Source organism: Paenibacillus jilunlii (assembly GCF_900102965.1).
In the GTDB taxonomy this organism is placed as follows: Bacteria; Bacillota; Bacilli; order Paenibacillales; family Paenibacillaceae; genus Paenibacillus_AQ; species Paenibacillus_AQ jilunlii.
Map to the genome: position 1 here is coordinate 1 of NZ_FNGM01000013.1, position 115,343 is coordinate 115,343.

General features: G+C 47.1%; 104 protein-coding genes, 1 tRNA gene, 1 rRNA gene and 1 pseudogene (1 of these 107 running past the window's edge). 84 read left to right on the forward strand and 23 right to left on the reverse strand.

What is annotated here, in order from left to right:
- From BLQ82_RS20545 to gyrA, 3 genes are all read right to left on the reverse strand, one after another.
- Positions 1-111: ribosomal RNA gene (locus tag BLQ82_RS20545) — 16S ribosomal RNA — on the reverse strand; the annotation flags it as partial.
- Positions 112-490: 379 nt separating this feature from the next.
- Positions 491-1,591 carry an HD-GYP domain-containing protein gene (locus tag BLQ82_RS20550; protein ID WP_062526136.1) on the reverse strand — a complete coding sequence of 367 codons (1,101 nt, stop codon included), beginning with the start codon at positions 1,589-1,591 and terminating at the stop codon, positions 491-493.
- 196 nt (positions 1,592-1,787) lie between these two features.
- Entirely contained in the window at positions 1,788-4,331 is a 2,544-nt protein-coding gene (gene gyrA / locus BLQ82_RS20555; protein ID WP_062526134.1) for a DNA gyrase subunit A, read from the reverse strand.
- A 336-nt stretch (positions 4,332-4,667) separates the two neighbouring features.
- Between gyrA and BLQ82_RS20560 the strand changes: the two genes are divergently transcribed.
- Positions 4,668-5,555, forward strand: a complete 888-nt coding sequence (locus BLQ82_RS20560) for a YheC/YheD family protein (RefSeq protein ID WP_062526133.1) — start codon at positions 4,668-4,670, stop codon at positions 5,553-5,555.
- A 71-nt stretch (positions 5,556-5,626) separates the two neighbouring features.
- Here BLQ82_RS20560 and gyrB read toward each other — a convergent pair whose 3' ends face one another.
- From gyrB to BLQ82_RS32120, 7 genes are all read right to left on the reverse strand, one after another.
- Entirely contained in the window at positions 5,627-7,537 is a 1,911-nt protein-coding gene (gyrB, locus tag BLQ82_RS20565; RefSeq protein ID WP_062526131.1) for a DNA topoisomerase (ATP-hydrolyzing) subunit B, read from the reverse strand.
- 46 nt (positions 7,538-7,583) lie between these two features.
- Positions 7,584-7,832: an extracellular matrix regulator RemB gene (gene remB, locus BLQ82_RS20570; RefSeq protein WP_062526129.1), complete on the reverse strand. Its 249-nt coding sequence runs from the start codon at positions 7,830-7,832 to the stop codon at positions 7,584-7,586.
- A 16-nt stretch (positions 7,833-7,848) separates the two neighbouring features.
- On the reverse strand, positions 7,849-8,967 hold the full coding sequence (gene recF, locus BLQ82_RS20575) for a DNA replication/repair protein RecF (protein WP_062526128.1): 1,119 nt from the start codon (positions 8,965-8,967) through the stop codon (positions 7,849-7,851).
- Between the two features lie 21 nt (positions 8,968-8,988).
- Positions 8,989-9,216: a S4 domain-containing protein YaaA gene (gene yaaA, locus BLQ82_RS20580; protein ID WP_025706827.1), complete on the reverse strand. Its 228-nt coding sequence runs from the start codon at positions 9,214-9,216 to the stop codon at positions 8,989-8,991.
- Positions 9,217-9,264: 48 nt separating this feature from the next.
- A complete protein-coding gene (gene dnaN, locus BLQ82_RS20585; RefSeq protein ID WP_062526126.1) occupies positions 9,265-10,407 on the reverse strand; it encodes a DNA polymerase III subunit beta in 1,143 nt (380 codons plus the stop codon).
- Between the two features lie 197 nt (positions 10,408-10,604).
- Positions 10,605-11,951 carry a chromosomal replication initiator protein DnaA gene (gene dnaA / locus BLQ82_RS20590; protein WP_062526124.1) on the reverse strand — a complete coding sequence of 449 codons (1,347 nt, stop codon included), beginning with the start codon at positions 11,949-11,951 and terminating at the stop codon, positions 10,605-10,607.
- Positions 11,952-12,135: 184 nt separating this feature from the next.
- Complete coding sequence (locus BLQ82_RS32120; protein ID WP_157243843.1) at positions 12,136-12,273, reverse strand: hypothetical protein; 138 nt, start codon at positions 12,271-12,273, stop codon at positions 12,136-12,138.
- Between the two features lie 352 nt (positions 12,274-12,625).
- Here BLQ82_RS32120 and rpmH point away from each other — a divergent pair, with 352 nt between their 5' ends.
- The 12 genes from rpmH (at position 12,626) to BLQ82_RS20655 (ending at position 24,460) form a co-directional block, all read left to right on the forward strand.
- Complete coding sequence (gene rpmH, locus BLQ82_RS20595; RefSeq protein WP_019914530.1) at positions 12,626-12,760, forward strand: 50S ribosomal protein L34; 135 nt, start codon at positions 12,626-12,628, stop codon at positions 12,758-12,760.
- Positions 12,761-13,077: 317 nt separating this feature from the next.
- The gene (rnpA, locus tag BLQ82_RS20600; RefSeq protein ID WP_020425731.1) at positions 13,078-13,428 is read left to right on the forward strand and encodes a ribonuclease P protein component; all 351 of its coding nucleotides are present in this window, start codon (positions 13,078-13,080) and stop codon (positions 13,426-13,428) included.
- A gap of 86 nt (positions 13,429-13,514) precedes the next feature.
- The gene (locus BLQ82_RS20605; protein ID WP_062526122.1) at positions 13,515-14,432 is read left to right on the forward strand and encodes a YidC/Oxa1 family membrane protein insertase; all 918 of its coding nucleotides are present in this window, start codon (positions 13,515-13,517) and stop codon (positions 14,430-14,432) included.
- Entirely contained in the window at positions 14,429-15,163 is a 735-nt protein-coding gene (gene jag / locus BLQ82_RS20610) for an RNA-binding cell elongation regulator Jag/EloR (RefSeq protein WP_062526119.1), read from the forward strand. Before BLQ82_RS20605 ends, jag begins: the two co-directional genes overlap by 4 nt.
- A 108-nt stretch (positions 15,164-15,271) precedes the next feature.
- Entirely contained in the window at positions 15,272-16,648 is a 1,377-nt protein-coding gene (gene mnmE / locus BLQ82_RS20615; RefSeq protein ID WP_062526116.1) for a tRNA uridine-5-carboxymethylaminomethyl(34) synthesis GTPase MnmE, read from the forward strand.
- Between the two features lie 53 nt (positions 16,649-16,701).
- Positions 16,702-18,588 carry a tRNA uridine-5-carboxymethylaminomethyl(34) synthesis enzyme MnmG gene (gene mnmG, locus BLQ82_RS20620; RefSeq protein ID WP_062526114.1) on the forward strand — a complete coding sequence of 629 codons (1,887 nt, stop codon included), beginning with the start codon at positions 16,702-16,704 and terminating at the stop codon, positions 18,586-18,588.
- Between the two features lie 3 nt (positions 18,589-18,591).
- A complete protein-coding gene (gene rsmG, locus BLQ82_RS20625; RefSeq protein WP_062526112.1) occupies positions 18,592-19,314 on the forward strand; it encodes a 16S rRNA (guanine(527)-N(7))-methyltransferase RsmG in 723 nt (240 codons plus the stop codon).
- Between the two features lie 640 nt (positions 19,315-19,954).
- Positions 19,955-20,770 (forward strand): nucleoid occlusion protein, encoded by an 816-nt coding sequence (noc, locus tag BLQ82_RS20635; protein WP_020425725.1) that lies wholly within the window; start codon positions 19,955-19,957, stop codon positions 20,768-20,770.
- A gap of 210 nt (positions 20,771-20,980) precedes the next feature.
- Positions 20,981-21,742: a ParA family protein gene (locus BLQ82_RS20640; protein ID WP_062526108.1), complete on the forward strand. Its 762-nt coding sequence runs from the start codon at positions 20,981-20,983 to the stop codon at positions 21,740-21,742.
- On the forward strand, positions 21,735-22,577 hold the full coding sequence (locus BLQ82_RS20645) for a ParB/RepB/Spo0J family partition protein (protein ID WP_020425723.1): 843 nt from the start codon (positions 21,735-21,737) through the stop codon (positions 22,575-22,577). Before BLQ82_RS20640 ends, BLQ82_RS20645 begins: the two co-directional genes overlap by 8 nt.
- Before the next feature lie 96 nt (positions 22,578-22,673).
- On the forward strand, positions 22,674-23,837 hold the full coding sequence (locus BLQ82_RS20650; RefSeq protein ID WP_062526106.1) for an aminotransferase class V-fold PLP-dependent enzyme: 1,164 nt from the start codon (positions 22,674-22,676) through the stop codon (positions 23,835-23,837).
- A gap of 122 nt (positions 23,838-23,959) precedes the next feature.
- Entirely contained in the window at positions 23,960-24,460 is a 501-nt protein-coding gene (locus tag BLQ82_RS20655) for a DUF4446 family protein (protein ID WP_062526104.1), read from the forward strand.
- On the opposite strand, the gene yyaC is transcribed toward BLQ82_RS20655, so the two are convergent.
- Positions 24,432-25,040 (reverse strand): spore protease YyaC, encoded by a 609-nt coding sequence (yyaC, locus tag BLQ82_RS20660; RefSeq protein ID WP_062526102.1) that lies wholly within the window; start codon positions 25,038-25,040, stop codon positions 24,432-24,434. The two genes, BLQ82_RS20655 and yyaC, sit on opposite strands and share 29 nt — an antisense overlap.
- 165 nt (positions 25,041-25,205) lie before the next feature.
- On the opposite strand from yyaC, the gene BLQ82_RS20665 reads away from it, so the two are divergent.
- The 4 genes from BLQ82_RS20665 (at position 25,206) to BLQ82_RS20680 (ending at position 26,843) form a co-directional block, all read left to right on the forward strand.
- A complete protein-coding gene (locus BLQ82_RS20665; RefSeq protein WP_062526100.1) occupies positions 25,206-25,478 on the forward strand; it encodes a putative Se/S carrier protein in 273 nt (90 codons plus the stop codon).
- Complete coding sequence (locus BLQ82_RS20670; RefSeq protein ID WP_062526097.1) at positions 25,471-26,496, forward strand: mechanosensitive ion channel family protein; 1,026 nt, start codon at positions 25,471-25,473, stop codon at positions 26,494-26,496. The genes BLQ82_RS20665 and BLQ82_RS20670 overlap by 8 nt, the downstream gene beginning before the upstream one ends.
- Complete coding sequence (locus tag BLQ82_RS20675) at positions 26,496-26,705, forward strand: DUF951 domain-containing protein (RefSeq protein ID WP_039832203.1); 210 nt, start codon at positions 26,496-26,498, stop codon at positions 26,703-26,705. Before BLQ82_RS20670 ends, BLQ82_RS20675 begins: the two co-directional genes overlap by 1 nt.
- Before the next feature lie 47 nt (positions 26,706-26,752).
- Positions 26,753-26,843 (forward strand) — tRNA-Ser (locus BLQ82_RS20680).
- Positions 26,844-27,202: 359 nt separating this feature from the next.
- On the opposite strand, the gene BLQ82_RS20685 is transcribed toward BLQ82_RS20680, so the two are convergent.
- Positions 27,203-27,400 carry a YjzC family protein gene (locus BLQ82_RS20685; protein ID WP_062526095.1) on the reverse strand — a complete coding sequence of 66 codons (198 nt, stop codon included), beginning with the start codon at positions 27,398-27,400 and terminating at the stop codon, positions 27,203-27,205.
- 218 nt (positions 27,401-27,618) lie between these two features.
- Here BLQ82_RS20685 and rpsF point away from each other — a divergent pair, with 218 nt between their 5' ends.
- From rpsF to BLQ82_RS20785, 20 genes are all read left to right on the forward strand, one after another.
- Positions 27,619-27,903, forward strand: coding sequence for a 30S ribosomal protein S6 (rpsF, locus tag BLQ82_RS20690; RefSeq protein WP_025706808.1), 285 nt, complete (start codon positions 27,619-27,621; stop codon positions 27,901-27,903).
- 47 nt (positions 27,904-27,950) lie between these two features.
- Positions 27,951-28,451, forward strand: coding sequence for a single-stranded DNA-binding protein (gene ssb / locus BLQ82_RS20695; protein WP_025706807.1), 501 nt, complete (start codon positions 27,951-27,953; stop codon positions 28,449-28,451).
- Between the two features lie 21 nt (positions 28,452-28,472).
- Positions 28,473-28,745 (forward strand): 30S ribosomal protein S18, encoded by a 273-nt coding sequence (gene rpsR, locus BLQ82_RS20700; RefSeq protein WP_020425713.1) that lies wholly within the window; start codon positions 28,473-28,475, stop codon positions 28,743-28,745.
- 586 nt (positions 28,746-29,331) lie between these two features.
- Entirely contained in the window at positions 29,332-31,326 is a 1,995-nt protein-coding gene (locus BLQ82_RS20705) for an endonuclease MutS2 (RefSeq protein WP_062526093.1), read from the forward strand.
- Between the two features lie 181 nt (positions 31,327-31,507).
- Positions 31,508-33,223 carry an oligopeptide ABC transporter substrate-binding protein gene (gene opp4A, locus BLQ82_RS20710; protein WP_062526186.1) on the forward strand — a complete coding sequence of 572 codons (1,716 nt, stop codon included), beginning with the start codon at positions 31,508-31,510 and terminating at the stop codon, positions 33,221-33,223.
- A 416-nt stretch (positions 33,224-33,639) separates the two neighbouring features.
- Positions 33,640-34,665, forward strand: a complete 1,026-nt coding sequence (locus BLQ82_RS20715; RefSeq protein WP_062526184.1) for an LCP family protein — start codon at positions 33,640-33,642, stop codon at positions 34,663-34,665.
- 142 nt (positions 34,666-34,807) lie between these two features.
- Positions 34,808-35,233 (forward strand): CBS domain-containing protein, encoded by a 426-nt coding sequence (locus BLQ82_RS20720; protein ID WP_020425709.1) that lies wholly within the window; start codon positions 34,808-34,810, stop codon positions 35,231-35,233.
- Positions 35,234-35,420: 187 nt separating this feature from the next.
- Positions 35,421-35,723, forward strand: coding sequence for a MazG-like family protein (locus tag BLQ82_RS20725; RefSeq protein ID WP_025707985.1), 303 nt, complete (start codon positions 35,421-35,423; stop codon positions 35,721-35,723).
- Between the two features lie 6 nt (positions 35,724-35,729).
- Entirely contained in the window at positions 35,730-36,647 is a 918-nt protein-coding gene (locus BLQ82_RS20730; protein WP_062526091.1) for a DUF2232 domain-containing protein, read from the forward strand.
- An 11-nt stretch (positions 36,648-36,658) separates the two neighbouring features.
- Positions 36,659-38,665 (forward strand): DHH family phosphoesterase, encoded by a 2,007-nt coding sequence (locus tag BLQ82_RS20735; RefSeq protein ID WP_062526089.1) that lies wholly within the window; start codon positions 36,659-36,661, stop codon positions 38,663-38,665.
- Positions 38,662-39,108, forward strand: coding sequence for a 50S ribosomal protein L9 (gene rplI, locus BLQ82_RS20740; protein WP_062526087.1), 447 nt, complete (start codon positions 38,662-38,664; stop codon positions 39,106-39,108). The genes BLQ82_RS20735 and rplI overlap by 4 nt, the downstream gene beginning before the upstream one ends.
- 1 nt (position 39,109) lies before the next feature.
- Positions 39,110-40,471, forward strand: coding sequence for a replicative DNA helicase (gene dnaB, locus BLQ82_RS20745; RefSeq protein ID WP_025707981.1), 1,362 nt, complete (start codon positions 39,110-39,112; stop codon positions 40,469-40,471).
- Between the two features lie 213 nt (positions 40,472-40,684).
- On the forward strand, positions 40,685-41,971 hold the full coding sequence (locus BLQ82_RS20750) for an adenylosuccinate synthase (RefSeq protein ID WP_062526085.1): 1,287 nt from the start codon (positions 40,685-40,687) through the stop codon (positions 41,969-41,971).
- A gap of 202 nt (positions 41,972-42,173) precedes the next feature.
- The gene (locus BLQ82_RS20755; protein ID WP_062526083.1) at positions 42,174-42,830 is read left to right on the forward strand and encodes a hypothetical protein; all 657 of its coding nucleotides are present in this window, start codon (positions 42,174-42,176) and stop codon (positions 42,828-42,830) included.
- Positions 42,831-43,141: 311 nt separating this feature from the next.
- Positions 43,142-44,689, forward strand: a complete 1,548-nt coding sequence (locus tag BLQ82_RS20760) for a M23 family metallopeptidase (RefSeq protein ID WP_062526080.1) — start codon at positions 43,142-43,144, stop codon at positions 44,687-44,689.
- Between the two features lie 147 nt (positions 44,690-44,836).
- Positions 44,837-45,568: a response regulator YycF gene (gene yycF, locus BLQ82_RS20765; RefSeq protein ID WP_062526078.1), complete on the forward strand. Its 732-nt coding sequence runs from the start codon at positions 44,837-44,839 to the stop codon at positions 45,566-45,568.
- Complete coding sequence (gene walK / locus BLQ82_RS20770; RefSeq protein WP_062526076.1) at positions 45,568-47,400, forward strand: cell wall metabolism sensor histidine kinase WalK; 1,833 nt, start codon at positions 45,568-45,570, stop codon at positions 47,398-47,400. The genes yycF and walK overlap by 1 nt, the downstream gene beginning before the upstream one ends.
- Complete coding sequence (locus tag BLQ82_RS20775) at positions 47,397-48,689, forward strand: YycH family regulatory protein (protein ID WP_062526074.1); 1,293 nt, start codon at positions 47,397-47,399, stop codon at positions 48,687-48,689. Before walK ends, BLQ82_RS20775 begins: the two co-directional genes overlap by 4 nt.
- 52 nt (positions 48,690-48,741) lie before the next feature.
- Positions 48,742-49,482, forward strand: a complete 741-nt coding sequence (gene yycI, locus BLQ82_RS20780; RefSeq protein ID WP_062526072.1) for a two-component system regulatory protein YycI — start codon at positions 48,742-48,744, stop codon at positions 49,480-49,482.
- 18 nt (positions 49,483-49,500) lie between these two features.
- A complete protein-coding gene (locus BLQ82_RS20785) occupies positions 49,501-50,307 on the forward strand; it encodes an MBL fold metallo-hydrolase (protein WP_020425965.1) in 807 nt (268 codons plus the stop codon).
- On the opposite strand, the gene BLQ82_RS20790 is transcribed toward BLQ82_RS20785, so the two are convergent.
- Complete coding sequence (locus BLQ82_RS20790) at positions 50,276-50,482, reverse strand: hypothetical protein (protein ID WP_062526069.1); 207 nt, start codon at positions 50,480-50,482, stop codon at positions 50,276-50,278. The two genes, BLQ82_RS20785 and BLQ82_RS20790, sit on opposite strands and share 32 nt — an antisense overlap.
- Before the next feature lie 377 nt (positions 50,483-50,859).
- Between BLQ82_RS20790 and BLQ82_RS20795 the strand changes: the two genes are divergently transcribed.
- The 9 genes from BLQ82_RS20795 (at position 50,860) to BLQ82_RS20835 (ending at position 61,624) form a co-directional block, all read left to right on the forward strand.
- Positions 50,860-52,104, forward strand: coding sequence for a S1C family serine protease (locus tag BLQ82_RS20795; RefSeq protein WP_062526067.1), 1,245 nt, complete (start codon positions 50,860-50,862; stop codon positions 52,102-52,104).
- A gap of 397 nt (positions 52,105-52,501) precedes the next feature.
- On the forward strand, positions 52,502-52,702 hold the full coding sequence (locus BLQ82_RS20800; protein ID WP_019914582.1) for a cold-shock protein: 201 nt from the start codon (positions 52,502-52,504) through the stop codon (positions 52,700-52,702).
- A gap of 193 nt (positions 52,703-52,895) precedes the next feature.
- Positions 52,896-53,126, forward strand: a complete 231-nt coding sequence (locus BLQ82_RS20805) for a cold-shock protein (RefSeq protein ID WP_020425962.1) — start codon at positions 52,896-52,898, stop codon at positions 53,124-53,126.
- Between the two features lie 224 nt (positions 53,127-53,350).
- Complete coding sequence (locus tag BLQ82_RS20810; protein ID WP_062526065.1) at positions 53,351-54,754, forward strand: cytochrome ubiquinol oxidase subunit I; 1,404 nt, start codon at positions 53,351-53,353, stop codon at positions 54,752-54,754.
- Complete coding sequence (cydB, locus tag BLQ82_RS20815) at positions 54,741-55,757, forward strand: cytochrome d ubiquinol oxidase subunit II (RefSeq protein WP_062526063.1); 1,017 nt, start codon at positions 54,741-54,743, stop codon at positions 55,755-55,757. Before BLQ82_RS20810 ends, cydB begins: the two co-directional genes overlap by 14 nt.
- A complete protein-coding gene (gene cydD / locus BLQ82_RS20820; protein ID WP_062526061.1) occupies positions 55,757-57,520 on the forward strand; it encodes a thiol reductant ABC exporter subunit CydD in 1,764 nt (587 codons plus the stop codon). The genes cydB and cydD overlap by 1 nt, the downstream gene beginning before the upstream one ends.
- Positions 57,517-59,316: a thiol reductant ABC exporter subunit CydC gene (gene cydC, locus BLQ82_RS20825; protein WP_062526059.1), complete on the forward strand. Its 1,800-nt coding sequence runs from the start codon at positions 57,517-57,519 to the stop codon at positions 59,314-59,316. Before cydD ends, cydC begins: the two co-directional genes overlap by 4 nt.
- Positions 59,317-59,579: 263 nt before the next feature.
- A complete protein-coding gene (locus tag BLQ82_RS20830; RefSeq protein WP_062526057.1) occupies positions 59,580-61,364 on the forward strand; it encodes a M3 family oligoendopeptidase in 1,785 nt (594 codons plus the stop codon).
- Between the two features lie 92 nt (positions 61,365-61,456).
- Entirely contained in the window at positions 61,457-61,624 is a 168-nt protein-coding gene (locus tag BLQ82_RS20835; protein WP_074086447.1) for a CxxH/CxxC protein, read from the forward strand.
- 166 nt (positions 61,625-61,790) lie between these two features.
- On the opposite strand, the gene BLQ82_RS20840 is transcribed toward BLQ82_RS20835, so the two are convergent.
- A complete protein-coding gene (locus BLQ82_RS20840) occupies positions 61,791-63,188 on the reverse strand; it encodes an MFS transporter (protein ID WP_062526056.1) in 1,398 nt (465 codons plus the stop codon).
- A gap of 141 nt (positions 63,189-63,329) precedes the next feature.
- Between BLQ82_RS20840 and BLQ82_RS20845 the strand changes: the two genes are divergently transcribed.
- Complete coding sequence (locus tag BLQ82_RS20845; protein ID WP_062526054.1) at positions 63,330-63,680, forward strand: ArsR/SmtB family transcription factor; 351 nt, start codon at positions 63,330-63,332, stop codon at positions 63,678-63,680.
- A gap of 159 nt (positions 63,681-63,839) precedes the next feature.
- Here the strand turns inward: BLQ82_RS20845 and BLQ82_RS20850 are convergent, their stop codons facing one another.
- Both BLQ82_RS20850 and BLQ82_RS20855 read right to left on the reverse strand, forming a co-directional pair.
- The gene (locus tag BLQ82_RS20850; protein ID WP_062526052.1) at positions 63,840-64,409 is read right to left on the reverse strand and encodes a DUF4352 domain-containing protein; all 570 of its coding nucleotides are present in this window, start codon (positions 64,407-64,409) and stop codon (positions 63,840-63,842) included.
- 273 nt (positions 64,410-64,682) lie between these two features.
- Entirely contained in the window at positions 64,683-65,063 is a 381-nt protein-coding gene (locus BLQ82_RS20855; RefSeq protein WP_062526050.1) for a VOC family protein, read from the reverse strand.
- 115 nt (positions 65,064-65,178) lie between these two features.
- Between BLQ82_RS20855 and BLQ82_RS20860 the strand changes: the two genes are divergently transcribed.
- Both BLQ82_RS20860 and BLQ82_RS20865 read left to right on the forward strand, forming a co-directional pair.
- The gene (locus BLQ82_RS20860) at positions 65,179-65,772 is read left to right on the forward strand and encodes an RNA polymerase sigma factor (RefSeq protein WP_062526048.1); all 594 of its coding nucleotides are present in this window, start codon (positions 65,179-65,181) and stop codon (positions 65,770-65,772) included.
- Positions 65,729-66,667: a hypothetical protein gene (locus BLQ82_RS20865; protein ID WP_143013510.1), complete on the forward strand. Its 939-nt coding sequence runs from the start codon at positions 65,729-65,731 to the stop codon at positions 66,665-66,667. Before BLQ82_RS20860 ends, BLQ82_RS20865 begins: the two co-directional genes overlap by 44 nt.
- A 74-nt stretch (positions 66,668-66,741) precedes the next feature.
- Here BLQ82_RS20865 and infC read toward each other — a convergent pair whose 3' ends face one another.
- Positions 66,742-67,263, reverse strand: coding sequence for a translation initiation factor IF-3 (infC, locus tag BLQ82_RS20870; RefSeq protein ID WP_062526045.1), 522 nt, complete (start codon positions 67,261-67,263; stop codon positions 66,742-66,744).
- Positions 67,264-67,593: 330 nt separating this feature from the next.
- Between infC and rlmH the strand changes: the two genes are divergently transcribed.
- The 14 genes from rlmH (at position 67,594) to BLQ82_RS20940 (ending at position 84,311) form a co-directional block, all read left to right on the forward strand.
- The gene (rlmH, locus tag BLQ82_RS20875; protein ID WP_020426025.1) at positions 67,594-68,073 is read left to right on the forward strand and encodes a 23S rRNA (pseudouridine(1915)-N(3))-methyltransferase RlmH; all 480 of its coding nucleotides are present in this window, start codon (positions 67,594-67,596) and stop codon (positions 68,071-68,073) included.
- Positions 68,074-68,304: 231 nt separating this feature from the next.
- Positions 68,305-69,123 carry a hypothetical protein gene (locus tag BLQ82_RS20880; protein ID WP_062526043.1) on the forward strand — a complete coding sequence of 273 codons (819 nt, stop codon included), beginning with the start codon at positions 68,305-68,307 and terminating at the stop codon, positions 69,121-69,123.
- Between the two features lie 452 nt (positions 69,124-69,575).
- Complete coding sequence (locus BLQ82_RS20885) at positions 69,576-71,375, forward strand: ATP-dependent nuclease (RefSeq protein ID WP_062526041.1); 1,800 nt, start codon at positions 69,576-69,578, stop codon at positions 71,373-71,375.
- A 57-nt stretch (positions 71,376-71,432) separates the two neighbouring features.
- Positions 71,433-73,412, forward strand: coding sequence for an AIPR family protein (locus tag BLQ82_RS20890; protein ID WP_062526038.1), 1,980 nt, complete (start codon positions 71,433-71,435; stop codon positions 73,410-73,412).
- 325 nt (positions 73,413-73,737) lie between these two features.
- Positions 73,738-74,460, forward strand: coding sequence for a response regulator transcription factor (locus tag BLQ82_RS20895; RefSeq protein WP_062526036.1), 723 nt, complete (start codon positions 73,738-73,740; stop codon positions 74,458-74,460).
- Complete coding sequence (locus tag BLQ82_RS20900; RefSeq protein ID WP_062526034.1) at positions 74,450-75,370, forward strand: sensor histidine kinase; 921 nt, start codon at positions 74,450-74,452, stop codon at positions 75,368-75,370. The genes BLQ82_RS20895 and BLQ82_RS20900 overlap by 11 nt, the downstream gene beginning before the upstream one ends.
- A 132-nt stretch (positions 75,371-75,502) precedes the next feature.
- Complete coding sequence (locus BLQ82_RS20905; RefSeq protein WP_062526031.1) at positions 75,503-77,980, forward strand: ABC transporter permease; 2,478 nt, start codon at positions 75,503-75,505, stop codon at positions 77,978-77,980.
- Positions 77,981-77,997: 17 nt separating this feature from the next.
- Positions 77,998-78,717: an ABC transporter ATP-binding protein gene (locus BLQ82_RS20910; RefSeq protein ID WP_062526182.1), complete on the forward strand. Its 720-nt coding sequence runs from the start codon at positions 77,998-78,000 to the stop codon at positions 78,715-78,717.
- On the forward strand, positions 78,714-79,619 hold the full coding sequence (locus tag BLQ82_RS20915; protein ID WP_062526029.1) for an ATP-binding cassette domain-containing protein: 906 nt from the start codon (positions 78,714-78,716) through the stop codon (positions 79,617-79,619). The genes BLQ82_RS20910 and BLQ82_RS20915 overlap by 4 nt, the downstream gene beginning before the upstream one ends.
- Before the next feature lie 7 nt (positions 79,620-79,626).
- Positions 79,627-80,352 (forward strand): ABC transporter permease, encoded by a 726-nt coding sequence (locus BLQ82_RS20920; protein WP_062526027.1) that lies wholly within the window; start codon positions 79,627-79,629, stop codon positions 80,350-80,352.
- 370 nt (positions 80,353-80,722) lie between these two features.
- On the forward strand, positions 80,723-81,691 hold the full coding sequence (locus tag BLQ82_RS20925) for a helix-turn-helix transcriptional regulator (protein WP_062526026.1): 969 nt from the start codon (positions 80,723-80,725) through the stop codon (positions 81,689-81,691).
- A 114-nt stretch (positions 81,692-81,805) separates the two neighbouring features.
- Positions 81,806-82,375, forward strand: a complete 570-nt coding sequence (locus BLQ82_RS20930) for a TetR/AcrR family transcriptional regulator (protein WP_062526025.1) — start codon at positions 81,806-81,808, stop codon at positions 82,373-82,375.
- Positions 82,376-82,494: 119 nt separating this feature from the next.
- On the forward strand, positions 82,495-83,616 hold the full coding sequence (locus BLQ82_RS20935; RefSeq protein ID WP_062526023.1) for an ABC transporter permease: 1,122 nt from the start codon (positions 82,495-82,497) through the stop codon (positions 83,614-83,616).
- Complete coding sequence (locus tag BLQ82_RS20940) at positions 83,616-84,311, forward strand: ABC transporter ATP-binding protein (RefSeq protein WP_062526021.1); 696 nt, start codon at positions 83,616-83,618, stop codon at positions 84,309-84,311. The genes BLQ82_RS20935 and BLQ82_RS20940 overlap by 1 nt, the downstream gene beginning before the upstream one ends.
- Before the next feature lie 364 nt (positions 84,312-84,675).
- Here BLQ82_RS20940 and BLQ82_RS33100 read toward each other — a convergent pair whose 3' ends face one another.
- Together BLQ82_RS33100 and BLQ82_RS20950 are read right to left on the reverse strand one after the other, a co-directional pair.
- Positions 84,676-86,556: an ATP-binding protein gene (locus BLQ82_RS33100; RefSeq protein ID WP_074648468.1), complete on the reverse strand. Its 1,881-nt coding sequence runs from the start codon at positions 86,554-86,556 to the stop codon at positions 84,676-84,678.
- 40 nt (positions 86,557-86,596) lie between these two features.
- Positions 86,597-87,310 carry a response regulator transcription factor gene (locus BLQ82_RS20950; protein ID WP_062526019.1) on the reverse strand — a complete coding sequence of 238 codons (714 nt, stop codon included), beginning with the start codon at positions 87,308-87,310 and terminating at the stop codon, positions 86,597-86,599.
- 205 nt (positions 87,311-87,515) lie between these two features.
- On the opposite strand from BLQ82_RS20950, the gene BLQ82_RS20955 reads away from it, so the two are divergent.
- The 10 genes from BLQ82_RS20955 to BLQ82_RS21000 all read left to right on the forward strand — a co-directional run bounded on the left by BLQ82_RS20955 (position 87,516) and on the right by BLQ82_RS21000 (position 99,266).
- The gene (locus BLQ82_RS20955) at positions 87,516-88,847 is read left to right on the forward strand and encodes an extracellular solute-binding protein (protein ID WP_062526017.1); all 1,332 of its coding nucleotides are present in this window, start codon (positions 87,516-87,518) and stop codon (positions 88,845-88,847) included.
- A 340-nt stretch (positions 88,848-89,187) separates the two neighbouring features.
- Positions 89,188-89,568, forward strand: coding sequence for a hypothetical protein (locus tag BLQ82_RS20960; RefSeq protein ID WP_062526015.1), 381 nt, complete (start codon positions 89,188-89,190; stop codon positions 89,566-89,568).
- Positions 89,569-89,915: 347 nt separating this feature from the next.
- On the forward strand, positions 89,916-90,314 hold the full coding sequence (locus tag BLQ82_RS20965) for a transporter (RefSeq protein ID WP_074648470.1): 399 nt from the start codon (positions 89,916-89,918) through the stop codon (positions 90,312-90,314).
- A gap of 331 nt (positions 90,315-90,645) precedes the next feature.
- Positions 90,646-92,106, forward strand: a complete 1,461-nt coding sequence (locus BLQ82_RS20970; RefSeq protein ID WP_062526011.1) for a glycoside hydrolase family 32 protein — start codon at positions 90,646-90,648, stop codon at positions 92,104-92,106.
- Positions 92,107-92,121: 15 nt separating this feature from the next.
- Positions 92,122-93,471, forward strand: a complete 1,350-nt coding sequence (locus tag BLQ82_RS20975; protein WP_062526009.1) for an ABC transporter substrate-binding protein — start codon at positions 92,122-92,124, stop codon at positions 93,469-93,471.
- An 82-nt stretch (positions 93,472-93,553) separates the two neighbouring features.
- The gene (locus tag BLQ82_RS20980) at positions 93,554-94,435 is read left to right on the forward strand and encodes a carbohydrate ABC transporter permease (RefSeq protein ID WP_208810742.1); all 882 of its coding nucleotides are present in this window, start codon (positions 93,554-93,556) and stop codon (positions 94,433-94,435) included.
- Complete coding sequence (locus BLQ82_RS20985) at positions 94,435-95,271, forward strand: carbohydrate ABC transporter permease (RefSeq protein WP_062526007.1); 837 nt, start codon at positions 94,435-94,437, stop codon at positions 95,269-95,271. The genes BLQ82_RS20980 and BLQ82_RS20985 overlap by 1 nt, the downstream gene beginning before the upstream one ends.
- Positions 95,272-95,343: 72 nt before the next feature.
- Positions 95,344-97,083, forward strand: a complete 1,740-nt coding sequence (locus tag BLQ82_RS20990) for a cache domain-containing sensor histidine kinase (protein WP_062526005.1) — start codon at positions 95,344-95,346, stop codon at positions 97,081-97,083.
- A gap of 26 nt (positions 97,084-97,109) precedes the next feature.
- Positions 97,110-98,693 (forward strand): response regulator, encoded by a 1,584-nt coding sequence (locus tag BLQ82_RS20995; RefSeq protein WP_062526003.1) that lies wholly within the window; start codon positions 97,110-97,112, stop codon positions 98,691-98,693.
- 96 nt (positions 98,694-98,789) lie between these two features.
- Positions 98,790-99,266 carry a GNAT family N-acetyltransferase gene (locus tag BLQ82_RS21000; protein WP_062526001.1) on the forward strand — a complete coding sequence of 159 codons (477 nt, stop codon included), beginning with the start codon at positions 98,790-98,792 and terminating at the stop codon, positions 99,264-99,266.
- Between the two features lie 90 nt (positions 99,267-99,356).
- On the opposite strand, the gene BLQ82_RS21005 is transcribed toward BLQ82_RS21000, so the two are convergent.
- Positions 99,357-100,169 carry a class I SAM-dependent methyltransferase gene (locus tag BLQ82_RS21005; protein ID WP_062525999.1) on the reverse strand — a complete coding sequence of 271 codons (813 nt, stop codon included), beginning with the start codon at positions 100,167-100,169 and terminating at the stop codon, positions 99,357-99,359.
- 108 nt (positions 100,170-100,277) lie between these two features.
- Here BLQ82_RS21005 and BLQ82_RS32735 point away from each other — a divergent pair.
- The 6 genes and pseudogenes from BLQ82_RS32735 to BLQ82_RS21030 form a co-directional block, all read left to right on the forward strand.
- A pseudogene (locus BLQ82_RS32735) lies at positions 100,278-100,413 on the forward strand (alpha/beta hydrolase); the annotation flags it as partial.
- 169 nt (positions 100,414-100,582) lie between these two features.
- Entirely contained in the window at positions 100,583-101,410 is an 828-nt protein-coding gene (locus BLQ82_RS21010; RefSeq protein WP_062525997.1) for a sugar phosphate isomerase/epimerase family protein, read from the forward strand.
- Between the two features lie 16 nt (positions 101,411-101,426).
- Positions 101,427-102,773, forward strand: coding sequence for an amino acid permease (locus BLQ82_RS21015; RefSeq protein WP_062525995.1), 1,347 nt, complete (start codon positions 101,427-101,429; stop codon positions 102,771-102,773).
- A gap of 156 nt (positions 102,774-102,929) precedes the next feature.
- Positions 102,930-103,943, forward strand: a complete 1,014-nt coding sequence (locus BLQ82_RS21020) for an SIS domain-containing protein (RefSeq protein ID WP_062525993.1) — start codon at positions 102,930-102,932, stop codon at positions 103,941-103,943.
- Between the two features lie 94 nt (positions 103,944-104,037).
- Entirely contained in the window at positions 104,038-104,820 is a 783-nt protein-coding gene (gene frlD, locus BLQ82_RS21025; protein ID WP_062525991.1) for a fructoselysine 6-kinase, read from the forward strand.
- Between the two features lie 61 nt (positions 104,821-104,881).
- A complete protein-coding gene (locus BLQ82_RS21030) occupies positions 104,882-105,610 on the forward strand; it encodes a GntR family transcriptional regulator (protein ID WP_062526178.1) in 729 nt (242 codons plus the stop codon).
- 178 nt (positions 105,611-105,788) lie between these two features.
- Here BLQ82_RS21030 and araA read toward each other — a convergent pair whose 3' ends face one another.
- The 3 genes from araA to BLQ82_RS21045 are packed head-to-tail and all read right to left on the reverse strand — an operon-like array spanning position 105,789 to position 109,578.
- Positions 105,789-107,213 (reverse strand): L-arabinose isomerase, encoded by a 1,425-nt coding sequence (gene araA, locus BLQ82_RS21035; protein ID WP_062525989.1) that lies wholly within the window; start codon positions 107,211-107,213, stop codon positions 105,789-105,791.
- Between the two features lie 54 nt (positions 107,214-107,267).
- A complete protein-coding gene (locus BLQ82_RS21040) occupies positions 107,268-107,963 on the reverse strand; it encodes an L-ribulose-5-phosphate 4-epimerase (protein WP_062525987.1) in 696 nt (231 codons plus the stop codon).
- A gap of 1 nt (position 107,964) precedes the next feature.
- On the reverse strand, positions 107,965-109,578 hold the full coding sequence (locus BLQ82_RS21045; protein ID WP_062525985.1) for a xylulokinase: 1,614 nt from the start codon (positions 109,576-109,578) through the stop codon (positions 107,965-107,967).
- A 288-nt stretch (positions 109,579-109,866) separates the two neighbouring features.
- On the opposite strand from BLQ82_RS21045, the gene BLQ82_RS21050 reads away from it, so the two are divergent.
- From BLQ82_RS21050 to BLQ82_RS21070, 5 genes are all read left to right on the forward strand, one after another.
- The gene (locus BLQ82_RS21050) at positions 109,867-110,952 is read left to right on the forward strand and encodes a GntR family transcriptional regulator (protein WP_062525983.1); all 1,086 of its coding nucleotides are present in this window, start codon (positions 109,867-109,869) and stop codon (positions 110,950-110,952) included.
- A gap of 177 nt (positions 110,953-111,129) precedes the next feature.
- Positions 111,130-111,843, forward strand: coding sequence for an ABC transporter ATP-binding protein (locus tag BLQ82_RS21055; RefSeq protein ID WP_062525981.1), 714 nt, complete (start codon positions 111,130-111,132; stop codon positions 111,841-111,843).
- A gap of 127 nt (positions 111,844-111,970) precedes the next feature.
- Positions 111,971-113,434, forward strand: coding sequence for a putative ABC transporter permease subunit (locus BLQ82_RS21060; protein ID WP_244280904.1), 1,464 nt, complete (start codon positions 111,971-111,973; stop codon positions 113,432-113,434).
- A gap of 25 nt (positions 113,435-113,459) precedes the next feature.
- The gene (locus BLQ82_RS21065; RefSeq protein ID WP_062525977.1) at positions 113,460-114,131 is read left to right on the forward strand and encodes a YdeI/OmpD-associated family protein; all 672 of its coding nucleotides are present in this window, start codon (positions 113,460-113,462) and stop codon (positions 114,129-114,131) included.
- A 230-nt stretch (positions 114,132-114,361) separates the two neighbouring features.
- Positions 114,362-115,343 carry the 5' portion of a phytase gene (locus BLQ82_RS21070; RefSeq protein ID WP_062525975.1) on the forward strand. 422 nt of this gene lie beyond the right edge of the window, so 982 of the gene's 1,404 nt are visible here — the first part of the coding sequence; its start codon is at positions 114,362-114,364; its stop codon lies beyond the right edge, outside the window.

The window sequence follows — 115,343 nt, forward strand, 5'->3', positions numbered from 1 at the left end:
TCCGCCGCTAAGCCAGGTTGGAAGCAAGCTTCCAACAAGACTCCGCTCGACTTGCATGTATTAGGCACGCCGCCAGCGTTCGTCCTGAGCCAGGATCAAACTCTCCAATTAGTATTGAAAAGAGCGATTGCTCATTTTGAAACATCTGACGAGAATTTGCATTCTCTAATTTTGGATCTCACTTGTGTGAAATCCCACTCACTCGTTGTTCAGTTTTCAAAGATCAAGCTCGTCGTTGGCTTATATTATCTTGTCACCAGCAACTCTTATAATATATCACGTTCGGCCGATTAATGCAAGCTCTTTTTTTAACTTCTTATCGAGCTCGGCGTTTAACTTTCATGGCCGGAATAAGAATATACCATGTACAGAGATTCATTGCAAGCATTATTTTATAAGAAAAAAAGCTATTCCATATACACCGCTTAAAACAAAGCAGCTAAGCAGGGAATAGCTTTAAAGCCCTATAAATGTTACACCCTATATAGTATTAAGCAATGATCTCCTGAATATACAACTCCCGCTCCAGCATTAAATTAACGATCACACCTTCAACCTTGACCATGGGCCGGGTAGGATTGCTGCGGTCTGTAAATATAATCTCACCATGGCGGCCATCACTAAGGCGTATTCTTGTACCGTTATATAAATCGGTTGTTTTTTGAATGAATGTTTGAACAATGACCGGGTCCAGCTTCCCGAAGCTCTCAGCCAGTAACTCCTCCAGAACCAGGTATGGGGACTGTGCCTTTCTATAAGCCTTCTCCAGCGTCATGGCATGGAATATATCAGCCACGGCCACGATCTTGGCATAGAAGTGGATCTGGCTGCCTTCCAGCCGGAGTGGATATCCTGAACCGTCGATCTTCTCATGATGCTGCAATGCGGCCAGCCGAACGCCCTCATTGATAGCTGTAACATTGCGCAGCAGCTGGTACCCGTAAGTGGTGTGCCTGCGGACTTCTTCTATCTCACTGGCATCCAATGGTGTTGGCTTCTGCAGCAGTGATGCATCCACTTTAACGTTTCCTATGTCATGCAGCAGGCCTGCAAATGCGGTCTGCATCCAATCCTTTTGCGGGTACCCGCACCACTGGGCGATTTTGTAGGAGGTTAATGCAGAGAGCACTGCGTTGTGATAATTGTAATCCTGGTCAAAAAGAACGCGCGGTGCAAACTTCAGAATATGATAGTCCTTTAAATGACTGATCAGTACTTCCAACTGGCTTCGCAATTCAAGTATAGGCAATTGGGCAGCTGCAGCAGAAGCATAGCTTTTCTTAACAAGAGCCAGCATCTTCTCATATTCATCGTGAAGCGGAGAATTGCTTTTGGCAAGCTGAGACTCATTGATTAATGCCCCTGGCTTGGAGGCTGTATGCTTGGTGACTGCCTTGGCTGACTCAGGAGCTTTGTTCTCTTCCTGGGCGCCTTCAATCTCTATGTGCTGGATCAAAAAAGCCTGCAGGATTTCAATATCCCGCGGCAGTATGATTTTCCCCTTGGTGAATAAAACCCCTCCCAAAGGTGTTACCACATCTTTAACAATCTTCGACCCTGGCTTTACTTCCCCTACGGATATGCTTGGCATACAATCAGCCCCTCTGTTTCTGAAACACTTGTGCCCAGTAATATAACTCTCTAATTATAGTATGGATAACTGCAAGCGGCTAGATGGAGCAGGGATTTTCCTTAAATTTAATTGCAAAATATGTTCAATTCAACTGCAGGTACGCAAAAAAGAGCATGAGTTTCTGTAAATAGAAACCCATGCTCTTGATATTAATTTACTCCAGAGGACCCTCTTCACCATCAGATACTGTCTCAGACTGGACTTCGTCCCCAGCTTCCCCAGCAACTCCGCCTGTAACTTCCTCGCCAGCCTCTTGCTCGGAGAATTCATCCTCTTCACTCTTATCGGCTCTGCAGAGCGTAGCCACAGCATCATCTTCACGGATGTTAATCAGCTTAACCCCTTGAGCATAACGTCCCATGGTAGAAATACCATCCATGCTGGTACGGATCAGGGTGCCGCTCGTTGTAATGATCATGAGGTCCTCGTCTTTTTTGACAACCTTCAGTCCAACTACAGGACCATTCTTGTCGGTAAGGTTAATGGTCTTGATCCCTTTGCCGCCACGGGTCTGGGAACGATAGTCCAGGGCAGGGGTACGTTTACCATAACCCTTGGAGGTTACAATCAGTACTTCCAGCTCCTTGTCTACACAATCCATCCCAATAACATGGTCATTGGCATCAAGTGTAATACCTTTTACGCCGGTTGCGCTGCGGCCCATAGAACGGACATCATTCTCTGAGAACGTAATCGACATTCCGCGTGCAGTACCGATAATCAGGTCTTGCTCGCCATCCGTAAGCTTAACCTCGATTAGGGAGTCTTCCTCACGGAGGTTGATTGCAATCAATCCGCCTTTGCGGATATTGTTGTAATCCTCCAGAGGTGTCTTCTTGACGATCCCTTCACGGGTAGCAAAGAAGAGGTATTTGTCGCTGTCGGCATCTTCCACCTGGATTACAGCACTAATCTTCTCCCCTTGTTCAATCTGAATCAGGTTGATAATTGGTGTCCCCCGCGCAGTCCGTCCAAGCTCCGGAATCTCATAAGCCTTGATCCGGTATACCTTGCCCTTATCGGTAAAGAACATCAGGTAATTGTGGGAGTTGCTCACAAAGAGATGTTCCACGAAGTCCTGGTCTTTGGTATCCATCCCCATAACACCGCGGCCTCCGCGCTTCTGGCTGCGATAGGTGCTGACCGGCAGACGCTTAATATATCCGGTATGCGTAATCGTGATGACAACCTCTTCACGCGGAATCAGATCCTCATCAAGGATGCTTTCTTCTCCAACCGTGATTTCTGTACGGCGGTCATCAGAGTACCTGTCACGGATCTCCTGAAGCTCGTTGCTGATTATCTCGAGTACCAGATGCTCATTAGCCAGAATCTCACGGTACTCAGCAATCTTAGCCAACAGCTCATTATATTCGTTCTCAATTTTTTCACGTTCCAAGCCGGTCAGACGCTGCATCCGCATATCCAGGATGGCTTGTGCCTGCTCTACGCTGAGACTGAATGTGCTCATCAAGCCATCCCGCGCAATATCAGTCGTGCGGGAAGCGCGGATCAAAGCAATAACTTCATCCAGATGATCCAGTGCGATACGCAATCCTTCCAGAATATGCGCCCGTGCCTCAGCTTTTTTGAGGTCAAAAATCGTCCGGCGACGAATAACTTCTATTTGATGCTGCAAGTAATGGTGCAGTACATCCCGGAGATTAAGAATCTTCGGTTCGTTATTAACGATAGCAAGCATGTTGATGCCAAATGTAGACTGCATCGAGGTATGCTTGTAAAGATTATTCAGCACCACATTCGGGTTCACATCACGTCTCATCTCAACAACTACACGCATACCATTGCGGTCCGATTCATCCCGGAGATCTGTAATGCCTTCGATCCGTTTCTCACGCACTAATTCAGCGATCTTCTCAACCAGTCTGGCTTTGTTGACCTGGTAAGGCAGCTCACTTACAATGATCCGCGCTTTGCCGTTATTTTCTTCGATATCCGCTTTGGCCCGCATGGTTACCGATCCGCGGCCTGTACGGTAAGCTTGGCGGATGCCCTCACGGCCTAGAATGTAACCAGCCGTTGGGAAATCCGGGCCTTGAATATATTCCATGAGTTCCATGGGTGTAATGTCAGGATTTTTGATCATCGCCTGCACACCGTCAATAACCTCTCCCAGGTTATGAGGAGGAATATTGGTAGCCATACCAACAGCGATACCAGATACCCCGTTAACAAGCAGGTTCGGATAGCGGGCAGGCAATACTACCGGCTCATTCTCTTCACCATCATAGTTGGGTGCGAAATCAACGGTCTCTTTATTCAGATCGCGTAGCATTTCTCCGGCAATTTTGGAGAGCCGGGCTTCGGTATACCGCATGGCTGCTGCCATGTCTCCGTCAATTGAGCCAAAATTCCCGTGGCCATCGACAAGCATATACCGCATTGAGAAATCCTGCGCCATCCGGACCATCGTTTCATAAACAGCAGAGTCCCCGTGAGGATGATACTTACCGATAACCTCACCGACGATTCTTGCTGATTTCTTATGAGGTTTATCGGCAAACATTCCAAGTTCCGACATCGCAAACAAAATGCGTCGGTGGACAGGCTTAAGTCCGTCCCGCACATCCGGCAAAGCCCGGCTCACAATGATGCTCATCGCGTAATCCATAAAGGATTCGCGCATTTCCTCACCAATGTCCCGATCTTTGACTTGCGGGTTATTTTGTTCAGCCATGAGTTGCTGGACCTCCTTCAGTTAAAAACCGCTACCCTTAATTATATTACTTTCACAAAAGCAGCACAATTAAACATGATAGCCTTTTATCTTCTATAATGATTTTCTTTAGCGGGATAAGGGTATACGCCCGCTCCGCCATTGCCTTCAGCACATAGAATGTAAAGACAAGAAGAAAGGCTCTATAACTCTTATTTTGTCCCAAAAGACATAGCCCCATATCCTTATATTATAACATTGTTTGGGTTGCTTGTCCTGAAATTTCAAATGCCAATGCCTGACTCTATGAATATGAATTGTAGTTTACTGCTCGTAATACTTTGAAGGAGGCAGGTCATGAAGATTCAGCGGGTGTCCAGTAAATGGGCCAAGACGAAAGTCATTTTATCCAACCGCCAGTTGGCTGTATTTATTCCCGAAACGCGAAAATACAGCCTGGAGGCGTTAGTAGAACTGCTTGGGATTTACGGAACGGTATATATTAAGCCAGATCGCGGGACTTATGGCAGCGGGGTAATGAGGGCAGAACAGCGTACGGTTCATTTAAGCCCCAGTGACCGTCAACCCGGGAGCAGTGACTGCGCTTTAACCCATGGGATCGTGGAGAGTGATGTAGTTGTTGAACAAAAAGTAATGTATATTCTGCGCTATGCAAAAGATGCAGAGGCCTTCTCCTCACCACAGGAGCTGCATGCAGCCTTGCTGCCGCGGATTAGAGGACGTACGTATTTGATCCAGCAGGGTATTGATCTGCTCTGTCATCAGGACCGCCCTTTCGATCTGCGGGTACTTACGCAAAAAAACCTTTCAGGAGCATGGGAAACCACGGGGATGCTGGGCAGAGTAGCCGCTCCACAAAAAGTTGTCACTAACTACCACAGTGGGGGCAGCATTTATACCGTTCGCAATCTGCTAAAAACGCATATGATTCCAGATGAAATGAACGCGACCATTCAGAAGCTGAAATTTATGGGCGTAAAAATTGCCGCACAGCTAGAAACCGCCTATCCGGGTCTTAAAGAGATTGGACTTGATGTAGCTATAGATTCACATCATGATCTATGGCTGCTGGAGGTCAATACGCTTCCATCCATTATTGTATTCAGCAGCTTTCAGAATAAGTCTAATTACCGCAAGATCCGCAGCTATGCCCGGGCTTACGGCAGATTAAAAAAAGCCCGCCCCGCCTCAGTCCGTCGATACAAACGGGCTAAAAGACATTAAAAAAGAACCTCCGCTCTCTTATTTATCACAAATAGAGAAAACGGAGGTTCATTACAACAAACTGCCACGTATTAAATATCCAGGTTACGCACGGATTGTGCATGCTCCTGAATAAATTCCCGCCGCGGCTCGACATTGTCGCCCATCAGCGTATCAAAGATTCCGTCGGCGAGAATTGCATCCTCAATGGTGACCTGCAGCATCATACGGCTCTCAGGGTCCATAGTTGTATCCCACAGCTGAGCCGCATTCATTTCCCCAAGGCCTTTATACCGCTGAACGTTGACTTTAACATTCTCGCCGAAGCTGGCAATAATTTCATCACGTTCCTTCTCGGTCTGAGCATAGCGAACGACCTTATTGCGTTCAATCTTAAACAGCGGCGGCTGGGCGATATAAATATAGCCCGCTTCGATAATCTTCCGCATGTAGCGGTAGAAGAAGGTCAGCAGCAGTGTTCTGATATGGGCACCGTCGACATCCGCATCGGTCATGATAACAACCTTATGGTAACGGGCTTTGGACAGATCGAAATCATCACTGATGCCAGTTCCCAGAGCGGTGATAATCGCCCGGATTTCAGCATTGGACAATATACGGTCGAGCCGCGCTTTTTCAACGTTCAGGATCTTGCCGCGCAGCGGCAGAATCGCCTGGAAATGACGGTCACGGCCCTGCTTGGCAGAACCGCCTGCAGAGTCTCCTTCGACGATGTACAGCTCGCTGATGGAAGCATCCTTGGAGGAGCAGTCTGCCAGCTTACCCGGCAGGGCGCTTACTTCAAGTGCACTTTTACGGCGAGTCAGCTCACGGGCCTTGCGGGCCGCTTCACGGGCACGGGAAGCCTGCATGGATTTCTCCAGCACACGCCGGGAAACTGCCGGATTCTCTTCCAAAAACTCCTGCAGCTTCTCTCCGAAGAGAGATTCTACAACACCGCGGACTTCACTGTTGCCCAGCTTGGTCTTGGTTTGGCCTTCAAATTGCGGCTCTGGAATCTTAACGGAAATAATCGCTGTCAATCCTTCACGCACATCATCGCCGGTAAGATTGGAGCTGCTGTCCTTAATGACTCCCGTTTTACGGGCATAGTCGTTGATGATCCGGGTTAAAGCGCTTTTGAAGCCGGATTCATGGGTCCCGCCCTCATGGGTATTAATATTATTGGCAAAAGAGTAAATGTTCTCTGTATAGGAATCGTTATACTGCAGAGCAACTTCCACCGCAATCATATCGCGGGAACCTTCTACGTAGATTGGTTCCTCGTGCAACGCTTCTTTTTTCTCGTTCAGATACTTTACATACTCAACAATACCGCCTTCGTATTTGAACACATTAGAGACACCGGTGCGTTCATCCAGCAGCGAAAGCTCAATGCCCTTGTTAAGAAAGGCCAATTCGCGAATGCGTGTGAGCAATGTCGTATATTCAAATACTGTGGTTTCGGTGAAAATCTCTGGATCCGGATGAAACGTTGTTGTTGTCCCTGTCTCATCGGTATCACCAATGATCCTGATATCATACTGTGGCGCACCGCGTCTATATTCCTGCTGGTAAATGTGGCCGTCACGCTTGACGTTCACAACAACCTTCTCGGACAAGGCGTTTACGACGGATATCCCTACACCGTGCAAACCGCCTGATACTTTATATCCACCGCCGCCGAATTTCCCCCCTGCATGCAGGACCGTCATGACGACTTCGAGCGTCGACTTCTTCAGCTTCACATTCTCACCGACAGGGATACCCCGTCCATTATCGATTACTGTAATGCTGTTATCCTCATGAATCTTCACTTGAATCCGGTCGCAATAGCCTGCCAGCGCCTCATCGATACTGTTATCGACAACCTCCCAGACCAAATGATGCAGACCTTTGGCGCTAGTAGAACCGATGTACATGCCGGGACGTTTCCGAACTGCCTCCAGCCCTTCCAGTACCTGAATCTGGCTCTCATCATATGTCGGTTGATTCATTGACATGCCTTCACCTACTTCTTTCAGATTATCTCTTGTAACTCACACAACGTTATATTTCCAACAAGATTTTGGCTCTTTTTTTGAGAGTGGAGGAGGAGATAGGGGAGTAATATACAGTATTTTTGGTTACGACAATGGACTTCGCTTCCTCTTCACCGATTCGTTCCAGTTTCTTGTCCTGCTCGGAATGAACAATGAACTGCTTCGATATCTTGGAGGACTTCTCAATCGAGATATCAAAAATAGCGATTAACTCTGAGGATCGAATAATCTTCTCCCCGCCCAAATGAATATACATGGTCTTCCTCCGCTCTTTAGATCTCCACTTTGCCGTCATGCACATGATATAGGCTTGCGCCTTTTAATCTATCGGCACTCAGACTTTCAATCCCGGTGGCGGTAATAAAAGTCTGCACCTTGCTTTGAAAGGTTTCGATAAGCTGGGTCTGACGGTAGGGATCAAGTTCGGACAAAACATCATCAAGAAGCAGCACAGGATACTCTCCGATCTCTTCATGGATCAGCTCGATTTCCGCCAGCTTGAGCGATAAAGCTGCCGTGCGTTGCTGCCCTTGGGAGCCGTAGACCTGAGCTTCTCTTCCGTTGATAAAAAAGGACAGGTCATCCCTATGGGGACCCGTCAGCGTCATGCCGCGCCTGATTTCCTGATCTCTCGTTTGTGATAACTTTAACATAAAATTGTCTAATAAGACAGCTTCATCTTCCATTTCGCGCTCACCAAAAGAAGGAACATACAATAGTTTCAGCTCTTCTCCTCCGTTTGTAATGCCACGATGAATGCTTTCTGCCCATATTTGCAGCTTCTTTATGAATTCTTTCCTTTTTTTGACGATTTTAACACCATGTTCTACAAGTTGGGCATCCCATATCTCCAAAAGCTCTTTGCCGGCAGCCTCTTTGCCCCATAACTGCTTCAGTAAATTGCCCCTTTGGAGCAGCACCTTCTGGTATTGCTGCAGATGAAACAGGTAGCTTGGCTGTACCTGGCCAATCTCCATATCGAGGAACCGGCGTCTTATGCCGGGGGTCCCTTTGACAATCTCCAAATCCTCAGGAGCAAACATGACGACATTTAAAGAACCGATGAACTCACTGAGCCTGCGCTGCTCCAGCCCATTAATTCTGGCTTTTTTGCCCTGTGCGGATAAGGTCAGCTCCAACTTCAAATCACCGTATTTCCGCTCGACCTCAGCCACTATCTGCGCAGAGCCTGCCGGAGCATCGAAGGAAATAAGCTCCTTATCCTTGGAGGTACGGTGACTCTTGGTCATGGCCAGAACAAACAGAGCCTCCATAAGGTTGGTTTTGCCCTGGGCATTCTGACCGAGGATCAGGTTCACATCGCCCAGGCTCTCCAGACGCAGCAGCCCATAATTGCGGTAATACTGCAGACCGATATTTTTGACAAACACGAAGCTGAGCCTCCCCGAGTGTTATTCTTTTATTCCGCCGCCTTCAACCTCGAAAACGCCGTTGTCCTGAACCTCTACTTTATCACCCGGGTACAGCTTTCTTCCACGACGGTCTTCCTTTTCCCCGTTGACCTGCACATATCCTTCCTGCAGCAAGGCTTTGGCCATCCCGCCTGTGGATACACAATCGGAGAGCTTCAAAAACTGGTCGAGCTTAATATATTCACTGTGGATAAGTATTTTTTTCATGATTTTTGCCCTTTCAGCCACTTATCCACATGTGGATGGACAGCGGCATTAATTGGTTGTCCGGTATGGGAGAATTACGTACAGGCTGCGGCTTTCATCCAGCGGCTTCAGAATGATCGGACTCATCATTCCGGTAAAAGCAATGACGAGCTGTTCACTTTCTACAACCTTGAGCACATCCAGCATATATTTCGAGTTGAAGGAGATTTTCAGCGGCTCGCCTTTAAAATCAATAACCTCCAGCTCTTCCCGGACCTTTCCAAGCTCTGACGAGCTGGATGAAATCTCAACATCACCGTTTTCCAGCGTCTGCATGCGTACGATATTCGTTTTTTCCTCACGCGACAGCAAATAAGCACGGTCAATCGATTCGCTGAGTTTTTTTGTGTCCAAAGTTAGTTCTGTTTTGTAGGCGGTTGGAATAATCCTAGAAGTATCCGGATAAATCCCGTCCAGGATCCGTGAGTAGAACAGAACCTTGTCGATTTTGAACAGCACCTGGTTATCGGCAACGACAATATCCACCAGCATATTCTGGTCCGGAATAATTTTACTCAATTCGTTCAGCGTTTTACCGGCAATGACGACATTCGCAAATTGGACGCTTTCCGTACCTTCCAGATGCGCAGCTCTTGTAGCCAGACGATGGCGGTCAGTGGCCGTGAATTTGAATTCATTATCGCTAAGATTCCACAGAATCCCTGTCAAAATAGGGGTCGTCTCCTGGGTGGAGATGGAGAAAGCGGTTTGTTTGATCATATTTTTCAGCAGATCGCCAGGCAAAGAGATTGTATCATTCTCTTCAATGCTGGGCAGTACAGGGAATTCCTCCGGATCAAGGCCGACGATTTGAATCTCGGTGGAACCGGAAGAGATATAGGTTTGAAAGCCTTCTTTGACTTCCATGTGGATTTCTTTGGAGGGAAGCTTCTTGATGATCTCCACGAAAAACTTGGCTGGAAGCACAACACTTCCGGGCTGCTCGACTTTTACGATCGTCTGGCTGTCATCTTCTGCAGGAATGAAGGATTGGATGGAGATATCCGTATCGCTGGCAGTCAGGGTAACTCCCTGATGGCTGACTTCGAACTTAATGCCGGTCAGAATCGGGATGGTGGTTCTGCTGGAGATTGCCTTGGATACGTGACCTATCGATTCGTTGAGCTCATTTTTGAGAATGCTTATTTTCATGATTTCACTCCTAGCTGAAAAATTGGGAAACCGGTGGTGGTTTATTCACTTCGCAACGCGGCTCTTAGAAGATGAATTATTATAGTTATTTAATAGTATTAGTAGTAGGGGCCCGGTTTATGTGGATAACCCGGAAAACAGCATAAAATTAAGCCTACCCACATGTGTATAGATTGTGTATAGGCTCTTAGTTCCTCTTAGGAAGGATTTTTAATTTTCTCCGCAAGATTATTTACCACTTTGTACAACTCCTGGTCTACCTTTAATGACTGTGTAATCTTCTCATGGGCATGGATAACGGTTGTATGGTCCCGTCCTCCGAACGCCTCTCCAATCTTGGGCAGCGAATAATCCGTTAGCTCGCGGGAGAGATACATGGCGATTTGCCGGGGAAAAGCTACAGCCTTGGTGCGTTTGCGCGCCTTGAAGTCTTCCATGCGCAAATTGTAATATTCTCCGACTTTTTGCTGAATATCACCTATGGTAATCATCTTCGGCCGGCTGGAAGGAATAATATCCTTGAGCGCCTCGGCTGCCAGATGGGTCGTTACATCCTGGTTGGTCAGGGAAGAGTAGGCGACTACCCGGATTAGAGCCCCTTCCAGCTCACGGATGTTCGTATCGATCTGATTGGCAATGTACATCATTGCTTCATTCGGAATGTCGAGGTTCTCTGCTTTGGCTTTCTTGCGAAGAATGGCAATTCGCGTCTCCAGATCCGGCGGTTGAATATCGGTGATGAGTCCCCATTCAAACCGGGAGCGCAACCGTTCTTCCAATGTGGGGATTTCCTTTGGGGGACGGTCGCTTGAGATAATAATTTGCTTGCGTTCTTCATGCAAAGCGTTGAACGTATGGAAAAATTCCTCCTGTGTTGATTCCTTGCCGGCGAGGAATTGAATGTCGTCAATGAGCAATATGTCAACATTGCGGTACTTGTTGCGGAAGCTTTCACCGCGGTTATCACGGATGGAATTGATGAACTCATTCGTGAACTTCTCGGACGAGATGTAGATGACCTTATTGTTAGGGTTATGCTCCAGCACATAATGTCCGATTGCGTGCATTAAATGAGTTTTACCTAATCCTACACCACCGTATAGAAACAGAGGGTTATAAGCCTTTGCGGGTGCTTCTGCCACAGCCAGTGAGGCCGCATGCGCAAAACGGTTTCCGGAACCGATGACGAACGTATCGAAAGTGTACTTGGGATTGAGCAAATGGGTCTGCGCTTCTTCACGCGATACCGCCGGGGAAGGGGCCATTTGCTGCACGACCGGCTCGGCCGGCTTATTCTCCTCAATCACAAACTTGACCTCGACTTGCTCTCCGGTCACTTCATAAACCGTAGCTCCTACCAATTTGGTATAACGACTTTCCAGCCATTCTACAGCAAAGGTTGTAGGCGCCGAGATGATTAGGGCCTGGGGGCTGAAGGTAAGCGCCTTCGTTGCCTTAAACCAGGTATCAAAGCTCGGCTTGCTTAACTTGGTTTGAATAATCGATAAAATTTGCTGCCATAATTCGGAAGTATGGCTGTCCACAGACTGTCACTCCTTTAAATCTTCCAAATGTGGCGTCAGCCATGAAGTGGAAATGTCGAAGAAAATGGGTTGTTGCGAAATCTTATCCCCAATAGGCAATATATAGAGACAAAAAAATATGGATAAATTTGAATTGTTCACAACTTTATCCACAGCTTGTTGATAATATAGAGAACAAACAAATCTATTCACATTCAAAAGTAATACCATCATAGCAAAACCACCCTTGTTTTTCAATGAGCAGGGCGATTTTATCCACAAATTCAATCACTTGTGTATAAATTTTAGGAACAACACTACATATTGTTGATAATTTGTTCACGATTCGACAGATCTCTTCGAACCTCGACTTTTTTTATACACAGGTTGTGCGCAGCTGTGAGTATTTCATTTTAATTTTGGTCACAGGTGGATAACTGTAAAGCGCTGTGGATTATTTTTTAGGAAACCAGGACTGTGGATAAAAGCCGTGAAAAGAGGAGGACTGGCATGTGCGCGGACAAGGTTGACTTTTACAGCGATTATGTGTTTAAATATATAAAGGTGTTTTCTGTGAGGATATGTCTCCATATTAAAATGATAATACTTGTAGATACTGTCCCTACTTTAAGGGCGGCTTAGTCCGTTTCTGCTTATATGACAGTAATTATGATCCTGTAAGGGAGGTGCAATACATGAGACCGACGTTCAAACCGAATGTGAGCAAACGCAAGAAGGTACATGGTTTCCGCAAAAGAATGAGCACGAAAAACGGCCGTAAAGTGCTGGCAGCCCGCCGCTTGAAAGGCAGAAAAGTTTTGAGTGCGTAAGTTAGGCCACTTAGGGACCACTGCGGTGGTCCTTTTTTAAATGCTTCCTTATATACCCGCAGAAACGGGTCTGACCTTTTGAGGATTAGGGTTTGCCGTTTCTTCTTATTCTAAGGATATGATTTGGCTCTGCAGAGGAATACGCCTAAGTCAGTGTTGGCTATACTTTGCGGGGCTTTTTAATATATGCATGTATCGGGTGCGGCTTTCAAGAGGTATGCGGCAAGAGCTGTTTATGCCGGCTCCCCGATGACTATACTAATTAGAAGATAAAATTCCGGAGCGCTGAGAATCCGGTCTTTGAATAGGAGATTCCCGTGCACAAAAGTTTACGATTACGAAACCGTGCCGACTTCAGCCGCGTATACCGCCATGGGAAGTCATTTGCCAATCATCAGTTTGTAGTGTATTGGTTCAACAGAAAAGAGGTGGAGCGGTTCCGGCTGGGGGTGTCGGTCAGCAAGAAGGTCGGAAACGCGGTTGTCCGCAACCGGATGAGACGGCTGGTCAAAGAGATCGTCAGGCACCATGAACCGGAAATTGCCGGGGGGCTTGATATGGTGTTCATCGTAAGAAAAGGAGCGCTCTCCAAGGATTATGCCGAGCTGGAGAAAAGCGTGCTGCATGTGCTTCGCAAAGCCAAGCTGCTCAAGGCTTCACGCACGTAATGGGGGCATAAGGGGCTTGTTTATTTGTATTCATAAATATGGTATGATTTACGGTGCAATGGAATGTTTAAGAGAGGGGTTTTGAAGTGTCTCTAATGAAGACTAGACGAGGAAAATGGTTTCTTCTCCTCGGTGTAATGGTATTGATGATTGCTGTTCTGTCGGGGTGCGCTCCGTCGTCAACCGTGACGCACACTACGGAGGATTTAAAGAATGGGGGCTTCTGGCAGAGTAACGTCGTTTATTATTTTGCCATTGCGCTCGATACATTCGCTGAATGGTTTAATGGACAGTATGGTTTTGCCGTCCTTGTAATGGTTATTATTGTCCGTACGCTTATTCTGCCGTTAACGATGAAACAGGTGAAGAGCTCGCGTGCAATGCAGGCCATTCAACCGGAACTCGAAAAAATTAAGAAAAAATATAAAGATACACCTGAAAAGGTGCAGCAGGAAACGATGCGCCTGTTCCAGGAGAACAAGGTTAATCCAATGGCCGGCTGTCTGCCGCTGATTGTGCAAATGCCGATTTTTATCGCGCTTTACAACTCGATTTATTATAACCCGTCTTTGCGAGAGCACTCGTTCCTATGGCTGCAGCTCGGTAAGCCCGACCATCTGTTCATCCTGCCTCTCCTTGCAGCTGCCACCACATTCCTGCAGACCCGGATGATGACCAAGATGAACCCCGTACAGCAGCAGGGGCCAATGCAGTTCATGATGATGGTGTATCCGGTTCTGATCTTCATCATGTCCTACAACTTCCCGTCAGCGCTTCCGCTGTACTGGTTCTATAGTAACCTGTATACCATTATTCAGAACTACTTCTTATACCGCAACAACGACAAGGCCAAGCTGGCTGTCGCCACTGCCGGTGCTGGTAGCGGTAATGCCAAAGAGGTCAATCTGGTAAAGACCAAGAACACTAACGCGCGCAAGGATGTCACTCCAGCTGCGAAAGGCAATAGCAGCAAAGGAAAGAAGGAGGCCAAAAAGTCAAAATGAGCAAAGTCGTCGCGACAGGGAAAACCATTGAAGAAGCTGTAGAACGGGGACTGAGCCAGCTTGGAGTTCACAAGGACCGGGTAACGGTCAACGTACTTGAACAGCCATCAAGAGGATTCCTGGGATTGATCGGTGCGAAAGGTGCCAAGGTGGAATTGACCTTGATTGCCGAAGCCGCACCGGCATCAGCGGCGAGTGCTCCGTCTCTGCCTCAGCAGTCAACAAGAGAGAGCAAACAGGAGGCTGCCGGCGGTGTACCGCGCCAAGATTCCGGACACCCGGTGGAGGAAGCTTACCAAGAGGCCGTTCATTTCATTGTGGATGTCGCCAAGAGCATGGGGCTCGAGGTGGAAGTGGAAGTCGTTCATGCCAAGGAATCAACTGTTCTGCAGATAGCTGGCCCGGATCTGGGACTGCTGATCGGCAGAAGAGGACAAACTCTTGATGCTCTGCAGTATTTGGCCAATATTGTGGCCAACCGTTATTCCGATAGTTTTATCCGTCTTGTGCTGGATGCGGAGAACTTCCGCGAACGCCGTAAGAAGACGCTGGAGGAGCTGGCTGACCGTCTGGCAGGACGGGTTGTCCGTACCCGCAAAGAGGTTGTGCTGGAGCCGATGTCACCGCAGGAGCGGAAGATTATCCACTCCAGATTGCAGGACCACAAGCAAGTAAACACGCTAAGCAAGGGCGAGGAACCGAACCGCCGTGTCGTTATCACATTGAAGTAGAGAATATATGCCGCAATGACTCCTTGACCAATGTAAGGGGTCATTGTTTTTTTGGAATAAAGAACCTGTCAGCTAAGCTGAAGCAGATAAAATTGAGGTGAATAGAGAATGCATAGTGACACCATTGCTGCCGTATCGACGGCATTAGGCGAGGGAGGCATTGCAATTATCCGGGTTAGCGGCCCGCAGGCAGTAGCGGAGGTGGCTCCATTGTTCCGCGGCAAAACACCGCTGACTGAAGTGGAATCGCATACCGTTCATTACGGGCATATCATTAGTCCCGTTGATGGAGAGCGGATGGAAGAAGTGCTGGTAACCGTAATGAAGGGTCCGCGTTCTTTCACTACCGAGGATGTAGTAGAGATTAGCGCACATGGCGGAGTAATCTCGGTACGCAGAGTAATGGACTTACTGCTGCAGCGCGATATTAGACTTGCGGAACCCGGAGAGTTCACGAAACGCGCGTTTTTGGGTGGACGTATTGACCTTTCACAAGCGGAGGCGGTAATTGATCTGATCCGTTCCAAATCGGACCGGGCTTTTTCGGTTGCCCTCAAGCAGGTTAGCGGTTCCCTATCCGACAGGATTCATAAGCTCCGCCATACCCTTATTGAAATGCTGGCTCATATCGAAGTGAATATTGACTACCCTGAGCATGATGTGGAATCCTTGACTGCCGAATTTATTAAAGACAAAAGCAGTGAGGTTATGGAGGGAATTAACAAACTGCTCAAAACAGCAAATGAAGGAAAAATACTGCGCGAAGGCATCACGACGGCCATTGTCGGCCGCCCCAATGTAGGCAAATCTTCTTTGCTCAATGCACTTGCCCGTGACAACAAAGCGATTGTAACCGATATTCCCGGTACAACGCGTGATGTTATAGAAGAGTACGTAACCATTAATAATATTCCGCTTAAACTGCTGGATACCGCTGGAATTCGCGAAACCATGGATGTGGTGGAGAAAATAGGTGTCGAACGCTCCAAAGCGGCCTTTAGCGATGCAGATCTGATTCTGCTCGTTCTGAACGCTGCCGATGAGCTGCATGAGGATGAATTGGCATTAATGGAACAAATCCAAGGTAGACAAGCACTGGTCATCATGAATAAAATGGACTTACCTTCCCGGCTGGAAAAGGACAAGCTGCTCACTTATTTCAGCGAATCGAGCATTGTTCGGATGTCTGTGCTGGAGGAAGAAGGTTTGGATAAGCTGGAGGAAGCAATTTCTAAACTCTTCTTTGGAGGCAAGCTGGAATCGGGCGATCTGACTTATGTAAGCAATGTGCGGCATATCGCTCTGCTCAAAAAAGCATATAAATCGCTTCAGGATGCCTATGAGGCTGCAGGTATGCTTATTCCCATTGATATGATTCAGATTGATGTGCGTCTGGCATGGGAACAGCTCGGAGAGATTATTGGCGATACGGCAGCTGATTCACTGCTGGATCAAATCTTTTCGCAATTTTGTTTAGGAAAATAACTGCGCTTGCTGAAGTGCAGCTACTATAAAGAAGAACCTGGGAGGTATCACATATGAGTTATGATGGAGGCAGCTATGACGTAGTGGTCATTGGCGCAGGCCATGCCGGCTGCGAGGCAGCCCTTGCCGCAGCGCGAATGGGCTGCCGCACGCTGATGATTACAATCAACCTGGATATGGTGGCCTTCATGCCATGCAATCCGTCCATTGGCGGTCCTGCCAAAGGGCATGTTGTGCGCGAAATTGATGCGCTGGGCGGCGAAATGGGCCGCAATATTGATAAAACCTTTATTCAGCTGCGTATGCTCAATACAGGCAAAGGCCCTGCCGTACATGCATTGCGTGCGCAAGCCGATAAATTCCTGTACCAGCATGCAATGAAAGAAACGATGGAGAAAACACCGAATCTGACTCTTCGTCAGGGAATGGTAGAAGAGCTGATTGTGGAGAATGGCAGATGTGCCGGTGTAATTACAAAGACAGGTACGGTATACCACAGTAAAACGGTCATCCTGACTACAGGAACCTATTTGCGCGGCAAAGTAATCATGGGTGAGCTGACTTATGAGAGCGGCCCAAACAATCAGCAGCCTTCGGTGAGACTTTCCGAGAATCTGCGTGAGCTTGGTTTTGACCTTGTACGTTTTAAGACAGGCACACCGCCACGGGTGCATAAGGATACCATTGATTTCTCCAAGACCGAGATTCAGCCGGGGGACGAGAAACCGAAGTTCTTTTCTTTTGAAACTAAATCATCCGATAATGAACAGCTTCCCTGCTGGCTGACTTATACTTCCGAGGTTACCCATCAGATTATTAATGACAACCTGCACCGGGCTCCTATGTTCACGGGTATTATTGAAGGAACAGGTCCAAGATACTGTCCTTCTATTGAAGATAAGGTGGTTCGTTTCAGCGATAAATCACAGCATCAGATATTCCTGGAGCCGGAAGGGAAAAATACTGCGGAATATTACGTCCAAGGGTTGTCCACCAGTCTTCCGGAAGATGTTCAGTTAGCCATACTCCGCTCTATTCCGGGAATGGAAAAGGTTGAAATGATGCGCAATGGTTATGCTATTGAATATGATGCAATGGTTCCAACCCAGCTCTGGCCTTCACTGGAAACCAAACGTTTGCCTGGGCTGTTCACGGCTGGACAGATCAACGGTACATCCGGTTATGAGGAAGCGGCAGGGCAAGGTATAATCGCCGGGATTAACGCGGCACGCAAGGTTCAGGAGAAGGAGCCGGTTGTGCTGGACCGCTCGCAAGGGTACATTGGCGTACTGATCGATGATCTGGTTACCAAAGGAACCAATGAGCCATATCGCCTGCTGACCTCACGTGCGGAATACCGCTTACTGCTTCGCCATGACAATGCGGATCTGCGCTTGACACCCATTGGTTATGAGATTGGTCTGATTCCGGAACAGCGTTACGAAGCTTTCCTGGATAAAAAAGAACGGGTAGAGCGTGAAATCATACGTCTCCGGGAAACAAAGGTTAAACCTGTGGAGGTTAATCCCGCACTTGCCGAATATGAATCTGCACCTATTGTGGATGGAAGCAACCTACTGACCCTAATGCGGCGTCCGGAAGTTGCCTATAGCTTTGTTGACCTTGTTTCTCCTTCTCCTGAGGAGCTGGATGAGGAGATGAAGGAACAGGTGGAAATCCAGATTAAATATGCTGGTTACATCGAAAAACAGCTTCAGCATGTTGAGAAACTGCAGAAGATGGAAAAAAAGAAGATTCCCGATGATATCAATTATAATGAGATTCACGGATTGGCCATGGAAGCACGGCAAAAGCTGACCAAGATAGCGCCTATATCGATCGGACAGGCATCGCGAATTGCCGGTGTAACACCAGCGGACATTTCCATTCTTCTTGTGCATTTGGAGCACTATAACCGTGTGACGGCAGCGAAAGGATAATCTATGGATAATACTGCAGTGCAGTTTACCGCTTTATTACAAGCGCAAGGAATTACATTATCACCAAAGCAGCTGGAGCAGTTCGGGCTATACTTTACAGAACTTGTTTCATGGAATGAAAAAATGAATCTGACAGGCATAACCGAACGTGAGCAGGTGTACATGAAACATTTTTACGATTCACTTTCCCTGGCATTTTTCATGAATATGGGGGAGGTCAACACACTGGCAGATATCGGCTCCGGCGCCGGATTTCCCGGAATCCCCTTAAAAATCTGTTTTCCGCATTTAAAGCTAACGATTGTGGATTCTCTCAGCAAACGCATATCTTTTTTACAACATGTCTGTGACACGCTGCAGTTAAAGAATGTACAGTTAATCCATGGCAGGGCAGAGGATGTGGCACGCCAGTTTAGTCACCGCGATGCTTATGACTTGGTTACTGCGCGTGCAGTTGCACGCTTGTCGCTGCTGAATGAGTTTTGCCTTCCGTTTACGCGTAAAGATGGCTTATTTGCGGCGATGAAGGGCAATGATCCAGCAGAGGAGTTAACAGAGGCTAAACGCAGCTTTAAAGAATTGCGTGCCGAATTACAGAAGGTGGAGTCATTCACACTTCCTGTGGAAGAGTCGGCAAGGCATATTGTTATCATCCGTAAAACAGGAGCGACACCGGCAAAATATCCGCGTAAAGCAGGAATGCCTGCCAAAGCTCCGCTGGTCTGATTGTTTCACGTGAAACATTTACCATTCATATCTGGTGTATACAAAATCAAGCTTCCAATCCTTGGGGGCTTGTTTTTTGCGTTTCCTCCTATACAAATTGAATTTAAAAATATTACAAGGAAGGGAGAAGTGGCGGAGGAGAAGTTTGGAACTGTAGGATCGGTAGCGTCCGCCTTTGTCTGCAGATTCCCACCGTTAATAACGGTATACAATCAAGAAATCTGCAGATGGGCAGCGGACGGAAGTCCAAACATTCCCTGGAGTCACGACCAATCCCAAATAGAAAAATCACAAGTTCAATTTATATAGTTGGAATGTAACAACAGAAAATGCAGGAAAAATAGGTCTCTTTGGAGAATAGGATTATGGACTAAAAAGTGATAGAATAATATAGTAAGACTTTTCATGAGAAAGTAATTGAATCGCTGCAGAGTCTCCAATATATTATGGCTTGAAGCTTAGGTTAATGCCAGGCTGTTTCATTGAAACGGGTACCTGAAAGCGATGCTGGTTTCGCTGCTTCGGAAGCATATGCTCCTTTGAGGACGGCATAGCCGTTTCTACTTGCTGTACGATAAGCTTTTCGCTAGGCAAGGTCAAGAAGATCGTACTATAACGAAATTAGGTGGTTATGAACGGAATGAAAGAACAATTCACCAAGCTTTTTGGATTTACCGAGCGGAGCAGCGGAGAAGAGGTCAAACAGATCCCGGTTCATGAGGTCATCAGCAGTCCATATCAGCCACGGACGATTTTTGATGACGAAAAGATAGACGAGCTATGTCAGACTATCAAAACTCATGGGGTTATTCAGCCAATTGTTGTTCGTGTGCGTGATTCCCTGTATGAGATTATTGCCGGAGAACGCCGCTGGCGGGCAGTTAAAAAGCTGGGCATGGAAACAATCCCGGCCATTGTTCGTGAGTTCAATGATTCGCAGGCTGCTTCTATTGCTCTAATTGAAAATTTGCAGCGTGAGGGTTTGACCTCTATCGAAGAGGCTATCGCATATCAGAAATTAATCGATCTTCATCAGTTGACTCAAGAAAGCCTGGCACAGCGGCTTGGCAAAAGCCAATCAACTATTGCTAACAAAATTCGCTTGCTGCAGCTTCCTGAACAAGTGAAAACAGCGTTGATGGAAAGACAAATCACGGAACGTCATGCGCGTTCACTGCTGTCGCTGGACAGTGTGGAAATGCAACTGAAGGTGCTGGGCGAGATCATTGCCAAAGGGTTGAATGTGAAACAAACAGAAGCCCGCATTGCCTTTTATAAAGAAGTTTCAAAGACTAAAAAGTCAAAACGGGTTTCCTACACGAAGGATGTTCGTCTCGCTCTTAATACAATTCGTCAATCCATAGATATGGTTACGGGTTCGGGAATGGAAATTAAAACCTCCGAAAATGACCGCGGCGACCATTACGAGATTGTTATTCAAATCCCAAAAAGATAAATGGTTTAAAAAGCTGAAGGCGGCCCTGAGGTGATTGGCCGCCTTTTCTGTGACCTGAACCAGCGCATCCTGCCAAAAGATCAAACATGAAGCTAACCCTGTATATTTGCCTATATTTCTCGTACATTGATGCCACAATTCAACAGGCGATTGCGCCGTACAACTCATGACCTACAAGATGATTCTTTCTAACAATTCGAGGTGAAATTAGTGTCCAAGATTATTGCAATAGCAAATCAAAAGGGTGGTGTCGGTAAAACAACGAGCTCTGTCAACCTGGGTGCCGGAATGGCTACCTTAGGAAAAAGAGTGCTTCTGGTTGATATCGATCCACAAGGAAACACTACTAGCGGCGTTGGCATCAACAAAGCGGATGTAGCAAATTGCATTTATGATATTCTTATTAATGAAGCAAATCCACAGGAAACGATATTGGAGACTCAAATCGAAGGTCTGCATATTATTCCGGCAACGATTCAATTGGCGGGTGCAGAGATTGAATTGGTGTCCACCATTTCCAGAGAACTGAAGTTGAAGAAAGCATTGAATGCGGTCAAGTCGAATTATGATTATATTATTATCGATTGCCCTCCTTCACTGGGTATTCTTACCATTAATTCGCTTACAGCCGCGGATTCTGTGATTATTCCAATTCAATGTGAATATTACGCTCTGGAGGGTTTGAGTCAACTATTGAATACTGTTCGTCTGGTTCAGAAGAACCTCAATCCTCATCTGAAGATAGAGGGAGTTCTGTTGACGATGCTGGATGCCAGAACGAATCTGGGGATTCAAGTTATCGAAGAAGTGAAAAAGTATTTTCAGGAGAAGGTCTATAGAACAATTATTCCTCGTAATGTGAGATTAAGTGAAGCTCCATCACATGGGCAATCGATAATTACGTATGACAATCGCTCCAAAGGAGCGGAAGTGTACCTAGAGTTGGCAAAGGAAGTGATCTCTTATGAGTAAGCGTTTAGGGAAAGGTCTAGATGCATTAATACCATCCTTGTCAATCAACGAAGATGATAAGGTTGTGGAGATACCTTTAGGGCAGTTGCGGGCGAACCCCTATCAACCGCGCAAGGATTTCAATGAGGATGCGATTCAAGAGTTGGCTGAGTCGATAAGACAACATGGGGTAATCCAGCCAATCATCGTCCGGAGTGTTCTGAAGGGTTATGAAATCATTGCCGGTGAACGCAGATTCAGAGCGTCGCAGTATTGTGGCAAAGCAACAATTCCAGCTGTCGTTCGCAGCCTTAGTGACCAACAGGTTATGGAAATTGCACTAATTGAGAACCTGCAGCGCGAAAACCTGAATGCGATGGAAATTGCAGTGGCTTACCAAGGGCTGATGGATCAATTTGCGCTTACCCAGGAAGAACTTTCACTAAAAGTTGGAAAATCCAGATCACATATTGCCAACTTTTTGCGTTTGCTGTCCTTGCCAGAAGAAGTGAAGGAATATGTTTCACGTGGAACAATTTCTATGGGACATGCTAGAGCAATTGTAGCGCTGAAAGATCCTGAAACAGTTAAACAACTAGCAGAACAATGTGTAGAACAACAATGGAGTGTTAGAGAGCTGGAAGAGGTTGTGAAAAACCTCGACCGCAAACCGGCCGGGGCAATTAAAGCGAAAGTCGTGAAACGTGATCCATACATTGATAATGTGGAAGAACAATTGCGTGAGAGATTTAAGACGACAGTGAAAATAAAACAGGGTAAGGAAAAAGGAAAAATTGAATTGAACTATTACAGTGCCCAAGACCTGGAAAGACTGTTGGAGCTATTGGGTAATTGATATGGATATCTTTGTCTGAAAAACATATCCTGAGATATCCCTTAAAACGGATATGGAGGGATATGTTTTTTAAAATTATAAGGTAAGGGTGAGGAGATGGAGGAGCTCGTTTATTTGGATCATGCGGCAACATCATGGCCGAAACCACCTGAAGTTGCTGCAGCCATGATGGATGCTTTGCATAATTCCGGTGCAAATGCCGGACGTGGAAATCATTCGCTGGCGATTGGGGCAGGACGGGTGATGGTGAGAGCACGGAACAAACTCGCAGAACTTTTATCCGTCTCCAATGCCCAGGATATTGCCTTTACCCAAAACACCACAATGGGGCTAAATATGGCTATAAAGGGTACACTTCAACCAGGGGATCACGTGATTACTACAATGACTGAACACAACTCCGTGCGCAGGCCTTTAGAATTTTTACGCCAGACGGTAGGCATTTCTATTGATTATGTGCAGGTAGATCCTGAAGGACAGGTGGATTTGCTTGAGCTGCAAAAAACCTTTAAACCTGATACCAAAATGATCATATGCAATCATAGCTCTAATCTCCTGGGAAGTATTCTGCCAATTGGTGAGATCGGAGATATTGCCAAATCTAAGGGTGCACTGTTTCTGGTGGATGCAGCTCAAAGCGCAGGTTCTTTAGCCATTGATGTAAAAAAAATGAATATAGATTTGCTTGCTTTTCCGGGGCATAAAGGTTTGTTGGGTCCGCAGGGTACAGGAGGGCTGTACATCGCACCTGAACTGGATTTGATTCCGCTGATGCAGGGGGGAACCGGAAGCCAGTCGGAAAATAGCGGACAGCCCAGTGTTCGTCCTGACCGTTATGAGGCTGGGACACAAAACGGGGTAGGCATAGCTGGACTGCTGGCGGGTGTGACTAAAATAATGTCGCTCGGACCGGAAAATATTCACCGCCAAGAGTGGGAGTTAACTCAGAAGTTGATGGAGGGACTGTCCGTTATTCCTGGAATCCGGCTGCTTGGGCCTAAAATGGGTTTCGAGCGGAGCGGAATTGTATCCTTCGTGGTTGAGGGGCGGGATTCGGCAGACATCGCCCACCGTTTGGACCGTCGATATAATATTGCGGTGCGGGCAGGCATGCATTGTACTCCACTCGCCCATAAAGCCGCATATACATTAGAAAGTGGAGCCGTGAGAGCGAGTGTTGGCGTTACGTCGACAGAAGAGGATGTTGACCGGATGGTAGCTGCCATGCTGGAAATGTACGGACGTACAAGTGTAAGATGAGATGCAGTGGAAAACTAGACTGTCCTTTGTTAAGAAAAGCAAAGCTTTATTAAATAGAAGATGGATGATGTAGTGCGTCAAACAGGTGGGTTCTTATATCTATACAGAAGGATGGTTTAACCATGTCGGAGTTAAATGAAATTATTAGTGAGCAGCTATCAATGTTTATCATGGGTTTTGCGCTGATCATCGTCGTGCTGGCAATTGTATTGATGATACAGGGAGCGAAGATCCGCAAAATGCGGCGGAAATATGAAGCTATGATGAACGGCAATGGAATTGAAGATCTGGAGAGCTTATTGATCGATCTCAAAAATCAGGGGGATATGCTGGAAGAAGTTCAACGCGAGCAAAAAACAATAATCGAGGCAGCACAGGTCAAACTCCGCGGCATGAAGTCAAAGGTTGCGGTGAAACGGTACAATGCTTTTGGAGAGCGGGGGAATGACCTGAGCTTCTCGCTTGCTATCATTGACGACAACCGCAGCGGTGTAGTCTTGACCAGTCTGCATAACCGCGAAAATTCCTATATCTACTCTAAACCGCTGGAGGGCGGGGAATCGCAGTATCCGCTGTCACCCGAGGAAAAGGAAGTTATCGCTCTCGCGTCGCAGCAGAGCTAGCATGGAGATTCCATTGTTTTAAGGCGGAATAGAGGCTGGAAGCAATGATATCCGACAATCGCATGACCAGACTTAACCTTGTATTCTGCAGGACGAAGTACTCCATAAACCCGCCGACATTTACAATTCCGGTGAGATGAATATCTCCGACAGGGGGAAGCTGCTTATTCACCCCGGCTCCGGGCCTCAGCGGACCATCAACTACTTGAATGCAGCCGACACTGGCGGAATGGCCCAGGCAGGCATCGATGCCGATGATGAATGGATTATTGTGTTTTTCGTGAATAAGAGTAAGGGTTTCCTCTAAATTCACAGCGTGCACAGGCTCGTCTAATGTCCCGTATAAATGAAATAAGGGGCTGTGGAAGCGGGCCAGTGCAGTCCCGACAAGGGGCCCGAGCGAATCGCCTGTAGAACGGTCTGTGCCCACACAGACGATAATAATAGGTGTGTCCGCATTGGTGCGGGAAAAATGAAACAGCAGCCGGTGCGTAATGGCGGAATAGATATTGGGATCAGCATGTGATATTTTTAAGCAAGACGGTTCCGGCAAAGGGACAGCTTTCGAAGAGAAATTCATATATGATCTTCCTTTCTAGACGGAGCAGATGTAAAAATACCAGCAAGGTTAGCAATTGACCTATCAGCTTGATAGCCTGCTAATGTTCCTAGTATATGGATGAAAAATGTTTTTTATACTTCGCGGAAAAGAGATAGGACGATAAACCCAGAAGGAGACTTGCATATGGATGAGGAACTCCTGATTGCTTTTGACTCGACCCAGCAGGCGCTGCGCGCAGAGATGCTGCTTGAATATGCAGAGATCGAAATTGATATTTTTCCTACTCCGAAGGAGATTACTGCCGGGTGTGCAATGTCGATCCAATTCTTTCGCGGAGCGCTGGGTGAGGTTCGGAAGATTGTAGAAGAGCAGAGTGTTGAAATACGCGGGATTTTTAGAGAGATGGAAGAAGGCGGCTACGCATTGATTGGGGAAGAGGAGGGGTTAGATGAATAGGTGGATGCTTGAAGCAACTGCTGCAAATGCTGTGCAAAGTGCGGTAAAGTTCAAGGATAAAGTATGGAATTTGTTAACAGATGCGAATATGTGGGCGAACGTACTATTTGCAGGGCTGCGTATTCTTTTAATCTTTATTTTGACCCGAATCATTATAAAGATTGTATCTAAGGTGATTGACCGTTCAATGGAAAAGGAGAGCCGCGGAAGATTATTGGGAGATAGCCGCAGATTTTCAACCGTTGGCGGGCTGCTGAAAAATGTGGTTACGTTCATTTGCAATTTTGTAATGATCATGCTGGTTCTTTCTGAGTTCCATTTCGATTTGGGGCCATTATTGGCGGGAGCCGGAGTTGTCGGACTTGCCATCGGGTTTGGCGCGCAGAGTTTGGTTAAGGATGTAATTACAGGCTTTTTTATTATCTTTGAGGATCAGTTCGCAGTTGGTGATGTGATTCAGACCGGTACCTACAAGGGGACGGTAGAAATGATTGGCCTCAGAACGACGAGACTGCTCAGTACTACCGGTGAGGTGCATATTATCCCCAATGGCACCATTATTAACGTAACGAACTATTCGCTGGCCAATGCGCTCGCGGTAGTGGATGTTCCTGTGAAGATTGAAAGGGGGCTGGAGGCTACGCTCGCTCTGATCGGAGAAGCGCTTAAGGGGATAGAGGAGCGGAACTCAAATGTCGTAGCCTACCCGAATATTCTGGGGATTCAGTCGATGAGCACCTCGGAATATGTGATTCGCGTAGCGGCCAATTGTCTTCCGAATGCCAGGGATGCTGCTGAGCGGCAAATCCAAAGCGATATCAAGCGGGCATTGGAGAAACAGACGGCGCTTGAGGCGGCTAAGGCTGAGCAGGAGGCGCGTGAACAAGCGGAACAGGCTGAAAGGGCTGTGAGGGAAATGGAGGCCTTGGAGGCGTCGCACAGCGGGCGTGAATCATCGGAGGTCAGACCTGACAGACAGGTTGCCGCCACGCATGAGGGAGAAAAGGGGGAGAAGTAATGGAACGGAAGATTTTTGGACTTGGCGATATTGTTCTCATGAAAAAGCCGCATCCCTGCGGCACCAATGAAATGGAGATCATCCGGATGGGGATGGATATCCGGATTAAATGTACCGGCTGTCATCACAGTGTACTCATTCCCCGGGCTAAGTTCGAGAAAAATATGAAAAAAGTGCTGCGTTCCGCCGAGGGTGAAAACCACGAATAATTAAACTTGCAAAAGTAAAACTGGCATGGTACAATAAATCTTGCTGCGGAGAGGTACCCAAGAGGCCCAAGGGGGCTGACTCGAAATCAGTTAGGCGTGTCACAGCGTGCGTGGGTTCGAATCCCACCCTCTCCGCCACTTTAGTTCTACATACGTTTACTTATGAATCCTTCGTTGAGATAACGAAGGTTTTTTTATTTATTGCGCGTTGTTTAAGTAAAAACAAAAGAGGGACCTTTTCGGGTCCCTCTTGAGAGGCAGTACATCAATGATGTTCGGATTTTTTCTGTCTATAGCCGCTAAAGTGATGCAGGTTTTGCCAGGCTTAACCCTTTTTTAAGGGGCAGCCTTTACTCTCCCCGATTTACAATAGATGCTGATTCAGAATCCTTGTGATTGTGTTCGTCTACGACGTCCAACGGAACCACACCTCTCTTTTGTACTGCCTGAGAATAGTATGTGTCATGATGTTTTTTTTATACATGCTGCGAAAAAAATTAATGGACCCGTGCCTTTTCTGCCTTTTTCCACTTGCGGTTTTTATTAGAGGTTTCCGGAAAGGTGTCACCTTTCTTCATTTCGATGCGTTTGGGATTCTGAATTTGGGTATGAAAGCTGCGTGCTTCGCCTACCTCCGTATAGATGCCCGGATTGGGGGCTTTGTCGCCTTTTTCGTATTCGGTTTGTTCGCCCATTGAACGATTCCTCCTTAAAGAAAGTGGGTATTACTGTGTTATTGTGCGCGCATCGGCCGGCCTTCATGTAATCAAAAAGTATCCATGACCGCCCTTCATAAATATTACTTGCACTCTTCTGAACAATTTGGTATATTAATTTGGTGCGAGTCTATGTTTGTGCTCGTTCCTTGCTCCTGACGTGATCAGGGGCCTCAGACCATAAGGAGGTGAAAATTATGCGCAAATATGAAGTCATGTACATTATTCGTCCTGACATTGAACAAGAAGCCGTTCAAGCAGCAGTCGAAAAATTCCAAGGCATCATCTCCAACGGCGGAGAAATTACAAAGCACGATGTGCAAGGTAAACGCCGTCTTGCGTATGAGATCAAGAAATTCCGTGATGGCGTTTATGTTTTGGTTAACTTCACTGCAGAACCTGCAGTAGTTACTGAATTGGAACGTATCATGAAGATTTCTGACGAAGTCATTCGTTATCTCATTACGAACGACGTTGCCTAAGATCTTGACAAGCTTTGTAACGAATCGCTTATAAGGAGGGGACAGAATTGTTGAACCGTATCATTCTGATCGGTCGGTTGACCCGTGACCCGGAACTTCGTTATACTCCTGCTGGTGTTGCTGTAACGCAGTTTACGCTCGCCGTAGACCGCAACTTTACGGGCCAGAACGGTGAACGCGAAGCGGACTTCATCCCGGTGGTAACCTGGAGACAGCTGGCTGAGACCTGTGCCAATTACTTGCGCAAAGGACGTCTGACAGCCGTGGAAGGCCGCATCCAAGTACGGAATTATGAGAATAACGAAGGCAAACGTGTATACGTTACTGAAGTTATTGCTGATAATGTCCGTTTTCTGGAATCCTCGCAGAACCGTGAAGGTGGCAATGCGCCAAGTGGCGGGAATGTACCTGAAGAACCATCTTATGGTGGCGGCGGTAACAGTGGACGCGGAAATAACAATAATTTCTCGCGTAACAACAATAATCAAGATCCTTTTTCGGGCGATGGAAAACCGATCGATATATCGGACGATGATTTGCCATTTTAATTAGGAAAGGACTGAACTGACATGGCTTTCAAACAAAGAGAAGGCGGAGAAAACGACAAAAGACCGGCACGTCGTGGTGGACGCAACAAGCGCAAAAAAGTGTGCTACTTCACTGTGAACAAGATTACTCACATTGACTACAAAGACACTGAGCTTCTGAAGAAGTTCATCAGCGAACGCGGAAAGATCTTGCCGCGTCGTGTAACAGGTACAAGTGCAAAATACCAACGCGCTCTGACCATTGCTGTAAAACGCTCGCGTCAAATCGCGCTGCTGCCTTACACAACGGAATAGGACGTTTTTACGAAGCAGCCGGGTAATCGGCTGCTTTTTTAGATGAATTTGTAACGAACAGCGGCAGAATACGGCGAAGGCCGGTTTACCCTTTTTCAGAAATCTGCAGTTTGCAGTTCAGGCATTTGACGCAGACAGCAGAATGTAGTAAATTACAGGTATCCTATAACTAAAGGGGAAATTTTGATGTTGGTGAGCGTTCTTAACTAAGCAATTTCATATCGTCTGACCCGTAAGCTGCACAAGGCCCGCTTTATCCATAAGGTGGGTTGTGTTTGAGTATGTCCGGCAGGATGTATTCCAGTTTCGGGAGGATGGATGAATTAGTTAAGGACACACGCGAAGCGTCATATGGCCTCTTTACGGCTGTTGTTCTCTTTGTGATTAAACCGTGCTCTTGCAGCACGGTTTTTTCTGTCTTCAGGCTTAATTTCCCGTAAGCGGAAACGGCCTGGAACACAAAGAGGATAACAGCAGCAGATGAGGGCAAGGACCGCCGTAGCGGCAGTCTTTGCCCTTTTTGCGTTGGGGCAGAACAGAAACCCGCCCTGGGAGCTCAGGCGAGGTATAAGGAGGAATGGTATCAATGAATACTGAAAGCCAAATAACACTGCAATATGAAGAAATGAAGCAGGATCTTGGACGTTATGCAGTATCTTATGAAGGGAAAAAGGCGGTGAGCGGCCTAGCGCCGATGACCTATTTACCGGCGGTTCACCGGGCGTTGGACGAAACTGCTGAGGCGAAGGAGCTTTTGGAAAGAGGGGCAAGTGTACCGATCCCTTCTCTGGAGGGAATGGAGTGGCTGATGTCCCTGCTGGGCACCGGATATTTGTACAGCGAGAAGGATTTTATGGCGGTGTCGGTATTTCTGCAAAGCTGCAGTCAGCTCCGCAAATACATGCAGGCCAAAGAGCAGAGTGCTCCGCGAATCGCATCCTATGCGGCGTCTCTGGTGGAACTGAACGGGGTGCGGGAGGAGATTGAACGCTGCATCCGGCTAGGGACCCTTGACGACCACGCCAGCAAGGGGCTGGAACGGGTCCGGAAACGGCTGGCTGTGGCTAAGGACCGGCTGCAGCGGAAGATTGAAGCTGTAATGGCTAAACACCAGGGAATCCTGCAGGAGAATCTGGTTAGTATGCGCGGCGGGCGGTATGTGATTCCAGTGAAACGGGAATATCACAAGCAGGTAAAGGGAGCGGTGCTGGATCAGTCCACCAGCGGGCAAACCGTTTTTGTAGAGCCCTATGAGGTCGCTTCGCTGCAAGGGGAGCTTGAATTGCTGGCGGCTGAAGAGGCCAGGGAGGAGATGCTGATTCTAAGCATGCTGACCGGCCTGCTGGAGCAGGAACAGGCGGCGCTGCGGCTGAATATTGAGATCACGGGCAATTACGATTTTATCTTTGCCAAAGCCAAATACGCCCGGACGATGGGGGCGAGAAGTGTGGCTCTGAACGACCGCGGCTATCTGAGAATGAATGGGGGCAGGCATCCCAAGCTGGAAGGAATGATCCCCGTCAGTCTGGAATTCGGCAACGGATATAAATCACTAATAGTCACCGGACCCAATACAGGCGGCAAAACCGTCGTGCTCAAGACATTGGGACTATTAACCTTAATGGTGCAGTCCGGTCTCCTGGTGCCTGTAGAGGAAGGCAGCGACTTTACAGTTTTTACGGATGTAATCAGTGTAATCGGCGACGGGCAGAGTCTGACTCAGTCCCTGAGCACTTTTTCGGCACAAATGAAGAGTATTGAGGGAATGCTGAGAGATGCGGGCAAGGGTGTACTGCTGCTGATCGATGAGCTGGCGGCTGGTACGGACCCGGGAGAGGGTTTTGCGCTATCGATTGCTATACTTGAGGAATTGAACCGTAAAGGCGCAAATATCATAGTGACTACCCATTTTAATGAGCTTAAGGTTTTTGCAGCCTCTACCAGCGGGTTCCAGAATGCGCGGATGGAGTTTGACAAGGATACCCTGCAGCCGCTGTACCGGTTGACGATTGGTGAAGCAGGCGAAAGCTATGCCCTGCAGATAGCCGAGAAGCTGGGAATTCCGGAGACCGTTATCCGGCGCTCGCAGCAGCTTGTGGAGGAGCAGCGCGAAGTGGACGGGGACAGAAGACACTGGAACAGTCTGAACCGTTCAGGACACCACAGACCCGGTGAAAGAGCGCAGCAGGAGCTGCAGCGTATAGAACAGCTCCCAACCGAAGCAGCAGGGCCGGTCAAAGTTCCGGCGGTTGAACAGAGGCCTGCCCAAGAAGGGGATGGAAAGGCGCCGAAAAAGGATTTTGAAATCGGTGATGCTGTGTATGTGAATTCGCTGGGCAGGATGGGGATTGTCTACGAGACAAGGGATGCAATGGGAATGGTGGGTGTCATGATCCAAAAGCAAAAAATGCGATTCAACCATAAGCGCCTAAAGCCATACCTTTCGAAGGAGGAGCTGTATCCTGAAGAATACGATTTTGATATCATTTTCGAAAGCAAGGACACACGGAAAAAGCGCAAGCTGATGCGGAAAAAGCATGTGGAGGGACTAAGCATTATTCACGAGGAAGAAGAAAAATAATGATTGCAGAAAAAGCTTAAGGCTTGCCCGCGAGGGCAGGCTTTTTTCTATAAAGGCTTCACTTTAGGACGAAAATTGTATATTCTCAATAATGTAGTCTTAAATACTATGACAATAAAACTTTAAGAATATAAAGAAAACTTTTTTGGATAACGCTTACATGGCGGAAGGGAAGAATAATATGATGAAGCGCAGATATTGCGGGCTGGTGCTGGCGATGGCGTTAATGCTTTCGGCTTGCAGCGGAATAGGCTCGGAGCGGCTTTCCTATGGAGTTCTTTCGAATAAGGAGGCCGAAGTGCCTGCAGCTGGAGGAACGATTACATACGGATACTCCTCTCCGTTTCAAGGGCTGTTTGAACCTGCTTTTTATGAAGGCGAGGATGACTACCAGGTACTGGAATTCATTACAGAGGCTATGTTCAGAGTAAAAGATGACTTAACCACGGTTCCGGGCATTGCTTCCTGGCAGGAATCAGATGATCACACCGTGTTCACGTTCAGAATAAGGCCGGGTGTCCGGTGGCACAATGGCGATGAATTAACGGTAGAGGATTGGAAATTCGCGCTAGAAACCATTGCCAGTCCAGAGTATACGGGGTCACGGTACTATAGCGTAGAAATGATTACAGGCGTGGAAGCCTACCATAAGGGAGAAGCCAAGGAAATCAGCGGCATTAAGGTAATTGACCCTTATACCCTGAGAATAACCATGAATAGTGTAAGGGTAAATGCGCTGGATAATCTTTGGCCGTACCCGATGAACAAAAGGGTGTACAGCGGGATCGCGGTTAAGGATATGCCGGACAGTGATCCGGTGAGAAAGCATCCCATCGGCATTGGCCCGTTTGAGGTGACCCATATCCAGCCGGGACAGCTGGTGGAGATGAAGGCCTTTGAGGATTACTATCAGGGAAGACCGCTATTGGACGGTGTGAAGTATAAGGTGTTCGATGATAAGGAAATCGTGAATCTTCTCGATAAGAATGTGATTGATATCGCTACTGCCCCGCGTGATGCGTATGTCTCGCTGAAGCAGCTGGACCAGGTGGATATTCTGCAGTCGCCTGAGCTGTCTTACGAATACATAGGATTCAAATTTGGATCCTGGGATCAAGAGACCCAGAAGATTGTCATGGATAATCCGAAATTCGCGGATAAACGTCTGCGGCAGGCTATGTATTATGCGCTGGACCGTGAAGGGATCATTAACCAATATTCCTACGGTCTCGGCAGTCTGATTGAAACACCGGTTCCCAGCTCAAGCTGGGCGAAGATTCCCGATTCAGAAATCAATACTTATCCCTACAGTCCGGAGAGGGCAAAGGCGCTGCTGAATGAAGCAGGGTACGTGGACAGGGATGGCGATGGATTCCGGGAGGACCCAAAAGGCGCTCCATTTGTTATTCATTATGATGCTATGACAGGAAGCACAACGGCAGAAGCACGGACCCGCGCTATTCTGCAGAATTGGCGTGACGTTGGACTGGATGTACGGTTAAATGGCGGCAAGCTTAAGGATCTTAATGACTTTTATGAAGCTGTAGAGCATGATGATCCCTCAGTCGAGCTCTTCAACGGAGTATGGGGGCTGGCCAGCGACCCGGACCCGTCCGGGTTATGGAGAGAAATTGATCTGTGGAATTATCCGCGCTTCAGTTCAAAACGCAATGAAGAGTTGATCCGGGAAGGTGTGGGAATCAAATCTTATGATAAAGAGTACCGCAAGCAGGTCTATTACGAATGGCAAAAATTAGTGAACGACGAAGTGCCGATGATCTTTTTTGCTGAGCGCATTAATATAACGGCCGTCAACAAACGTCTGCAGAATGTGAGGGTGAATTCAATGAGCAACATTATTGACCCGCAGACATGGTGGATAAAGGAAGAAAAGTAATTGCAGCAAAGCTCGGGAGGCACCGCCGGATGGAGGCGTACACCGCAGCTTTGCTCTTTTTTTGCAAAATACGAATCAAAATCAAGTTTTGTGCGTCATATACTTTATAGAATACAAGCAGCTTCAGTACTAAACTTGTCGTTATTTGTTGTTTCTTTTTGGGCGCCAAGTGATTACAATAGAAATATTGTTTATGTGTCAAGGCAGGTTTCCAAGTTTATTCTACAATTAGAATGACCCGAATTCCTGAAAGGGGGGAATTATAACACTGAATCGGGGCAACCCATACCAGCCAAGAAAAGCCCAGCCATGACTGCCTGGAACACTCCCGGCAAGCATTGAAAATAGATCGCGAGCAATAATATATACATTCCACCATAAAGAAGGAATCAAAAATCATGAAAAAATTCAGAAAAATGAAAAAAAGATATATCATTCTGATTGCTGCGCTGGTGGTAATCATTGGCGGCGGCTTTCTGTTCCAAAAACCGCTGGCCGTACTGGCCTTCGATCTTTTTCTGTCGGATCGGGTCGAGGATAAGCTGAAGCAGGAATCCTACCAGCCTCTCGTTAATGACGGCACTACTACGGTCAAACCCGAACCGGTTGTTTACAAAAGTGACCCGTTCTCTCTAATGCTGCTGGGGACTGACCAGCGCAAGAATGAGACTGCCCGTTCGGATACTATGATCTACGCGGTTATCCGTCCGGAGGATTACAAGATCCTGCTCATCTCCATACCGCGGGATACCTACACTGAGATCATTGGACATGACGACAATAAAAAGGATAAAATTACGCATGCCTATGCTTTTGGCGGGCAGCAGATGGCCAAGGACACCCTGGAAAACCTGCTCGGGCACGATATTCAATATTATGCCACCATTAATTTTCAAGGATTGAAAGATGCGGTAGATGCGATTGGCGGTGTTCCGCTGCCGATCAAAAAAGATATTGTGAACAAAGGCAAGGATCATGAAAAATTCACTATTGAAGGCGGCAAGGATAACTATAATGGGGAAGAGGCTCTTAATTACACCCGTTATCGTGAGGACAGCGACTTCAACCGTACCAAACGGCAGCAGGTTTTCATTGATGTCGTTGCGAACAAAATGCTGTCGATCAGTCAAATTGGAAATATTCCGGAGCTGCTGGACATTATGGGCGATAACTTTAAGACGGACATTCAGCCTTCCATGATCATCAGTCTTGCCAAAAAGTTTATGGGCGGCAAGGATATGGACATCTCCAGCTTCACTGTGATGGGTGAGGGTGAACGTATCGGCGGGGTTTATTATGATATTGTAGATGAAGAGGACCTGACTGAAGCCAAGGCCATGATTGACAATTGGATGAACGCCAGCACGCCGGTAGATCAATTAATCGAGCCGGGAAAAGCGCAAAACGCGCTGGAGCCTGCGGCTACAGCCGCAGCGCAGTAATCCCCCAAAAAAAGAATAAGCAGGAACTGCAGCAGCCATATACAATCTTAATGGCTGCTGCTTACTGTTCTCATGGTATAATGAATTGGAACGGATGATTGGCATAATAATTCCTTCGGAACTCTTTGAGGAGGATCAAGAGATGAATATTGCGTTTTTTTTACTTCCGAAACAAGAGGTCGCCTGCGTAACCCTGGATTCAACGCTGCGCCAGACTCTCGAACGGATGGAATTTCACCGCTATACGGCTGTACCGATTCTGAACCGGAATGGAGAATATGCCGGGACGGTAACGGAAGGCGATCTGCTGTGGTATATGAAGGATTCAGGCGGGGCGGTGACTTTCGAAAATGCTTCAAAATATCTGCTAAAGGATGTTCCGCTGCGGATGAATAATCTGCCGGTATCCATTGATGCGGATATGGAGGATTTGATTAATTTGGCCAAGGTGCAGAACTTTGTGCCTGTGGTTGATGACATGAACCGGTTTATCGGTATTGTCCGCCGGAGTCAGATTATTGAGTATTGCGAGAAGGTGGTTTCCCGCCAGTCGCAGGAATCGTTATAACCACTTATTACCGGCAGTTGAGTAAGATGTACCAAGGCCTGTATTTCCGGCGGTCACGGAAAGCGGGCCTTTTTTGAAAGCGCAGCCCTGAATTTCCGGGGCGGTGGACGTCCCGTGTAGCTGGGAAATATTTATGCTATAATTGAGAATAATGTTTTTTGCCGGAGGTAGAGAGACTGTGCCCAATGTGCCGAAGGATCTGGATGTGGCGAAACGCGCCAAAGTAATTGAATGGTTGAAGACTGAAGTAATTGATCAAGTCTCACGGTTATTTAAAGCGCTCTGGGAAGGCAGCACCGCGCGTGTAGGAGACAGTCTGGCCAGTCTGATCATGAGCTCCTACATTCTGGGACGCAGACTGGGCATCCCGTACCGCGAGCTCGACGATCTGCTGATTGAGAAGCTCAGAAAGCACAGGCAGGAAGGGCATCAACTGGAAGAATGGTATCAGGATATATCTGCGTTAGAAGAACATATGCGTAAGAGGTGAATACTGTTGAAATTTCGCTGGACATCGGTGGCATGGAGCATAGCGTATCTGCTGTTGCTGCTCTCGTTATCAACCCCACTGCTCATTATCACTACACTATTTATGATTATACCGGCGGTAGTGCTGTTCACTACTCTGAATACCAAGCAGTTTATTATTCATATTCTGCCTGTATTGCTGATTGTCGGTCTGATCACACCCGTCTATGTCTTAATAGCGGTCTATTTCTTAATCCCCGCCCTGGTCATGGGACGGTGGTATAAGAAACGCTCTTCAGCGATGTCCACTCTGCTCGCCGGAATGGTTACCATCCTGGCCGAATTCCTGCTGCTGCTGCTGCTGGGAACAGCATTGTTCAATTTTGACCTTACCACCTATGTGAATGATGTGCTGCAGATGGTGAATTCACCGCTATCGGAGCTGGGGGCAAGCAATCCGCTGATGTCCGAATTGAAACTCTCCTCGGAGGACGTAAGTACGATTAGCCATATGACTGTCCAGATCATTCCAATGACACTGATCATCAGCTCGTTTATGATAGCTGTGATCACGCATTCCATTGTCCGTCCGATTCTGAACAGCATGGAATATGCCGTGCCGCGAATGAAGCCGGCCCGGGAATGGAGACTGCCAAGATCGTTCATCTGGTATTATCTGCTGGGTGTCGTGCTCAGTCTCGTGTTTGGGGGAGCAGACAGCGGATTTATGCCGATGATTTCGGACAATCTGCTGCCGCTGCTAAGAATTGCTTTTATCATTCAGACCATCGGGTTCCTTTTCTTCCTGGTCTATGAGCGCAAATGGAGCAAGGTTGTGGCGCTCCTGCTGGCAATCCCGGTGATTCTAATGCCGGGGCTGTGGATTATCGGTATAGTCGACCTGGCGTTCCCGCTGCGCGAGCTTGTGACGAAATCGAAACGATAGGGTGAGAGCTCATGCCAAAATTTCTGCAAAGACGCTGGCACGGCTATCATACCGTATGGGCGTTTATGCTGCTGCTGCTGCTGATTATAGTAGTCAGCTTCTATAACTGGGTTATTGGTGTCGCCAGTCTGTTTCTGGCCGGGACCCTCTGCTTCTCCATGCTGCAGGCGGAGCTCTCGTTCCGGCGGAATCTGGTGGAATATATCAATGGGCTATCCTTTCGAATTAAGCGGGTTGAGGGTGAAGCGGTCAGTATGCTTCCGCTGGGCATTATCCTGTACAGTGAGGACCGTAAAGTAGAATGGAACAACCGCAGCGCTGGTGATATTTTTTCACGGAAGTCTTTGGTCGGAGAAGAAATTGAGGAACTGCTGCCTGATGTTATGCCTTCCGCGGCTGGACATGTACCGGTCAAACGGGAAACTTCCAAAGAAAATGCACTGAAGGAGATCCGTAAGGAAATAGCAGTGGATGAACGCCATTATCAGGTGGTAATCATCCCCAGCGAGCGGCTGCTGTATCTGTATGATATTACTGAGCTTGTGGTGCTGCGCGAACGGTACGAGGAAGAAAAGCTCGCGATCGGCATTGTGATGATGGATAATCTTGATGAAGCGGCCCAAGGCATGGACGATCAGCAGCGCACGTCCCTGATCGCTAAGGTGGCCAGCGAGATTACGGAGTGGAGCAAGCAGTATGAAGTGTACCTGCGCCGGCTGTCTTCGGAGCGGTATCTTATGCTGCTCAATCACCGCAGCCTGCAGGCGCTCGAAGAAAGCCGGTTCGTGATTCTGGATGAGGTGCGGGAAATGACCGCAGATCTCAAGGTGCCGATGACGCTGTCCATCGGACTCGCCTATGGTTCGGAGTCTGCCAGTGAGCTCGGGGCGCTGGCACAGTCCAGCCTGGACATGGCTCTCGGCCGGGGCGGAGACCAGGCGGCCGTGAAGGCAGGCCAGCGGCTGTCCTTCTATGGCGGCAAGAGCAATGCCGCGGAGAAGCGCACAAGAGTGCGGGCCCGTGTTATTGCGCACGCCTTGCGCGATCTGATGCAGGAAAGTGACCGGGTCCTGATCATGGGCCACCGGACGCCTGATATCGATGCTGTAGGGGCTGCGATTGGTCTGCTTAAGGCGGCCCAGATGTACAATGTGGAAGCTAACATTGTGATGGAGACACCGAATCCTTCCATCACCCGGATGATGGAGCAGATCCGCCGGGATGAAGAGCTGAACAAATCCTTTATCTCTACGGAACAAGCACTCCAGGTCATGACGGAGCACACGCTGCTGATTGTGGTGGATACCCATAAGGCATCCATGACCATGGAGCCGCGGCTGGTGCAGTATGCCAGCCGGATTGTAGTTGTAGACCATCACCGCAGAGGTGAGGAGTTCATAAACGATGCTGTGCTGGTCTATCTGGAGCCATATGCCTCGTCTACCTGTGAGCTGGTAACAGAGCTGTTGCAGTACATTCATGACAAGATCAAGCTCAGCCCGCTGGAAGCTACGATGCTGCTCGCCGGAATTACAGTAGACACCAAGCATTTTGCGCTTCACACCGGCTCCAGAACCTTTGAAGCCGCAGGGTTTCTACGCCGGGTCGGGGCGGATACGATTCTGATTCAGCGGATGCTGAAGGAGGATCTGCAAGAGTATATTTCCAAAGCGGAAATTATCAAACATGCCCGGATGGTGTATGATCATATAGCGCTTGTTGTGACGGAGCCGGGAATGAAGATTCCGCAGCTGCTCATTGCCCAGACGGCGGATACACTGCTGGGTATGACGAACGTGGTGGCTTCATTTGTCATCAGCGAGCGGCCTGACGGCCTTATTGGCATCAGCGCCCGGTCGCTCGGGCGGATGAATGTGCAGGTGGTTATGGAAAAGCTGGGGGGCGGCGGCCACTTGTCCAACGCCGCCGTACAGCTTGAAGGAACAAGCAAGGAAGCAGAAGCCAGACTGCTTGCAGTACTGGCCGAAATTGAAGCGAAAGAGGGGCTGTTCGAATGAAGGTCATTTTCATAAAAGATGTTAAGGGTCAAGGCAAGAAAGGGCAAGTCAAAGAGGTATCAGAGGGTTATGCAGCCAACTTCCTGCTGCCGCGGGGGTTGGTTCGCCCGGCTACGGAAGGCAATGTCAAGACGCTGGAGAATCAGGCGGCTGCAGAACAGCGCCGCAAGGATCAGGAGAAAGAGGAAGCGGTTCAGCTGGGCAAGAAGCTTGACGAGCTGACGCTGACGCTGAAGGCCAAAGCTGGCGAAGGCGGCCGGCTGTTCGGTGCCATTACCAGCAAGCAGATCGGTGAAACTCTGGCAGCTGCCCACGGCATCACAATTGACAAACGCAAAATTGAACTGAGTGATTCAATCCGCCATGTGGGTACATTTCAGGTAGCGGTGAAGCTGCATACTGAAGTAAAGGCTAACCTCACGGTTCAGGTAACGGAGGAGTAAGATGGGTGGAGATCTCTTTTTCGATCGGATTCCCCCGCAGAACCTGGAGGCGGAACAGGCCGTAATCGGTGCTGTGCTCCTGCAGGATGAAGCGCTGATTACGGCGATGGAGCGGGTGAATACCGAAGACTTCTACGATAAACCGCATCAGATGATATTTGAAGCGATGGTGCAGCTCGGAGAAGAGAGCCAGCCGATTGACCTGGTTACACTGACGTCCAGACTGCAGGACAAGGGACAGCTTGAGGATATCGGCGGAGTGAGCTATCTGGCGAAGCTGGCGCATGCGGTGCCGACTGCAGCCAACGTCGATTATTATGCCCAAATCATTGAAGAAAAGGCGATGCTGCGCCGGCTCATCCGTACAGCCACTCAGATTGTCAGTGAGGGTTATACCGGCGGAGAAGATGTAGCTAATATGCTGAGTGATGCCGAGCGGCGGATTCTGGAAATCTCCAACCGGCGCAGCGGCAGCGGATTTATTGCGATCCGTGATGTACTCATGCAGGTGTTTGACCGTGTAGAATTGCTTCATCAGAATAAGGGCGGCACTTCAGGAATTCCTACCGGCTTCGTAGATCTTGATCATATGACCAACGGCTTTCAGCGCAATGACCTGATTATTGTGGCTGCCCGTCCTTCTGTAGGAAAAACAGCGTTTGCGCTGAATATTGCCCAGAATGTAGCGGTGCGGGCCAAAGAGACTGTAGCTATCTTTAGCCTGGAAATGTCGGCGCCGCAGCTGGTTCAGCGTATGATATGTGCCGAAGCCAATCTGGATGCCAATATTATGCGTACCGGTGACTTCAAAAGCGATGATGACTGGTCGAAGCTGACGATGGGCATTCAGTCGTTGTCCGAGGCAGAAATCTATATTGATGATACTCCCGGTGTTACAGTTACGGATATCCGGGCCAAATGCCGCAGACTGAAGAAGGAAAAGGGCCTCGGCATGATCGTCATCGACTATTTGCAGCTCATCCAGGGGCGCGGCAAGGCCGGCGAGAACCGCCAGCAGGAAGTATCGGAGATCTCCCGTACCCTGAAGCAGATCGCCCGTGAGCTCGATGTTCCGGTCATTGCCCTGTCCCAGCTCAGCCGTGGTGTAGAGCAGCGTCAGGATAAACGTCCGATGATGAGTGACCTTCGTGAATCCGGTTCGATCGAGCAGGATGCCGATATCGTGGCCTTCTTATACCGTGATGATTATTATAATCAGGATACCGAGAAGAAAAATATTATCGAAATTATTATTGCCAAACAGCGTAATGGTCCCGTAGGCACCGTAGAACTTGTGTTCCTGAAAAATTTCAACAAGTTCGTCAACTACGAGCGTGCCCATAACGAACCGTTTGCAGGTTAGGCAGTTTTCGCACAATATCCGAACGATCACACATTTCCTCGTGGGATCGTTCGTTTTTATTTGACTTTAAAAAGTCCCGCTGTTACACTGGTTATTGTGCTTTAGCGGGTTAAACTGCTGGGCGTCCGGAGGGCTGCGTACATAAGAAAAACGTACAGAGCCCATATTATGAAAAATAATGGTGCTAAAGCGAGCACCTACGGAGGAATGAACATGTCAACGGTAGTCGTCGTGGGAACACAATGGGGAGACGAAGGCAAAGGCAAGATCACGGATTTTCTGGCAGAAAGCGCAGATGTGGTCGCCCGGTATCAAGGGGGTAACAATGCCGGTCACACGATTCTGATTGACGGGAAGAAATTCAAGCTGAGCTTGATTCCATCAGGCGTATTTTACAAAGAGAAAACTTGTGTCATCGGCAACGGAATGGTTATCAACCCTGAGGCTCTGATTCAAGAAATTAATTATATTCATGAGAATGGCTTTGACACCAAAAATCTGGTGATCAGTGACCGTGCCCATGTCATCATGCCATATCATATGCTGCTGGATGCACTGGAAGAGGACCGCAAAGGCCCGAATAAGATCGGTACTACCCGTAAGGGGATTGGCCCGGCTTACATGGATAAGGCTGCCCGCAACGGCATCCGTATTGCCGATCTGATGGATGCAGAGGAATTCGAGCTGAGACTGCGCCACTTGATGGAAGAAAAGAACCAGGTGATCACACAGGTATACGGAGGGGAAGCGCTGGATGTCGAAGAAGTTCTGACCAAATACCTGGAGTATGCAGAAGTACTCCGCAGCTATGTTACGGATACCTCTGTAGTGCTGAATGAGGCGATTGATGCCAATTCCAGAGTGCTGTTCGAAGGTGCGCAAGGCGTCATGCTTGATATCGACCAAGGAACATATCCGTTTGTGACTTCATCCAATCCGTCTGCAGGCGGAGTCTGCATCGGTTCCGGTGTAGGTCCATCCAAGATTCAACAGGTTATTGGTGTAGCCAAGTCGTATACTACCCGCGTTGGCGATGGCCCGTTCCCTACGGAACTGAATGATTCTGTCGGCGACTATATCCGTGAGACTGGACATGAGTACGGCACAGTTACAGGACGTGCCCGCCGTGTAGGCTGGTTTGACAGCGTAGTGGTGCGTCATGCCCGCCGTGTCAGCGGAATTACCGGTCTGTCTCTGAATTCGCTGGACGTTCTCAGCGGCTTGGAAACCGTGAAGATCTGCACAGGCTATAAATACCGTGGAGAAGTCATCACCCACTATCCGGCCTCACTGAAAATGCTGGCGGAATGCGAAGCGGTCTATGAGGAGCTTCCAGGCTGGAGTGAGGATATCACTTCGGCGAAGACGCTGGAAGACCTGCCGGCAAATACACGGAAATATGTGGAACGGGTATCAGAGCTTACAGGCATCCCGATCTCAATTTTCTCTGTAGGGCGCAATCGCGAGCAGACCAATCAAGTACTCCCGATCTATATCTAGGTTGAGTATTTCTTTTACCCTTTGAGGGGCCTCAGTTGAGGCTCCTTTTTTTGTGCGCCCTGCGTGGTGCAAGCCAGGTAGTCTCTTTATCCGCCAGACGTTTCCCAGCCTCTATTCTAGTCAATACTGGAAGAATAGAAGAACCAAAGGTTCGATTCTCCGGAGATTGGCAATGAACTGAAGAAGTAAGGGAGAGATGAAGATGAAAATCGTAAAACGCGGGCTCGCCGTCTGTCTGATTATGGTGCTGGCGAGTGCGCTGTCCATTCTGACCACAGCCTTTGTCGTCAATACGTATATTCAATCCGTTCTGGCAAGCTTTGATATCAAGCTGGAAGGGCCAGAGCCGGGTATCGGCGGATTCATGAAAAGCCTGACCGGGATGAACTCAAAGGCTGGCCCGGAGCAAGCAGAGAAGCCGAAAGTTACAGCACCCGGTGATCAGGAGAAGGATGCAAGCGGCGCGGACGGTACTGTCAGCACCGATACAAACAGCAGCGGAGAGAAAGCTGGAGAGGAGGATGCTCCTAAGGATGCTCTGCCTGTCATGGGGGAAGCGTCCATTAACGAGGAGCAGAGCGGAAGTGCGCTCGATCAGGAATTGGTAATGACGCCGGATGCTATGAAGGACTTGAAGAATAATTTGCCTGCCGATGAAAAAGCTAATATTTTTAATATCCTAATGGCGAAGCTGCCGCAGGAGGAAATGCAAAAAATATCCAAGGCAATGGAGGACGGCCTGACGGAGAGTGAAGTCAAAGATCTGCAGCAGGTCATAGCGAAGTACGTAGATCAAGAAGAATATGATACCCTAATGAAAATGCTTACACCGGAAACTGCAGACCCTTCTCAGAATTAAAAATTGTCACTTTTTGGACACGGGCACGCTGTTTAAACGTCATATTTATGGAAAAAACCCGCGAAATTGGCGGGTTTTGTCGCGTGTGTAAAGTTGAAATTTTTCTCCCGGCTGTGGTACAGTAAAAAAGGACTACAAGGGGTTAATTTTTTGTAACCTTTTTAAAGACATAAGGATTTACCGGACAACTTGATTATTTCACACTAACGCAAATAGAAAAATAGATGCTCCAGCATATATAAAAGGGGACGTAATAACAAAGCTTGACCGCTCTTTGCAGTGGGAATGGGCGGACTGAAAGGGAGAGTTTCATGAAGGGATTTAAATTCATGCGCCAGGTGGGGAAGCTGCGAGACGAGGACGCGCGTTCCGTAGAACCCGGTGCAGCAAGTCAACAGGGCAGCGATGCCGCTAGCGATACTGATGTCTTTCGTCAAGAAACCAAACCCCGGAGATTACGGCGCTCCTGGATTGCTGCTTCCGCTGGTCTGGTGCTGCTGGGTGCCTTTCTGGTCGGAGCCGAGAAGAGGTATGTGGCCGCCAATACGGTAACTTATTACAAGGTTCTGGTGAAGGGCAAGGAAATCGGCAGGATTAGCCAGGAGGCCGAGCTGGATCAGCTGTTTGAACAGAAACGGCAGGAGTACCAAGTGAAATATCCTGAGTCGGTGATGGTACTGCAAACGGACGGGATTACAACAGAAGCGGAAAGGGCCTTTAAACCCCAGATTGACAGCAGTAAAACACTGGATAAGCTGGACGGTATGCTCAAGGCTTATGCTGTAGGCGTGCAATTAACGGTGGACGGCGAGGTGCTTGGAACCGTAAAGGACCAGGAGACTGCAGCAGCGGTATTAAAGGGTGTGAAGAAGCATTATCTGCCGCAGGCCGAAGCTTCCACAGGAGTCCAGCTCAAGAAAACGGCTGCAAGTTCAGCCAAGGCATCGAACACAGGCACTGACACCGTAGAGTCGGCTGCGATCCGCGAGCAAGTGTCCATTGTGCCGGTCAAAGCCGATCCGAACAAGCTATTAAGTGTAGATGAAGCGGTCAAGGCGCTTACAGAAGGTAAAGAAGAGCCGTTGACGTACACAGTTCAGGAAGGCGATACAATCTCGGGAATCGCTAAGCTGTACGATACGACACAGGCAGAGATTTTCAAAAACAATCCAACGGTTAAAGAATTGACCCTGCAGATTGGTGATACTCTGCAATTGACAGTACCGCAGCCCGCCCTTACGGTTGTTACCGTGGAGCAGGTGGCGGAACAGGTGGTGACCGAACCGGAAGTGATTGTCCGCACCAGCGATCAGCTCACCGCAGGCAAGAGCAAAGTGGTCCGTCCCGGACAGACCGGTCTCAAAACCATGCAATACCGCTTAACCAAAGAAAATGGTCAGGTCGTCAAGGAAGAATGGCTGGGACAGACTGTGGTGCAAGCATCACTGCCGGAAGTGGTATACCGGGGAACGAAGGTGGTCGGAGAAGGTACAGGGATGTTCGCCTGGCCGGTCAGCGGGGCGACGATTTCCAGCAGCTACGGCGAACGTTGGGGCCGCGTACATAAGGGCGTCGATCTGGTATCCGGCAACCGTACAATCCAAGCAGCCGATGCCGGGACGGTCAGCTTTGCTGGCGTTCAGAACGGGTACGGCAACGTAGTTATTGTGGATCATCATAACGGATATATCACGTATTATGGGCATCTCAGCAGAATTTCGGTCTCCCGGGGACAAAGGCTTGAGCAGGGTGCACCCATCGGAATCATGGGCAGCACCGGACGTTCAACCGGAACGCATCTGCATTTTGAAATCCGCAAAAACGGGACAGCAATCAATCCTATGAAGTATTTGCAATAATTCATATCTTAAGCTCAGGGCCGTCCGGATGATTTCGGGCGGCTTTTAAATTGACAAGAATGCGCATCGTAGGATGTGACGCCAGGACAGGTATGTTAAAATAGGAGAATCAATGCTAAGTATGGTTAGAAAGGTGAAGCGGAGCATATGCAGATGGGGACGATTCTGGTAGTTGACGATGAACAGCCTATTGCTGATATATTGAAATTCAATTTGGAAAAAGAGGGCTATGAGGTCATCTGTGCCTTTGACGGCAACAGTGCAGTAGAGCTGGCATTGTCCAAACGGCCCGACCTGATGCTGCTCGATCTCATGCTTCCCGGCAAGGACGGCATGGATGTCTGCCGTGAGGTGCGTTCAGCGCATCTGGATATCCCGATTATTATGCTCACCGCCAAAGACGGGGAAATTGACAAGGTACTGGGACTGGAGCTTGGCGCAGATGATTATGTGACCAAGCCGTTCAGCACGCGGGAGCTGCTGGCCAGAGTCAAAGCCCAAATGCGGCGCCAGCATAAGCCGGCTCCCTCGGAAGCTCTCAGTGAACCGCTGGAAAGCAAGCAGGGGATACACCATTTCGGCCTTTTTGTGGATACCGATATGTATATGGTCTACAAGGAAGGCGAAGCGCTCGATCTGACACACCGCGAGTATGAGCTGCTCTATTATATGATTCGCCACGCCGGCAAGGTAATGACCCGGGAGCATTTGCTGCAGGCCGTATGGGGCTTCGAGTATTTCGGGGATGTGCGGACCGTCGATGTGACGATTCGCCGTCTGAGAGAGAAGATTGAGGAGAATCCCAGCAAACCGGAGTATATTTTTACCCGGCGCGGACTTGGTTATTTGATGCATAGCCCCAAAAGCGGAGGGCTGTGATGAAGGGACTGTCCTTTTTCCGGACGATACAGGCCAAGCTTATTATTATTTATGTGCTGCTGATTCTGATTGCCATGCAGCTGATCGGTGTGTATTTTGTCAGCTCGATGAAGAATTCACTAACCGATAATTTCACCAAGGATCTGAAGGCACGGGCGGAGATGCTGTCCATTCTGACCGCCGACAAGTTCGGCAGCGAAGCGGGAACGGCAGATGAAGAGACGGCTGTGGAGAGTCTGCGCGGAATGGTCAACAATCTGTATATCAATGGCGCCGAAATTCAGGTGCTGGATGCAAGCGGCAAGATTATTACCACTTCGGTGCCTTCGCAAAATGATTATGTGGGCCAGCGCAATACCCAGACGGTAGTCAGCCGTGCCCTGCAGGGAATCAGCGATAATGAGGAATATATTATTGCGGATGATAATGTGCGTAAGAAGGTGGTCGCCAAGCCGGTGCTTTCCGGTGACAAAGTTGTTGGGGCCATCTATATTGCTGCTGATATGAAGGATCTGTATGCCACCATTAGCCGGATCAACAGTGTATTTCTCTCCGGACTGCTGCTGGCGCTGGCCCTGACAGCCGTTCTTGGTGTTATTCTGGCGCATACGATTACCCATCCGATTAAGGAAATGACCCGGCACGCCACCGCGGTGGCCGAAGGACGCTACAACCGCAAGATGCCGGTGTTCGGCAATGATGAGATTGGCCAGCTAAGCCAGGCCTTTAATTATATGACAGGCAGACTGCGGGAAGCTCTATCCCAGAATGAAGAGGAGAAGGAGAAGCTGGCCTCCATCCTCGCCAATATGAGTGACGGCGTCGTTGCCACGGATGAGAGCGGCGGAGTGATTCTGATGAATACCCGGGCGGCGCATATGCTCGGCTCGGAAGGTCCGCTTCCCGAAGGCGCTCCCTTGGATGAGCTGCTGGGTCTGGATCATGAGCAATCCGGCTCGCTTGCCCAGGGCAATGCCCAGTCTGCCATGCTTCATCTCTCACCCATGGGCGGTGAAGATCCCAAGATTGTGCGGGTGACCTTCACGCCGATTCACCGCCGGGAAGGCGGAGGGATCGCGGGGACGATTGCGGTTCTGCAGGATGTTACTGAGCAGGAGAATCTGGAGGAGTCCCGCCGCGAGTTCGTGGCGAATGTGTCCCATGAGCTGCGGACGCCGCTGACGACCATCAAAAGCTATGCCGAAGCTCTGGATGACGGCGCGCTTGAAGACCCGCAGCTTGCTGTACGGTTCGTTGGCGTCATTCGCAATGAGACCGAGCGCATGATCCGTCTTGTGACGGATCTGCTGCATCTCTCACGCCTGGATTCGAAGGAATCCAGCCTGCGCATTCAGCAGACGGATATCTCCGAAATGCTGGAGGATGTGGCCGACCGCTTCTCTTTTCAAATCCGCCAGAAGCGGATTCATATTAGCACCAGAGTCCGTGAGGATGTGGCGAATGCCTGGCTTGACCGGGATCAAATCGACCAGGTACTGGGCAATCTCGTTTCCAATGCGCTGAAGTATACGCCGGAAGGCGGGATGATCCAATTGGAGGCCCTGAAGAATGAAGAGGGGATGCTGGCGATTTCTGTCCGGGATTCTGGTATAGGAATTCCCAAGAAGGATATCGAACGGATCTTTGAGCGGTTTTACCGGGTGGACAAAGCCCGCTCCCGCAATATGGGGGGCACGGGTCTTGGACTGTCCATTGCCCGGGAAATTGTCAAAGCGCATGGCGGCTCCATATCGCTGCAATCCGAATTGAATGAGGGCTCACTCGTTACCTTTACCTTGCCTTTGAAGCAGGAAGGAGGGAGTGCGTCATGAAAGAAAAAGTAAAATCCTGGATTCTCGCGCTGCTTGTATTTGGAAGTCTTGTAGAGAGCTATTACCTGATTTACCGGCTGCCGGGCAGTGATTCTGCGGTCATGTCGGAAAATTTGTATGTAAAGACTGACAATATGGGGCCGGAAGAAAAGGTAGAGAACCTGCTATACCCCGACAAAATGATTATTCATATGGGGCAGAGCAAGCATACCCTTTTCTATCCTAATACTACCTTTTATAATCTTATCCTCAACCGCCTAAAAGGCCGGAGCTTTGAGAGTTTCCAACGGCGGTCGGTGCAGGACTTCGACTGGAACAAAATCCGGAATGAAAATCCGGGCATTGAGCTGTCGTTCGGCGCAGGCATTCCCGTAACCCTGCTGCAGCGTGTAATGCAGCTGTCGCCGGATTCGCTGTTTGAAGGGGAGAGTATTGACCGGATCTGGATTTACAATATCAAGAATGATTCCAAAGCGCATGCTGTCTTCTTCAGTACCAGGGGCGATATCGTCTATGAAGCGGCCAAGGCCGATCTCACGGTGCAGGATGTGCAGCAGCATGTGGACTTCGGCAGCGACCTGACGAACTACAAGGCAGTGAACGGCGACTATTATGTGCCGGCAGCGAAGGTATCCATGGTTGAAGTTGAAATGCCGCTCGGCATGTATACGATTCAGCAGATGCAGAGCAATCTCTTTTTTGATGCGGGAAGTACCCGCTATATTCCGGAAAAAGACGGCTCCGAGATTTATACGGACAGCAAACGCAGTCTCCAGGTGGACCAAGAGCAGAACTGGATGAGCTACAGCGATCCGGCTGCTCTTCCAGCCGGAGAGAGTACACCGGCCAAGGATGCGCTGGAGGCCGTCGATTTTGTCAATGAGCACGGGGGCTGGAATGGAACCTACCGGCTGGCGGCAACGGAAGAAGGCAGGCAGGAGCGCAAAGTCTCATTCCAGCAGTTCTACGGCTCTTCACCTTATGGCTCCTATCCGATTATCAGCCAGCCGCAGCTGCAGTATGGGGTAATTAATCTGGAACTGCAGCAGGGAACTGTATCCTCCTATGAGCGTTCTCTGATGTTTGTAGATGAGAGCAAAGCGGTTAAGAGGATTGTGGACCTGTCGTTTGGCGAGAGGCTGGAGAACCAGTTGGCGCGGCTCAGTCAGGCATCAGTGGTGAAGGAGCTTACTCCAGCCTATGTTCCCGAAGTACAGGGAGAGAAGCTTCGGCTAATTCCGGTATGGCGGGTCACGCTTAATGACGGCACGGTGCTCACGCTGAATTAGGAGCCCTGAAGTTTAGCTTGTATAGTTACACAAACTTAGAGGAGGACAAGGGATGGACTGGGGAAGAGCAAAAAATGTGCTGATATACGCCTTTCTGGTGCTGAATCTGCTGCTGTGCTACCAGCTCTGGATTGATCTGCGGGACCAGGCCAGCGCCAACCTTGATTTCACCTCCTTGTCCCAGGACACGCAAGCTGTCATGGAACAGAAAGACATCCGGGTTCTGTGTCCCATCCCGGCCGCTACACCGCAGCTGCCGGACATTACGTACCATTACTCCGGTGAGGAGCAGAACGAACCACCTGTGGAGCTTAAGGAGCCGGTTGACAGCAAGCTGATCTATTCTTCATTTACCGAGCTTAGCACTGCACTGCAGGGACAAATCCCGGACATCGCCAATTACCGCTTTGATTCACAGGAAAGCGAGGTCGGCAAATTTGTACTTCATCCGCTGGTGGACAAAAAGTGGTCGCTGTTCAGGGTTAAGCTGGAGCTGATTAACAGTGATCAAAAAATAATCGCCTACCGCTGGCCGAAGATTAAGATTGGGGCCGGCAGCAGTGATAATGTGCAGAAGGTGCTTCCGGCATCCCAGGCGCTCAGCAGTCTGATTGAGAAATATTTTCCGGAAAATTCAGTGGTGAAGGAGATTGAGCTCGGATATTACGGTGAACTGTTCAATTCCGAAAGCCAGGTAGCTTCGCCCATGTGGCGGTTTATGCTGGAGAATGGCAATGCCTACTACGTAGATGCCATAAGTGCGGACATTATCAGTCCCAAGACAACAGAGTAGAAGGAGCAGGAGAGAGAAATGGGAATATCATTTACAGTGCTGTCCAGCGGTTCTACCGGGAACGTGACGGTGGTGCGCAACGGCGAAACGACGTTAATGATCGACGCAGGCCTCAGTGCGAAGCGGATTGATGAGCTGCTGGCCATGCGCGAGCTGACCGGACAGGATATCGATGGAATTCTGGTTACGCATGAGCATTCGGATCATATTAAGGGACTTGGGGCGATGGCGCGCAAATATGATCTTCCGATCTATGCCAACACGAATACCTGGGGGGCGATAGAGAAGGGGATCGGCAATATTGCCGAGCAGAACCGGGTTGTTCTGGAGACGGGACAGTATAGGGATTTCGGCAGTCTGCGGGTAGAGTCGTTCGCGATCTCGCATGATGCGGCTGAGCCGGTGGGGTATAACTTTTATGATGGCAAAGAGAAGCTGTGTGTGGCGACAGATCTGGGATATGTCAGCGACAAAGTGCGTACGGCGATCTCGGATGCCGATGTTCTTGTGCTTGAAGCCAATCATGATATCGAAATGCTGAGAATGGGACGTTATCCCTGGAACACGAAGCGGCGGATTCTGGGCGATCTGGGCCATCTGTCCAATGAGGCGGCTGGCGCGGCGCTGAGTGAAATCCTTACAGGGCGGACCAAACGCACGTATCTGGCACACCTGAGCCGGGACCACAATATGATGGACTTGGCCAAAATGTCTGTGCGCGGAGCGATGGAAGACCGAGGCTGTTTTTTCAAAGACAGCGAGTTCAGGCTCTGCGATACCTACTATGACCGGCCTACGCCATGGGATAAGGTGAGTCAGTCATAAGCTGGTCCATTTCCGTAATCTTGCCTTCCAGCTCCTGTCGTGAGAAGAACCCCTTGTCAATCAGCAGCTCGATGATGGCGCTCTGGACAAGAATGAGATGATAGTGCTCATCCTTAAGATCCCCCAGCTTGCCGATAAATTGCACCAGATCCATACTGGTCGAAAAAGATTCCATTAGTACTCCTCCTTAAGCTGTAAAAAGAATCAAAGCATGAAATAATTTACATGGATTTTACATCAGAAAAAATACGGTACGACATCTGTGTGTGATACAATCAAATAGTAAGAATGAGGTAGGTGTTCAGCTCCCTCGCTTCTATTATTGTAGTCTTTTAGGCTGCAAAATATTCCTGAAAAACAGTAATAGCAAATCGCTAGGTTGCAAGAGTCGAAGGACAGATGTGTGCTCTACCCCTGTAATTATTGGTGAATAAATAAGCTGAAACCTTTTAGCGCTTCCTGGAGTCTAAGAGAAGATGAGGTTAACTCGGGCGTGGTTGCTTGGCGTTCAGGTCTTGAATGCAGTAGCAATAGAGGGGAGAGGATGTAACGGTGGGACTGTTTGATGATGATTTCTATTCCACGAAAGTATCACGGCGCAGAAGCAAAATGCATGAAGCCTCAAACGGATCGGGCGGGCATAAATGGCCGCGCAGATCGCGGAGGGGTCTGGCAACATGGCAGGTAGCGATAATCTGTTCTGTAGTCAGTGCAGTGACGGCGGTGCTTCTGTTCAGTCTGGTGACAGGACAGCTGACCCATGAAAAAGCCGAATCACCGGCGGTAATCGGTAAGGTTGCTGCGAGCAGCGGTGATCCCTATGACCGGATTATTCAGGCTGCCGCTCTGGTACGCCCTGCGGTAGTAAGTATTATTAATCATAAGGAAGATAACAAGGAACTTAATATTCTCGATGAATCGGCACTCGGATCGGGAGTTATCTATAAAAAGGACGACGGCAAGGCATTTATCATTACGAACAACCATGTCATTGAAGGCGCCGGCAAGCTGGAAGTGGTTACGGTTGACGGGGAGACCCGCAAGGCAACCCTTGTCGGGGCGGATAAAGTCAGCGATATTGCAGTGCTCTCCATTGATGCGGAAGGCATTAAAACGGTTGCCCAGATCGGTGATTCTTCCAAGCTCCGGCTGGGAGAGACCGTCATTGCCATCGGCAATCCCCTGGGGCTGGGGGATACGCTGACCTCAGGAATCGTCAGTTATACGGAACGGACGATTCCGGTATCCTTGAATCAGGATGGTGTATATGACTGGGAGCAGGAGGTCATTCAGACGGACGCTGCGATTAACGAAGGTAACAGCGGAGGCGCGCTGGTCGATCTGAACGGCAAGGTGATCGGTATTAATACCATGAAGATTTCCGACACGGGCGTGGAAGGGCTGGGTTTCGCAATTCCGGCCAATCATGTGATGGAAACGGCGGATGAGCTGGCAGCCAATGGCAAAATCGCCCGCTCCTACTTAGGCGTCTATTCGGTTGATCTGAATAATCCTTATGTGCCGCTGGCGGAGGATCAACGCAAGGAGCTGAACCTGCCGACCAGTGTAAAGGACGGAGTCGTTGTACTGGATGCGGTTGGACCAGCGAAGGTTGCCGGCTTACAGTTCAATGATGTAATTACAAAATTCGATAACCAGTCCATTACCTCTACGCTCTCCTTGCGCAAGTATCTCTATGATCACACCAAGATCGGGGATGAGCTCAAGATTACCTTTTACCGTAATGGAGAATTGAAGCAGGTCACGGTAAAACTTCTTGAGAAGCCGGAGGAATAAAAGCGGGCCGGACAGTATATAATAAAAAAGCAGTCACAAGAAGGAAGCGGTTAGGCCGTCCTTATCACTTAGGATTATTTAAGGACGGCACCCGTTTCTAAGTTGTGAATATGGGGTAAATAATAATACAAAGATTAAATAATTAAATGTATTTAGTGCACTGGCAGCCCTTACATTGGAAAGTTAACCTAATAAGTGAAAAAACGGAGATATTCGGATATGACTGCTTGCCTTTGTTATTGAGGTGTGGTAACATGAACTTAATCATACAATTGATACCTAATTCTCGTATTGAAAAGGGCTGTCAAATGGAGTACAACCTTTTTCAATGTGTGAATTTTTTCTTTGTTTGAAGATAAAAAGAACATATTAATTTAAATTTGTGGAGGTAACACACATGCAAACAGGTACAGTTAAATGGTTCAACGCAGAAAAAGGATTCGGTTTCATCGAAGTTGAAGGCGGAAGCGACGTATTCGTTCACTTCAGCGCTATTACTGGCGACGGCTTCAAAACTTTGGACGAAGGCCAACGTGTTGAATTCAACGTTGTTCAAGGCAACCGTGGACCACAAGCCGAAAACGTTGTAAAACTGTAATAATAGAAGATACCGTCCCCGCTTGTGAGAGTTGGGACGGTCTTTTTACAATATAAGGAATGATATGCTATATGCAACAAAGGTCCTTATATTACCCGTGAAACGGTTGCCGTCCTTACTACCAAGGACGGCAATGTCGTTTCTACTTGTCTGGATTCTCTGGCTTGTGACATAAAGGAAGGGAGGAACGGCAATGAACTACCGGAAGAAACCTTTGGAGGAAGTACCGGAAGAAAATACCGCAATTTGGGCCTGTACCAACGATGGATGTAATGGATGGATGAGGGATAATTTCGCATTTGAACATGCGCCTTCTTGCCGTCTCTGTCACTCCCCCATGGAGCGCAGTATGAAGATGCTGCCGCAGCTGCTCAATTCCAATGGCGATCTGAAATCGCTGAAGAAGGGTATTTCCATTACGTGACCAATGCCTTTATGAGTCAAGACGTCTATAGAATAATGAACACATCCAAGACGGTTAAAACCGTCTTATTTTTTTTGCTTTCTTGAGGTAATATTGTGATATTTGTCACAAATTTATTGAATTCTAAGCTCAAATACGGTGTATAATGTGATAAATATCACACTTTGTCCTTTGGATTTTTGACAGAATAGACATATCGAATGGGGAGAAGGAAGGGGAGAAATATGGATACAGTGATGCTGTCGCGTATACAATTTGCGTCGACGACAATTTTTCATTATTTCTTTGTACCGGTATCAATTGGACTCGCGCTCTTGATTGCAATCATGGAGACGATGTATGTCAGAAAAGGCAATGATGAGTACAAAAGAATGGCGCAGTTCTGGGGAAAGCTTTTCCTGATTAACTTCGCTGTGGGCGTAGTGACAGGAATTTTGCAGGAGTTTCAGTTCGGGATGAACTGGTCGGACTACTCGCGTTTTGTCGGTGACGTCTTTGGGGCTCCGCTGGCGATTGAAGCGCTGCTTGCCTTCTTTCTGGAGTCTACATTTATTGGAATCTGGATTTTTGGCTGGGATAAGGTATCCAAACGCATTCACCTGCTCTCGATCTGGCTGGTAGCGCTCGGAACCATGCTGTCGGCTTTCTGGATTCTGCTGGCCAATTCGTTCATGCAGCATCCGGTAGGATTTGCAGTCAATAATGGACGTGCGGAAATGAATGATATCTGGGCACTCGTTACGAACGGACAATTGCTGGTCGAGTTCCCGCATACGGTACTTGCCGCTTACGCTACAGGCGCTTTCCTGGTTACCGGCATCAGTGCTTATAAACTGCTGAAGAAACAGGATGTTTCCTTTTTCCGCAAATCGTTTGAGATTGCAGCCATTGTCGGCATCATTTCCTCGTTTGGCGTAGCCATTGCGGGTCATGCCCAGGCGCAGTATCTGGTAGATACTCAACCGATGAAGATGGCTGCTTCCGAAGGACTATGGGATGACAGCGGCGACCCGGCAGCTTGGACGGTTGTTGCAAACATTGACCCTGATAATAAAATAAGTACCCATGAAGTGAAAATTCCATATATGCTGAGCTTTCTCTCCTACAGTAAGTTTTCGGGATCTGTTAAAGGAATGAATACGCTGCAGGCTGAATATGAACAAGCATACGGTCCTGGGGATTATATTCCACCAGTCCGCACAACCTTCTGGAGTTTCCGGATCATGGTTGCTGCAGGCTCGCTGATGATTCTGTTGGGGGTATATGCTATTTACCTGATGTGGCGCAAGAAAATGGAACGCCCGAATACCTGGTTCATGCGCTTTATGTTCTGGGGTCTGCTGCTTCCGCCGATTGCCAATACGTCGGGCTGGATTATGACAGAGATGGGGCGTCAGCCATGGACGGTATTTGGATTAATGACCACAGAGGATAGTGTATCTCCTAATATTACGAGCGGACAGGTACTGTTCTCGGTGATTTCTTTTACAGCAATCTATGCAATCCTTGGTTTAGTGCTGGTTGGCTTGTTCATCAAGGTGATCAAAAAAGGTCCTTACGCCATGGATAACGATCACGGCGAATCCCATGATCCGTATAACAAGGAGGGATCCCATGCTTTCTCTTAATGAATTATGGTTTGTGCTGATTGCTGTGCTGTTTGTCGGTTTCTTCTTCCTTGAAGGCTTTGACTTCGGAGTAGGGATGGAAACTCAGATTCTGGCCAAGAATGATACAGAGCGCCGGGTGCTGATTAATTCGATCGGGCCGTTCTGGGATGCTAATGAAGTATGGCTGATTACAGGCGCCGGGGCGATGTTTGCTGCCTTCCCGCACTGGTATGCCACGCTTTTCAGCGGATTCTATATTCCTTTTGTATTCGCGCTGCTGGCACTGATTGCCCGGGGTGTGGCCTTTGAATTCAGGGGCAAAAGAGATTCGCTGGCCTGGCAGAAAACTTGGGATGTCTGTATTTTCTTAGGCAGCTTCCTGCCGCCGTTCCTGCTTGCTGTAGTGTTCGCCAGCTTCATCAAAGGGCTGCCGATCGACGGGGATATGCAGATGTATGCCGGTTTCTTCGATGTTGTGAATGTTTACACTGTAGTTGCCGGGATTACTGTAGTGATGCTCTGCCTCGTACACGGCCTGATGTTCACTACGCTTCGTACGCTGGGCGATTTGCAGGAACGGGCGCGCAAGCTGGCGCAGAAGCTGCTGTTCCCGCTGGCTGCGCTGCTGCTCGCTTTTGTGATTATGACGTATTATATGACGGATATATTTGAACAACGCGGGGGGCTGCTGCTCGCCATCGTTATTCTTGGCATTGCCGCTTACGTGCTGTCCGGCTACTTCATGAGCAAGAAGAGAGACGGGCTGGCCTTCGGAATGACCGGTGCAGTCATGGCCTTGTCGGTGGTTTCTATCTTTGTCGGACTGTTCCCGCGGGTGATGATCAGCTCGCTGGACCAAGCCTTTAACCTGACGATTACGAATGCCGCTTCCGGCCATTATTCGCTGAAGGTGATGACGATTGTGGCGCTGTCGCTGCTGCCGTTCGTGCTGGGTTATCAGATCTGGAGCTATTTCGTCTTCCATAAACGGGTTCACGAGAAGGAGCATCTTGAATACTAATGGATAAAAATTTGCTTCGGTACAAAGGAGTTAAGCCGGTCTTTCTGATCGTCGGCTTCCTTACCCTGGTGCAAAGCCTGTCCATTCTTCTGCTGGCCAAATCACTGGCAGAAGTGGTCTCTGCGCTGTTTGCGGGAGAACCGCTGAAGGAACAAGTGGCGAAATTGCTCTTGTTCCTTCTTGCGTTTCTGGTGCGCCATGCCAGCGCCATGCTGATGAGCCGTGTGTCGTACCGCTTCGCGGAAGCAACCGGCAGCAGCATGAGGAGACAAATGATGGACAAGCTGTTTCAGCTGGGGCCAAGGCTGGCAGGCAACCGGGGAACCGGCGATCTGGTCACGCTTGTGCTTGAAGGAGTCACGAAGTTCCGGACCTATCTGGAGCTGATTATCCCCCGGATGGTGGGGATGGCGGTTACACCGGCGCTGCTGCTGGTATATGTCTACAGCCAGGATACTTCAAGCGGGGTTATCCTTACCTTGACGATGCCGATCATTATTGTCTTTATGATTCTAATCGGAATGACAGCCCGCAAGCAGATGGACCGTCAATTGAAGTCCTACCGCACTCTGTCCAATCATTTTGTGGATTCGCTGCGCGGTCTGGAAACGCTGAAGTTTCTCGGGCGCAGCCGCAGTCACAGCGAGAGTATTGCTGCGGTCAGTGACCGCTACCGCTCGGCGACAATGCGTACGCTGCGCGTGGCTTTTCTGTCATCGTTCGCGATGGACTTCTTCACAATGCTGTCTGTGGCTTCAGTAGCCGTAAGCCTGGGGCTCCGATTGGTGAATGAACAGATGACCCTGGTCACCGGACTAACGATTCTGATCCTGGCCCCGGAATACTTCCTGCCGGTGCGGTTGGTTGGCGCGGACTTCCATGCGACCCTTGACGGCAAGGAAGCGGGAGAAGCGATGAAGAGTATTATTGACCGGGAGACGGTGGAGGCCAAGCTGCTGAATGTTGCTGAAGATGCGGCAACAGCAAAAGCTACAGCCAAAACTGCGGTATTCACTTGGCAGAAGGATAGCGTGCTTGCCCTTCATCAGGTCGGCATAAAATATGAAGCAGACGGAATCGCCTCACTCTCCGGTGTGGATCTGGAGTTTAGAGGAAACGCCAAGATTGGAATTATCGGTGAGAGCGGTGCCGGGAAGTCTACGCTGGTGGATATTCTTGGCGGGTTCCTGCATCCTACATCCGGCACGATTGAGGTGAATGGCAACAGGGTCACCGCGCTTGCAGATGAGGAATGGCGCCGGCAGACCTCTTATATTCCGCAGCGCCCTTATATTTTCAGCGGTACGCTTGCGGAGAATGTACGCTTTTATTACCCTGAAGCCACAACTGAAGCGGTTGCCGGAGTGGTCGCCGCTGCAGGCTTATCCAAGCTGGTGGCAGCACTCCCGGGCGGGTTGGACGAGATGATTGGCGGCGGCGGACGTTCACTCAGCGGGGGGCAGGAGCAGCGCGTAGCGCTGGCCCGCGCACTGCTGAGCAGCCGCCCGGTCATGCTGCTGGATGAGCCGACCGCTCATTTGGATATCGAGACGGAGTACGAGCTGAAGAAAACGATGCTGCCGCTTTTTGAGGGGAAGCTGGTATTTCTGGCTACCCACCGGCTGCACTGGATGACCGATATGGATCTTATTGTCGTCATGCAGCAGGGGCAAGTGGCTGAGGTCGGCACACACCAAGAGCTTGTAGCCCGCAAGGGTGCCTATTATGAGCTTATTCAAAGTCAATTGGAGGGAATCCATTGAAACGTGAAGGATGGTTTGCTCCCTATTTCAACTCTTATTTCTGGCGGTTTATGCTCATTATTGTCCTGGGCGCGCTGACTATTTTCTCCGCCTCTTCCCTGATGTACACCTCGGGGTTCCTGATCTCCAAGGCTTCCATACCGCCGGAAAATATCCTGATGATCTATGTGCCGATTGTCGGCGTGCGCACCTTCGGGACCAGCCGGGCGGTGATCCACTATGTGGAACGGCTTGTTTCACATGATACGATTCTGCGGATTCTCTCGAAGATGCGTATCCGGCTGTACAATATTCTCGAGCCGCAGGCGCTGTTCCTGTCTTCGCGCTTCCGTACCGGGGATATTCTCGGTATGCTCGCTGACGATATTGAATATTTGCAGAATGTGTACCTGCGTACCGTATTTCCGAGTATTATCGCGCTTTTGATCTATGCTGCCGCAATTATTTCGCTGGGCACGTTCGATGTGGCTTTTGCGCTGCTGATGGGACTCTACATGCTGGTGCTTGTAGTTGTCCTTCCGCTGATCTCCCTGCTGCTGACGCAGTCCCGGCAGCGGATGGTGAAGCAGGAGCGCAACCGGCTCTATCAAAAGCTGACAGACGCCGTGCTGGGCATGGGCGATTGGGTCATCAGCGGACGGCAGAGCCAGTTCGTAGCCAGCTATGAAGCGGACGAGAGACTGGTCGCCCGCACAGACGGAGCCCTCCGCAGATGGGCGCGCGCCCGGATGTTTATCGGGCAGGCTGTTGTGGGGGTTGCCGTCGTATCGATCATCTGCTGGGCTGCTGGAGAGTATCAGAGCGGTGCCATCGCCGGAACGCTGATTGCGGCGTTCGTGCTGGTAGTGTTCCCGGTGGCGGATGCCTTCCTGCCGGTCTCGGAGGCGGTAGAGAAGATTCCGCAGTACCGCAATTCGCTGGAGCGTCTGAACGGTGTGGAAGAAGCGAAAGGGGCCACGCCGGGAGCCGAGGCAGCAGCGAGAAATGCGGAGACCGCAGCTCTTGCAAAGGCTGCTGCCGGGAAGATCGAGGCAACCCGGCAGGCGCATATCCAGTTGAAAAACACAGGATACCGCTATGCCTCCGGGGAGGACTGGTCCATTCAGGACCTGAATCTTGATATCCCGCAGGGACGGAAGATTGCCATCATCGGCCGGAGCGGAGCGGGCAAGTCCACGCTGTTGAAGGTGATCCAGGGAGTGCTTACTCCTTCTGTAGGGTCTGCTGTTATTAATGGCATCGATGCTTCTGCCTATGGGGAGAACATCCCCAAGCTGATTGCCGTCCTTAACCAGAGCCCGCATCTGTTCGACACAACAGTGGCGAACAATATCCGGCTGGGCAAGCCGGATGCTTCAGATGAAGAGGTTAAGCAAGCCGGAAAGCTGGCTCAATTGGATGATCTGATCTCCTCGCTGCCTGAAGGTTACGATACACCGGTGCGTGAGGCCGGACAACGTTTCTCCGGCGGGGAACGCCAGCGGATTGCCCTGGCGCGCATACTGCTGCAGAATACTCCAGCCGTAGTTCTGGATGAGCCTACCGTCGGCCTTGATCCGCGCACAGAGCGCGAGCTGCTGGCAACGATGTTCTCCGCAATGGCAGATAAAACGCTGATCTGGGTAACGCATCATCTGGTAGGTGCGGAGCAGATGGACGAGGTGATTTTCATGGAGAATGGAATCGTGGAGATGCGCGGCACCCATGCTGAGCTGCTGGAACGTGAAGCCCGTTACCGCAGACTGTATGAGCTGGACCGTCCGGCGGAGTTCCTTGCGAAGCAGGCGGGGAAATAGAACAGTATTGTACATTTTAAAGAGGCTCCTTCCACCTGATTTGGGTGGAGGGGGCCTTTTAAACTGAGCATCTCTCACGTTTCTTCCCTGCGGAGTATAATTGTTTATATCTATTATTTCCCTAACCGTTCACAATAATAGGCGTGATAGAATTGGATGAATTACTGTACATAACCAAAGATGAGGTGGAAGCATGTGAACTCTGGCTGAGAAATAAGATAAGCTCACAATCCCGGTGTCTCAGATGAGGAGAGATCAGAAATATGGAATTAACGTGGGAGCTGGACAGCCTGTACCCGTCTTTTCAGTCGGAGAAATACCGGCAGGACCGTAAGCTGCTGGCAGAATATGCGGAGCATTTAAACCAGTGGGTGGCGGGACACTTGCAGAACCGAACGCAGAACGGGAAGAACCCGGCACAAGCAATCGAGCAATTTTTAAAGCAATATAATGCCTACAAAAGTGTCTACCTCTGCCTATTCAGCTATGCGGAGCTAAGGTTCAGCATGGATAGAAGCGATGCGGAAGCGATGAACAGGATGGATGAGCTGGAAGACGCCGCAGCGGTAGCGGGAGAGGCCCATGCAGGCTTCAGCAAATGGCTGGCAGGTATAACAGATCTGAAGGCGGTTATAGCTTCGTCCGCATATCTTGCCGGACATGAGTTCTATCTGTACGGCCTGCAGCGGCAGTCAGAGCATTTGCTTGGCGAAGAGGCAGAATCGGTCATTGCCCGTATGCAGAGCACCGGTTCCAAAGCCTGGGAGAGGCTGTATATGCGGACACTGTCCATGCTTCGAATGGATGTCCAAATCGGTGGACAAGCCCGGAGCTTGTCGCTGGCTGAACTGCGGAATCTGGCCTATGACGGAGACGCATGGGTAAGAAAAGCTGCTTATGAGGCAGAGCACGAAGCATGCCGGAGTGTGGAGGAACAGAGCGCCGCGTGTCTGAATTCCGTAAGCGGAGAAGCGCTTGCGGTCTATGAGCTGAGAGGGTATGCATCACCGCTGCATAAAGTGTTGAAGGCATCCAGAATGAACGAGAAGACGCTTGAAGTGATGCTGGAAGCCATAGAGGAGAGTCTGCCGTTCTTCCATCAATATTATATGAAAAAAGCAGCGCTGCTCGGCCATTCCGGACCGCTGCCGTTTTATGATGTTTTTGCCCCATTAGCTGAAGAGGGCCCCGCTAAAATCACCTACCCGGCAGCGAGGGATGTGATCGTCTCCGGCTTCAGCGCGTTCAGCCCGGAGCTGGGCGAATTCGCCCGCAAAGTATTTCGGCAGCGCTGGATTGATGCCGAGCCGAGGGCGGACAAGGGTAATTTTGGCATGTGCGTCGATATCTTTCCGATGGGCGAGAGCCGGATCATCACCAGCTTCAACGGGAATTATATCGATGTCAGTGTGCTGGCTCACGAGATCGGGCATGCCTATCACAGCAGCTGCCTTGCTGGTGAGACTATGGTGAATACGGACTATCCGATACCGGTTACCGAGACGGCGTCGATTTTTTGCGAAAATCTCATTCATGAGGAACTGCTGAACATGGCAGCCGAGAGCGAGACCCTGGCCATACGGGAACGGAGCCTGTCTGACGCGGGTTATTACATTGTGGATTTCTATGCCCGCTACTTATTCGAGAGCCGGCTGTATGAACGAAGACCATCCGGTCCTCTGTCCGCACAGGAACTGAATGGCATGATGCATGAATCGATGGCAGCAGCATATGGCGGCAGCGTGGCCCCTGCTACTATTCATCCTTACCAGTGGATCAGCAAAGCCGGATATTATATGGCAGGCAATGAATTTCTGAACTTTCCCTATTCATTCGGACTGCTGTTCTCCAAGGGACTATACGCGCAGTATAAGAAGCGGGGCGGAGATTTCGCTGAACGTTACCGGTCTTTTCTGGCAGCTACCGGCAAAAATACCATCGCGGATGCCGCTAGGCTGATGGATATCGATGTGAATTCGCCACAGTTCTGGCGCGAGGCGCTAGCGTTGATTGCGGAAGACATTCAGGAGTTTGTGGAGAGTGTGTAAACTCGGCTGAGGGAGTTCCTTTTTGCGGGGAAGTATGGTAGAACAGTAGAAGGAGTATAGGCCCGAGGGGCACAGAAAGGGATGCTTGATGGATGTATGTAGTATGTAAGGAACATGTGGAGCTGGCTATCGACAAATTTGTGGACGAGTTCGAGGATGCACCGGATATTGTGGATCTGAAAGAAACGGAGTTCTCGGATTGGGACCCGCCGGCGAAATGTGCGGAGTGCGATAAGAACGCTGAGGTTTTGGTGGTTTAGAGAGGCCGCTCTTCACGATAATGAATCAACTATTCAAAAGCGGACCGTGTGCCGGGATGATCATTCATCCGGCGATATCCGGTCACTTTTGATCAGGCTTGCCCTGCAGCTGTGAAAGTGAGCTGCAGGGTATTTTGCATCTTACCGGAATGGTGTCCGTTCAAGCTTACGCCTCAACCATTTCCTCAATCCGGCTCCCGCTGCTCCGGCGGTATGCAAAGGCGGAGACAATGGCGATGATCGCAGCAATGGAGAGCCCCCAGTATATGTTGGAGTAAGCTGCAGACAGGGACAGCCCGTGCTGCCATTCCAGAGCACTAGCGGCCATGGCCACACCGAAGGCACCGCTGAAGAACTGGAGCAGCTGAAATAATCCCATCCCTGAGCCAATCTGCGAGGAAGGCAGAACGCGGGAGATTTCATTGGATACACTGCTGGACAGCGTGGTGAAGGCCAGACTCATAATCATATACACGAACATGACTGCTATCCACGAATGCCCGGCGAATAGAGCAAACAGTACGGTGGCGGTCAGCACCAGCAGCGGCACAAAGCGCAGGATGCCTCCATTGCCGAAGCGGTCAATGATCCGGCCTACCGACCGGGATACAAAGATCGCAAGCAGGGATCCGGGGAAAATGACAAATCCCGCATGGCTTGCGGTGAAGCCGAACCGGTGAACCAGAATCTGCGGCAGCAGGAACAGCGTTGCAAAGCTGCACAGATAGGAGGCAATTCCGACCAAAGAGAGTACCAGGTACGGGCGGTTCTTGAAAAGAGCCGGCATAACAAACGGATCAGAAATGGTGCGGATACGGCTTACGAACAAGAAAATAGCAGCGATTCCGGCAATTAGCGCAATCCACAGCCCACTGGTCAGGAACAGCAGAAGCCCGGTGGTGCCGATGCCGAGGAAGACCCCTCCAAGTGCGTCAAAAGAGCCGCGGCTCGGCAGTTCTTTCGGCAGCAGCACCAGAAACAGCGGCACAAGCAGCAGGATAATAGCGGTAACGGCAAACAGCCAGTTCCAGCCAAAATACTGGGTAATCGCTCCGCCCGCAACGGGGCCAAGTCCCAGACCAAGCGAAACAGAGGACATAATGGTGGCCATCGCCTTGCCCCGGCGGCCCAGCGGGACATACCGGGTGAACAGGACAAGTGACAGCGACATAACAGCCCCGGCACCGGAAGCCTGCACAATCCGTACAATCAACAGCACTATAAAGTTCGTGCTGAAGAATCCGGCAACCGCAGCGAGGCCGAGTGTCAGCAGGCCAATGGACAGCAGCCTGCGGATGGGCAGAAAGTCGGAAAGCCTGCTGTAGGTAATCGAAGCAATGGAGAACATAATGGAATACCCGGTCACAATCCAGGAGGCGGCGGAGGCTGAGATGCCAAAGGTCTCGGTTACATCAGGTAATGCCAGATTGAACATGGCCGTATTCATAATAACGAGAACAACCGCAACACTGAATAGAAACGTCAGCAGACCTTCCCTGGGAAGAGTGGCTTCCACTGTTGAATTGTCTTCCGCTGCAGCGGAGATTGTATTTACTGAGTCCATGTAATGGCCACTCCTTTTTAATGTTTAATAGTTCGATTATATTCGAACATTTGAAATATAGCATGCGTTGATATAAAATGCAATTAGGAGCACAAAAATTTTTGGTGCTTCCATCTGTACGACAAAAGGGGATATTGATCCATGAAGATACTATTTCATCCGGAACGCAAGGACATTCAGCTTGCCTCCGTACTGTATGCACTCAGTGATCCCATTCGCTTATCCATCATTTCAGATATCAGGAACAATGGTGAACAGGCCTGCAACTGCTTCAACGTGCCAGTTGCCAAATCCACGCTGTCCCACCATGCCCGGACACTGCGCGAGGCTGGGGTTGTGTATACGCGTGTTCAAGGAACGCAGCGGATGTTGTCCTTGCGCACCGAGGATTTGAATGCACGCTTTCCCGGCTTGCTGGATTCGGTACTGAGCGCTTATGACGCCAATGGGCAGCCTGCGCTGGAGACAGAGGCAGAGGAGAGCAGCAACTGAGGCTGTTGTTCAAAAGCCGGACGTGATCCCGAAAGCTGCGGGCAAGCGGGGCAGAGAGAGTTATTTTCCACGTGGAACATTTGAATAGCACAAAAAACCACCTGATTCCGGCACGCGGAATTAGGTGGTTACATAGGATGATTTTTTATAGCTGGTGTGTTATTTCAATTCAATCTGCCCTTGTTCCGTTCCCCAAAAGCCTGTTTGAACATTCAGCACAAAATCTTTCATGTCTTCAGGGATTTCAAATACTACATTACCAGTCTGCGCCAACCCGGGATTGATTCCTTCATATAAAAAGTAATCCCCTTTGGTAGTTATTAATGTTGAAGGGTTATACTCAACCTCTCCCTTGAGAAGTTGAAAGAACGATGAATCTGTAGTGATCATCTCTTTACCGACATTTTTCACGGTGACATTTACAACCAGGAACACACTGCCGTCAGCGCTGGGGGAGTAGGATAAGAAATTATCTTTAATTTCCTTAGTAGTGGTAACTTTATTTACTTTAAAAACAACATCTCCGACTTGCAGCTCTTCCCCTTTTTTCTTTAACTTCTTAACTTTTTCTTTGGCTGCATCCTTTTTCTCTACAGTGCCTGCGGAGTTTGTAGAGTTATTGGTATTACTACTTTTATCATCCCCATTTGAAGTGAAAATACCGATGATAATAAATATTGCTACTAACACAATAAAACCCAAACATCCCATCTTAAAAAACTTTTTCAATTAAAGCCCCCCTGGTTTAGGTAATTTGAACCATATTCCTGCACTATCAATATATCGGCATTTATTCTAGATTTTTTATAATAAATAGTATTTTTTTGAAATTTTTTTGGATTTCGACTTTTCTGAGTATAAATAATAGATAGTTCTTTTAGCACGGCTAATATTGGGTGTTGATGTGAACAAAGTAGTAGATTAGACAATAAAAATAGCGAGCCTCCAATAACTAAGAGACTCGCTACTTTTATTCATTCTCAGATTAGGCTGGCCCCAGGCTTATTCCACCTCGGCTTCACTCATCAACGCATGAGTATTCCCCTCTGAATCCCGGAAGAACGCCATCCAGGTCTCGGTTTGGCCCATTTTGTTAACCATATGGGGTTCGCCGACAAAAGCTACTCCCTTACCGGTCAACTCTGCATACATTGCCTGAATATCTCCAACTTGAAAGTACACAACGGAGCTGGCATTCGCGAACTCTGCTGTCTCAGGAAGGCTCAACAGCAGCCGCAGGCCGCCGAGTTCAAAGAAAGTCATACGATCCGTCTGAAATAGCAGCGGAAGGCCCAGCAGGTTTTGATAAAAATGTACCGCTCGTCCCATTTCTTTCACAGGTACCCCGATTTGCCCTACCTTGTGAATCCTGTTCTTTTCCACGCTGCGTTGCTCCCTTCTTAAACTAATGACTTCTTTATATAATAATAATTGTTTTTTGAACAATGTCACATTTTCAAGGGATGCTTCGTTGTACAGGTTGAAAGGGGGGATAGGATTGAATGATGCAGAGTTGCGCCGGATAATTGCTGACGTGCTGGAAGGGAACATCGAGAGGTTTGAGGAGATCATGCGAACCTATCAAAAAGCGATTCTGCTCTATTGTTATCATATGCTCGGGCATTATTCAGAGGCTGAGGACAGCGGGCAGGAGGTGTTTTTGAAGGCCTTTCGCGCTTTGGGCAAATATAACCCGGATATCCCCTTCGGTGCATGGTTGTATACGATTGCCTACAATCAATGTATTGATGTAATCCGCAAGCGGAAATTGAACAAATATCTGCGTCTCTTTTATCGGGATGAGCGGGACAATAGACAAGTAGATCAACAGATTGAAGGCAAATATCTGGATGATGCGGTGCAGCAGGCCTTGTCAAAATTATCGATAGAAGAGCGGAATTTGTTGATTTTGCGCTGTGTGGAGGAAATGAGCTATCAGGAGATCAGTCTGATTCTTCATCACAGCACACCCAAGCTGCGCAAAAAATATGAGCGTTCATCCCAAAAATTCCGCAGGTATTATGCTTATGCGAAAGGAGAAGGAAGCTGTGAGATTGGACAAGGATCAGGATTTGAAGGAACTTCTTCGTAGCCCGCAGTTCAGTGAGACAGACTTGTCCGGAAAAGTGATGAAGAGGTTGTATGCCGGACAGACCAGAAAGGAGCGATTCCTGGTGAAATATAAAGTCAGTGTGATGGTCATAGCGGGAATGCTGTTGACAGCATCCTCGGGTTTTGCGGCGGTTCAATATCAATCCTTGAAGAACAAACAGGGGGAGGTTACTTATCAGGTCAAGCCTGCCAAAGAAGCTCCTGCGTATGAGGAAGAAGAATTACAACGTTTGAGAATCAGCCGTGATTTAGGGGATACACTGCTACAGGAGGGTAGTGCAGCTATTTTTTATGTCGTTGCCCATAATCCCAGCAGGCAATTGGACACCCGGTTTAAGCCGGTGACGTTTACCGATCCCTCTGAGCTCCGCAGCAAACTGTCGGGTCAGCCCTTTGTCATTGCAGACAGCTTAACAGACAACTACACCTTTAAAAGCGCCAAGGTCTTCTTTGAACCGGTTAATATGGTAAATCCGCCTACCCCGGAAGAAGAGGCAGCTACAGCGGAGAAGCTCCGCAAGCAGGCTGAGGCATCCAAGCGGGAATATGCAATGATGCCCGTGGAATTATCCAACCAGCTTCTCAATGTTAGAACGGTCTATGCTCAAGGGAAGAATGAAATAGCTGTGACGATTGTCAAATCCAAAGGTGAGTTTACAGCATACGTGGATGAAAAAGTGGAGTTTACCTCGGAAAAAGTGGTTGTAGATGGAGTTGAAATGATATATACGCAATATAAAGGCGGAAATTCTATGGCCTGGACTGCTGAGGTTCCGGGCAGTACAGAGCACTATCAATATCAGATTGATGACATGAGCGGACAATATCTCAGCAAAGCAGAGATGATCGAAATCGCCAAGCTGTATCTAAAATAAAAGCCAAACGATCCTCCGCGCCTGCGGTCAGGATCGTTTGGCCGTTCTTAAGGCAAGGCCGAGGGCAGCGAAGCTTATCGCGGATTCAGTTTCACCTGCGAGCCCTTGCCGCCGGATTGAATTCCGGTGTCTTTGACGCCGGCTTCCTTAAGGTCGGCGACCAGCCGCTCGATGACCGCCTTGGCGGCCGCAGCCTCCTTTGCGCCGGAGGCCTTCACGACAAGCTGCACCGGCTTGCCGGAGCGCAGATGCTTGTCCGCCTGCCGCAGCTTGGTGTCATAGTCATGCTCCTCGATATGAGCGGTGAACCGCAGCTCTTTGACCTTCTCTTTTTTGCCTTGTGCACCTGGTGCCTGAGCGGAGCCCGACTTGCGCGCAGTCGTTGTCTCCTTCTGTGCCGCCGCTTTGGCTTTGCCCTTCGCCATTAGGCTGCAGGGCGGCGGACTGCTCATTAGCGAGGTGCAGACGAGGTCAGCTCCGGCCGCCTTGGCTTTTGCCAGTGCTTCCGCTCTGGAGACAACCCCCAGTTGCTCGCCCCGAAGTCCTGTAAGCACCACCTCGGATGCTCTAATTTGCTCATTTAACAATACGGCCATGCCATGCAGCCTCCCTGTACACATTGATAGAACTATCATATACGTAAAAGGGCTTGTGGTTCAAATACAACAAGAACGGGCAGAGCACAGCAAAGCCATGAGTGGATGGCGGCGGCCGAAAGTCCACATATTCCACGAGTTCCGGTTATATCCCCTAATAAAGATTACATATTCAGTTTATATAAGAGGAGTCTATCTTGCAGCAATGGATCGTTGCGTGTTTTGGACAGGCATGTGATACACTACAAAGGACAGATTCACTGGCGGGCTTCGCAGTGTCCCGAAAGAAATTACAGTATCCATGACGGAAGCAGATAGATGGAGGATTTTATGTTCATTCAAATCATTAGCGTAGGCAAACTAAAGGAAAAATATTTGACGCTCGGCATCGCAGAATACGCCAAACGGCTGACGCCTTACCTCAAATTTCAGATGATTGAGGTGGCGGATGAAAAAGCACCGGACAACCTCAGCGAGGCAGAGGTTGTTCAGGTGAAGGTGCGCGAGGGCGAACGCATCCTCGCGCACATCAAAAGCGAGGCGCATGTCATTGCGCTCGCGATCGACGGCAAGCTCTGGAGCTCGGAAGAGCTTGCCGCAGAGCTCGACCGGCTCGGCACCTACGGGACGAGCCATGTTGTCTTTGTCATCGGAGGAAGCCACGGGCTCTCCGATGACGTCATGCGCCGCGCCCAGCAGCGCATGAGCTTTGGGCGCATGACGCTGCCCCACCAGCTCATGCGCCTGGTGCTCACCGAGCAGATTTATCGGGCGGTGAAGATCAATCGGGGGGAACCGTATCATAAGTAGGACGAAATTTTTGAGGATAAACCTTCTTTTTACTATGCGACTCTGAATATCTTCTGTCATTGATGTGGAAAAGACAATTACTCTATGTATAGTTTATTAGTGATACTGAAAAAGGTAGAGAGAGATTAGCGATTGGTAGCTTGTTGACTGGACATAGCCTCCGGGATTTGTAGGGTATCAGCGGAACTAAATGATATTTTAGACGTAATTGTAAATAAAAGGAGTGATTTAATGAGCTACATTATCGAGTTTTTGAGGTCCCTATTTCCTGATTCAACATCCGCTGCAATATCAATTATAGTTACAGTATTGGTTTTTTGGATGTATAAGGAGCTAAGGAGCAACTTTCTTGAAAACGGTAAATCTAATCAACAACGGGTAGATAAAGCTCTTGATATCTACTCTGACATTGAATTTGAGATATATAAATATCTCAATGAAAAAAGTGACCTTTTTATAGTTACTGAAAGGATATCTAAAGCCTCGTCTCTCTTACCCTATGATTTACTGAAATCATATATTAAGTTTAAAGAGACAACTGAAGAGTCTTTGAAAAGGGAACTTTTGCTTAAATTTCATAATGATATAGAGAAGGAAATCTATTGTTTAAAATTAAAACAATTCGATATAGTAACATTCAAGAATGATAAAAATATAGCCGCGAGTATTGAATACTACATAAAAACGAAGATTGCACCTTTTGGAATTCCTTTAATCTATACCTACTTTAATTTAGTGTTTTTGTTGTTATTTATACTGTTCACCGCTTTAATAGTTAGCGCCCCGACAGTAAAGGAACAAATCTTCTTATTTTCTTTGGTTTTTGCCGCACTGTTCTATCTTATGTTTCTATATTACATTATTACTGAGGGCTTTCTTAAAAGACGATTTAAACATTCCTATACAAACTGGATTTTACTGTTACTGTTTGCACTTGGGTTGCCTTCCCTGGTGATTTTTACTGGAGCATGGTTCAGTGGCATTCTAGTCTTTGTAATGATTTTTATTTATGGTTACTATGCAGGACGAAAGTCTATGAGAGATTTATAAAAAGGGTAGAGTTTTGTGTCGAGTTTCTCAAATTTATAAATTAATCGAAAATATATGCTGATCATTGTGCGATTGGTATTAGAGTGGACCTGAATTTTTAAAGAGTAAACCTGCTTAATAGCAACCATAGAACTGATGAGAATTATGTTATGGTTCATTAAAAAGCTGAATGGTCAAACATCTTAAGTAAAATTTAAAGCCGTAGGTATCTAGCCTGCGGCTCCTTCTTTAATCATTGGGAGCAATAAATACGTGACAAATTTGAGACAACGAGGTCATACCATACTATCTAAAATAAAGGAGTATTATTGAGAGTATCTGAGCATGAGATAAGATAATTTGGGGATTTAGGAATAAAAATCGTTAAATTTATGCGACAAAAGTCCTCCTAATCTCTGGATAAAAATGCTAGACTATGGATGAATAATTTTCGAATATTGGGGGAATGTGCTATGGCTAAAAAGAAAGCACAGGCCGAAGCGGGAGAAGATCTATCTGCTTGGTTTGAACAAAGTCGCCCTAAACTGCGAAAAATGATAATCCGCAATTTTCGCTGTATAGGATCGAAACCAGTGTTTATTGATTTAGACGATATCGTAGTGCTGGTAGGACCCAATAATGTAGGTAAAAGCTCCATACTGAAAGCTTATGAGATGGTTATGAATCATGGTTCAAAGAAATGTCTGCTCACTGATTCCGATTTTCCCAACGGCTGTGTACATACGATTGATCTTCCCCAAATCGAGCTACACACTATAGTCAACGGCGATTCATCTCCGGCTTTGAGATGGGTTGAGAAAATTGAAGGGCAAGCTATTGTCAGGGAACGATGGACTTGGCACTCGGTCAACACCGAACCGAAGAGACAAGGCTATGACGTTCAAAAACAAGCTTGGGATGAACAAGTTCCCTGGGGCGCACCGGGTGTTGCCCAATCCAAGCGGCCGCAGCCGCATATGGTTGAAGCATTTGCCCACCCTCAGGATTTGGAAAAGCAGGTCCTTGATCTGCTCAACGCCATTATTAAAGATCGTATTAAGAATGTCCAATCATTACCGGACACTGAAGACGAATTGTCCGACTACGCGAGACTTCTTAGACAAATTACTGTGTTAAGGAAAAAGATTCTTGATGATTCCATGAGTGAGATTCAAACGATTGAAAGCGATTTGTCTTCTGCTATCTCAGAGATATTCCCGGGATATGTGGTTAAGTTTGATCCAAGAGCCGAAGACGATATTGAAAATGACCTTTCACTTTTTAAAAGTTCATCCAAGCTGCTTATGGGACCTGGGCAAGGGTATCAAGGTGCGATAGACAAACAAGGCAGTGGAGCTAGAAGAACCCTGCTATGGTCGGCATTGCGTTTGATTGTTCAGAATGGAGCGGGAAAGAAAACAGATACTGGTAGACCGCATGTTCTTTTGTTGGATGAACCGGAACTGTGCCTTCATCCGAATGCGGTAAGAGAAGCATGCAGGGTGCTTTACGATTTGCCAAGGCAAGGAAACTGGCAAGTTATGCTTACGACACATTCACCGGCATTTATAGATTTATCCCGCAACAATACAACCATTGTCCGTGTTGAGAGATCGGTACAGGGAGATATCTTTGGAACAACCGTGTTTCGTCCGGAGAAGGCGCAACTTGACGATGATGATCGGGAGAGACTGAAGCTTTTAAATCTGTTTGATCCTCACGTAGCTGAATTCTTCTTCGGAGGTCACACTATAATAGTGGAGGGAGATACGGAATACACGGCATTTAAATACATTATATCAAAGGCTCCCGAAAGATATAGAAATATACATATCGTCAGAGCAAGAGGCAAGGCTACAATTATTTCTTTGTGCAAAATTCTTAATCACTTTGGAAATGGATATTCTGTACTTCACGATACAGACTTTCCCATTCTTGAAAATGGAAATAAAAATCCTGCATGGGCACATAACGCTTCAATTCTTGCAGTTGTTAATGAATCTCCAATGCAGAATGTCAGACACCTATCTTCAATGCCAAACTTTGAAGCGGCTTACTTTGGTCAGGAAAAAATTAATGGTGGTAAGCCTTACAATGCCTTCATGAGGCTTCAAGAGGATCCAAGAGTTTTTCAATTAATCGAAAAGTTATTGAGTACCGTATTAAATGAGGAAATTGAGTTACCCTACGGGTGTATTAGATGGGGGAGCTTGGAAGAGTTGCTTGAAGTAGTAACGCCCTTGCAACAAGCGGGGGCCGGAAGGAAAGAATAATGAGCAATTTCTTTTTTTAAACTATTATGTTTAACATAAATGAAAGAGGGATAATAAATGAACTTTGAGCCAGTAATAAATGCTAGATTTAAACAGTTTAGAGAGCAACATGATTTGTTAGAAGTGAAGGATGGACTGGCGTTTGAACACTTTGTTAATTTTAATGTTTTTTTTGCACATAATCCCGAACCATTTTTAGGAAATAGTGATTTTTTGGATTTATGTAGCGTAGGCGGAAGTAACGATTTAGCCATTGATGGATTAGCAATTAAGTTAAATGGGGCATTTGTAAGAGATAAAGATGACGTTTCTACAATATTAGAAAGAAATAAAAAAGCTTCTGTTGAGTTTATCTTCATTCAATCTAAGTATAAAGAAAAATTTGAAATGGGCGAATTTAATAATTTCACCTCTGGTGTTAGAGATTTTCTCTCGGAAGAACATCTGCAGCCGATGAATGAATCAATAATAAGAATGTTAAAAATTAAAGATCACATACTAAGCGAAGAGATAATGATACTTTGGGAAAGGAACCCATCGGTAAGGCTATATTATGTGACTATGGGGAAAAATCAGGGGCTTCCTCATATAGATGCTTTGAGTTCTCAGTTTAAACAAGATATAAGTAATATGAACATCTATGAAGATGTGCACATTCATTTAGTTGACAGCAAAGCATTAAAAACAATATGTGATAACAACAGCAATTATTACTCAGAAATAATTGAAGTTATTGATTCAATGCCTCTAACTCCTGTTGAAGATGTAGAAAATTCTTGTATGGCATTGTGCTATGCCGATGAGATATACAAATTGGTCAAAACTCCTGATGGACTTATTCGCAAGTCTTTATTTAATGATAATGTGAGGGACTTTCAAGGCGATACTTTAATAAATCAAGAAATCGAACAAACTATAAGTTCAGAACCTAGCAAATTTGTTTTATTGAACAACGGAATTACGATTGTTTGTAATGAATATAAAGCAAATAATAGAAAAATCACTTTGATAAACCCACAGATTGTGAACGGTTGTCAAACCAGTCATATGATTTATTTTGCTAAAGAAACAGGGTTGGACATTTCTAAAGTACCAGTAAGTGTGAAGATTATTTCAACAAACAATGAGCATATTACGGGTCAAGTTGTGAGAGGAACAAATAAACAAAATATCGTATTTGATGAAGCTTTTGAAACTATAAGAGATTTTCACAAGGAACTTGAGGATTTTTTTCCTAGTGTCAATGATAAAATAAATTTGTATTACGAAAGGCGCTCAAAGCAATACAATTCAAGTCCTATAATAAAACAAGCTCAAAAGGTAAGTTTTCGTTCTTTAATACAAGGCTTTGTGGCTATGTTTCTCAATCAACCAGAAGTTTCCTATCAACACGAATCCAGACTAGTGAAGGACTTTCGAAACAAAGTTTTCTTAGATGACCATTCGAAATTACCATATTTCACTACAGGTTTTGCGATATACTATTTAGATAAATACTTCAAAGAGAATCCCCAGCTAGTTAAAGAAAATAAAAGTTTGAAATATCATATCTTGATGATTATAAGAGAAACAATTGAGCCGAAGATGCCAAATCTCAGAAATGAAAAAGAAATTGATAATTACTGTAAAAAAGTTATTGAATCTATATCAAACGACTATAAGAAAATCATTAGAAATTCACTAGATATCCTAAACCGATGCAAAGATATTTGGGTCAATGAGATGAAAAAGAGTATTTATGGTATTAAGGATGTTGCCGATTTCACAAAGTTAATAATTGAACAAGCTTCCAATAGACCTCAGGAGCCCGGACGGGAATTTGGAATGGTTAAAAAGGTCTCAATTGATAAAAATGGCCATTATTATGGGTTTATTCAGAGAGTACCCAGCAATATATTTTTTCATTCAAAGAATAGTGAGAATTTAAATTATTCTATGTTGGAAGGCCAACAAGTGACATATTTACTCAAAAATAATACAAGTCCTTACAGAAAAAGCGAAGAAGTAGCAGTCGATCTGAAAATTGAAATAAAATAGCTTTAGATGGATAAAGGTTGATAATTAAAAGCCTTCTCCCTAAAAAGAAATCTTTGATTTCACTCTACAAATGTTACTTAGAGAACAAAACAACATACATAGAAACCGTCTTATGCATGATACAAAGGATCGTAAACTTACATAAGACGGTTTTTTTGTATGCCTAGCAACAAGAAATTTCGCCCTATAGATGTTACGGTGAACCGTACCATAAGTGAGGCGAAAAAATCGGCATTCGGCGGAGCGGTGTGGAGAAGGGCAGTTCTCGACCTGATCTATAATGGCCTTTGAACCTGCTAGATGGATTACAAAATGGGGGGGCAATATGAATAGTCTAAAAAGAGTTATCATCGTTGATGATGATATAGAATTATGTACGGTACTGAAAAAATGCCTTGAAAGTGAAGGCTATTCTGTAGATGTGGCTCATTCTGGACGCGCAGGAATAAGCATGGTGAGAAACAATCATTATGAACTGGTTGTGTTAGATGTGATGTTGCCAGAAGTAGACGGATTACAGGTTCTCGCTGAGCTGCGTAAGATTTTTAATATGCCGGTGCTTATGCTATCAGCGAAGGATCAAGAAATGGATAAAGTATTAGGCCTGAAAGCAGGCGCAGATGATTATCTTACCAAGCCATTCAGTCTTTCTGAATTGAATGCCCGTGTGAATAGCTTGATCCGAAGGTTTACAGTATTCGGGGGTCGAGAGGATGACAAGGGGAGTCATCATGTACTTACTTTTGGAAAGTTAACAATAGATCGTGAAAGACATCTTGTTTCCAAGAATGAAACAGAAATATTATTAACTGCAAAAGAGTTTGAACTGCTAAACTTCCTGGCCAGCCATCCTGAACAAGTATTCAGTAAAAGACAAATTTATCAGAACGTTTGGAACGAGGAATATGTGTATGACGATAACAATATCATGGCGCTAATCCGTCGTACACGTAAAAAAGTGGAGGACAATTCGGACAATCCTCAGTATATTCAAACCGTTTGGGGAGTCGGATATCGCTTCCATTATGAGGCAGCCTATGACGAATAATTTAATACTTATCTTTTTCATTATTTTATTGGTTGTTTCAGTGGTATTAATAGTTCGCCAATGGCAAACTCGTAAACGTATCAAAGAAATGGAATACATTTTAGAAAAAGTATTGGATGGTCATAATAAATTACATTTATTTGCCATACCGGGAAAAGAAACGGCGAACTTATCCTTGCAAATTAATCAACTCATGGAATCCTATCAAAAGGAACGTATTCTAGTGAACCGGGAACAACAGGCCAGAAAACAATTGCTGGCAAACCTTTCACATGATGTTCGCACTCCTTTGGCTTCTGTTATTGGTTATTTAGAAGCTGTTACTGGGGAACTGGTTCATGGCAATGATCGGGAGCTCTATCTGCAAACAGCGCTGCAAAAATCATACGACTTAAAACGCCGCGTTGACCAGTTGTTTGAGCTCGTGCGGCTTGATGCCAATGAAATTCAACTGAAAGATGAAAAACTAGATATTTGTGAACTTATTCGCGGTGTTGTCATCGATTTCATCCCCCTGCTTGAAAAAAACCATTTCGATGTGGAAACGCAAATTCCTGATGAGGAATACCCTGTAAAGGTAGATCCATCTGCTTTTATTCGTGTGATACAAAACTTAATTCGTAATGTGCTTATTCATGGGAAATCAGGTTGTTATTTAGGAATCCACGTATATGTAGAGAATAAGTATGTTTTTGTAGATGTCATCGATCATGGAAACGGCATAGCTGCACAAGATATGGAGTTCATTTTTGATCGATTGTATCAAGGTGACGCGGCTAGAACAGAACATGGCGGGCTTGGTCTTGCGATTGCTTACGAACTTATAAAGAAGATGGGCGGCAACATAAATGTAAGTAGCCTGCCATCTTCACAAACGTTGTTTAAGCTGCAGCTGCCATTAGCAAGATAAGAGGAGGGAATGCTTAGAGCATTTCCTTCTTTTTGTATGACTATCAGAAAAAAATCAGAATTATATCAGTGGCGTATAGAATTTACTCCTTACAATGAAATCATGAAGTACAAATGTTAGGAGTGGAATGTTGTGGGATTATTTCTGAAATTTGTTATAACATCAGCGATGGAGAAGAAAGGGAAGTTTATCATGCTTCTATTTGCTATCCTGATGAGTGCTACTTTGTTCATTGCCAGCTTGGGAGTCACAGACGTTATGATGAATAACTACATCGAGTCCTATACTCAGGTAATGGAGAACAAAGAAATTTCAATTACAAGCAAAGATCCAACCGTTGGAATTAAATTAGATGAGGTGAATTTAAAAGGGGTACAAGATATCGTTCCTCAATTAGAGTTGAAGGGGATTTATCGCCATGATTTGGATAACAGCACTGTGACAGTCCTCGGCAGGAACACACAAGATATCATCACCAAAAACGCTAATGAAAAAAGAGTACTGGACCATTTCCAAGGTGCAACATGCATTATTTCACAGAAGGTGGGCCAAGATCTTCATTTGAAAGTGAACGATACCCTACAGCTTAGTGTGAATCATCAGGACATAACCGTTCAAGTAGTGGGCCTATTCCTGAATGAGGGGATCTTTTTTGGAGATACCAACGAAGCGTTCCAAATGATTGTACCCTACGATTTTTTGGTTGGGCAATCGAATATGCCGGGATTGTACAACAACATTATCGCTACAGGAACAGGTCCATATACTCAAGCTTCAATTGATGAGTTTAACAGTGCCAATGAAAACTATGTTGCAAGAACAAGTTTCACAGATCAACAAGGAATGCTGGGTGCAATTAAAGAAGGGAGAATCATCTGTTTTGCCCTGTTAGCCGTTGTAATGTTGCTCAGTTCGGTGATTATCTCCAGTTCTTTCAAACTCATTATTGTAGAAAGGATGCCTGTGATTGGTACTTTTTTTAGTCAAGGAGCTACGAAACCTAACATTATTAACGTTCTACTATTGGAAAGTATCCTTTTTGGCGCAATTGGCGGTGTTCTATCATTTTTAGCTGGTAGTGGAATCATCTATGGAGCAGCTTACTTTCTGTCCCTGCATAGAGAGTATGGGATATTCAAATTACCCACAATCCCCATCTATTACTTAGTATTGGCAGTTCTGTTTGGGAGCTTGTTGTCTGTTATTTCATCAATCCTCCCCATTCTGCAAATCAATAAACTATCCATCAAGGATGTCATATTGGGAGTAGCTGTAGAGAACAGAGCAGGCAATAATACAAGAACGCTATTAGGTAGTGGCTTTCTTGTCATTTCTCTCTTATTGTTTCTTGTGCAAATAGACGGGATCGTAAGCATTCAGTGTATTCTGCTCATTGCGGGGATTTTATTAGTTCTCCCGAATCTGATTCATGTGGTAACAGCTAAGCTATACGGGATTCTCAAGGACAAAGTACCTGTATCGGCTCTAGCCCTTAATAATATCCGGACTTCAAAAGAACTGTTAGGCAACATTACCTTAATGCTGATCGCAGCATTATCGGTAATTACGATCACATCCGTTGGTGATAGTGTTCAAACAGCTATGACAGATGGTTTTAACAGAAATAACTTTCAGATACAGATTACGGTTCCGTCAGAAGCTGGCAATATTGCGGATACTCTAATGAAAAATGAGCTGAACCGCAGTGATATTGAACAAGATACGCTTCAGAAGCTAAAAGTATTTGGAGGCCAGCTTAACGGAACAGCTTTTCAGATTGCGGGAATAGATAAAGATAAGTATTTAAGCTATGACGGGTATATTGACTGGACAAAGCCTAAGAACCTAAACATATATGAGGAATTCAAGAATGCCAAAGTACCTTCGGTCATTGTCTCAGAAAGTATGGCCAAAGCCCTCGATATACAAGCTGGAGATAAGCTGCCGTTAACGGTTAATCAAACTGAAAAGGAACTGTATGTTACAGGAATTGTAAATATGAAGGTGCTGTATGGGGGCTATGTTGTATTAGTAGATAATGATGTGTTGCTGCAGCAATTTAATTATGTTGGTACGAACATGATTAATGCTAAGGCAACGGGAGACGATGTGAAATTAAGAGATGACCTGCGGAAGCAACTAAGTAATTATAACGTAAAGGTAGTGACATATGAGGAACTGGAAAGAGCCAATATTGCTGAAAACGAAAAGACCATTGCGGCATTTGGCCTGTTCTCATTGATGGCCATGGTCATTGCGTCGTTCGGTGTATTAAACAACACCAAAATCAGTTATTTAAACGCAAAGAAGAACATCGCTCTGTTGCACGCAATAGGGTTAAGCAGACAACAGAAGAATAGGTTATTGCTGTTCCAGTCTATTTTCGTGGTGCTTTGGGTGACGCTCCTGCTTATCCCTTGTTCCTATGCGATGATATTTCTGACCAAAGACTTACTGAGCCTCATCGGAATGATATATGATATCAGGCTAAATCTAATGTATTTACCGTTAGTAATAGGATTCTTGCTAGTGCTAATTGTCCTTTTCACACTTCCAGTTATCTTAAATGGCAAGAAGTTTTCAATAATTAATGAAATGAAATACGAATAGAAGGATAGGTGAATGTGGTGAACAACAGCATCGAAATCATAAATTTAAATAAATCATTCTATATGGGCAAAGAAGAGGTTAAAGTATTAAATGATCTGAGCTTTTCGGTAGAAAAGGGTAGTTTTCTCTCTATCATGGGACCGTCAGGCTGCGGGAAGTCTACATTGCTATATTTGCTTGGTGGCCTGGATGACCCTACTTCTGGACAGATTATCATAAATGGAAAAGACATAGGTAAATTAAAGGAAGACGAAAAAGCAAAGATGAAACGCAGGGACGTAGGCTTTGTATTTCAATTTCATAATTTGGTGCCAAATCTGTCGGTTGAGGATAATATCCTCCTGCCCATTATATTAGATGGTAGGAGTGTAAAGGATTATCGTATAGAATTGAAGGGAATTCTTGATTTGATAGAACTGTCTCATAAGAGAACAGCAACGCCTAGAGAATTATCAGGTGGGCAGCAACAAAGAATTGCCGTCGCAAGAGCCTTGCTGTTTCAACCGGAAATTATTCTGGCTGATGAACCTATAGGTAATCTGGATTCCCGCAATGGTGCTACTATTATGGAGCTGTTTCAGAGTATTAATAGGGAATTTGGAAAAACGATTATTCAGGTTACCCATTCAGAAGCATCCACGCTATATGGCGACTCCGTTATTCATTTAAAAGATGGCGTAATTGAATCGCAGAAAACCCTACAACCCTGCGGGAGAGGATTGATCACTACTTTATGATGGTGTTAGAAACCAACGGATTGACCAAAAAATATAATAACCAGCTTGTAGTAAATAATCTCAATATGCATGTCCGGCAAGGGGAGATTTATGCTCTGCTTGGTCGTAATGGTGCCGGAAAGACGACAACTTTAAAGATGGTGATGGGTTTGGTAAAACAAACCCGCGGAGAGATTACCGTTTTCGGCGAAAAGCTGACTAGGTCCAATACAGGAGGATATAGAAGGATCGGGGCACTTATTGAAGCCCCGGCCTTTTATGAAAACTTAACTGCTGTAGAAAATTTGAACTTGATTGCTTCTTTGCGGGGTATCCATAACAAAAATGCAGTGAACAACACATTGGAATTAGTAGGATTGGAGAACGATACAAACAAGAAATCAGGAAAATTCTCTTTGGGCATGAAGCAACGCCTTGGAATTGCATTAGCCTTAATGCATGATCCTGAATTTATTATTTTGGATGAACCAACGAATAGCCTTGATCCAGCAGGTATTCAGCAAATGCGTTCACTCATTCTCAGTCTAAGCAAAGAAGCAGGAACGTCCATACTCATTTCTAGTCATATTCTAAGTGAGGTGGAACAGCTTGCCGATACCATAGGAATTATTCATCAAGGATGCCTAATTGAAGAAGTCCCCATGAATGAAATAAGGCTGCGTAATCGCCATTTTATAAAAATGGTAGTATCCAGTACAGCCTTAGCCGTACCCATTCTAGAGAAGCAGTTAGGGATTACCGATTTCGATGTTGAAAGCGACTATATTCTAAAAATTTATGAAATAGAAAGAAACATGGAGGACGTAAACAGGTACTTTCATGATGCCCATATTGGTGTTAGCGAAATCAGTATGAACAAAGGGAATTTGGAAGAATACTTTATGAAAATAACAGGGGGGTGAACTAATATTGCTTAGATTCATTCGAGCTGAGTTTATGAAAATCAAAGGCTCCAGTATAATCTGGGTTTGCCTTGCTGGTTGTTGTATTCTTCCGTTAATCGGTTTTGTTGTAAATCTAGAGGCATCTGCTCAAACCACATGGAGCTCCTATGCCGCTCAAAATTTATGGTTGGCAATATTGCTGTTGTGGCCCTGCATATTTGGACTTATTGGTACTTATATCTTCACAAGGGAATCCATAGAGAATACATACCGGAATCTGTTTATAATCCCTGTTGGCCGTGTACGATTAGCCATAGCAAAATTAGCTGCACTACTTCTGATTATTTTAGCGATGGCCTCTCTATCCTACTTGCTCAACTTTCTTGGCTTGTTTATTGGAATACCTTTTGAAACGGCTTCATTTTGGGATGGGTTGATAACCTATTTGAAGTCTGGCTTACTTATGTTCTTTAGCCTTTTACCAGTCCTATCAGTCGCGGTAATTTGCCGTAAAAGTTATCTTATTGCTATTTGTGCAACGATTATGTACGCAGTGTTATCCTTTGTTGGAGTCTGGTCATCTGTGCTATCCTCTATCTTACCCATCGTTACTATTCTGAGGGTTAGCCAGGTTACATCCATCAATATTGATTTTGCATTTCCCATGAGTGTTTCATATTCTAGTATGGCGGTTATTGGCGTTGTTTCCGTGGTCAGTATTTTATGGGTATCAAAAAAACAGGATTTATAGGTTATTTTTTCAACAATAAACCCTTGTGAGAACATACGTATTTATCAAGGGCACCCAATTGAGCACCCGAAAATTTCGCCCTATAAATGTTACGGTGAACCGTATCATAAGTAGCGAAGATTCAACATGTGTTCCTTAAGATTCGGCTAATTTAATTGATAGGGTACAGACGAAATAGTGATACCTTTATGATGAGAATCCGAAAAAGTAGGACCCAAACGTTTGAATTGTCATTGAATGATAACGTTGATATTATCCAAAGGCGAGTTAAGCAAAAAATATCCTCTCTTTTCCGCAAGTAGAATCAAGCAATGCAATTTCCATTACTCTACAATGACTATAGAGTGGTTGAAACGAGGTGAACAGTCGAATGTACGAGTGGCACAAGCAAATCCAAATAATCGTTAATGAAATTGACGAGTGTATTAAGAATCGTAACAGTGAAGCAATAACGCTACGATTTCTTTCTCGCAAGTTAGGTTATTCCGAATTTCATACTACGAGAAAATTTAGGGAAATATCGGGTATGCAATTTAGGGATTATCTGCGGCATAGAAAATTAGCCTTTGCACTAAAAGAGGTTCGGGATAGTGAAAGAAGCATTTTGGATATTGCTTTTGATTATGGTTTTTCATCACATGAAGCTTTTACCAGGGCTTTCAAGGGAACATATGGTGTAACTCCAAGTGAATACCGAAAAAAGCCTATGCCTGTCGCCCTTCGTACAAAAATAAACTCGTTCGACCGCTACTTTTTCGGATTTGGAGAGATTGGTATGATCAAATCTGCAGATGATGTTAACATTTATTTTGTAACCATTCCCGCACACAAATTTTTGCACATTAAAAACTATGAGAGTAATGGGTATTGGGATTTTTGGCAAAAGCAAAGTCTTATTCCGGGACAGGACTGCGAAACAATTTGCGGCTTACTCGACAGTATCAAGGGCAAATTGGATGACGATGGCGGGAGTGAAGCTAACGGCGGCAGCGGTCAGATTATGGCTTACATTAATGACCCGGATGGCAGACTCTGCGATTGGGGTATTGCACGTACAGAATGTTTTGGTGTACGTCTTCCTTTTGATTATAAAGGTGAAGTACCACCACAAATGCTTATGATTGATGTTCCCGAAGCCGAGTATATTGTTTTTGAACATGGGCCATTCAATTATGAGCAGGAAAATCGTAGAGTAGAGGAAAAGATGGAAAGGGCAATGGCAACTTTTGATTTTCCAGACACGGGTTACTGCTTTGATGCTTCCCCTGGGAGAATCATTTACGTTTATCACGATCCGGAGCGGTTTTTGAAGTATATCAGGCCAGTACGGAAGCTATAATCAATAAAAAGCACCTGCCCATAGCCTATACCTAAAAGCATAACAACCATCAACAAATAGGGCCTGATTTTTGTTACAATGTAGACAACGGAACAATTAGGGACGGTGAACAACATGGGGCGAAAGCAAGCTTTTACAAAATCGGAGTTGCTTGACCAAACCAAGAAGGTACTTATCGAACACGGTTATGAGGGTTTTCATCTCAAATTATTATCAGGGAATCTGGTTGGAGCAAGAAGCACAATATACCAGTATTATGCTAACAAAGAAGAGATTGTTGCGGCTTGTATGAAGCGCGCAATGGAAAATGTACTACAAAAAGCGTCGGCAATTGATGAGACTGATTGCATGGAAGCTCTTCAGCAGCTGCTTACAGTATATCTCGAGGAAGCAGATTTCCATCAACTGCTTGGAGATGCGCATAAAATTAATAAAGCCAACTCTTCTGCGGCGGCCAATGATATTGAGTTTGTTGATCAAGCACATACGACTTTAAAAAAACAACTTGAGCGGTTGTTCGTTCTTGCGCAGCAAGAGGGACACTTAAATACCAGTATTCCGCTTCCTGTCGTCATAGGTGTCTTTTTTAACCTTATTGATACACCGAATATGATGAATATTCCTACACCTCAGTGGAGTAGGTTATTGTTCCAAATGTGGTTAGGAGGAGCAGGAAGACGTTAAGAGGTAAGAAATGTATTTGACACATGTGTCATAAAAGGAGCATACTAAACACAAGTCAGATAGATGGCGATAAATTTGACACTTGTGTCATTTATTTAAGGGGAGGAGAGGAATAAACTATGTTCTTAGCATTGAAGGAATTGAAACACAACAAGGCAAGGTTTCTGATGATTGCAATCATTTTTGTACTCATTTCCTGGCTGGTGTTCATATTATCAGGTTTGGGTAATGGGTTATCTACACTAGCAGCTTCCACATTCAAGAATATGCAGGCTGATTATGTGGTTTTTGAACAAGGATCGAAGGCTTCGATGAGTAAATCTTTATTGCCGGGTGAACTGACAAAGCAATTAGCAGAGATGCCGAATGTAAAAGCTGTCTCACCGATGGGAACCATCATGGCATCGGTGATCAAAGGAAAAAGCACAGCGAATGAGGATAAAGTAGATATAGCTATTATTGGGATTGATCCGGGGAGCTTTTTAGAGCCGGCAGTTATTGAAGGTACAGGGCTGACATCCGATAATATGACGCAAGTTATAGTAAATAACACCATGAAAGACGAGGGATTTAAGCTTGGAGACACCTTCCAATTGGATGGCTCGACAGAATCGTTAACGATCACCGGTTTTGTCAAGGATCAGACGTATAACCACGTTGCAGCTGTTTTTACACCGATTGCCGAGTGGCGGAAAATTGCATTTGCGGCACCAGGCTCGGATAAAGGTTTCACGGAACCCGTGAATGCGATAATGCTTCAAGGTGATGACATTGATTCCAATGCCTTAAATAAACAGTTGTCGGGTACCGATACGGTTACTCGTGCGGCAGCAGTGCAGGGCATGCCTGGCTATAAAGAAGAGAATGGCACGATCATGATGATGCTTGCGTTCCTGCTTGCGATTTCAGCATTCGTACTTGGCGTTTTCTTCTATGTATTTACGATGCAGAAGACCAACCAATTCGGGATTATGAAAGCAATCGGAGCAAAAAATGGATTCTTAGGCAAAGCTGTCGTTTCACAGGTATTTGTTTTGTCGCTCTCTAGCATTATAGTTGGCATAATCCTGACTTACGGGACAGCGGCAATTATGCCTAAAGGCATGCCATTCATGCTTGATCCGAAGCTGGTGTCCACATATTCATTCGTATTGCTGGTGATTTCATTGCTTAGTTCGTTGGTATCGGTACGCACGATTTCGAAAATTGATCCGCTTAAAGCGCTTGGGAGGGGTGAATAATGACGAAGGGATTGCAAATTACGTCGGCTTCTAAGTATTACAATGAAGGATTGAATCGTATTTCGGCACTGGATAACGTGTCCATTGAGGTGGAACCGGGTGAATTTATCGCGGTCGTAGGACCGTCCGGTTCGGGCAAAAGCACCTTTTTATCCGTCGCAGGTGCACTGCTTAAAGCCTCTGAGGGGGAAGTTAAGCTGAATGGCCAGGACATATCGAAGCTATCAGGCAATCAACTATCTGACATCCGATTACATGAGATTGGATTCATCATGCAGGCTTCAAATTTGGTTCCGTATCTGAACGTCCTTGATCAGTTGCTTGTCGTCAAGCGGATGTCGGGTAAGGTTAGCACAGCAGATAAAGCTTTTGCCGTAAAATTGCTTGAAGAACTGGGTCTAGGCACAAAGCTGAAAAGCTACCCGGAGGAGCTGTCTGGGGGCGAGAAACAGCGTACCGCCATTGCCCGGGCGTTAATGAATGATCCCAATGTTATATTGGCGGACGAGCCTACAGCAAGTCTTGACACCAAGCGTGCCCATGAGGTTGTCTCCCTGATTGCCCGTGAGGTCAGAACACGTCATAAAGCGGCGATTATGGTGACCCATGATGAAAGGCTGCTTACTTACTGCGACAGGGTATACCGGATGGAAGACGGCAAGTTATCATTAGCGAAAGTTGAGTCCATCCTTTAAGATAGCGATCCTTGATTTGGGCTGGGCTTGAATCCCTTTAGGTTTATGCAGCTATGAGATGACTTCTGAATTGATCAGGAGTCATCTTTTTTAGGTTCAGATCATAGCAGAGTATGCAAATTGGCTGAGCTTTTTAATGAATCGTGCTGATGTTAGAGCTACTCCTTTCTTGAAGGGCTGTGAGACACTCGGATGTTTTTTAACGGCTGCCGAGGAATTGCCTATTCTGTCCTCATCGCGATCGAGTTCCCCACGACTTCTCTGATATCTCCATTACTGAGCAAAAGACACAATTCTCACTATGGGTGATTCGCTAAAGCTGAACCTGCATTTACCGATCGTACACTACAATTCAGGTTGAATTCTACAAGGGCTCACTTTGGCCGTTAGTTTTTCGTTTATAATTTTTCTCCACAGGAATTTGGAAGCTCCAGTCTCCGGCAAGCGTATGCTCCTGAGCCGGGTCATCGAACAGGACTAAACCTTTTACGTTGACTTTCAATATGAATTTGTCTGGCGGAGTCCTGGTAAAAGAATAATTGATGGTGCCGTTTTTGGCCAACATTACACCTGAATCCGTAGTGATGCCTGGAACCGCCTGTTTCGTTGAGGCGTCCAATTGAAAAACCGGCTTTACCGATTGTTTCACCCATTGCGACTCCGATATCATGTTAGAATGTTTCATTGTGTAGCGGATAATTAGGCGCTGGCCGTCGAAAAGGTAATCTTGAATGAGAAGGGTATAGCCTTTGTCTGTTTTGCCGGATATTAAAACCATTTCGTTATTTCCGCTTGTCGGTATCAGCACTTGATCGCCATCTTCAGAGAAGATAAAGTGCAGCTTTACCATGAGCGCGGAGGTAAATGAATTCTTGAAGCTGAATAGTACCACCGCGCAGACGAGCAACACGATCATCGATACGGCGGCTGCCCTGGAATGGAATAAGCGTCGTTGCTGGGGGGATATTCTTTGTTTCGGTGTCAGGCCTTGTTCGGGGAGCCCGGCCGTTACCCGCCCGATCTCACTATGAACCTCTTCCGGAACAGCCGCATGCGCCTGATTGAGGCCGGAAATCGGGAACCGTGTCTCAAACGAGGTTGCCTTCCTGCTGCTGTGTGCAGTAATACTCCCTCCGTGTACCTCGATAATGCTTTTGGCGATGGCCAGTCCGAGACCTGTACCCCCGGTCTGTTTCGACCTGGAGCGCTCCACCCGGTAAAAGCGGTCGAAAATAAAAGGCAAATCCTGTTCCGGAATGGGGTCTCCATAATTTTGGATCCGCACGGCCAGCACATCCCCATCCTTAGCAATATCGATATCAATATATTTGCCCGCCTCCCCGTACTGTATGGCATTGGCGATTATATTCTCGTACGCCCGTACCAGCAACCCCCCGTCTGCTTGGATCTTGAATTCTCCTTCTTGCATGTTCAGCCTGATTTCCATGCCTGCGTTCTCCGTAACCGGCACGAATTCCTCTTTCAGCTGATAGATCAGCCCGGCGATATCGAGCTCGCTCAGTTCCAGAGGCATCCCGTTGTTGATTCGCGTATATTCGAACAGTTCGTCGATCAATCGCCGAAGCGCCAAGGATTTCTCATACGCGATGTTGACGTAATAACGCATCTCTACTTCATCCGGATACCGGTCCTCTTCGATCACTTCGAGAAAGCCGAGAATTGAGGTCAGAGGGGTGCGCAGGTCATGCGATACACCGGTAATTAAATCATTTTTGGTCTTTTCCGCCTTGCGTTCCTCCGCTATCGAATGCTTCAACTGCATACTCATCTGGTTGATACTGAGCGCGACCTCGCCCAATTTGTTGCCGGAAATTTCCGGAATTTGGTGGTCGAACTGCCCGCTGGCAATCTTCTCACAACCGCGCGTAATCTCCGCCAGATAATGATCCCATTCGCTGCTGAGCTGATTTATACTCTCTGCGACAACGCTTAACTCATCCTTGCCCTTGACCGTCACCTCACGCCCGAACCGACCCGCCGATAGTTCCTGCAACCCTGCGTTGATTTCGCGCAAATCCTGAACCAAGCGAAGGCTGGCAAGGAAGAAAGTGACGGGAAAGAGAATGATACCCGCTATAATCATCACGCGAACGGATCCAGCATGCTCAATGCTCCAATTGATCGGGGCAGCCACGTATTTGATTTTTTGCAGGGCTCCCGCCATAAAATAACCGAAAAAAATAGCTGCGCCTGTTAAAACCAGGCTTGCAACCATGATCAGCATTAGTCTCCAACGAATCGTATACAGCCACTGTGGTTGGATCCTACTCACCCCTTGCTTTTAGATCGCTTTCAATTTTGTATCCAATCCCCCACACGGTTTTGATTATCCGCGGTTCGCGCGGATTAGGTTCTATCTTCTCACGGAGCTTTCGGATATGAACCATGATGCTATTTTTCGACTCCATAAAGGGCTCGTTCCAGACCTCTTCGTAGATGCGATCCATGCTCAGCACCATCCCTCTATTGACTGCCAGCATGTGAAGGAGCGCGAACTCGCGGGGAGTCAACTTGATTTCCTGCTGATCGACCGTCACCGTATGAGACGCAATATTAATAACGACGTTTTCGATATATATTTCGTTCGCGTTAGCCGGAACGGAGTTGAAGTGGTTCATCCTTCGAAGCTGCGACTTGATCCGTGCGACCAGCTCGAGCGGGTTGAATGGTTTGGTTACGTAGTCATCGGCGCCGATACTGAGGCCTGATATTTTATCGATATCTTGGTCTTTAGCTGAGAGCATGATGATGGGAATAGGATTCGTTTCTCGTATTTTCATACAAGCTTGCAATCCGTCCATCTTGGGCATCATCAGATCAAGTACAATTAAGTCGACTGGCTGGGACTGCAGAATCTCCAGTGCCTCCAGGCCATTCGACGCTTGCAGGAGCTTGTAGCCTTCATTATTGAAATAAATACTCATTAATTGGATAATTTCTGCTTCGTCATCCACCATCAAAATCGTACTTCCCGCCATAGATCCTCCCTTGACTCCTGTATCTTTCATAAATTGAAGAGCATCACGACAATTATAAGCGATATTTCTTATGCAATGAATAACGGCAGCATTATTTAAGGAAATGATAAGAATTTCGGTAGATAGCTGATAAGCTTTCTCTTCTATACTTAGTTCAGCACAAGCGAATAATTGTTTGAACAACAAATGAGTGGAGGTTTTATTTTTGAAGCACAATTTATTACAGAAGGTCATGTTTGTTAGTCTCAGTGTTATGTTTATCGGTATTTCTGCAGGTCTTAGCACAGGTAGACAAGTTTCCGCAAATTCGGACAACCAGGCAGATACGAAACAAACCTTAAAGGTGCTGTACAAAGAGAAATATTACTTCGATGAGAAATCGTTCAAATTGCAATTCCCCAATACAGAGATCCAGGAAGTTAAATGGGATGGGAAATCAGATATAAAAGGTTTTATCGCCGAGCAGTCACCTGACGTTATCATGTTGAACACTCTTGAATATAAGCAGTTGTCCAAGGAGAATCAGTTAACAGAACTCGGGCAGTTAATTAAGCGTGATAATTATGATACTACAACAATATACCCTGGAATGTTGGACGCATTGAAAATGAATGGAAAGCTCTACGGGCTAAGTCCAACCTTCAATACAGAATCCATCTTTTACAACGTCGACTTATTTAAAAAATATAATGTTCCATTGCCGAAGGACGGAATGACTTGGGAAGAACTATTGAAATTATCCGCCAAATTCCCAACTTCAGGCAATAAAGACACTCGTATCTGGGGACTTCACTATCCTCTTGATAATTACACCTATCTAATAAATGATATAGCAACTTCTGAAGGGTTAACCCGATATAATCCTAATACACTAAAAGTAACTATTAATACAGCTGCTTGGAAAAAGGTATACAGTATGGCTATCACTGCAATAAAATCTAATTCCATAGAAGGATCGAATACAAGCGGCTATACCAATGATCCTTTCATTATGGGACGAGCGGCTATGACGGTAAGTACTTCTAGTATGGATACTTTAAGAGACGTAACTGCAGATAAAGCTGCTATAGCAAATTATAAACCTTTTACCGTTAAAATTGCTGCGGGTCCTGCAGACCCTAAGGATCGGAAAATAACTCGGAATATCCATCTTCCTTCGATCATGGCGATTCCAGCTAGTTCAGCAAATAAAGATATTGCTTGGGACTTTATCAAATTTTATAACGGAGCGGATTTCGCTAAATCCAGATCTGACCAACCTTTAGGTTATTCCCTAACTCGTATGGATTATAGTAAAGAGTACAAAGGTCTTAGTTTGGAGGCCTTCTATAAATTAAAACCAAACCTGGAATCACCACCTTATCTCAATCCAATGGGGATTCCTTTTAACAATTCACAGTACTCAATTATTCTGCAGAGTGAGGTTAAACAGGTAATAAGCAACAAAAAAACACTAGACAAAGCGCTGGCTTCAATTGAAACCCAAGTTCAAAAGAGCCTTGATGATGCTGTGAAAAAGGAAAAAGCGAAGAAATAACAAAGGAGCCTTAGCTTGCTGATAACGCCCTTATATTTAATGTCCGCGCTTCTCCCGTTTACTACAGACGTATCCGCCGGGAAAGCTGTAGCAGCCTGTATTTACAGCATGACGACTATAGGAGCAGAGTAGACCGCATCGATGATTCCTTGAAGGGACTTTCGCCGGTCTTCGGTAGGTCTTTGGGATGGTCGGAAAAAGCTTCTGGCTGAGACTATACGACGATTATTGCGGATATGCGGCCTGGAATGTTGTCATGGCGGGGATAGCTGGGTAATAGAGATGATTAGAACTTTCGAATTGGTTCGATTTGGAAGCCAAGAAAACGGAGGAACAAATCATGGAAGCACAAACAGTATCCGGTATCAGTCCAGTACAAGCCATTGCAGGTTACGGCGGCACACAGAGCGATGTCAGTTCCTTGGAGAAGCAGCGAAACCTGCTGATGATGGAGCTGGACAAGGCGAATGCGGCGCAGGGTAGCGAGATGCAGACTCCTTATCGCCGGGAGCAGCTGCAGCGGCAAATCCGGCTGCTGGAGGCACGACTGGTGCAGAAAAGCGGGAGCAGCAACTCGGTCAATTTTGTACCGGCTTCTCCGCTTCAAGACTATCCCCCGCTCTGGGGGACCGAAGGAAAGGGAAGCCTTAAAGGCATCGGTCTAACTGATCCCCGGACGGCGACAGTGGACTCGGAGGGCCATTTCAATGCGTTGATTTAGACCAGAAAGCGAAGGTACGGAAAACCCGGTAATGAACCGGGTTTTCCGTACTTTTTTGCTTTAAGAGGCGGCAGCCTTCATCATCCGTATTTTCTTTCATATGAATGAGCATCTTTGCCTCTTCTCCAACTACATATCGGAATTGGCTTGTACCGTCTGTGGCCGCTTGGTATATGGTTTCGGCAACAATTTCTGGAGGCGCGGCGTATGCCGGGTGTTTTCCATTCCAGGCTTACCAATCCCTCGGCAATGGTCGTAGGTTTAGACTTTTATGGGCATTCGCCCAAGCGCCCTCTCCGCGAATGCATATGATGATAATGCCTACTCATTGAAAGGAGCAATCACATATGGGATTTTTTCCAACGCCGGGAACCGGCGAAGGGTTTCCAGGATTCCCGGGAGGACCTGGCGTGCCGGGAGGACCTGGGGTTCCAGGCGGATTTCCCGGACAATTTCCGGGGATTCCAGGGCTTCCAGGGGGTGCACCAGGAGGCGTTCAAGCGCCGACGGCCCCTCCACCACAATTCGTACCGCAAATGTCGGCCACCACATTTGCCGTCGACCCCGGCGGGATTAGACACTGCCTGTTCCGCAACACATACATTTGGCTGAACAACGGCGAGCAATTCTGGTTCTTCCCGGTATTCGTCGGACGTACTTCTATCGCAGGGTTCAGATGGTTCGGCTTCTTCTGGGCGTACTTCGGTATTGATTTGAATCAGATTCGCTCGTTCACCTGCTTCTAAGGCAGACAACAAAGAGAACAGCCTGGCTGTTCTCTTTGTTGTGCGGCATATCGTGTTTGCCGCCATCATCCAAGAATCAACGGCTGCAAAGACACACAGAAAAGATGGATTTCCTATGTTCTTGATTTTCTCCACGATAATGTTCCATTGGTACTCAGCCCCACCATCTGCATCATCATCCCGCCTGAAGAGGTCACCATAACTGATCCACAGTCTTTTCATTAAATTAGGAAAACCAAAAATATTGAACATATGACAAAGAAGTTAGAATTTAAAGCGTTTTCAACCCCCTTTATAATCAAGTTATAATAAAAGAAAGGGGTTACAAAAATTGACTAACTTATTTTACAAGCCGAACGGGGCTTGGGTGGGAGACCTAATCCCTTTTTACAAAGACGGCAGCTTCCGTTTGTTCTATCTTCATGATTGGAGAGAGAACAAGAAGATTCACGGAGAAGGAACCTCCTGGTTCGAGCTCCGCACAAGCGATTTCGTGCACTACGAAGAAGTGGGTGAAATGCTGAAGCATGGAAGTGTGAGCGAGCAAGACCTTAACTGTTATACCGGCTCAATTATCGAAGCCCATGGGGAATATCATCTGTTCTACACCGGCCTCAATCCGAGTCCGGAATTCATAGAGGACGGTGTGCCGCTCCAATGCGTCATGCACGCCGTGAGCACGGATATGGAGTCATGGCGGAAAATCCCGGAAGATACCTTCTATTCCGACGGGATTCAATATGAAAGACATGACTGGCGCGATCCTTTTGTATTCTGGAACGAAGAGGCGGGGGAATATTGGATGCTTCTTGCTGCAAGGAACAAAGAAGGTCCTTCCCGGCGCCGGGGGAGCATCGGACTCTGTGCTTCCAAGGATCTCAAAAATTGGGAAATCCGGCAGCCTTTCTGGAATCCAAAAATGTACGTGACGCATGAATGCCCTGACTTATTCCAAATCGGGGAATGGTGGTACCTGGTTTACTCCACGTTCTCGGAACGATTTGTCACCCATTACCGCATGAGTAAATCTTTAAGCGGGCCTTGGACGGCGCCGAGAAACGACGCGTTTGACGCCAGAGCGTTCTATGCTGCGAAAACATGGAGTGACGGAGATAAGCGTTATGCTTTTGGCTGGGACCCAAGCAAGGAAAACGAGAATGATTACGGGGATTGGCAGTGGGCCGGAAACCTGGTCGTACACGAACTTGTTCAAGAACAGGATGGAACGTTAACGGTTCGTATCCCGGAGACTGTTTCCCATCATTTTTCAAATAAACAAGCGGCCGAGTGGGGTTCACGGCTCGGGGATTGGAAGGAGTCAGAGGGGCGTATAGAGGCGGCTGCGAACGAGACATACTCTTGTATATCAGCCGGCTTCATGCCCGAAACTTGCAAGATTTCGGCCGAGCTGTCCTTTTCGGAAGGGACGAGAGGCTGTGGCATCATGCTTCGCGCAAGCGAGGATCTTGACGAGGCCTATTATATTCGCCTTGAACCCATTCATAACCGCCTGGTGTTCGACATGTGGCCCCGGCGGGAGCAGGGTGAGATGCAGTGGCATATCAAAGGGGACCACCCTCATGCGGTAGAGCTGGAAGTACCGATAGAATTGCAGGCCGGTACTGTTTATAATATCGAGATCGTTGTGGAGAATTCCGTTTGTGTAGTATATTTGGCCGATCAGGTCGCCATGACTACACGTTTGTATAATTTGAAAACCGGCAACTGGGGCTGTTTTGTCCAGGAAGGCCGGGCGATTTTTGAACAAGCATCCATTTCGGTTCCCAACTAACAGGAGGTTTTATAAATGAAACGTTATGTCAAAAGGCTGGCTCTTGCGTTATCGCTGGTTGTCCTGATGGCGATGGTGAGCGCATGCGGAGGCGGAAATAATAATAACGGCGCTGTAGAAACCGGATCGGCAAATCCGCCAAAGGTGGACAAGAAAACATACAAATGGTTCGTGGCCCGAGGTGTAGACAGCCCTCCAGCCGTTACGGTAAAGGAAATTGCGGACGAGTTTTCTCAAACACATCCGGAATTCGAGCTGGTTCTGGAAGGTACAGGTGATCGCCCGTCCTATTTGCAAAAGCTGCGGACATTGATTGCGAGCAACGAAATGCCCGCTATGTTCGATACTGATCCGGATGCCTATGCTTCCAAGCTAGTACAGCAAGGCAAACTGGTGGATATGAAAAAACTGCTGGAGGAACTTGGCAAATATCAAGATTTCCGCCCGGTGGCCTTGCAATATCAGCAGTTCTCAGACGGCAGCATGTATACTTTCCCGCTTGAATACGGAATCGAGGTATTCTGGTACAACATCAAGATGTTTAAGGATCTTGGCCTTGAGCCGCCGAAGACGTTCGATGAGTTCATGAAGGTTGCCGGGACGCTGAAGCACAGCGGGGTTACGCCGATTGCCGTCGACGGCAAGGATAAATGGCCGGTTCTCCGGTACCTGGCGTACAAACCGTTCCGCATGACAGGCAATGATTTTATCGAAAATGTAAAGCAAGGGAAGGCATCTTTCAAGGACCCTGCCGGCATGGAAGGTATTAAGTTCGTGCACGATCTGGGCACCAAAGGGTACTTTCAGGAAGGATTCACTGCAACGGATTACACCGCAGCGCGCGACTTGTTCCTGGGCGGCAAAGCCGGCATGTATTACATGGGTTCATGGGAAACTATGAACTTCGTAAATGATAAAGTAAGCACAGAAATGAAGGACAATATCGGGTTTTTCCGGCTTCCCATGATGGAAGGTGCCAAAACGGCTGAAAATGATTATTTCATCAACTCGGGCATCGGCGTTGCCTTCAACCAGGAGACCTTCGATGATACGATGAAGGAATTCGTCAAATTCCTTCTGGAACAATATCCGAAGGCCTATACGGAAAAAGGCCAATTCTCGCCTTTCAATTATTCGCTTGATCAAGAGCAAGGGATGCCGGAGCTCTTCTATAAAGTTCAAGACGAAATCGCGAAATCCGGCAACGTCTTTGCGGTCCCGTGGGATACGCGCCTTGACCCGGCCACGAATGAGCTGCTCGGCAACGAGTTGAATGCCTTGGCTCTGGGAGCCCATACTCCGGATGATTTTGCAGAATTAATGGATCAGGCGATTAAAGAAAATGCGCCGAAATATTTCAAATAGCGATGCCAAACAGGCGGCCAATCGAAAGCCGGTCGGCCGCCTGTAAGTACAATAAAACTAAAATTAGGGAATGAGCAAGCATATGGATAAAATCCTGCGCAATCGGAAAGCCGCTCTTGTCTTCCTGTTGCCTGCATTATTAGTGTATTTGCTTACCGTTCTGGCTCCTATCCTTTGGTCGATGTATTTCAGTTTCTTCTCCTGGGACGGAGTTTCAGATATGCTCTATATCGGCTTTGACAATTACGCCAAGATGTTCGGCGGCGACAAGACATTCTGGAAGGCATTCAGCAACAATCTGATCTATGTTTTCATTATTGTAGCCATGCAGGTGTTTCTTGGTTTGTTGGTTGCCATCTTGCTGACCAGCATCACCAAGGGGAGAGAATTGTTCAAAACATTATATTTTGCCCCTGCTATCATCACGTCAGTAGCCATAGCACAGTTGTTCCAAAATGTGTACTCATTTGAACCGGTCGGAATCCTGAACTTTTGTCTGCAGCAGATGGGTCTTGGAGACTGGAGCAGGCCCTGGCTTTCCGACTTGAAGTGGGCTCTGAGTGCCGTATCGGTACCCGAAGGTTGGCGTTATATCGGTCTTTATATGATTATCTTGTATAGTGCGTTAATTTCCATTCCTTCCGATATCGAGGAAGCTGCCAGAATTGACGGAGCTTCTTCCTGGAACCTGTTCCGTTCGATTAAAATGCCGCTGATTAAGCCGGTTCTGATGGTTTCTATCATTATGGCTACTACGGGGGCGCTGAAAGGGTTCGACATCCCGTATCTCATGACGAACGGGGGACCGGGCCGCGTAACGGAATTGTTGCCGACTTATATGTACAAAACCGCATTCTCCAGTCTGGACTTTGGTTATGGCAGCGCAATGGCCGTATTTATCGTCGTTGAAAGCCTCATTGCAGTCGCCTTTATCAGACGGATGATGGACAGTAAGGAGACCTGATGATGAAATTTTCTGGTTATACTAAAGCGGTTCTTGTGGTAGTTTCCTTTGTTCTGCTTGTCATTCAAGTGTATCCCCTTGTCTGGGTGTTCATCTCCAGTTTTAAGGCGCCTACCGATTTTTCCGGTGATAACCCGCTCAGCCTGCCAAGCCAATTCACTTTCGGAAATTATTCCAGCGTGTGGAATAAAGGGAATTTGGGGACTTATTTTTCCAATAGTCTCATCGTCGCCGTGACGACCATCGTGCTTGTGATCCTGTTCAGCGCCATGGCGGCTTTCGTTATTGAGAAGATGTCTTTTAAATGGAGTCAAAGCGTGCTGTTTCTATTTCTGTGCGGCATTATGATCCCGATTCAGGTCGTGCTCATTCCGCTGTTCATTCTTTATAACAAAATAGGAATTATCAATACGCTCACTTCTCTCATTTTGCCCCAAGTAGGTTTTGCACTGCCGATCTCGATCTATCTTTTCGTGAGCTTCTATAAATACATTTCGAATGAGATCATGGAGGCCGCTGTCATGGATGGCTGCGGTGTGTATCAGGTTTTTTGGCGGATGATTTTCCCGCTATCCCGGAATACGATAGTCACGGTTGTCGTAATGAATCTGATATTTGTCTGGAATGAGTTTATTTTCGCGAATACGTTTATTCATGACCTTAAGTCACGGACCATTCCAGTTGGCTTGATGGATTATATCGGACAGTACGGTTTAACGGATTGGGGAGCCACCTTTGCTGCAATCAGCATTACGACCATCCCGACTATGGTGGTTTACTTCATTTTCAACAAGAGCGTTATTTCCGGTATGACTGCAGGTGCGACTAAAGGTTAATCTCCCATATGCCTTTGACTGAAGGTATACTGATAGTATCAGGTTGCCACTCTTCTTGGTCAGGGGGATTTCATGAGCATAAAACGGCTGTTCCTGTCGATAAGTATCCGAAGCAAGATTATTATTTTGTCCATAGCCTGTTCCTTGCTTCCGCTGGTCCTGATCGCTTCCTTAACCTTTGTCTATTTAAGCAAAGTGATCGAGAACAAGATGTCCGATACCACCTCGAATTTGCTGGGCTCCATCAATTGGAATATCCAGACTTTCGTGAATGACGTGGAATCGATTTCGAAGCTGATGTTGTCTTCCCGGGATGTTCAGAATTTCCTTTCCTATACTAAGAATGATTTCAAGGAGATCTATGACCTTCAAAATGCGACCCGCAGTCTGATCGTCAATATTACCAACAACAAATCCTATATTCGTTACGTTTACGTTGGCAGCGGGCAAAGAGAACTGATTACCACAAACCAATGGGACAGATTGACTTATGACAATATCTATCAGGCGGTCTCACGGACAACATGGTATCAACAGGTGGGGGAGATGGGCGGCCGGGGCTTGTGGCTGAACAGCGACGAAGTCCGGCCTCTCAAGGACAGCCCGAACCTGCTGCTGTACGGCAAACGGTTAAACAATCTTGAAACGCTTGAGCCGATTGGCATGTTGATTATTTCTATTGATAGGCGGGTCTTCGATGAAATGTTCAAGAACATTTCCAATGCGGAAAAAGGCGATTTGATGATCCTGGAACAAAACAAAATCATCTATTCTAATTCCGATAACAATGATTTAAAAAAAGTTCCTCAAAAGGATTTGAATCAAATCTATGATTTGCCTGAGCGGGGGAACCGCATTGAAACGCTTGGCGGGGAACGGTATGTTATCACCTTCGAAACGAATCCGGTAACCCAGTGGAAAGTGGTCAGCATGATCCCCTATTCAAGCATTAACTCGGAAATCATCCTGATTCGTAATGTTACGCTCTCATTGACGCTGGTAGCTTTCCTGCTTGCCGCCTACGGCGCTTATCTCATCTCGAAGCGGATCACCAAACAGTTGACTCTGCTCACTTCTGTAGCAAGAAAAGCGGCAAAACGCGATGAAATCGAAGGAATCTTTTTTATAGAAGAAGATGAAATCGGTAAAATCGGAAATCAATTCCTGAGAATCTTCCGTACCAACACGGAATTGTCGGACAAATTGATCGAAGCCAAGCTTAAGGAGAAGGAAGCTGAACTTCATGCGCTGCAGAGTCAAATCAACCCTCATTTCCTATACAATACGTTGAATTCCATCTATCTAATGGCGGAACGAATCAGTGCCAAAAACATTTCCAAAATGGTCATGTCCCTTTCGAATATTTTTAAATTAAGCTTGAACAACGGGGACTATATTACAACTGTCGGGAATGAAATCGAACAAGTGAAAAATTATTTAGAGATTCAGAACATCCGCTATAAGGGGAAGTTTGAGGTGATCATCGACCTAGAACCTGGAATCGAGCACATCCGCATGCTGAAGCTGCTTATTCAGCCTTTGGTGGAAAATGCGATCTTTCATGGAATCGAGTTGAAGGAGGACAAAGGGAGCATTGTCATTCGGGGCCGAAGGGAAGGGGCAACCCTTATATTCGAAGTTGAGGATGACGGAGTGGGTTTTGATCCTGTGGATATGCAGCCAAGGGGATATGCCTTAAGGAACATACAGGAAAGGATCCAATTGCATTACGGCCAAGGCCGTGGAATCCGCATTGACAGTATTCCGGGTGCCGGAACCAAAATCACCCTTGAGATCGGTATAATGGATTGAGGTCGGGCTATGAAGGGGGACATGTCTTGTATAAACTTTTTATAGCGGATGACGAACAGCTTGTAGTGGAAACGTTGTCGGAAATGATTGACTGGGATGCATTCGGAGTACGAATCATAGGGACGGCAAATAACGGCAAACAAGCGTTGGAACGGATTCTTCAGTCGGATCCGGACATAGTCCTGACAGACATTCGGATGCCCGGCCTGAACGGTCTTGAACTAATCCGTACTCTGAAGGAGAATGGCCGCAAAGCGGAATGCATCATCGTGAGCGGCTATTCCGAGTTTGAATACGCCAAAGAGGCCATTGAACTGGAGGCAGTGGATTATCTGATCAAGCCTGCAGAGCTAGATGAAGTAGCAAGGACCGTCTCAAGGGCAATTCAGCGTCTGGGGCGCAAAGCGGATCAAACGGGGAATAACCCTGAGCTTCGAATTGCAAAAGCATTAGACCGGGCGGTGTTTACGGATCTAATCGTCCATGGAAAACGTCCAGCATTCGATCAAACGCCATACGGACAATATGACCAGTTTGCAGTGATCCTGATCGGAAGCCCGGCGACGCTTTTGCTCGAACGAGTGAAGGACAAGGGCATTGCCGATGCTCTCTCGAGCTTTTTGGCGAACCGCGGAATCGTCGTCGATCTGCTCTACGAACAGCAGAAAGTCATCTTATTATGCATGGCGAACCTGGAGGAAGACGCGCCATTAACGGAAATTCTGATGACTGCAGCCGCAACATTTTCGAATGACGGCTCATGGGACGATACTTTACTGTCGTTTGGAATCGGTCCGGTTGTAACCGAAATAATGCATATGCATATCTCGTATTTGGCAGCCTACAAGGCATGTCAAATGGGTTTGTTCTTCGGCGCTCCGGTAATGGACGCAAGCAGCTGGACGGAGATTACCCGCATTTCTGAAAGAATAGTCTCCGATTGGTCTAATCAAATACAATCCTTCATCCGTTACGAACAAAAAGAGTTCGAAGCGATGCTAGAACGTTGGACGGAATGGGGAACAAAGCAATTAATCGCTCCCGATACCCTAAAGAAGACAGGCGCCCAATGGGCGAACCGGTTGCACGATCTGATCGGGCAGGACTATGGAATCAAGATCGAGAGAGTGACCGGAGACCGCACGCGGCTGATTGAGGAGATACATGAAGCGCCGGATTGGGCATCTTTGAAGAAAATATGTATGAATTTGGCGCAGAGTGTGCAATTTTATTTGAACGTTACGAAAACTACCCTGAAAGAAAAGGTGGTTCATGAAATCAAAGCTTATCTTGAATCCCATTATCATGAGAATATCCAGCTCGATCAGTTGGCAGAGCGGTTTGATCTCAACGCTTCCTATGTAAGCAACTTATATTCTAAATCAACCGGGCAAACGATTCTGGAATATGTCACTTTGCTGCGCATCCGGCAAGCGAAAAAGATGCTGAGGGAAAGCAGCTTCAAAATCTCTAAAATATCCACTAATGTCGGATATGATAACCAGCGGTATTTCTGCCAAGTGTTCAAGAAGCATGTAGGCGTTAGTCCCGGCCAGTATAGAGAAGAGCATATGATAAAAAGTGAAGGAGATCATTCTCCAATTGGGTAATAAAACCTTTACAGTGGCGAATCCTAGCCTATAAGAAGAAGGGGCAATTGCGCGACCACGGCGCAATACGATAAAGGATGAAGGGAGAAGATCTGCTTGATTACGCTCAGAAAAATTACTCTGGAAAACCGGCGTGCTATGTTTAACCTGGAAGTTTCAGAGGATCAACGGCAATTTGTTGCGTCTAATCTGTCAAGTGTGGCGTCTTGTTATGTTCTGGTGACCAATGGGGGACATCCATTCCCATTTATTATTTACGCGGATGAGCAGCCCGTCGGATTTGTTATGTTGGCTTATGGAACCACCGGATACGAAGAACCGTCAATCGCAGAAGACAACTATTGCATCATGCGCCTGATGATTGACAAACAATACCAAAATCGGGGTTATGGACGGGAAGCCATGAGAAAAATCTTGGAATTTATTCGCACCTTTCCGGCAGGGCCAGCACATTACTGCTGGATCCCTTATAAATCAGATAACATCGCTGCCAAAAAGCTTTATGAAGGCTTCGGCTTCCGTGACAATGGTGAAGTCTTCAACAACGAGTCAATAACCGTTTTGCAACTCTGATTTGCTCCCAAACCGTTGAAGAAAGCGGGCTCCAAGAAATGGTCATCTGCAAATGCTATCGCTCAGGGAAACTTGCTCCTCGCTATACGCTTATAGTTTTCTTGCCTTAATTACAAAAGTTACAGGAAGCATCTTTGCTTTTTTTGCAAAATCACTGTTATCGTCCCGTGATTGCATAATTTCATCATCAGATTGCTCAATCATTTGCTCAATGACAAATCCCGCTTTTGAGAGTGCGTTCACATAGGTTGATAGTTTACGGTCCGATAAGGTTAGTGTACTTTCATCAAGAGATACCGAATACCAGGATTCATCGAAATAACATTTTTTAAAAACAAGCATATTATTTTCTGCAACAACACATTTATGTATAGGGTGAGACCAGCTGAAAATAAATGCGCCGTCTTTTTTCAGGTAAGAAGCAATCTGGCAAAAAGTACCCTCAAGGTCGGTTGTCCAGCCTATGGCATAAATGGAATAAACAAAGTCAAAATAATTCTCTGGTATGCCACATTTTTCTTCCATGGGAGAACAGATTAATTTTGCTGAAAGACCGGACGCTGTCAAATGTTGCCTTGTTTTTTCGATTTGGTTTTCTGATATATCCATACCCCATAGTTCAGACGCTTTTCGCTCCCCCAGATATTGCAAAGATTGACCGCTTCCACAGCCGATCTCTAGCATCTTTTTTCCTGAAACATCGCCAAAAAGCTGGCATTTTTCTTCTGAAACAAATGCTCCATACAAAGGAAGCGCGGTTGCTCCTAAAACATCACTTCCTTTTGTATCCCAAAATAAGCTGTTTGTTGTATGAATAACCTTCTTATTCATATCGACCGAGCGGGCGGTACCAACCTCGCCAGCGCCTATAATATTTGTTCTATAAACAGATTTTTTGTCCATACAGACACCCTCCCAAATATATTCAACATAGGATAATTTACCATTCGCCTAAGAACAAATCCACCTAAAATTATCGATCCAGCGTTCACATGCTAATGGTATAGCGGACAAGCGGGTGTTGACGTTGACTTTCATCAGTATCCCGGCATACCACAGCTTTGAGGTGATGGTCCCGCAGGCGGAAGTAAGTCAGTGCTCCGGCGAAAGTAATGTGGACGCGATTGCAAGAGCGCTTAATCCTTAAACCGACAAAAAGAGCAGGCCAGACGAGCAAATTTACTCGTTGTGGCTTGCTTTTTTTGCTCCTATCGGAGATTTTTTTATTTTCAAAAAGGCATTGAATTTTTTGTAACCCTTAGTTATAATACAAGACATAACAATTAAAAGCGCTTACATGAAAGGTGGTGAAGCAAATGAAGATTGCGGGAATGAATATTACGTACAGGCATTTTCCTTTTGAGTACTTCCTGGATCAAGTGGCCGAGCTTGGGCTTGAGCACATCGAGCTGTGGGCGGGCGAGCCTCATTTATACGTCTACCGGAATGTTCTTGGCAACTTGAGGCACATTAGAAGGCAGCTGAAATCCCGAGACATGAAGGTCGTCTGTTATACGCCGGAGCAGTGTGTCTATCCCTTCAATATTGCCGCTTCCGACTCCCGGCTTCGGCAGAAGAGTATCGATTACTTCATTGATAATCTGTACGCCGCTCTGGAGCTGGAGACCAACATGATGCTTGTGACTTCAGGAATAGGAGACTTCGCTGTATCGCCATTGGAATCATGGAAATATGCGGGCGACTCCATCTACCAGATATCTCGGGTGGCTGAGGAGGAAGGGGTGACTTTAGCGTTGGAGCCTCTGACCCGATTTGAATCGAATCTAATTACCGATGCTAAGGGAATCAAGAGGATGCTGGAGGAGGTCCGTTCTCCGTCATTAAAAGGGATGATCGACACCGTAGCGATGCAGCTCGCTGGCGAGACACCCGAAGATTATATCTCCCTGCTCCCGGAGATCGGCCATTTCCACCTGATCGATGGTGACGGCTCGTCTGATGCGCACCTGGCCTTAGATGATGGAGTACTGAATTGGCGGGAATATCTAACCAGTCTTCAGAGCCATAATTATGAGGGGGCTTGTACACTAGAGATTATGGGGTTCAATTACTATCAGAATCCGCAGGAAGCATTTAGGGAATCAATCAGGAAAATAAGGGGAATGGAAGTCTTATCACCTTGATTTGGAGGAACTCGTTATGAGTAATGGCTCACTTACACGAAAACTGGGTTTTTGGTCGGCCCTAGCCATCGCTGTTGGAACTACGGTAGGCTCTGGAATCTTCGTTTCTTCCGGCGATGTCGCAAAAGCTGCGGGTATCCCCTCAATCTCAATTCTAGCCTGGATTATTGGTGGAGTTATTGCGATTCCGCAGGTCATGGTGCTGGCCGAATTGTCGACTGCCTATCCGCAAAATGGAAGCGGTTACGTATACTTGAATAAAGCAGGCTGGAGGCCGTTGGCCTTTCTATACGGATGGGCAACCTTCTGGGCACTCGATCCTCCGTCCATTTCAATTATGGCTCTGGCCATTGTTGCATACCTGGCGAGCTTCTTCCCTTTCTTCGCTGGAATTGCCGGTAAACTGCTGGGAGTAGCGATCATTCTGATCATCACGTCCATCCATTACCGGAGTGTCAAGGCAGGCGGCAGTTTTCAAGTCATTATTACGGCTGTCAAAATCATCCCTTTCCTGATTGTCATTGTGCTGGGCCTCATGTACATGAACTTTGACAACTTTGTTTACACGCCCGCCGCAGGAGCGGCAAGTTCAAGCTTAATTGGTGGTGTATCTGCCACGACGTGGGCTTACACGGGAATGGCCGCCATTTGTTTTATGGCTGGAGAATTCAAAAATCCAGGGAAGGTTCTCCCTCGGGCATTAATTAGTTCGGTACTGATTGTATTGGGTCTATATACGCTGCTTGCGGTATGTGTCACCGGCCTAATGCCGTTCGATAAACTGATGGGCTCCAGCTCCGCTGTGTCCGACGCCATCAAGTATATTCCCGGATTATCCGGCATGGCCTCATCCTTTGTGGCCGTCACCGCGATTATTGTTATTCTGGGTTCCTTGAGCTCTTGCATTATGTTTCAGCCGCGTCTGGAGTATGTCATGGCGAGGGATGGGCTGTTCTTTCAGCGGTTTGCCAAAGTTCATCCCAAATTCGAAACACCAAGCTTCTCGATCATTGCTCAGGTTACGTTGGCTTGTATTCTGGTGTTCTTCAGCAATTTAACCGAACTGCTAGGTTATTTCACGCTGATTCAGCTGGTCATTAACATTCTGGACTTTGCCGCGGTCTATAAATGCCGTAAGAGAGAGGATTATAACCCGATTTACCGCATGCCAATGTGGAAAGTAACCACTATTCTGGCTATCCTTGGGGCAGGATGGCTGGCTTGGGGAACCTTTACGTGGGCTCCAGTGCAGGGCATGATTGCCGCGGCGATAGTCATCGCAACGGGTCTGCCTGTGTATTACTATTGGGAAAAGAAGTATGGATCTAAAAGCAGTCAGGACAACAGTAATATAGTCGCTTAACCCGGATGAAGTGAAGGGAGCCGGCTCTGACCCGCTGACTTCGATTTTACAAAAAAGTTGTTTAAATTGTATTGTCTAGTTATACTACGGTATATAACAAATAAAATTGGATGATATTGGAGAGAGAGAACGCTCCAGTATAGGGAGGGAACGTAAATGTTGAATTTTAACGAACAGTTATTCCTTAAGCTTGTGGAACAAGAGGGCCTGGACTTTAGAGGACAAATTGAAGAGATTGTAGACGGGATTGCCAAGAAAGGGTACAGCAATATTTTTCTGATTGGTGCGGGTGGCACGATTGCGATGATGTATCCTTATGAGTACATTCTGAAATCAAGCTCGACCATTGATGTGCATGCGGAGATTGCCGCTGAATTTATGGTGATGAACAACAGACATTTCAGTAAGGATTCCGTATGTATCTTTACATCTGTGTCGGGAACCACGCAGGAGACCGTTGCGGCAGCGAAGTTCTGTAAGGAACGGGGAGCGACTACGATTGCACTTGTGGCAGAAAGGGATACTCCATTAACCAAAATTGTAGATCACTGCATTACAACCGGTTCGGAGAAACATTCCTTCGATACATTCTTCATGCTCCTGTACATGGTTGTGTTCCGGTTCATGTATAACAACAATGAGTTCCCTCAGTATGAGCAGTTCACGAAGGAAGTTGCCTTATTGCCGCGTGCGATTCTGGACGCAGTCAAGACCTTTGACCCTAAAGCGGAAGCTTTTGCAAAAGAACATAAAGACACTGACTATCATATGATGGTTGGCTCCGGCAACCTGTGGGGGAATACGTACTCCTACGCGATGTGTATCCTGGAAGAAATGCAGTGGATTCATGCGAAGTCGATTCATGCGGCGGAATTCTTCCATGGCACGCTTGAGCTTGTGGTTGAAGATACCAGTGTTATTCTGCTGAAAGGCGAAGATGAGACAAGACCGCTGATGGACCGGGTGGAGAGATTCGCCGAGAAAATTACGAAGAAGCTGACCATTATTGATACCAAAGACTTTGCCATGGAAGGCATCAGCGAGGAGTTCAGAAAGCATTTTGCCGTAAGTATCAACTGGTCTGTCCTAAGCCGTATCAGCGCCTACCTGGAGCGTGAGAGAAATCATCCGTTAACCCTTAGAAGATACTATCGCCAAATGGAATATTAAGATACGCAGCCTTTGTTCATTCTATATTGATGCATTTGATTTGAGCACTACTTCGTAGTGCTCATTCTTTAATAGCAGGGAAGGCGGGAGCAAGATGAGAATCATTACAGTCGGGGATAACTGCATGGATGTCTATCAAGCAAGCGGCACAACCTATCCCGGAGGCAATCCGGTGAATGTGGCCGTCTATTTAACTGAAATGGGTGCAAAAACGGCCTATCTGGGCTGGGTGGGCACTGACATTTATGGGGAGATCATGATTCAGGCTATTCAGGACAAGGGCGTGGATACTTCCCGGATTTCACAAAAGGACGGAAAAACAGCGGTAACCCACGTGGAGATGGTGGAGAATGACCGGAGGTTCGGTGATTACGACGAGGGAGTGATGGCACATTTTTTCCTTACAGCGGAAGAGCTTGATTTTGCCGGGAATTATCAGCTTGTCCACTCGGGGATATGGGGCCATGCCGATCCGTACTTTCCTCTCTTTAAGGAAAAGGGCCTGATCACCTCCTTTGATTTCTCGGATCAGTTGAAGGATGACCGGGTACAGACGTTAACGCCCTATGTAGACTATCCATTCTTTTCGTACACTCAGGATGATGACTATATCCGCCAGCTCCTGGTAGAGGCCAAGCAAAGAGGAGCGCAGATTGCCGTGGCTACCTTGGGAGAGAACGGTTCGCTTGCTTACGATGGGGAACAATTCTTTCCGCACGGCGTAGGTAAGGTGAACGTCGTGGATACGATGGGAGCTGGGGATTCCTTCATTGCCGGGTTCATTTACGGCCGATTGAAAGGGCTTTCGACCGAGAACTGCCTAGAGCTTGGGGCAAACACAGCTGCAAAGACGATAGGTTATTTCGGCGCATGGTGACTGGAGATGATCATCAATGTATAATACGTATTATACATTGATGGATAAGGATGAATTTGCCATGAATTTAAATCCTTCAACCCCCCAGCCGCTGTATATGCAGATCAGGCAAATGTTGAAGAACGATATCCAGAACGGACGATACAAACCGGATGAACAGATTCCAACGGAAGCAGAGCTTTGTGATACTTATAGTGTAAGCCGAATCACCATACGGAAAGCGATTGAGGAGCTCGTGCGGGAAGGAACCCTGACGCGAATTCCTCGTAGAGGCACGTTTGTAGCCTCCAACAAATTTCATAATGAACTGTTATCCGTAAGCGGATTCTCAGAGTTCAGCCACCAGCTGGGCATGATTCCGAACTCACGGATATTAAGAAGTGAAGTTATCCCGGCGTCTGAAGAGGTGGCCGGACATCTTCTTATTGAAGAAGGCAGCCCCGTGTTGGAGCTTGAACGGCTGATGTATGTAGATGACCGCCCGCTTTTCTATGATATTGCCCATTATTCACTCACCCGGTTTCCGGATTTGGAAAAGAAGATCGCAATGAAAGAATCGACTTACAAGATTCTGTCGGAGGATTACCATACCGAGATTGTGAGCAATGACAAGATCATAGATGTGATCGGTGCGACCAAAGATTATGCGAAATTTCTTGAATGTGATATCGGGGCGAACTTGTTCCGGATATTAAAAATTGCTTTTGACGCAAACGATGAGCCTGTTCATCTCTCCACATTTATGTGTGAGACTAATCGGGTCAATCTGACGGTCCACCGGGCAAAATAGGCCATGCTCATCGGCATGGCCCGCAGGAGGATTTATTTGTAGCGCCCTGACGTTAAGACCGCATAATGGATACAAGTATTGCATCCTCATGCCCTTATGCATACAGTCACAAAAAAGGAGCGAATAAGTAAATGCCTTATTCGCTCCTTCCATATTTGGGCAACGGCCGCTTCTCTAATTATTTGATAACGACATATTCCAGACCCACCAGCTTGGCATAAGTAACAATCTGGTCGGTTGTCAGGTTCAAGGATACAACGGTGTGGTGGCCGCCGCCGTTCTCAATCCAGGCTTTGACCCCATCCTGGAAGTTCGGCTTTACCTTCCACAACACACGGGCTACCGGAAGCTTCGGAGCCGGCACCGTCGGTTCGAAGGCCTCCACCTCGTTGATTAGCAGCTTATAGTGCGTGCCGAAGTCGGCCATGGATACAACTACGCCTTCTCCTGCTTTGCCGTCAAATACGAGACGGGCCGGATCTTCACGGTCGCCAATGCCCAGCGGCGATACGACGACCTTCGGTTTGCTGCTGGCCAGACATGGATCTACCTCAAGCATGTGGGATTGCAGAATGGCTTCCTGGCCTGCTGCCATTTCGTAAGTGTAATCTTCCATGAAGCCGGTGTTCTGGTTATGGCTCATCACTTTCAGCAGGCGGTCCAGGGCAGCCGTCTTCCAGTCCCCTTCGCCGGCGAAGCCGTAGCCTTGTGCCATCAGGCGCTGCACCGCTAGACCCGGAAGCTGCTTCATGCCGTGCAGGTCTTCGAAGTTCGAAGTGAAGGCGTTATAGCCGCCATTATCCAGGAAACGTTTCAGAGCGATTTCATAGCTGGCCTGTACTTTGACGCTGGCTTCCCATGCGTCCTTGCTGTAAGCGCCATACTCAAAATCATACAGCTCTGCGTATTCTGCGAACAGCGCATCAATTTCTTCTTCCTTCACAGCCTTCACGTACTCCACAAAGTCGCCAATACCATAGTAGTCAACGGTCCAACCGAATTGGATTTGGGCTTCGACCTTGTCGCCTTCTGTAACACCGACGTTGCGCATGTTGTCGCCAAAGCGGGCAACCTTGATGCTGAAGCTCTCGTTGTAAGCAACCGCTACGTCCATCCATGCTGCGATTTGCTTCTGCACCTCGGCGCGCTCCCAGTAGCCTACTACCACTTTGTTTTGCTTGTTCAGACGGGCATTGATGAAGCCGTATTCGCGGTCGCCATGGGCAGCCTGGTTAAGGTTCATGAAATCCATATCAATGGTAGCCCAAGGAATGCTCTCATTGTATTGGGTTGCCAAGTGAAGCAATGGCTTCTGCAACAGTTTCGTTCCGCGAATCCACATTTTTGCCGGAGAAAAGGTGTGCATCCAGGTGATAACGCCGGCAACCTCGTCACGATAGTTGACTTCTTTCATGATAGAAGTGATTTTGTCCGCGCTGACGGCCAGATCCTGCAATACGAGCGGATAAGGCAGAACACCGCTGTTATTGAGCGCGTCGGTCATAGCCTGTGCATGAGCCTTAACTTCTCCAAGTGCTTCTTCTCCGTAAAGATGCTGCGATCCTACAACAAACCAGAACTGCTTGGCGCTTACTGTTGACATAATGCTCATCCTCTTTTCTTATTTTGATGATTTCTGAAGTCCAATGTATTGCAATTACTTCTGGCCGTAGTAAGCGTCCTTGCCATGCTTCCGTAGGTAGTGTTTATCCAGAATCCGCTGCGGCAGTTCTTCGGCAAAATGGTTGAGTTCCCTGGCAAACAAATTCATCTTGGAGACTTCCTCCAGCACCACACTGTTCATCACTGCGGATTGGGCATCCTTCCCCCAGGTGAACGGAGCATGGCCCTTAAGCAAGACACCGGGCACCGCCATAATATCCAGACCCCGCTGCTCAAAGGTTTCGATGATGACATGTCCGGTTTCCGCTTCATAGCCGCGGTCAATCTCCTCCTGGGTCAGGAAGCGGGCACAAGGTACGGAGCCATAGAAGGTATCGGCATGCGTAGTCCCCATGACAGGAACATCAAGACCGGCCTGAGCCCAGACTGTCGCCCATGTCGAGTGCGTATGCACAATGCCGCCAATCTCTGGATAATGCTTGTACAGTACGGCATGGGTTGGTGTATCAGAGGAAGGTCTGAGATCGCCTTCAACTACATTGCCGTCGAAATCCACAACCACCATATCGCCCGGCTTCATTGTGTCATAATGAACGCCGCTTGGTTTGATTACGAACAGGCGGCTTGCCCGGTCAACCGCGCTTACATTGCCCCACGTGTATTTAACGAGTCCATGCTTAGGCAGGTCCAGATTGGCCTGGAATACCTCTTCTTTCAGATGCTCTAACATGTTACTCCCTCCAGTTCTCTACCAGGTGATCTACCGCAGCCTGCTCAATCGCAAGACCCTTGCTGTAGCGTTCCAGGAAAAGTTCAAAACCTGCAACATCAGCGCTGTCCGGATGAATCTTTTGTCCTTCGGCAGCCTTAAACACTTTGTCTTCAAGGAAGTCAGCCAGGGGTTCCTGCTGACCTTTGTTTGACATATAAGCAGCCAGAATCGCTATTCCCCATGCTCCGCCTTCTCCGGCTGTTGCCATGACAGAAACCGGGACATTCAGTGCGGCTGCAACCATTCTTTGCCCAACGATTGGGGTTTTAAACAGTCCGCCGTGAGCCAGAATAATGTCGATAGCGACATTTTCTTTCTTAGTCAGAATGTCCATTCCGATCTTCAAAGCGGCAAAAGCGGAATACAGATGTGTCCGCATGAAATTGGCCAGATTGAAACGGCTCTCAGGCGAGCGGACAAACAGCGGCCGGCCTTTCTCAATCCCGGTAATATTCTCACCGGAGAAATATCCGTAGCTGAGCAAGCCTCCGCCATCGGAGTCCGCTTCCAGCGCTTTTTTGAACATCACACTGAACAGTTGGTTCGGATCCGCCTTTTGTCCCATCGCCTCATAGAACTCGCGGAACAGACCCAGCCAGGCATTGATATCGCTTGAGCAGTTATTGGCATGAACCATCCCCACCGGGCTGCCGTCCGGCGTAGTTACCATATCAATTTCCGGATATACGGCTGAAAGATCCTTCTCCAGGACAATCATCGCAAAAACTGAGGTGCCTACGGAAATATTGCCGGTCCGCTTTCTGACACTGTTCGTAGCCACCATACCTGTACCGGCGTCGCCTTCCGGAGGACAGAGCGGAATGCCTGGCTGCAGGTCACCGGAGACATCCAGTAACTTAACACCGGCTTCGGTTAAGACGCCTGCCTGCTCCCCTGCATGGAAGACCTTGGGAAGAAGGTCCCGCAGCTTCCACGGGTAGCCCTTGGCGGCAATAAGCTCATCGAATTGCTTAACCATCGGGGCGTTATAATCTTGCGCAGCTTCATCAATCGGGAACATCCCCGAGGCATCCCCGATGCCGATGGCCTTGCTGCCGGTCAGCAGCCAGTGAATATAACCGGCCAAGGTCGTTATGAACCGGGCGTGAGGCACGTGTTGTTCCCCGTTCAATATAGCTTGATATAAATGAGCAATACTCCAGCGTTCAGGAATGTTGAACTTAAAGGTATCCGTCAATTCTTTTGCGGCAGCACCAGTGGTTGCATTGCGCCAGGTCCGGAACGGAACAAGCAGCTCCCCCTTGTCGTCAAAAACCATATACCCATGCATCATTGCCGAAAATCCCATAGAACCGACTGTTGTAAGGGTAACACCATATTTCTGCTCAACTTCCAGCTTCATTTCGCTGTAGGCGGTCTGCAGCCCCTTGATAATGTCCGTCAAATGGTACGTCCAATAGCCGTCCACCAATAGATTTTCCCACTCATAGCTTCCGGAGGCGATTGTCTCAAAACGATAATCAATCAGCACTGCCTTGATACGTGTGGACCCAAATTCAATACCAAGTGAGGTTTCTCCCTTGCGTATCGCTTGCTTGATGTTCTGATCCATGCTCACGTGACTCCTCTCTGACCAAACGGTTATAATATCACAATAGAAAGAAGGCGCTTCCTTTAACAGACTTAGTATATTTTTTGTTCGTACATTTGTCAATGCATTAGAAAAGATATACCTACAAATATCGCGAAATTCTGCTTTGTTTCCTTTTTTGAAAGTTTATACTGTTTATACATACGGACTATGGATTATAATAGGCTAATATTCATGCTATAATATGTACGTACAACTATTGCAGACAGACCCATATGCGTTTGAACAATCATGAAAGAAGTGAGTAACGTGAAAACCAAATATCAGGTTATTTTTGATGATATAAAAAGCAATATTCTATCAGGAGCGTATAATGTAGGCGAACAAATCCCCACTGAATCCGCATTGCAGGAAATGTACAACGTTAGCCGGCAGACGGTCCGGAAAGCGATTTTAGAATTGTCCAACGAGGGGTTCCTCAGGAGTGAAAAAGGCTCCGGCACGTACGTCAGCAACCAGTTCCGTAATAAATCCGGAGGCAGCTCCAATAATAAAACCATCGGTGTGATCACCACCTATATCTCGGACTACATCTTCCCGTCCATCATCCGCGGGATTGAGGGCCGGTTAAATGAGGATAATTATTCGCTTTTGTTAGCCAGTACCAACAATGATGTTGCCCAGGAAAAGAAAGCGCTGGAAATGATGCTGTCCTTCGGTGTAGAGGGTCTGATTATTGAACCTACGAAAAGCAATCTGTACAATCCCAATATCGCCTACTACCTGTCATTTAAGGAACAGGACGTTCCCTTCATCATGATTAATGCCTATTATGAGGAATTGGAGGTTCCCTTCTTTTGTCTCGATGATGTCCAGTCCAGTTATCTGGCAACCAAAGAGCTGATCTCCAAAGGACATACCCAAATCGGGATCATTGCCAAAATGGATGATTTGCAAGGAAAATACCGCATGAAAGGCTATATCAAAGCGCTTGGAGAAGCCAAACTGCGGTTTCACCCCGAGCAGGTGCTCTCCTTCGATACCGAGACAAAGCATGAGTTGTCCGCCAACCTAAAGAACTTCCTAAGCGAAAATAGAGAGGTGCTGACCGCAATTGTCTGCTACAACGACGAGGTAGGCCTGGAAGCTGTTAATGTGTGCAGGCAACTGGACATCGCTATTCCGGGGGATTTATCGATCATTGGCCAGGACAATTCTTACATTGCCAAGAACGCCAGCATTAAACTGACGACCTTAACACATCCCCAGGAACAAATGGGACGCGATGCCGCAGAATGGGTCATTAAGAAGCTGCAGGGAAAGAAGGATCTGCGAAGCAGCACCTACTACCAGCCTGTGTTGATTCAAGGGGAGACGGTAAGAGCGCTGGAGTAGATTGGAGCCTCGGGGGTAATATCCGGGAGTGCTCCGGCAATGGGGCGGACACCTAAGGTGTCCGCTTTTTTGTGTGGGATATTCGCAGGCAAATGAACGTTCAGCATAGGCTGTACGTATTATAAATATTCAGTTGGAAAGGCGTATAAGTATAGGACAATAAAGAGGTGAAGAGAAATGCTTACAATCACACATTTTACCAAGAGCTATAAGGGGGGTAAAAAGGCAGTAAATGACCTGAATTTAGTGGTCGGGCGAGGCGATATCTATGGCTTTATCGGACATAACGGTGCAGGCAAAACAACAACCATCCGGGCAGTCGTTGGTGTGCTTGATTTTGAAGAAGGGGATATTGAAATTGACGGTGTCTCCATTAAGAAAGATCCGGTAGCCTGCAAGGCGAAAACTGCTTATATTCCTGATAACCCGGATCTATACGATCATCTTACCGGCATACAATACTTGAATTTTATTGCTGATCTCTTTAGCGTATCCAAGGCGGACCGTGAGCGGCTCATTAAAAAATACAGCGATGCTTTTCAGATTACGGCGAATTTGGGGGATATGATCTCATCGTATTCCCATGGTATGAAGCAAAAACTTGCCATTATCTCTGCTCTCATTCATAAACCAAAGCTGTTAGTGTTAGACGAACCCTTTGTCGGCCTTGATCCAAAGGCAGCTCACATGCTGAAGACTATCATGGTAGAGCTGTGCAGCAACGGCAGTGCCATCTTCTTCTCAACCCATGTGCTGGATGTGGCAGAGAAGCTCTGCAATAAGATAGCGATCATCAAGGGAGGCCAATTGATAGCCCATGGCAGGACGGAAGAAGTAAAGGGCAAGAATAGCCTGGAGGATGTATTCCTGGAGCTGATAGATAATGATTAATATATGGAGATTAACGAAGCTCCAGCTGCTCTCTTCATTCGGATTAAACAAAGCTCTACATACCAAGGAGGTTAAGGAAAGACGCAAAGCGCTTCTGTTGAGCACCGGTATTCTGGCGGGTGTGCTCATGATAGCAGCGGCTTCTTTTGGATACAGCTTTATGATGGCGCTGGCTTTTGAACAAATGGGGCGGATGGATCTGCTGCTGGCCATAATGATGGCTGTTACTTCTCTTGTAGGGTTCTTCACAACGGTCTATAAGGCAAGCGGTGTATTATTCAGCTACAGAGACTACGATTTGGTGATGTCGCTGCCTATTAAGACGACTCATGTTGTCGCAAGCCGTATTCTTCAGCTCTATGTGCTGAATATGTTTTTTACGGTGATGGTTATGCTGCCAGCAGGTGTGGTCTATGCTATAAAGGTGAATCCTGGAGCGTTGTTTTATCTGTTTTTTCTAATAACACTCTTATGTATTCAATTACTGCCGATTATTGCTGCAACGATTATTGGCGCATCTGTTAGCTGGATCGCTTCCCGGTTCAAAGCGAGCCGGATGATCAGCCTGGTGTTAACCTTTGCCGTAATGATTGCGCTCATGGTGGGTTCATTTGGGATGAATGGAAACGGGCAGGCGCTTGCTGATATGGGAACCGGGCTGGCAGATATGATATTTAAGCTGTATCCTCTTGCTGCCATATATGTAGATGCGGTTTGTTCGTACCGGGTGGGCTCATTGTTATTATTTATTGTGCTGTCTGTACTTTCATTTATGATATTTGCCACTGTACTTGGTACAAAATATAAAGCTATTCATACAGGTCTAACGACCTCTCATGCAAGCAGTAAATATATAATGAAGCCATTGGAAGCATCCTCTCCATTTCGTGCACTGTATAAGAAGGAGCTGCGCCGGTATTTCAGTTCTTCTATTTATGTATTGAATACAAGTATGGGCATGATTCTTTTACTGGTGATGTCGGTTGCTTTATTGTTTGTCAGCCCGGGAAAGCTGGGGGAACTCATCGAAATTCCACAACTATCCCATTATTTGAGTACGGTGGCTCCCATCATAGTTTCCTTGTTCGTAACTTTAAGCTGTACAACGTCAAGCGCCATTTCTCTTGAAGGTAATCATTTATGGATACTCAAAAGCTCACCCGTATCAAAACAAAGCATATTGCTCAGTAAAGTTGCCGTGAATCTCACCATTACACTGCCGATTGTGGTTGTGAGTGATGTCCTGCTTATGATATCGCTGCATATGGGATGGATCGAAAGCTTATTATTGCTTGTTATCCCTTCGATATATGCTTGTTATTCAGCGATGCTGGGCATTATTATTAATTTGAAATTACCTAAACTGGAGTGGACAAGTGAAGTTGCGGTGGTCAAACAGAGTGCGGCTGTCCTTGCATCCATGTTCATAGGGATCATTAGTCTATTAATTCCATTGGGGATATCCCTTCTTCTGGCTCATGTGAATGGCAAGCTCATTTTGTCAGGTGTTGGAATGCTTATGATAGCGGTATGCATAGCAATGTTCAGATATATGCAGACAAAAGGGGAGCGGTTGGTTCAGAAGCTGTGACACATCTAACGGAGGGTTCTCGCACATGGCTAAAACCATTGTAGAAAAATTAAATTTACAGAAATTCAAGAAAGTTGCTGTATTGTACAGACCCGAGAATGAAAATAGTTTAGCGGGGTTAGGAGACCATGATACTGAATTGACAGGCACCCAGTATGATCTCATTTTTGCCTACGTGCTCAATATGGAGTCGCTGCAGGATTTGGTCAGTCAAGTAATCGGCCACAATTACTTAGATAAAGGAGGCTATTTGTACGCAGCTTATCCCAAAAAGGGGAATAAGGTTTATTCCACCTATATCCATAGAGACAGCCTTTTTGAGGGGGTAGGGGCCGGTGAGGACGGCTATATTGGGACGAGCAGCCTGAAGTTTGCGCGTATGGTGGGCTTAAACGATGTGTTTACCGTTGTCGGTTTCAAAGAGGAGGCTCGAAAGAAAAAAGATGCGTCCTCCAAGCCGAGTCAACGTGTGGACGATTATACCTCCATGATTCCTGCTGTAGAAAAAGAGCTGCAGGACAGCCCGGAGGCGCTGGCTTTATACCAATCCCTGACTCCCGGCTACCGGAAGGATTGGGCCCGTTATGTATACAGTGCCGTACAAGAGGAAACTAGAGTAAAACGCCGGGCAGAAATGATAAAGATTTTAGGTGAGGGGTATAAAAGCGTCGATATGTACCGAAGAGATAAGCCGTAAGCCAGCCCTCCGCTGATAGAAAGTTATTTTCAAGGAGAAAAACTGTAATTTTCCAATATAGGACTGAATATCCTATAATTAAGATGAGACATCCGCTTGTTTATGATTTTGGGTTCAGCTTGAATTTACATTGTGAATTTTACAAAGGCGTAGTTGTCCGTTAATACTTCTTTTACACTCATCTTCTATAGTTAAGCAATTATAAACATATAGAGGGGACATTAAACTCAATGAAAACATGGGAAACTGTACTATCTACGCTGCTCCTTGCAGGTGCTCTACTCCCTGCCGCAACAACTAACGCAGCGTCGGCCTCAAGCTTAGATGGATATGAACCTCTGCGCAAGCATATGGAAGAGATCGGAGCAACAATCACTTGGGATAGCGACGATAAGTCGGCACTGGTCAAGCTGAAGAACGGATTCGCGGGTACGTTCACAGCCGGCGAGAAGGAATATCGCCTAGCGGGTAAAGCAGGCGAGCTTGAAGCGGAGGTCAAATTAGCTGATGGCAAGATGTACATTCCTTCCAAGCTGCTGCAGGCTATTCTGGCGGAAAATGCAAAGTTCACCAATTCCGCCGATATCATCACACCTTATCCGGTAACCGCCCAGGTTGAGACGGCAGCTGTTGAAGATGGCGAGGATGCAGCCGATGACCCGGCCATCTGGCTCGATTCTGCGAACCCGGCGAACTCCAAAATCATTGCTACAAATAAAGGCGGAGGCGTCCTTGTCTATGATTTGAACGGCCAAGAGCTTCAAAATTATAAAGTAGGAAAAATGAATAATATCGATCTTCGTTATGATTTTCAGCTGGGCGGTAAAAAAGTAGATATTGTTGGCGCGACGAACCGTTCTACGAACACGATTGATATTTTTGCCATAGATGGGGCAACCGGGAAGTTGACGGACATCGTAGCCGAACCCATTAAAGCGAAGATGGAAGAGGTATACGGATTCAGCCTGTATCACAGCTTGAAATCAGATAAATATTACGCATTGGTGCTGGGCAAAGAGGGCGAATTTGAGCAATATGAGCTGACCGATAATGGGAATGGCAAAGTTTCAGGCAAGCTCGTTCGCGAGTTTAAGCTGGCTACGCAATCAGAAGGTATGGTAGCCGATGATGAGTATGGCATGATGTACATTGCAGAAGAGGACTATGCGATATACAAATATAATGCGGAGCCTGACGGAGGCACAAAACCTC

Bases quoted from the DNA above. Each gene is read 5' to 3' on its own strand.
- rplI (WP_062526087.1), top strand. From the start codon at position 38,662: ATGAAGGTCATTTTCATAAAAGATGTTAAGGGTCAAGGCAAGAAAGGG.
- BLQ82_RS20835 (WP_074086447.1), top strand. From the start codon at position 61,457: ATGTATGTAGTATGTAAGGAACATGTGGAGCTGGCTATCGACAAATTT.
- BLQ82_RS20890 (WP_062526038.1), top strand. From the start codon at position 71,433: ATGAACTTTGAGCCAGTAATAAATGCTAGATTTAAACAGTTTAGAGAG.
- BLQ82_RS20705 (WP_062526093.1), top strand. From the start codon at position 29,332: ATGAATACTGAAAGCCAAATAACACTGCAATATGAAGAAATGAAGCAG.
- BLQ82_RS33100 (WP_074648468.1), bottom strand. From the start codon at position 86,556: ATGCTGATCATGGTTGCAAGCCTGGTTTTAACAGGCGCAGCTATTTTT.
- BLQ82_RS20785 (WP_020425965.1), top strand. From the start codon at position 49,501: ATGGGAATATCATTTACAGTGCTGTCCAGCGGTTCTACCGGGAACGTG.
- BLQ82_RS20985 (WP_062526007.1), top strand. From the start codon at position 94,435: ATGATGAAATTTTCTGGTTATACTAAAGCGGTTCTTGTGGTAGTTTCC.
- BLQ82_RS20715 (WP_062526184.1), top strand. From the start codon at position 33,640: ATGAAAAAAAGATATATCATTCTGATTGCTGCGCTGGTGGTAATCATT.
- BLQ82_RS20650 (WP_062526106.1), top strand. From the start codon at position 22,674: ATGGAGGAGCTCGTTTATTTGGATCATGCGGCAACATCATGGCCGAAA.
- BLQ82_RS21060 (WP_244280904.1), top strand. From the start codon at position 111,971: ATGATAGCAGCGGCTTCTTTTGGATACAGCTTTATGATGGCGCTGGCT.
- walK (WP_062526076.1), top strand. From the start codon at position 45,568: ATGAAGGGACTGTCCTTTTTCCGGACGATACAGGCCAAGCTTATTATT.
- BLQ82_RS20810 (WP_062526065.1), top strand. From the start codon at position 53,351: ATGGATACAGTGATGCTGTCGCGTATACAATTTGCGTCGACGACAATT.
- BLQ82_RS20760 (WP_062526080.1), top strand. From the start codon at position 43,142: ATGAAGGGATTTAAATTCATGCGCCAGGTGGGGAAGCTGCGAGACGAG.
- rpmH (WP_019914530.1), top strand. From the start codon at position 12,626: ATGAGACCGACGTTCAAACCGAATGTGAGCAAACGCAAGAAGGTACAT.
- BLQ82_RS20735 (WP_062526089.1), top strand. From the start codon at position 36,659: ATGCCAAAATTTCTGCAAAGACGCTGGCACGGCTATCATACCGTATGG.
- BLQ82_RS20925 (WP_062526026.1), top strand. From the start codon at position 80,723: ATGTACGAGTGGCACAAGCAAATCCAAATAATCGTTAATGAAATTGAC.
- BLQ82_RS20805 (WP_020425962.1), top strand. From the start codon at position 52,896: ATGAACTACCGGAAGAAACCTTTGGAGGAAGTACCGGAAGAAAATACC.
- BLQ82_RS20750 (WP_062526085.1), top strand. From the start codon at position 40,685: ATGTCAACGGTAGTCGTCGTGGGAACACAATGGGGAGACGAAGGCAAA.
- BLQ82_RS20675 (WP_039832203.1), top strand. From the start codon at position 26,496: ATGGAACGGAAGATTTTTGGACTTGGCGATATTGTTCTCATGAAAAAG.
- BLQ82_RS21010 (WP_062525997.1), top strand. From the start codon at position 100,583: ATGAAGATTGCGGGAATGAATATTACGTACAGGCATTTTCCTTTTGAG.
- remB (WP_062526129.1), bottom strand. From the start codon at position 7,832: ATGTATATTCATTTGGGCGGGGAGAAGATTATTCGATCCTCAGAGTTA.
- yycI (WP_062526072.1), top strand. From the start codon at position 48,742: ATGGACTGGGGAAGAGCAAAAAATGTGCTGATATACGCCTTTCTGGTG.
- BLQ82_RS21055 (WP_062525981.1), top strand. From the start codon at position 111,130: ATGCTTACAATCACACATTTTACCAAGAGCTATAAGGGGGGTAAAAAG.
- mnmE (WP_062526116.1), top strand. From the start codon at position 15,272: ATGCATAGTGACACCATTGCTGCCGTATCGACGGCATTAGGCGAGGGA.
- BLQ82_RS20665 (WP_062526100.1), top strand. From the start codon at position 25,206: ATGGATGAGGAACTCCTGATTGCTTTTGACTCGACCCAGCAGGCGCTG.
- BLQ82_RS20845 (WP_062526054.1), top strand. From the start codon at position 63,330: ATGAAGATACTATTTCATCCGGAACGCAAGGACATTCAGCTTGCCTCC.
- infC (WP_062526045.1), bottom strand. From the start codon at position 67,263: ATGGCCGTATTGTTAAATGAGCAAATTAGAGCATCCGAGGTGGTGCTT.
- BLQ82_RS20885 (WP_062526041.1), top strand. From the start codon at position 69,576: ATGGCTAAAAAGAAAGCACAGGCCGAAGCGGGAGAAGATCTATCTGCT.
- BLQ82_RS20900 (WP_062526034.1), top strand. From the start codon at position 74,450: ATGACGAATAATTTAATACTTATCTTTTTCATTATTTTATTGGTTGTT.
- BLQ82_RS20670 (WP_062526097.1), top strand. From the start codon at position 25,471: ATGAATAGGTGGATGCTTGAAGCAACTGCTGCAAATGCTGTGCAAAGT.
- BLQ82_RS21005 (WP_062525999.1), bottom strand. From the start codon at position 100,169: ATGGACAAAAAATCTGTTTATAGAACAAATATTATAGGCGCTGGCGAG.
- BLQ82_RS20800 (WP_019914582.1), top strand. From the start codon at position 52,502: ATGCAAACAGGTACAGTTAAATGGTTCAACGCAGAAAAAGGATTCGGT.
- BLQ82_RS20755 (WP_062526083.1), top strand. From the start codon at position 42,174: ATGAAAATCGTAAAACGCGGGCTCGCCGTCTGTCTGATTATGGTGCTG.
- cydD (WP_062526061.1), top strand. From the start codon at position 55,757: ATGGATAAAAATTTGCTTCGGTACAAAGGAGTTAAGCCGGTCTTTCTG.
- yycF (WP_062526078.1), top strand. From the start codon at position 44,837: ATGCAGATGGGGACGATTCTGGTAGTTGACGATGAACAGCCTATTGCT.
- BLQ82_RS20685 (WP_062526095.1), bottom strand. From the start codon at position 27,400: ATGGGCGAACAAACCGAATACGAAAAAGGCGACAAAGCCCCCAATCCG.
- gyrA (WP_062526134.1), bottom strand. From the start codon at position 4,331: ATGGCTGAACAAAATAACCCGCAAGTCAAAGATCGGGACATTGGTGAG.
- BLQ82_RS20560 (WP_062526133.1), top strand. From the start codon at position 4,668: ATGAAGATTCAGCGGGTGTCCAGTAAATGGGCCAAGACGAAAGTCATT.
- BLQ82_RS20720 (WP_020425709.1), top strand. From the start codon at position 34,808: ATGAATATTGCGTTTTTTTTACTTCCGAAACAAGAGGTCGCCTGCGTA.
- BLQ82_RS20655 (WP_062526104.1), top strand. From the start codon at position 23,960: ATGTCGGAGTTAAATGAAATTATTAGTGAGCAGCTATCAATGTTTATC.
- BLQ82_RS20965 (WP_074648470.1), top strand. From the start codon at position 89,916: ATGGGATTTTTTCCAACGCCGGGAACCGGCGAAGGGTTTCCAGGATTC.
- noc (WP_020425725.1), top strand. From the start codon at position 19,955: ATGAAAGAACAATTCACCAAGCTTTTTGGATTTACCGAGCGGAGCAGC.
- rpsF (WP_025706808.1), top strand. From the start codon at position 27,619: ATGCGCAAATATGAAGTCATGTACATTATTCGTCCTGACATTGAACAA.
- BLQ82_RS20950 (WP_062526019.1), bottom strand. From the start codon at position 87,310: ATGGCGGGAAGTACGATTTTGATGGTGGATGACGAAGCAGAAATTATC.
- BLQ82_RS20960 (WP_062526015.1), top strand. From the start codon at position 89,188: ATGGAAGCACAAACAGTATCCGGTATCAGTCCAGTACAAGCCATTGCA.
- BLQ82_RS20930 (WP_062526025.1), top strand. From the start codon at position 81,806: ATGGGGCGAAAGCAAGCTTTTACAAAATCGGAGTTGCTTGACCAAACC.
- jag (WP_062526119.1), top strand. From the start codon at position 14,429: ATGAGCAAAGTCGTCGCGACAGGGAAAACCATTGAAGAAGCTGTAGAA.
- gyrB (WP_062526131.1), bottom strand. From the start codon at position 7,537: ATGTCAATGAATCAACCGACATATGATGAGAGCCAGATTCAGGTACTG.
- BLQ82_RS20940 (WP_062526021.1), top strand. From the start codon at position 83,616: ATGACGAAGGGATTGCAAATTACGTCGGCTTCTAAGTATTACAATGAA.
- rlmH (WP_020426025.1), top strand. From the start codon at position 67,594: ATGTTCATTCAAATCATTAGCGTAGGCAAACTAAAGGAAAAATATTTG.
- BLQ82_RS21065 (WP_062525977.1), top strand. From the start codon at position 113,460: ATGGCTAAAACCATTGTAGAAAAATTAAATTTACAGAAATTCAAGAAA.
- mnmG (WP_062526114.1), top strand. From the start codon at position 16,702: ATGAGTTATGATGGAGGCAGCTATGACGTAGTGGTCATTGGCGCAGGC.
- rpsR (WP_020425713.1), top strand. From the start codon at position 28,473: ATGGCTTTCAAACAAAGAGAAGGCGGAGAAAACGACAAAAGACCGGCA.
- dnaN (WP_062526126.1), bottom strand. From the start codon at position 10,407: ATGAAAATAAGCATTCTCAAAAATGAGCTCAACGAATCGATAGGTCAC.
- BLQ82_RS21015 (WP_062525995.1), top strand. From the start codon at position 101,427: ATGAGTAATGGCTCACTTACACGAAAACTGGGTTTTTGGTCGGCCCTA.
- opp4A (WP_062526186.1), top strand. From the start codon at position 31,508: ATGATGAAGCGCAGATATTGCGGGCTGGTGCTGGCGATGGCGTTAATG.
- BLQ82_RS20975 (WP_062526009.1), top strand. From the start codon at position 92,122: ATGAAACGTTATGTCAAAAGGCTGGCTCTTGCGTTATCGCTGGTTGTC.
- BLQ82_RS21045 (WP_062525985.1), bottom strand. From the start codon at position 109,578: ATGGATCAGAACATCAAGCAAGCGATACGCAAGGGAGAAACCTCACTT.
- BLQ82_RS21040 (WP_062525987.1), bottom strand. From the start codon at position 107,963: ATGTTAGAGCATCTGAAAGAAGAGGTATTCCAGGCCAATCTGGACCTG.
- BLQ82_RS20915 (WP_062526029.1), top strand. From the start codon at position 78,714: ATGATGGTGTTAGAAACCAACGGATTGACCAAAAAATATAATAACCAG.
- BLQ82_RS20790 (WP_062526069.1), bottom strand. From the start codon at position 50,482: ATGGAATCTTTTTCGACCAGTATGGATCTGGTGCAATTTATCGGCAAG.
- araA (WP_062525989.1), bottom strand. From the start codon at position 107,213: ATGTCAACAGTAAGCGCCAAGCAGTTCTGGTTTGTTGTAGGATCGCAG.
- frlD (WP_062525991.1), top strand. From the start codon at position 104,038: ATGAGAATCATTACAGTCGGGGATAACTGCATGGATGTCTATCAAGCA.
- BLQ82_RS20880 (WP_062526043.1), top strand. From the start codon at position 68,305: ATGAGCTACATTATCGAGTTTTTGAGGTCCCTATTTCCTGATTCAACA.
- BLQ82_RS20550 (WP_062526136.1), bottom strand. From the start codon at position 1,591: ATGCCAAGCATATCCGTAGGGGAAGTAAAGCCAGGGTCGAAGATTGTT.
- BLQ82_RS20830 (WP_062526057.1), top strand. From the start codon at position 59,580: ATGGAATTAACGTGGGAGCTGGACAGCCTGTACCCGTCTTTTCAGTCG.
- rsmG (WP_062526112.1), top strand. From the start codon at position 18,592: ATGGATAATACTGCAGTGCAGTTTACCGCTTTATTACAAGCGCAAGGA.
- BLQ82_RS20645 (WP_020425723.1), top strand. From the start codon at position 21,735: ATGAGTAAGCGTTTAGGGAAAGGTCTAGATGCATTAATACCATCCTTG.
- yaaA (WP_025706827.1), bottom strand. From the start codon at position 9,216: ATGAAAAAAATACTTATCCACAGTGAATATATTAAGCTCGACCAGTTT.
- cydB (WP_062526063.1), top strand. From the start codon at position 54,741: ATGCTTTCTCTTAATGAATTATGGTTTGTGCTGATTGCTGTGCTGTTT.
- BLQ82_RS20895 (WP_062526036.1), top strand. From the start codon at position 73,738: ATGAATAGTCTAAAAAGAGTTATCATCGTTGATGATGATATAGAATTA.
- BLQ82_RS20990 (WP_062526005.1), top strand. From the start codon at position 95,344: ATGAGCATAAAACGGCTGTTCCTGTCGATAAGTATCCGAAGCAAGATT.
- dnaB (WP_025707981.1), top strand. From the start codon at position 39,110: ATGGGTGGAGATCTCTTTTTCGATCGGATTCCCCCGCAGAACCTGGAG.
- BLQ82_RS20775 (WP_062526074.1), top strand. From the start codon at position 47,397: ATGAAAGAAAAAGTAAAATCCTGGATTCTCGCGCTGCTTGTATTTGGA.
- BLQ82_RS20980 (WP_208810742.1), top strand. From the start codon at position 93,554: ATGGATAAAATCCTGCGCAATCGGAAAGCCGCTCTTGTCTTCCTGTTG.
- BLQ82_RS21020 (WP_062525993.1), top strand. From the start codon at position 102,930: ATGTTGAATTTTAACGAACAGTTATTCCTTAAGCTTGTGGAACAAGAG.
- BLQ82_RS20840 (WP_062526056.1), bottom strand. From the start codon at position 63,188: ATGGACTCAGTAAATACAATCTCCGCTGCAGCGGAAGACAATTCAACA.
- yyaC (WP_062526102.1), bottom strand. From the start codon at position 25,040: ATGAATTTCTCTTCGAAAGCTGTCCCTTTGCCGGAACCGTCTTGCTTA.
- BLQ82_RS20935 (WP_062526023.1), top strand. From the start codon at position 82,495: ATGTTCTTAGCATTGAAGGAATTGAAACACAACAAGGCAAGGTTTCTG.
- BLQ82_RS21030 (WP_062526178.1), top strand. From the start codon at position 104,882: ATGAATTTAAATCCTTCAACCCCCCAGCCGCTGTATATGCAGATCAGG.